The sequence below is a fragment of the Devosia salina genome (assembly GCF_019504385.1).
In the GTDB taxonomy this organism is placed as follows: Bacteria; Pseudomonadota; Alphaproteobacteria; order Rhizobiales; family Devosiaceae; genus Devosia; species Devosia salina.
The window spans coordinates 109,549-222,845 of the sequence record NZ_CP080590.1 but is presented as its reverse complement, the minus strand read 5'-3'; the positions used below and the strand labels follow the sequence as shown (position 1 = coordinate 222,845).

The 113,297-nt window shown below is 64.4% G+C and carries 107 protein-coding genes, 1 tRNA gene and 1 pseudogene (2 of these 109 only partly in view); 44 read left to right on the top strand and 65 right to left on the bottom strand.

All coding sequences use genetic code 11. The features are described 5' to 3' along the window. The 5 genes from K1X15_RS01145 to K1X15_RS01125 all read right to left on the bottom strand — a co-directional run. Positions 1-135, bottom strand: partial view of an L-fuconate dehydratase gene (locus tag K1X15_RS01145; RefSeq protein ID WP_220305696.1) — the 5' end (the start) only. 1,140 nt of this gene lie to the left of the window's left edge; the window shows 135 of its 1,275 coding nt (coding positions 1-135); its start codon is at positions 133-135; the stop codon falls past the left edge of the window. A gap of 164 nt (positions 136-299) precedes the next feature. Then, complete coding sequence (locus tag K1X15_RS01140) at positions 300-1,031, bottom strand: SDR family oxidoreductase (RefSeq protein WP_220305695.1); 732 nt, start codon at positions 1,029-1,031, stop codon at positions 300-302. Positions 1,032-1,093: 62 nt separating this feature from the next. After that, on the bottom strand, positions 1,094-2,038 hold the full coding sequence (locus tag K1X15_RS01135) for an ABC transporter substrate-binding protein (RefSeq protein WP_220305694.1): 945 nt from the start codon (positions 2,036-2,038) through the stop codon (positions 1,094-1,096). Positions 2,039-2,123: 85 nt separating this feature from the next. Beyond that, positions 2,124-3,119, bottom strand: a complete 996-nt coding sequence (locus K1X15_RS01130) for an ABC transporter permease (RefSeq protein ID WP_220305693.1) — start codon at positions 3,117-3,119, stop codon at positions 2,124-2,126. Between the two features lie 159 nt (positions 3,120-3,278). After that, a complete protein-coding gene (locus K1X15_RS01125; protein WP_240549616.1) occupies positions 3,279-4,847 on the bottom strand; it encodes a sugar ABC transporter ATP-binding protein in 1,569 nt (522 codons plus the stop codon). Positions 4,848-4,995: 148 nt separating this feature from the next. Between K1X15_RS01125 and K1X15_RS01120 the strand changes: the two genes are divergently transcribed. Next, complete coding sequence (locus tag K1X15_RS01120; protein WP_220305692.1) at positions 4,996-5,688, top strand: FadR/GntR family transcriptional regulator; 693 nt, start codon at positions 4,996-4,998, stop codon at positions 5,686-5,688. On the opposite strand, the gene K1X15_RS01115 is transcribed toward K1X15_RS01120, so the two are convergent. The 7 genes from K1X15_RS01115 to pcaD all read right to left on the bottom strand — a co-directional run bounded on the left by K1X15_RS01115 (position 5,689) and on the right by pcaD (position 11,224). After that, positions 5,689-6,402: a copper homeostasis protein CutC gene (locus K1X15_RS01115; protein WP_220305691.1), complete on the bottom strand. Its 714-nt coding sequence runs from the start codon at positions 6,400-6,402 to the stop codon at positions 5,689-5,691. Continuing rightward, positions 6,399-7,313 carry an ROK family protein gene (locus tag K1X15_RS01110; protein ID WP_220305690.1) on the bottom strand — a complete coding sequence of 305 codons (915 nt, stop codon included), beginning with the start codon at positions 7,311-7,313 and terminating at the stop codon, positions 6,399-6,401. The genes K1X15_RS01115 and K1X15_RS01110 overlap by 4 nt, the downstream gene beginning before the upstream one ends. 120 nt (positions 7,314-7,433) lie before the next feature. Further along, on the bottom strand, positions 7,434-8,471 hold the full coding sequence (locus K1X15_RS01105) for a 3-carboxy-cis,cis-muconate cycloisomerase (RefSeq protein WP_220305689.1): 1,038 nt from the start codon (positions 8,469-8,471) through the stop codon (positions 7,434-7,436). Between the two features lie 225 nt (positions 8,472-8,696). Next, positions 8,697-9,308 carry a protocatechuate 3,4-dioxygenase subunit alpha gene (gene pcaG / locus K1X15_RS01100; RefSeq protein WP_220305688.1) on the bottom strand — a complete coding sequence of 204 codons (612 nt, stop codon included), beginning with the start codon at positions 9,306-9,308 and terminating at the stop codon, positions 8,697-8,699. Then, positions 9,308-10,054 (bottom strand): protocatechuate 3,4-dioxygenase subunit beta, encoded by a 747-nt coding sequence (gene pcaH, locus K1X15_RS01095; protein ID WP_220305687.1) that lies wholly within the window; start codon positions 10,052-10,054, stop codon positions 9,308-9,310. The genes pcaG and pcaH overlap by 1 nt, the downstream gene beginning before the upstream one ends. Continuing rightward, complete coding sequence (pcaC, locus tag K1X15_RS01090; RefSeq protein WP_220305686.1) at positions 10,051-10,440, bottom strand: 4-carboxymuconolactone decarboxylase; 390 nt, start codon at positions 10,438-10,440, stop codon at positions 10,051-10,053. The genes pcaH and pcaC overlap by 4 nt, the downstream gene beginning before the upstream one ends. Then, positions 10,433-11,224 carry a 3-oxoadipate enol-lactonase gene (gene pcaD, locus K1X15_RS01085; RefSeq protein WP_220305685.1) on the bottom strand — a complete coding sequence of 264 codons (792 nt, stop codon included), beginning with the start codon at positions 11,222-11,224 and terminating at the stop codon, positions 10,433-10,435. The genes pcaC and pcaD overlap by 8 nt, the downstream gene beginning before the upstream one ends. 146 nt (positions 11,225-11,370) lie before the next feature. Here pcaD and pcaQ point away from each other — a divergent pair, with 146 nt between their 5' ends. Next, positions 11,371-12,306 (top strand): pca operon transcription factor PcaQ, encoded by a 936-nt coding sequence (pcaQ, locus tag K1X15_RS01080; RefSeq protein ID WP_240549615.1) that lies wholly within the window; start codon positions 11,371-11,373, stop codon positions 12,304-12,306. A gap of 22 nt (positions 12,307-12,328) precedes the next feature. On the opposite strand, the gene K1X15_RS01075 is transcribed toward pcaQ, so the two are convergent. The 3 genes and pseudogenes from K1X15_RS01075 to K1X15_RS01065 form a co-directional block, all read right to left on the bottom strand. Further along, positions 12,329-12,673: a helix-turn-helix domain-containing protein gene (locus K1X15_RS01075; protein ID WP_220305684.1), complete on the bottom strand. Its 345-nt coding sequence runs from the start codon at positions 12,671-12,673 to the stop codon at positions 12,329-12,331. Positions 12,674-12,708: 35 nt separating this feature from the next. After that, positions 12,709-13,002, bottom strand: a pseudogene (locus K1X15_RS01070) (type II toxin-antitoxin system RelE/ParE family toxin); the annotation flags it as partial. A 166-nt stretch (positions 13,003-13,168) separates the two neighbouring features. Next, positions 13,169-14,041: a helix-turn-helix domain-containing protein gene (locus tag K1X15_RS01065; RefSeq protein ID WP_240549614.1), complete on the bottom strand. Its 873-nt coding sequence runs from the start codon at positions 14,039-14,041 to the stop codon at positions 13,169-13,171. Positions 14,042-14,097: 56 nt separating this feature from the next. Between K1X15_RS01065 and pobA the strand changes: the two genes are divergently transcribed. Continuing rightward, complete coding sequence (pobA, locus tag K1X15_RS01060; protein WP_220305683.1) at positions 14,098-15,255, top strand: 4-hydroxybenzoate 3-monooxygenase; 1,158 nt, start codon at positions 14,098-14,100, stop codon at positions 15,253-15,255. 189 nt (positions 15,256-15,444) lie between these two features. Here the strand turns inward: pobA and K1X15_RS01055 are convergent, their stop codons facing one another. The 3 genes from K1X15_RS01055 to K1X15_RS01045 all read right to left on the bottom strand — a co-directional run bounded on the left by K1X15_RS01055 (position 15,445) and on the right by K1X15_RS01045 (position 18,504). Further along, positions 15,445-16,467 carry a TRAP transporter substrate-binding protein gene (locus K1X15_RS01055; protein WP_338033486.1) on the bottom strand — a complete coding sequence of 341 codons (1,023 nt, stop codon included), beginning with the start codon at positions 16,465-16,467 and terminating at the stop codon, positions 15,445-15,447. A 175-nt stretch (positions 16,468-16,642) separates the two neighbouring features. Beyond that, positions 16,643-17,965, bottom strand: coding sequence for a TRAP transporter large permease (locus K1X15_RS01050; protein ID WP_220305682.1), 1,323 nt, complete (start codon positions 17,963-17,965; stop codon positions 16,643-16,645). Continuing rightward, entirely contained in the window at positions 17,962-18,504 is a 543-nt protein-coding gene (locus tag K1X15_RS01045) for a TRAP transporter small permease (protein WP_220305681.1), read from the bottom strand. The genes K1X15_RS01050 and K1X15_RS01045 overlap by 4 nt, the downstream gene beginning before the upstream one ends. Before the next feature lie 271 nt (positions 18,505-18,775). On the opposite strand from K1X15_RS01045, the gene K1X15_RS01040 reads away from it, so the two are divergent. Beyond that, positions 18,776-19,252: a MarR family winged helix-turn-helix transcriptional regulator gene (locus K1X15_RS01040; protein ID WP_220305680.1), complete on the top strand. Its 477-nt coding sequence runs from the start codon at positions 18,776-18,778 to the stop codon at positions 19,250-19,252. A gap of 17 nt (positions 19,253-19,269) precedes the next feature. On the opposite strand, the gene K1X15_RS01035 is transcribed toward K1X15_RS01040, so the two are convergent. The 7 genes from K1X15_RS01035 to K1X15_RS01005 form a co-directional block, all read right to left on the bottom strand. Next, entirely contained in the window at positions 19,270-20,064 is a 795-nt protein-coding gene (locus K1X15_RS01035; RefSeq protein WP_240549613.1) for a crotonase/enoyl-CoA hydratase family protein, read from the bottom strand. Then, positions 20,061-20,480: an acyl-CoA thioesterase gene (locus tag K1X15_RS01030; protein WP_220305679.1), complete on the bottom strand. Its 420-nt coding sequence runs from the start codon at positions 20,478-20,480 to the stop codon at positions 20,061-20,063. Before K1X15_RS01030 ends, K1X15_RS01035 begins: the two co-directional genes overlap by 4 nt. A gap of 9 nt (positions 20,481-20,489) precedes the next feature. Then, positions 20,490-21,251: an SDR family NAD(P)-dependent oxidoreductase gene (locus K1X15_RS01025; protein WP_220307372.1), complete on the bottom strand. Its 762-nt coding sequence runs from the start codon at positions 21,249-21,251 to the stop codon at positions 20,490-20,492. Continuing rightward, positions 21,251-22,492: a thiolase family protein gene (locus K1X15_RS01020; protein WP_220305678.1), complete on the bottom strand. Its 1,242-nt coding sequence runs from the start codon at positions 22,490-22,492 to the stop codon at positions 21,251-21,253. Before K1X15_RS01020 ends, K1X15_RS01025 begins: the two co-directional genes overlap by 1 nt. Positions 22,493-22,495: 3 nt before the next feature. Continuing rightward, on the bottom strand, positions 22,496-24,355 hold the full coding sequence (locus K1X15_RS01015) for a feruloyl-CoA synthase (RefSeq protein WP_220305677.1): 1,860 nt from the start codon (positions 24,353-24,355) through the stop codon (positions 22,496-22,498). A 56-nt stretch (positions 24,356-24,411) separates the two neighbouring features. After that, positions 24,412-26,424 carry an acyl-CoA dehydrogenase family protein gene (locus tag K1X15_RS01010; RefSeq protein ID WP_220305676.1) on the bottom strand — a complete coding sequence of 671 codons (2,013 nt, stop codon included), beginning with the start codon at positions 26,422-26,424 and terminating at the stop codon, positions 24,412-24,414. Positions 26,425-26,530: 106 nt separating this feature from the next. Beyond that, the gene (locus tag K1X15_RS01005; protein WP_220305675.1) at positions 26,531-27,412 is read right to left on the bottom strand and encodes a DMT family transporter; all 882 of its coding nucleotides are present in this window, start codon (positions 27,410-27,412) and stop codon (positions 26,531-26,533) included. A gap of 182 nt (positions 27,413-27,594) precedes the next feature. Here K1X15_RS01005 and hemN point away from each other — a divergent pair, with 182 nt between their 5' ends. Next, positions 27,595-28,950 (top strand): oxygen-independent coproporphyrinogen III oxidase, encoded by a 1,356-nt coding sequence (gene hemN / locus K1X15_RS01000; RefSeq protein ID WP_240549612.1) that lies wholly within the window; start codon positions 27,595-27,597, stop codon positions 28,948-28,950. 44 nt (positions 28,951-28,994) lie between these two features. On the opposite strand, the gene K1X15_RS21170 is transcribed toward hemN, so the two are convergent. Continuing rightward, the gene (locus K1X15_RS21170) at positions 28,995-30,923 is read right to left on the bottom strand and encodes an alpha/beta fold hydrolase (protein ID WP_240549611.1); all 1,929 of its coding nucleotides are present in this window, start codon (positions 30,921-30,923) and stop codon (positions 28,995-28,997) included. A 164-nt stretch (positions 30,924-31,087) separates the two neighbouring features. Here K1X15_RS21170 and hisD (K1X15_RS00985) point away from each other — a divergent pair, with 164 nt between their 5' ends. Continuing rightward, positions 31,088-32,389, top strand: a complete 1,302-nt coding sequence (gene hisD / locus K1X15_RS00985; RefSeq protein ID WP_220305673.1) for a histidinol dehydrogenase — start codon at positions 31,088-31,090, stop codon at positions 32,387-32,389. Positions 32,390-32,441: 52 nt separating this feature from the next. On the opposite strand, the gene K1X15_RS00980 is transcribed toward hisD (K1X15_RS00985), so the two are convergent. The 11 genes from K1X15_RS00980 to K1X15_RS00930 form a co-directional block, all read right to left on the bottom strand. Then, positions 32,442-33,143, bottom strand: coding sequence for an RraA family protein (locus tag K1X15_RS00980; protein WP_220305672.1), 702 nt, complete (start codon positions 33,141-33,143; stop codon positions 32,442-32,444). Positions 33,144-33,164: 21 nt separating this feature from the next. Next, a complete protein-coding gene (locus K1X15_RS00975; protein ID WP_220305671.1) occupies positions 33,165-34,208 on the bottom strand; it encodes a cupin domain-containing protein in 1,044 nt (347 codons plus the stop codon). Positions 34,209-34,305: 97 nt separating this feature from the next. Continuing rightward, complete coding sequence (locus tag K1X15_RS00970; RefSeq protein ID WP_240549610.1) at positions 34,306-35,349, bottom strand: LacI family DNA-binding transcriptional regulator; 1,044 nt, start codon at positions 35,347-35,349, stop codon at positions 34,306-34,308. 11 nt (positions 35,350-35,360) lie between these two features. Beyond that, on the bottom strand, positions 35,361-36,125 hold the full coding sequence (locus K1X15_RS00965; protein WP_220305669.1) for an SDR family NAD(P)-dependent oxidoreductase: 765 nt from the start codon (positions 36,123-36,125) through the stop codon (positions 35,361-35,363). A 1-nt stretch (position 36,126) separates the two neighbouring features. Then, entirely contained in the window at positions 36,127-37,455 is a 1,329-nt protein-coding gene (gene hisD, locus K1X15_RS00960) for a histidinol dehydrogenase (protein ID WP_220305668.1), read from the bottom strand. A gap of 89 nt (positions 37,456-37,544) precedes the next feature. Continuing rightward, the gene (locus tag K1X15_RS00955) at positions 37,545-39,065 is read right to left on the bottom strand and encodes an amidase (protein WP_240549609.1); all 1,521 of its coding nucleotides are present in this window, start codon (positions 39,063-39,065) and stop codon (positions 37,545-37,547) included. Positions 39,066-39,068: 3 nt separating this feature from the next. Continuing rightward, a complete protein-coding gene (locus K1X15_RS00950; protein WP_220305667.1) occupies positions 39,069-40,121 on the bottom strand; it encodes an ABC transporter ATP-binding protein in 1,053 nt (350 codons plus the stop codon). Positions 40,122-40,126: 5 nt separating this feature from the next. Beyond that, entirely contained in the window at positions 40,127-41,011 is an 885-nt protein-coding gene (locus tag K1X15_RS00945; RefSeq protein ID WP_220305666.1) for a carbohydrate ABC transporter permease, read from the bottom strand. Positions 41,012-41,013: 2 nt separating this feature from the next. After that, positions 41,014-42,045, bottom strand: coding sequence for a carbohydrate ABC transporter permease (locus K1X15_RS00940; RefSeq protein WP_220305665.1), 1,032 nt, complete (start codon positions 42,043-42,045; stop codon positions 41,014-41,016). Between the two features lie 166 nt (positions 42,046-42,211). Beyond that, complete coding sequence (locus K1X15_RS00935; RefSeq protein WP_220305664.1) at positions 42,212-43,450, bottom strand: ABC transporter substrate-binding protein; 1,239 nt, start codon at positions 43,448-43,450, stop codon at positions 42,212-42,214. Between the two features lie 408 nt (positions 43,451-43,858). Further along, positions 43,859-43,935: transfer RNA gene (locus tag K1X15_RS00930), tRNA-Arg, on the bottom strand. 201 nt (positions 43,936-44,136) lie between these two features. Here K1X15_RS00930 and K1X15_RS00925 point away from each other — a divergent pair. The 4 genes from K1X15_RS00925 to K1X15_RS00910 all read left to right on the top strand — a co-directional run bounded on the left by K1X15_RS00925 (position 44,137) and on the right by K1X15_RS00910 (position 47,927). Beyond that, a complete protein-coding gene (locus K1X15_RS00925) occupies positions 44,137-44,736 on the top strand; it encodes a DNA-3-methyladenine glycosylase I (RefSeq protein ID WP_220305663.1) in 600 nt (199 codons plus the stop codon). Positions 44,737-45,092: 356 nt separating this feature from the next. After that, positions 45,093-45,833 carry an ATP-binding cassette domain-containing protein gene (locus K1X15_RS00920; RefSeq protein ID WP_240549608.1) on the top strand — a complete coding sequence of 247 codons (741 nt, stop codon included), beginning with the start codon at positions 45,093-45,095 and terminating at the stop codon, positions 45,831-45,833. Continuing rightward, positions 45,833-46,861 (top strand): ABC transporter permease, encoded by a 1,029-nt coding sequence (locus K1X15_RS00915; protein WP_220305661.1) that lies wholly within the window; start codon positions 45,833-45,835, stop codon positions 46,859-46,861. Before K1X15_RS00920 ends, K1X15_RS00915 begins: the two co-directional genes overlap by 1 nt. A gap of 124 nt (positions 46,862-46,985) precedes the next feature. Next, positions 46,986-47,927 carry a sugar-binding protein gene (locus tag K1X15_RS00910; RefSeq protein WP_220305660.1) on the top strand — a complete coding sequence of 314 codons (942 nt, stop codon included), beginning with the start codon at positions 46,986-46,988 and terminating at the stop codon, positions 47,925-47,927. A 347-nt stretch (positions 47,928-48,274) separates the two neighbouring features. Here the strand turns inward: K1X15_RS00910 and K1X15_RS00905 are convergent, their stop codons facing one another. Next, positions 48,275-48,712, bottom strand: coding sequence for an FKBP-type peptidyl-prolyl cis-trans isomerase (locus tag K1X15_RS00905; protein WP_220305659.1), 438 nt, complete (start codon positions 48,710-48,712; stop codon positions 48,275-48,277). Positions 48,713-49,040: 328 nt separating this feature from the next. On the opposite strand from K1X15_RS00905, the gene K1X15_RS00900 reads away from it, so the two are divergent. Further along, on the top strand, positions 49,041-49,613 hold the full coding sequence (locus K1X15_RS00900) for a transglycosylase SLT domain-containing protein (RefSeq protein ID WP_420828359.1): 573 nt from the start codon (positions 49,041-49,043) through the stop codon (positions 49,611-49,613). Between the two features lie 36 nt (positions 49,614-49,649). Here the strand turns inward: K1X15_RS00900 and K1X15_RS00895 are convergent, their stop codons facing one another. Further along, positions 49,650-50,036: a response regulator gene (locus K1X15_RS00895; RefSeq protein ID WP_220305658.1), complete on the bottom strand. Its 387-nt coding sequence runs from the start codon at positions 50,034-50,036 to the stop codon at positions 49,650-49,652. A 218-nt stretch (positions 50,037-50,254) separates the two neighbouring features. On the opposite strand from K1X15_RS00895, the gene polA reads away from it, so the two are divergent. Next, on the top strand, positions 50,255-53,176 hold the full coding sequence (gene polA / locus K1X15_RS00890; RefSeq protein WP_220305657.1) for a DNA polymerase I: 2,922 nt from the start codon (positions 50,255-50,257) through the stop codon (positions 53,174-53,176). A gap of 86 nt (positions 53,177-53,262) precedes the next feature. Here the strand turns inward: polA and K1X15_RS00885 are convergent, their stop codons facing one another. Both K1X15_RS00885 and K1X15_RS00880 read right to left on the bottom strand, forming a co-directional pair. After that, positions 53,263-53,703: a hypothetical protein gene (locus K1X15_RS00885; RefSeq protein WP_220305656.1), complete on the bottom strand. Its 441-nt coding sequence runs from the start codon at positions 53,701-53,703 to the stop codon at positions 53,263-53,265. Between the two features lies 1 nt (position 53,704). Further along, the gene (locus K1X15_RS00880) at positions 53,705-54,865 is read right to left on the bottom strand and encodes a helix-turn-helix domain-containing protein (RefSeq protein ID WP_220305655.1); all 1,161 of its coding nucleotides are present in this window, start codon (positions 54,863-54,865) and stop codon (positions 53,705-53,707) included. A gap of 18 nt (positions 54,866-54,883) precedes the next feature. Between K1X15_RS00880 and K1X15_RS00875 the strand changes: the two genes are divergently transcribed. The 4 genes from K1X15_RS00875 (at position 54,884) to K1X15_RS00860 (ending at position 57,112) form a co-directional block, all read left to right on the top strand. After that, positions 54,884-55,336 (top strand): hypothetical protein, encoded by a 453-nt coding sequence (locus K1X15_RS00875; RefSeq protein WP_220305654.1) that lies wholly within the window; start codon positions 54,884-54,886, stop codon positions 55,334-55,336. Between the two features lie 320 nt (positions 55,337-55,656). Then, positions 55,657-56,058, top strand: a complete 402-nt coding sequence (locus K1X15_RS00870) for an OsmC family protein (protein WP_220305653.1) — start codon at positions 55,657-55,659, stop codon at positions 56,056-56,058. Between the two features lie 267 nt (positions 56,059-56,325). After that, the gene (locus K1X15_RS00865; protein WP_220305652.1) at positions 56,326-56,772 is read left to right on the top strand and encodes a DUF1810 domain-containing protein; all 447 of its coding nucleotides are present in this window, start codon (positions 56,326-56,328) and stop codon (positions 56,770-56,772) included. 82 nt (positions 56,773-56,854) lie between these two features. Beyond that, on the top strand, positions 56,855-57,112 hold the full coding sequence (locus K1X15_RS00860) for a hypothetical protein (protein ID WP_220305651.1): 258 nt from the start codon (positions 56,855-56,857) through the stop codon (positions 57,110-57,112). A gap of 170 nt (positions 57,113-57,282) precedes the next feature. On the opposite strand, the gene K1X15_RS00855 is transcribed toward K1X15_RS00860, so the two are convergent. The 5 genes from K1X15_RS00855 to pckA all read right to left on the bottom strand — a co-directional run bounded on the left by K1X15_RS00855 (position 57,283) and on the right by pckA (position 64,121). Then, entirely contained in the window at positions 57,283-57,504 is a 222-nt protein-coding gene (locus K1X15_RS00855; RefSeq protein WP_220305650.1) for a hypothetical protein, read from the bottom strand. Between the two features lie 44 nt (positions 57,505-57,548). After that, complete coding sequence (gene tsaE / locus K1X15_RS00850) at positions 57,549-57,989, bottom strand: tRNA (adenosine(37)-N6)-threonylcarbamoyltransferase complex ATPase subunit type 1 TsaE (RefSeq protein ID WP_220305649.1); 441 nt, start codon at positions 57,987-57,989, stop codon at positions 57,549-57,551. Positions 57,990-58,137: 148 nt separating this feature from the next. Next, on the bottom strand, positions 58,138-60,606 hold the full coding sequence (locus K1X15_RS00845; RefSeq protein ID WP_220305648.1) for a sensor histidine kinase: 2,469 nt from the start codon (positions 60,604-60,606) through the stop codon (positions 58,138-58,140). 319 nt (positions 60,607-60,925) lie between these two features. Further along, a complete protein-coding gene (gene ahcY, locus K1X15_RS00840; protein ID WP_220305647.1) occupies positions 60,926-62,329 on the bottom strand; it encodes an adenosylhomocysteinase in 1,404 nt (467 codons plus the stop codon). A gap of 199 nt (positions 62,330-62,528) precedes the next feature. After that, complete coding sequence (pckA, locus tag K1X15_RS00835) at positions 62,529-64,121, bottom strand: phosphoenolpyruvate carboxykinase (ATP) (protein WP_220305646.1); 1,593 nt, start codon at positions 64,119-64,121, stop codon at positions 62,529-62,531. A 260-nt stretch (positions 64,122-64,381) separates the two neighbouring features. Between pckA and K1X15_RS00830 the strand changes: the two genes are divergently transcribed. From K1X15_RS00830 to K1X15_RS00805, 6 genes are all read left to right on the top strand, one after another. Next, positions 64,382-65,098: a response regulator transcription factor gene (locus tag K1X15_RS00830; protein ID WP_220305645.1), complete on the top strand. Its 717-nt coding sequence runs from the start codon at positions 64,382-64,384 to the stop codon at positions 65,096-65,098. A gap of 8 nt (positions 65,099-65,106) precedes the next feature. Beyond that, positions 65,107-66,894: a sensor histidine kinase gene (locus K1X15_RS00825; protein WP_240549607.1), complete on the top strand. Its 1,788-nt coding sequence runs from the start codon at positions 65,107-65,109 to the stop codon at positions 66,892-66,894. Positions 66,895-66,904: 10 nt separating this feature from the next. Then, on the top strand, positions 66,905-67,372 hold the full coding sequence (locus tag K1X15_RS00820; protein ID WP_220305644.1) for an HPr kinase/phosphorylase: 468 nt from the start codon (positions 66,905-66,907) through the stop codon (positions 67,370-67,372). Between the two features lie 142 nt (positions 67,373-67,514). Then, positions 67,515-67,913, top strand: coding sequence for a PTS sugar transporter subunit IIA (locus K1X15_RS00815; RefSeq protein ID WP_220305643.1), 399 nt, complete (start codon positions 67,515-67,517; stop codon positions 67,911-67,913). Positions 67,914-67,917: 4 nt separating this feature from the next. Continuing rightward, positions 67,918-68,217, top strand: coding sequence for an HPr family phosphocarrier protein (locus tag K1X15_RS00810; RefSeq protein WP_220305642.1), 300 nt, complete (start codon positions 67,918-67,920; stop codon positions 68,215-68,217). A gap of 99 nt (positions 68,218-68,316) precedes the next feature. Beyond that, positions 68,317-68,829 carry a DUF2937 family protein gene (locus K1X15_RS00805; protein WP_220305641.1) on the top strand — a complete coding sequence of 171 codons (513 nt, stop codon included), beginning with the start codon at positions 68,317-68,319 and terminating at the stop codon, positions 68,827-68,829. Between the two features lie 350 nt (positions 68,830-69,179). Here the strand turns inward: K1X15_RS00805 and K1X15_RS00800 are convergent, their stop codons facing one another. Both K1X15_RS00800 and K1X15_RS00795 read right to left on the bottom strand, forming a co-directional pair. After that, the gene (locus K1X15_RS00800) at positions 69,180-70,073 is read right to left on the bottom strand and encodes a cell wall hydrolase (protein ID WP_220305640.1); all 894 of its coding nucleotides are present in this window, start codon (positions 70,071-70,073) and stop codon (positions 69,180-69,182) included. Positions 70,074-70,414: 341 nt separating this feature from the next. Next, positions 70,415-71,110 carry an HAD family hydrolase gene (locus K1X15_RS00795; protein WP_220305639.1) on the bottom strand — a complete coding sequence of 232 codons (696 nt, stop codon included), beginning with the start codon at positions 71,108-71,110 and terminating at the stop codon, positions 70,415-70,417. Positions 71,111-71,212: 102 nt separating this feature from the next. Here K1X15_RS00795 and K1X15_RS00790 point away from each other — a divergent pair, with 102 nt between their 5' ends. Both K1X15_RS00790 and K1X15_RS00785 read left to right on the top strand, forming a co-directional pair. After that, positions 71,213-72,622 carry a protein adenylyltransferase SelO gene (locus tag K1X15_RS00790; RefSeq protein ID WP_220305638.1) on the top strand — a complete coding sequence of 470 codons (1,410 nt, stop codon included), beginning with the start codon at positions 71,213-71,215 and terminating at the stop codon, positions 72,620-72,622. A 16-nt stretch (positions 72,623-72,638) separates the two neighbouring features. After that, positions 72,639-73,193 (top strand): gamma carbonic anhydrase family protein, encoded by a 555-nt coding sequence (locus tag K1X15_RS00785; RefSeq protein ID WP_220305637.1) that lies wholly within the window; start codon positions 72,639-72,641, stop codon positions 73,191-73,193. 156 nt (positions 73,194-73,349) lie between these two features. Here K1X15_RS00785 and K1X15_RS00780 read toward each other — a convergent pair whose 3' ends face one another. Further along, positions 73,350-74,762 carry a helix-turn-helix domain-containing protein gene (locus K1X15_RS00780; protein ID WP_220305636.1) on the bottom strand — a complete coding sequence of 471 codons (1,413 nt, stop codon included), beginning with the start codon at positions 74,760-74,762 and terminating at the stop codon, positions 73,350-73,352. Between the two features lie 125 nt (positions 74,763-74,887). Here K1X15_RS00780 and K1X15_RS00775 point away from each other — a divergent pair, with 125 nt between their 5' ends. The 6 genes from K1X15_RS00775 (at position 74,888) to K1X15_RS00750 (ending at position 84,412) form a co-directional block, all read left to right on the top strand. Then, a complete protein-coding gene (locus tag K1X15_RS00775) occupies positions 74,888-76,420 on the top strand; it encodes an acyl-CoA carboxylase subunit beta (protein WP_220305635.1) in 1,533 nt (510 codons plus the stop codon). A 73-nt stretch (positions 76,421-76,493) separates the two neighbouring features. Then, positions 76,494-76,913: an endonuclease domain-containing protein gene (locus tag K1X15_RS00770; RefSeq protein WP_220305634.1), complete on the top strand. Its 420-nt coding sequence runs from the start codon at positions 76,494-76,496 to the stop codon at positions 76,911-76,913. Next, positions 76,910-78,895, top strand: coding sequence for an acetyl-CoA carboxylase biotin carboxylase subunit (locus tag K1X15_RS00765; protein WP_220305633.1), 1,986 nt, complete (start codon positions 76,910-76,912; stop codon positions 78,893-78,895). The genes K1X15_RS00770 and K1X15_RS00765 overlap by 4 nt, the downstream gene beginning before the upstream one ends. Before the next feature lie 222 nt (positions 78,896-79,117). After that, positions 79,118-81,232 (top strand): methylmalonyl-CoA mutase, encoded by a 2,115-nt coding sequence (gene scpA / locus K1X15_RS00760; protein WP_220305632.1) that lies wholly within the window; start codon positions 79,118-79,120, stop codon positions 81,230-81,232. Continuing rightward, positions 81,229-81,639, top strand: coding sequence for a methylmalonyl-CoA epimerase (gene mce, locus K1X15_RS00755; protein ID WP_220305631.1), 411 nt, complete (start codon positions 81,229-81,231; stop codon positions 81,637-81,639). Before scpA ends, mce begins: the two co-directional genes overlap by 4 nt. Before the next feature lie 112 nt (positions 81,640-81,751). Further along, on the top strand, positions 81,752-84,412 hold the full coding sequence (locus K1X15_RS00750; protein ID WP_240549606.1) for a bifunctional diguanylate cyclase/phosphodiesterase: 2,661 nt from the start codon (positions 81,752-81,754) through the stop codon (positions 84,410-84,412). Between the two features lie 50 nt (positions 84,413-84,462). Here the strand turns inward: K1X15_RS00750 and K1X15_RS00745 are convergent, their stop codons facing one another. Then, entirely contained in the window at positions 84,463-85,188 is a 726-nt protein-coding gene (locus tag K1X15_RS00745) for an SIMPL domain-containing protein (RefSeq protein WP_220305630.1), read from the bottom strand. An 83-nt stretch (positions 85,189-85,271) separates the two neighbouring features. Here K1X15_RS00745 and K1X15_RS00740 point away from each other — a divergent pair, with 83 nt between their 5' ends. After that, entirely contained in the window at positions 85,272-86,306 is a 1,035-nt protein-coding gene (locus K1X15_RS00740; protein WP_220305629.1) for a Gfo/Idh/MocA family protein, read from the top strand. A gap of 60 nt (positions 86,307-86,366) precedes the next feature. On the opposite strand, the gene K1X15_RS00735 is transcribed toward K1X15_RS00740, so the two are convergent. From K1X15_RS00735 to K1X15_RS00715, 5 genes are read right to left on the bottom strand one after another with little or no spacing between them, the layout of a single operon-like run. Further along, entirely contained in the window at positions 86,367-87,194 is an 828-nt protein-coding gene (locus K1X15_RS00735; RefSeq protein WP_220305628.1) for an ABC transporter ATP-binding protein, read from the bottom strand. Next, the gene (locus tag K1X15_RS00730) at positions 87,191-88,039 is read right to left on the bottom strand and encodes an ABC transporter ATP-binding protein (RefSeq protein WP_220305627.1); all 849 of its coding nucleotides are present in this window, start codon (positions 88,037-88,039) and stop codon (positions 87,191-87,193) included. The genes K1X15_RS00735 and K1X15_RS00730 overlap by 4 nt, the downstream gene beginning before the upstream one ends. 3 nt (positions 88,040-88,042) lie before the next feature. Beyond that, on the bottom strand, positions 88,043-88,951 hold the full coding sequence (locus K1X15_RS00725; RefSeq protein WP_220305626.1) for an ABC transporter permease subunit: 909 nt from the start codon (positions 88,949-88,951) through the stop codon (positions 88,043-88,045). 9 nt (positions 88,952-88,960) lie between these two features. Further along, positions 88,961-89,968 carry an ABC transporter permease subunit gene (locus K1X15_RS00720; protein ID WP_220305625.1) on the bottom strand — a complete coding sequence of 336 codons (1,008 nt, stop codon included), beginning with the start codon at positions 89,966-89,968 and terminating at the stop codon, positions 88,961-88,963. Positions 89,969-90,019: 51 nt separating this feature from the next. Next, positions 90,020-91,615, bottom strand: a complete 1,596-nt coding sequence (locus K1X15_RS00715) for an ABC transporter substrate-binding protein (protein WP_220305624.1) — start codon at positions 91,613-91,615, stop codon at positions 90,020-90,022. A 228-nt stretch (positions 91,616-91,843) separates the two neighbouring features. Here K1X15_RS00715 and K1X15_RS00710 point away from each other — a divergent pair, with 228 nt between their 5' ends. The 3 genes from K1X15_RS00710 to K1X15_RS00700 are packed head-to-tail and all read left to right on the top strand — an operon-like array spanning position 91,844 to position 93,683. After that, positions 91,844-92,236 (top strand): VOC family protein, encoded by a 393-nt coding sequence (locus tag K1X15_RS00710; protein ID WP_220305623.1) that lies wholly within the window; start codon positions 91,844-91,846, stop codon positions 92,234-92,236. Next, complete coding sequence (locus tag K1X15_RS00705) at positions 92,209-92,748, top strand: hypothetical protein (RefSeq protein ID WP_220305622.1); 540 nt, start codon at positions 92,209-92,211, stop codon at positions 92,746-92,748. The genes K1X15_RS00710 and K1X15_RS00705 overlap by 28 nt, the downstream gene beginning before the upstream one ends. Beyond that, the gene (locus K1X15_RS00700; RefSeq protein ID WP_220305621.1) at positions 92,745-93,683 is read left to right on the top strand and encodes an aldo/keto reductase; all 939 of its coding nucleotides are present in this window, start codon (positions 92,745-92,747) and stop codon (positions 93,681-93,683) included. The genes K1X15_RS00705 and K1X15_RS00700 overlap by 4 nt, the downstream gene beginning before the upstream one ends. Before the next feature lie 3 nt (positions 93,684-93,686). Here K1X15_RS00700 and K1X15_RS00695 read toward each other — a convergent pair whose 3' ends face one another. After that, positions 93,687-94,715 (bottom strand): LacI family transcriptional regulator, encoded by a 1,029-nt coding sequence (locus K1X15_RS00695; protein ID WP_220305620.1) that lies wholly within the window; start codon positions 94,713-94,715, stop codon positions 93,687-93,689. 150 nt (positions 94,716-94,865) lie between these two features. Here K1X15_RS00695 and K1X15_RS00690 point away from each other — a divergent pair, with 150 nt between their 5' ends. Together K1X15_RS00690 and K1X15_RS00685 are read left to right on the top strand one after the other, a co-directional pair. Further along, a complete protein-coding gene (locus K1X15_RS00690) occupies positions 94,866-98,060 on the top strand; it encodes an alpha-mannosidase (protein WP_220305619.1) in 3,195 nt (1,064 codons plus the stop codon). A 73-nt stretch (positions 98,061-98,133) separates the two neighbouring features. Continuing rightward, the gene (locus K1X15_RS00685; protein ID WP_220305618.1) at positions 98,134-99,321 is read left to right on the top strand and encodes an ROK family transcriptional regulator; all 1,188 of its coding nucleotides are present in this window, start codon (positions 98,134-98,136) and stop codon (positions 99,319-99,321) included. On the opposite strand, the gene K1X15_RS00680 is transcribed toward K1X15_RS00685, so the two are convergent. Further along, positions 99,312-99,611, bottom strand: coding sequence for an HU family DNA-binding protein (locus K1X15_RS00680; protein ID WP_220305617.1), 300 nt, complete (start codon positions 99,609-99,611; stop codon positions 99,312-99,314). The genes K1X15_RS00685 and K1X15_RS00680 overlap by 10 nt on opposite strands. A 196-nt stretch (positions 99,612-99,807) precedes the next feature. Here K1X15_RS00680 and rirA point away from each other — a divergent pair, with 196 nt between their 5' ends. Beyond that, on the top strand, positions 99,808-100,263 hold the full coding sequence (gene rirA / locus K1X15_RS00675) for an iron-responsive transcriptional regulator RirA (protein ID WP_220305616.1): 456 nt from the start codon (positions 99,808-99,810) through the stop codon (positions 100,261-100,263). A gap of 240 nt (positions 100,264-100,503) precedes the next feature. Further along, complete coding sequence (locus K1X15_RS00670; RefSeq protein ID WP_220305615.1) at positions 100,504-102,318, top strand: ABC-F family ATP-binding cassette domain-containing protein; 1,815 nt, start codon at positions 100,504-100,506, stop codon at positions 102,316-102,318. Positions 102,319-102,336: 18 nt separating this feature from the next. Here the strand turns inward: K1X15_RS00670 and K1X15_RS00665 are convergent, their stop codons facing one another. Then, positions 102,337-103,383, bottom strand: coding sequence for a LacI family transcriptional regulator (locus tag K1X15_RS00665; protein ID WP_240549605.1), 1,047 nt, complete (start codon positions 103,381-103,383; stop codon positions 102,337-102,339). Between the two features lie 503 nt (positions 103,384-103,886). On the opposite strand from K1X15_RS00665, the gene K1X15_RS00660 reads away from it, so the two are divergent. Then, positions 103,887-104,102: a hypothetical protein gene (locus K1X15_RS00660; protein ID WP_220305614.1), complete on the top strand. Its 216-nt coding sequence runs from the start codon at positions 103,887-103,889 to the stop codon at positions 104,100-104,102. 51 nt (positions 104,103-104,153) lie between these two features. Here the strand turns inward: K1X15_RS00660 and K1X15_RS00655 are convergent, their stop codons facing one another. Genes K1X15_RS00655 through K1X15_RS00635 form a run of 5 tightly spaced genes read right to left on the bottom strand, consistent with a single transcriptional unit; the run spans position 104,154 to position 106,944 of the window. Next, positions 104,154-104,354: a hypothetical protein gene (locus K1X15_RS00655; protein ID WP_220305613.1), complete on the bottom strand. Its 201-nt coding sequence runs from the start codon at positions 104,352-104,354 to the stop codon at positions 104,154-104,156. After that, positions 104,347-104,493: a hypothetical protein gene (locus tag K1X15_RS00650; protein WP_220305612.1), complete on the bottom strand. Its 147-nt coding sequence runs from the start codon at positions 104,491-104,493 to the stop codon at positions 104,347-104,349. Before K1X15_RS00650 ends, K1X15_RS00655 begins: the two co-directional genes overlap by 8 nt. Positions 104,494-104,549: 56 nt before the next feature. Continuing rightward, entirely contained in the window at positions 104,550-105,116 is a 567-nt protein-coding gene (phnN, locus tag K1X15_RS00645) for a phosphonate metabolism protein/1,5-bisphosphokinase (PRPP-forming) PhnN (RefSeq protein WP_220305611.1), read from the bottom strand. Continuing rightward, positions 105,113-106,252 (bottom strand): alpha-D-ribose 1-methylphosphonate 5-triphosphate diphosphatase, encoded by a 1,140-nt coding sequence (locus K1X15_RS00640; RefSeq protein ID WP_220307365.1) that lies wholly within the window; start codon positions 106,250-106,252, stop codon positions 105,113-105,115. The genes phnN and K1X15_RS00640 overlap by 4 nt, the downstream gene beginning before the upstream one ends. After that, positions 106,252-106,944, bottom strand: a complete 693-nt coding sequence (locus tag K1X15_RS00635) for a DUF1045 domain-containing protein (protein ID WP_220305610.1) — start codon at positions 106,942-106,944, stop codon at positions 106,252-106,254. The genes K1X15_RS00640 and K1X15_RS00635 overlap by 1 nt, the downstream gene beginning before the upstream one ends. Before the next feature lie 127 nt (positions 106,945-107,071). On the opposite strand from K1X15_RS00635, the gene K1X15_RS00630 reads away from it, so the two are divergent. The 3 genes from K1X15_RS00630 to K1X15_RS00620 all read left to right on the top strand — a co-directional run bounded on the left by K1X15_RS00630 (position 107,072) and on the right by K1X15_RS00620 (position 109,779). Beyond that, positions 107,072-108,325, top strand: coding sequence for a glycerate kinase type-2 family protein (locus K1X15_RS00630; protein WP_420828358.1), 1,254 nt, complete (start codon positions 107,072-107,074; stop codon positions 108,323-108,325). 66 nt (positions 108,326-108,391) lie between these two features. Next, on the top strand, positions 108,392-108,754 hold the full coding sequence (locus K1X15_RS00625) for a VOC family protein (RefSeq protein WP_220305608.1): 363 nt from the start codon (positions 108,392-108,394) through the stop codon (positions 108,752-108,754). Between the two features lie 86 nt (positions 108,755-108,840). Then, positions 108,841-109,779, top strand: coding sequence for a Gfo/Idh/MocA family protein (locus K1X15_RS00620; RefSeq protein WP_220305607.1), 939 nt, complete (start codon positions 108,841-108,843; stop codon positions 109,777-109,779). Between the two features lie 103 nt (positions 109,780-109,882). Here K1X15_RS00620 and K1X15_RS00615 read toward each other — a convergent pair whose 3' ends face one another. Next, entirely contained in the window at positions 109,883-110,647 is a 765-nt protein-coding gene (locus tag K1X15_RS00615) for a DUF1365 domain-containing protein (protein ID WP_220305606.1), read from the bottom strand. Further along, the gene (locus K1X15_RS00610; protein WP_220305605.1) at positions 110,644-111,993 is read right to left on the bottom strand and encodes an NAD(P)/FAD-dependent oxidoreductase; all 1,350 of its coding nucleotides are present in this window, start codon (positions 111,991-111,993) and stop codon (positions 110,644-110,646) included. Before K1X15_RS00610 ends, K1X15_RS00615 begins: the two co-directional genes overlap by 4 nt. A 261-nt stretch (positions 111,994-112,254) precedes the next feature. Here K1X15_RS00610 and K1X15_RS00605 point away from each other — a divergent pair, with 261 nt between their 5' ends. Further along, the gene (locus K1X15_RS00605) at positions 112,255-112,815 is read left to right on the top strand and encodes a sigma-70 family RNA polymerase sigma factor (protein WP_240549604.1); all 561 of its coding nucleotides are present in this window, start codon (positions 112,255-112,257) and stop codon (positions 112,813-112,815) included. Continuing rightward, on the top strand, positions 112,812-113,297 hold the 5' portion of the coding sequence (locus K1X15_RS00600) for a ChrR family anti-sigma-E factor (protein ID WP_220305604.1). 162 nt of this gene lie beyond the right edge of the window; only the first 486 of its 648 coding nucleotides appear in the window; the start codon lies at positions 112,812-112,814; its stop codon lies off the right edge, out of view. Before K1X15_RS00605 ends, K1X15_RS00600 begins: the two co-directional genes overlap by 4 nt.

Sequence of the window (113,297 nt, the reverse complement as noted above, 5' to 3'; positions counted from 1 at the left end):
CAGGTCGCCATCGGTGCCGAGGATGACATAGGCGGCCGAGTAGTCGGGATCGGGATTCATCGCGTCCGAGCCGTCAAGCGACTGGGACGTCGGGAACCGCAGGTCGTGGGTGGTGAGCGAGGTGATCTTGGCCATTTGTCCATGCTCCGGGGCCGGAGGTCGTGTCGATTTTCGGCTCAGGCTGAGCCGAGAATGTCGGTTCTCGAGAACCGGAGCGCAGCGTACGTTTATGTACGTGAGCACCGGAAGCGGAGAGAACTGGCGTTTGCAGGCCAGCCTCAGCCGAAAGGCGACGCCACCTAAGCCGTCCAGCCGCCATCGATGATATGCACCTGCCCGGTCGTATAGGTGGCGCCGGCGAGGTAAACTGCGAGGTCCGCCACCTCGTCGGGCCGGGCAATGCGGCCGATGGGCTGGCGGGCGATGAAGGCCTTGCGCGCCGCTTCGACGTCACCCGTTGCGGCCCAGCGCTGGTGCAGGCTGGGACTATCCACCGTGCCGGGGCAGATGGCGTTCACGCGGATATTGGACGTGGTGTAGTCGGCGGCGATGGATTTGGTGAGGCCCACCACGGCGGCCTTGGAGATGGTGTAGGCGGCACGATTGGGTACGCCTTTGATCGAGGAGGCCACCGTCGCCATGTTGATGATGGCACCGTCCTTGCGCTCGAGCATCTGCGGCAGCACCGCCCTGATGGTCCTGATCTGCGCCTTGACGTTGAGATCGAGCGCAAAGTCGAGGTCGGTGTCGCTCATCTCGAGCAGCGTGCCCGAATGCACCACGCCGGCGCAGTTGAACAGCACGTCGATATGGCCGATCTCGGCTACGGCCGCCTTGACCGCCACGTCGGACAAGACGTCGAGCACGCGGGTGGTCACATTGGACGTTCCATCCAGTTCGGCCAGCAGCGGCGCATTGATATCGGTGGCAATCACCCTGGCCCCGGCCCGGGCGAAGGCCTCGACCGAGGCCCGGCCGATACCCTGCGCGGCGGCGGTGATGAGAACGATCTTTCCGGTGAGGTCGGTCATGGTCAGTCCTGAACGGGGGTGGGCCGGGCGGCCGTTGGGAGAACCGCCCGGCCCGGAGGAAATCAATCGTAGAGAACGGCGGCGATCTTGGGATCGTCCATATTGGTGTTGTCGTAGTAATAGAAGCCGGTGTCGATGATCTTGGGCAGTTCTTCACCCTTGAGCGCGCTGACGGCGGCCTTGACGGTCTCATAGCCGATGCCGACCGGGTTCTGGGTGATGGCGCCGGCGATGACGCCGCTTTGGATGAAGGCCTTCTGGGCGGCCCCGGAATCGTAGCCGATGACGACGATATCGCTGCCCAGCTCCTGCTTGCCATTGGCTACGCCGAGAACCGAACCTTCATTGGCGCCGAAAATGCCCTTGAGGTCGGGATTGGCCAGCAGGATCGACTTGGTGATTTCGGTCGACTGCAACTGGTCACCACCACCATACTGCACCGAGACGATCTCGATATTGGGATAGGCTTCCTTGACGCGGTTGGAGAAGCCCTCGACGCGATCGATGCCGGTGCGGCTGGTCTGGTCATGGGCGACGATCGCCACCTTGCCCTCGCCGCCAATCAGTTCGGCCATCTTGTCGGCGGCCAGCGCGGCGGCCGCCACGTTGTCGGTGGTGGCAGTGGTCAGCGGGATGTCGCTGTCGACGCCGCTATCGAAGGCGATCACCGGGATACCGGCATCCTGGGCCTGCTGCAGCAGCGGGGTGGCGGCCTGACTGTCGAGCGCGGCAAAGCCGATAGCATCGGGCTGGCGCGACAGGGCGGCGGCCAGCATGTCCATCTGCCGGTCGACCTGGCTTTCGGTTTCCGGACCTTCGAAGGTCACGGTCACGCCCAGATCGGCGGCGGCCTGGTCGGCACCGGCCTTCACGGCCTGCCAGAACTGGTGCTGGAAGCCCTTCGAGATCAGGGCGATGTCATAATTGTCCTGGGCCATTGCGGGGCCGCTGGCGGCCAGCATGGCCGCGGCGCCGAGGGCACCGAGCAGGGTACGGCGGTTGAGCATTTTCAGTCCTCCCAAATGCTGCGTGTCGATGTGGGGCATTGCACTTGCCTCTTGTTGGCGCGGATGCGCTGTGGATGGCCGGCGCCTAAAGTTTGCGGCGCCGCAGTATGTCGGCATAGACGGCCAGGATGATGATGGTGCCGGTCACCACCGTCTGCCATTCCTGGGCCACCGAAAGAATGCGCAGGCCATTGGCCAGCACGGAGATGATGAGCGCCCCGATCAGCGTGCCGAGCACGGTGCCACGACCGCCCGAGAGCGAGGTGCCGCCAATGACCACGGCCGCGATGGCCTCCAGTTCATAGCCCTGACCCAGGGCGGGCTGTGCGGAGTTGAGGCGGCTGGCGATGAGCAGGCCGGCAATGCCACAGATCGAGCCGGCGGTGGCGTAGACCGCGATTTTCCAGCGATCGACATTGACACCCGAAAGCCGCACCGCCTCCTCATTGGAGCCCAGGGCGAAGGTGTAGCGCCCGAGCGCGGTCTTGCCGAGAATGAAGGCGGCGAGCAGCGCCACGGCGAACAGGATCAGTACGCCATTGGGGATGGGCAGGCCCGGCACCATGGTGCCGATCACCGAGCCCAGGGAAATCTGGCTGAAGCCGGGCGTGTCGTTGAAATAGATCGGCCGCGTGCCGGAGATGACCAGCGAAAGGCCCTTGAGGATCAGCATCATGCCCAGGGTGGCGATGAAGGGCGGCACCTTGAGCTTGGCGATGACCGTGCCCGAGATCAGCCCGCTCGTGGTGCCGGCCAGGATGGCCCCGAGAATGCCCAGTGGCAGCGGCAGGCCCCAATAGGTCAGCACCACCCCGGCGATCACCGCGCAGAAGGTCATCAGCGTGCCGACGCTGAGGTCGATGCCACCGGTGATGATGACGAGCGTGGCGGCAATGGCGAGCACGCCATTGACGGAGGTGGCCTGCAGGATAGCCAGGATGTTCTGGGTCTGCATGAAATTTGGCGAGGCCAGCGAGAACACCACGACCAGCGCCAGGAGGCCCGAAAAAGCCAGCAGGCGATGGAAGGCACCGGTAATGCGAATGCCGGATTTCCCGGCGGGGGCTGCGGTGTCGGTCATGGGTTTTCTCCGGTCGTGGGAGCAGTGACCCCCCACCCTTGGTCCCTCCCCACAAGGGGGAGGGAGACGATGAACATTGGCGCCGGAACCTGCGCCTCCCTCCCCTTGATGGGGAGGGAATGAAGGTGGGGTGACGCCGCGCTGGCGAACCGGCAACGCCTATCCCGCATGGCGCACCTCCACATCCGGCGCCATGGCGGCTTCGCGCATGGTGGCCAGGTGCATGATCTCCTCCTGGCTAGATCCGCCGGGCAGGATGCCGGTCAGGCGCCCCTCGCACATCACCGCAATGCGATGGGAGAGGCGCAGGATTTCGGGCAGTTCGGACGAGATGACGATAATCGCCTTGCCCTGGGCGGCGAGATTGTTGAGCAGCTTGTAAATCTCGGACTTGGCGCCGACATCGATGCCGCGGGTCGGCTCGTCGAAGATCAGGATGTCGCAATCGCGCAGCAGCCATTTGGCGATGACCACCTTCTGCTGGTTGCCGCCAGACAGAAGTCGCGCCTCCTGGGTGTCGCTGGGCGTCTTGATGGCGAGCTGGCGGATATGCTCCTTCGCGGCCTTTTCCATGCCCGCTTCGTCGAGCACGCCGATGGGCCCGGTGAACCGGTCGAGGCTGGCCAGGGCGATGTTGTTGCGCACGTCGAGGCCGGTCGCGAGGCCGAAGAGCTTGCGGTCTTCGGAGAGGTAGCCGATGCCCTTGGCGACCGCATCGCGCGGCGTGGAGATGCCGACGCGCTGGCCATGGACCCAGATTTCGCCGCTTTCGCGCCGGTCGGCCCCGAAAATGGCGCGGGCAACTTCAGTGCGCCCGGCGCCCATCAGCCCGGCAAAGCCGAGAATTTCCCCCTGGCGCACCGCAAAGCTGACATCGCGGATTTCGCGGCCGCGATTGAGGTGCTTGACCTCAAGCGCCACCGGGGCATTGGCGGTGTTGGGAATGGTCAGCGCCTGATTGGAAAGGGTACGCCCCACCATCATCGAGATAATGGTTTCGATGGGCGTTTCGGCGGCGGGCACGGTGCCGACATATTCCCCGTCGCGCATCACCGTCACCCGGTCGGAGATGCGTTTGATCTCGTCCATCTTGTGGCTGATATAGACCACGCCGACGCCTTCGGCCTTGAGCCGGTTGATGATGGCAAAGAGCTCGGCGATCTCGGCATCGTTGAGCGCGGCGGTCGGCTCATCCATGATCAGCACGCGCGAGCGGTAGGAGAGCGCCTTGGCAATCTCCACCATCTGCTGCTTGGCAATGGTCAGGCTCTCGACCGGCACGGTGGGCTCGAGCCGCAAATTCATCGAGGCGAAAATGGCAGCCGCGTCGCGATTGAGCTGGGCCTCGTCGAGCAGGCCGAACCGGCGCGGCTCGCGCCCGATGAAGATATTCTGCGCCGCCGTCAGGTCGCGCATCAGCGCCAGTTCCTGGTGGATGATGGAAATGCCGGCGTCCTGGGCCTGGCGCGGCGAGGTGATCTCCACCGGCCGCCCATCGAGCTTCACTTCGCCGGCGTCGCGGGCATAGACGCCTGAAAGCACCTTCATCAGCGTCGACTTGCCGGCGCCGTTCTCCCCCATCAAGGCATGCACTTCGCCCGGCAGCAGTTCGAACCGCGCCTGGGACAGGGCCCGCACGCCTGGAAAATTCTTGTCGATGCCGGTCATCTCGACCAGCGGGATCACGGGCGAAGCGGACGGCGCCGCGCCGGACATCACTCCTGCCATGTTTCCCTCCTCCCAAAGCGACGGTTCGATCTTGGCGTCGAACCTGCGCGCTGGGTGGCAGCTAATGGCAAGTCAGTCAGGCTGTCAAGTGGTCAGACCAGTGGACAGAAGCGCAACGCGCGGGTAAGAGAGGACAAGGGGAGCCCCAATGAAGCTGCAAGCCGTATCCAACCGCAAACTCTATATCCAGATCGCCGACCAGATCAGGGACCAGATCCTGCAGGGCGCGGTCGAACCGGGGCGGCAACTGCCCTCGGAACGCGACCTGGCGACCGATCTGGGGGTATCGCGCCCGACCGTGCGCGAGGCGCTGATTGCACTCGAAGTCGCCGGACTGGTGGAAGTGCGCGTGGGCGTCGGCGCCTTCGTGAAGCGGCGGGAGGACGGCCGTCTGACCCTGCCCGAGCTCAGCTCCTCGCCCCTGGAAGTCACCGCAGTACGCCGGCTGCTCGAACCGGAAGCCGCGGCGCTGGCCAGCCAGAACATCTCGCCAGAGAGTACGGCCCGGCTCGCCGAGACCCTGCGCAAGATGCGGGCCGAAACGGCAGCCGGGCAATGGTCCTTTGATACCGATCGCATCCTGCACATGACGCTGGCCGATGCCTGCGGCAATGCGGTGCTGCGCGAATTGCTGGACGGATTGTGGAAAGCGCGCGGCGACGAGGTCGATACCCGTTTCCACCAGCATCTGCTCGAGGTCGGCGAGGTACGCGCCGATATCCTGGCCGATCATGAGGCGATTGTCGCCGCCGTGGTCAGCGGCAATGCCGAAGCCGCCCGCACCGCCATGGCGCGACACCTGCAATTCGTATCCGACGCCATGCTCCAGGCCTGGGAGTGATCAGGCCAGCGCCGCCTTCAACGCCGCCACGGCGTCGCGGCTGGTCGCCCTCCGGTCGGGGCTGACAAAGCCCAGCCGCACCGCTGCTTCGCTGTCCGGCCGGGCGGGACGCCCACAGGCCCCATGTACCGCCGCCAGTGGCACGCGATCGAGAATGCCGCGCACCGATCCGGCATTGACCCCGGACCCGGCCATCACCGTCAACCGCCCATCGGCAATCTCGTGGGCCCGGACAATGTCGGCAATCCCCTCGGGGGCAGTGCGCGCCCGGCCGGCGGTGAGGATGGTGTCGAAGCCAATGGCCACCGCCTGCTCGACCGCCTCGGCAAGATCGGGGACCAGATCAAAGGCACGATGGAGGGTCTTGCCCATCTCGCCGGCGGCATCGACGAGCCGTTCGAGCGTCTCGACGTCGAGCCGCCCGTCGGGCAGGCTGGCGCCCAGAACCACGCCCGCAAGCCCCGCTTGGCGCGCCGCCGCGATATCGCCCAGCATGGCCTTGACATCGCCCTGATCGAAGACGAAGTCGCCTGCCCGCGGGCGGATCATGGCGCGCACCGGCACGGGCGCATTGGTTGCCAGCGCCATCAACCCCGGCATGGGCGTCAGGCCACCCAGTTCCAGCACCGAACAGAGTTCGACGCGGTCGGCGCCGCCGGCAATGGCGGCCCGGAACCCGGCGGCATCGTCGACGCAGATTTCGAGCAGGGTCATGCCGCGCCCTCCGACCAGGCCAGGCTCGCCGCGCCGATCAATCCGGCATCGACGGTCAGCCTGGCTGGGACCACCAGCGGACGCGCGATCCGGCGCAGGATGCGCCCGCGCACCGCCTCGTCGAGCCGGGCGATCAGGGCGTGGGCATTGCCCATGCCGCCCCCCACAGGGACGATATCTGGACCGATGATGTTCACGGCCAGCGCCAGGGGCAGCGCCACCAGCTCGACATAGGCGTCCACGGTCTGGCTTGCGCCGGTCTCGCCCCGCTCCCAGGCAGCGACGATCTCCGTGCTGGGCAGGTCGACCCCATGCAAGTGCCGGTGCAGCCGCTCGATGCCGCGCGCGCCGCCCACCGTGTCCACACAGCCCGACAGGCCACAGCCGCAGGCGAAATGCGGCACGGCGAAGGGCGGCACGCTGAGCGCGGTGGCAACGATGGTGCCGTGCCCCCATTCCCCCGAAAGGCCGCCACCGCCCCGGAACAGGCGACCATCGGCAACAATGCCACCGCCCACCCCCGTGCCTAATATGGCGCCGAAGACCACGCGATGCCCCTGCCCGGCCCCGGCAAAGGCCTCGGCCAGGGCAAAGCAGTCCGCGTCGTTGGCCACCAGCACCGGACGGCCCAGGATGGCGCCCAGCTCCGCCGCGAGCGGGCGGCCATCGATACAGGCAATATTGGCGACCGTGGTCACCCCGCTCTCCGGGTCGACCACGCCGGTGACCGATATCGAGACGGGGCTGCCCGCCGGCGCACCGCCCCGGGCAACCAGGTCTGCGATGACTCTGGCGAAGGCATCGAAATCGTCGCGCGGCGTCGGCACCCGTCCAATGGGCGTAACCGCATTGGGGCCGGTGGCGGTGGCGGCCTTGATGGTGGTGCCGCCGATATCGAAACAGGTGATCATTATGCTGGCCCTTCCGGCCGGCATTTAACGCATGAAGCAGAGTGCTGGGAACCGCTATTGCGCGCCCTTCTCCCGCAAAAATGGATCGCGGATTGCTCCAGGGGCGAGGCGCCGCATGCCCTAGCGCGCAGCGGTGATCTCGATCTGGTCGAGCAATCTGATCCCCAGGCGCAGGCTGGCTCCGGCGCTCACCAGTAGGGGCGGCAGGGTCAGCCATTCGAGCGTCCAGGCGGCGCCGGAGCGCTCGTTCTCATGCACCAGCGCCTGGTTGAGCGTCCCCGAGAGCCCGGCACAATGACGCGCCAGTGCCACCAACACCTCGGCATTGACCGGGTTGGACTTGTGCGCCATGGCCGAGGAGCCGCCACCCCCGGCGAGCCGGACGGCGCCGACCTCGTTCTGCGCCAGGAGCGTCACATCCATCCCCACCTTGCCCAGCGATCCGGCGATCAGCGCGAGCAGATTGCCCAGGGCCACGATGGGATCGCGCTGGGCCTGCCAGGGCGTGGCCAGGCCAAGGTCGAGGCGTTTCGCCATGGCTGCGGCAATGGCGTCGCCATGGCCTTCGAAACTGCCGCGATCCCCCACCGGGCCGCCGAGCTGGATGACCAGCAGGCTCCGCCGCATGGCGATGAGGTCGCGCAGATGTCGCTGCAACGGTTCGGCCCAGCTCGCGAGCTTGGCGCCCCAGGTGGTGGGCAGCGCCACCTGCATGCGGGTGTGGGCCATGAGTTCGATCGGGCCGCATTCGGCCCTGAGGGCACCGAGGCGGTCGATCGCCGTCGACAGCCGCGTCTCGTAGAGATCGAAGACCCGCGCCAGTTGCAGCATCAGCGCGGTATCGATGACGTCCTGGCTGGTGGCGCCCTTGTGGAGCGCCTGGCGATGCGGCTCGGCGACCCGGCTTCTCAGCTGTTTCACCAGCGCCGGCACGACCACGCCGTCCTGCGCCATGCCGGCCTCGAGCCCGGCCCAGTCCGGCGCGAAGCCATCGATGGCCGCGCCGATAGCGCCGGCGGCGGCAACGCTGATCCAGCCAGCTTCAGCGCTGGCCTCGGCCAAGGCGCGCTCAAAGGCCAGCATGGCATCGAGCTGCGCCTGGTCGGACAGCAGCGCTTCGCTTTCGGGATCACCAGCAATGGCGGAGAGGAGGGTCATGCACTATTCCTAGCGAGCTGCGGCGTGCGTCGCCATCCCCACCGCACGCCAATCCCGAACTCTTGGCTCCCCCTTCTGCCCTTGTGGGAGAAGGTGCCCGAAGGGCGGATGAGGGGTGGAGAAACGCGCGTGCCCTCCAGATTGGTTGAGTTCGTTCCCCTCATCCGTCTTGCGCTACGCGCAATCCACCTTCTCCCACAGGGGGAGAAGGGAAGACGGTATCCCTCACATATCGAAGAACACGGTTTCCTTCTCGCCCTGCAGATGGACGTCGAGCGTATAGGTCGATCCCTCGCGCTGGGCGATCAGGGTGTCGCGGCGACGCTTGTCCATGATCTTGTTGAGCACGAAATCGGTCGCATTGGCCTCGGCCTCATCGGCGAAATAGAGCCGGGTCTGCAGCCCTATATTGATGCCGCGGGCGACGATCCAGAGCGCGATATGGGGCGCCATGAGCTTGCCATCGGGTCCGGGCACGCGGCCGGGCTTGATGGTCTCGAAGGTGGCAGCACCCGCTTCGCTCAGCGGCTGACGGCCCCAGCCGGTAAAGGCCGGCGCGGCATTGGAGCCGGGCGTGGTGGGGCCGACGAAATTGCCCTTGGCATCGGCCTGCCAGATTTCCACGACACCATCGAACAGCGGGACACCGGCGCCATCGAACACGCGGACGGCGACATTGATGCGCTCACCCTCGACATCGCCATGGATCATGGTCTTGCCCAAATCGGCGTCGATCGCCCCGGTGATGCCGCAGAAATTGGGCGTCATGCCAATATGGACATAGGGGCCGGCGGTCTGGGACGGGGTTTCCTTGAGCGTCGGGACAGGATGCAACATCAGTTCCCCTCCAGCTTGTTTTCGAACATGGTCGAGCGACGCCCGCGCAGCACGATATCGAAGCGATAGCACAGCGCGTCCATGGGCGTGGTGTTGAGCCGGTCGAGCCGGGCGATGAGCTGGTCGATGGCCGCCTTGTCCGGAATGGTCGAGACGATCGGGCACTGCCAGATCATCGGGTCGCCCTCGAAATACATCTGGGTGATCAGGCGCTGCGCGAAGGCATGGCCGAAGACCGAGAAATGGATATGGGCCGGGCGCCAGTCATTGCCGGTATTGGGCCAGGGATAGGCGCCGGGCTTGATGGTGCGGAAGTGATAAAAGCCGTTCGCGTCGGTGATCGAGCGGCCAAAGCCGCCGAAATTGGGGTCCAGCGCGGCGAGATAGCCTTCCTTCTTGTGGCGGTAGCGGCCGCCGGCATTGGCCTGCCAGTATTCGACCAGCGTATTGGGTACGGGGCGCGCATTTTCGTCCAGCACCTGGCCATAGACCACCATGCGCTGGCCGATGGCGTCGGTGCCATCCTGGCTGAAATTGCGGATGAGGTCATTGTCGAGGGGCCCGAGCTTTTCGTGGCCGAAGGTGGGCCCGGTCATTTCCGACTTGGTGGGCCCGAGCGAGAGGAGGCTGTGCCTGGGCGCGCGGAAGGTGGTCGACTTGTAGCCCGGCGTGTCGGCGGGCGGATGCCAGTCACGGTCGCGCTGGAACAGCATGCCGTCGGCCCCTGGTAGAATGATGCCGCTCATTGGGCTGCCTCCTGACGTTTGGCCAATTCGTGCTTTGCGATCCTGAAGGCGCTGTTGGCGGCCGGCACGCCGGCATAGACCGCCACGTGCAACAACAGCTCCTTGATATCCGCTTCGGTGGCGCCGGTATTGACCGTGGCGCGCACATGCATGGCGAATTCCTCTTCGTGGCCGAGCCCGGCCAGAAGGGCCAGGGTGATCATCGAGCGTTCACGCCGGGTGAGGCCCGGACGCGACCACACCGAACCCCAGGCGCCCTCGGTGATGAAGGACTGGAAGTCGGCATCGAAATCGGTCGTGCGCCGGGTGGCGCCGTCCACATGGCTGTCCCCCAGCACCGAGCGGCGCGTTGCCATGCCGCGATCGAACAGTGACGTGTCAGCCATGGCCGACCTCCTTGAGAAAATCGCCGATCCGGCCGGCCAGCAGGTCCGGCTGCTCGATAGACGGGATGTGGCCGGTTGCGGCCAATATGTCGAGCCGGGCACCGGGAATGGCCAGGCAATTGCGCACCAAATCGACCGGCGCGGCCAAATCCGCATCGCCCGCCACCACCAGGGTGGGCGCCGCAATGGCCGCGATTGCATCGGTCAGGTCGGTGTCGCGCAGGGTGGCGCAAGTGTTGGCATAGCCGTGCGGATCGGTGCGCAGGAAGAGGTTGCGCCAGCCGGCCAGTTCGACCGGACGGTCGGCGCGAAAACCGGGGCTGAACCAGCGCTCCATGATGGCATCGGCCAGGGGCGCCAGTCCCCGGGTCCGCGCTGTGTCGATGCGGGCTTCCCACATGGCGGCATCGCCCATGCGCGGCGCCGTGCAGCACAGCACCAGGCCCGCCACCCGTTCCGGCGCGCGCAGGGCAAACCCCTGGGCGATGATGCCGCCAACCGAAACGCCAACCAGCACGGCCCGGTCCAGTTCGGCCGCGTCGAGCAGGCCCTCGAGATCATCGAGATGATCGTCCAGACTGTACTCGCCCGCTGGCGCATCGCTGATCCCGTGTCCGCGCTTGTCATAGGAGAGGCATCGGTAGCGGCCCGCGAGTTGCTCGATCACGGTATCCCAGATGCGCGCATCGGTCCCCAGCGAATTGACGAAGACCAGTGCCGGAGCGCCCTTGGGTCCGTGCAGCCGGTAGTGCAGCAATGTGCCGTTGATGCGGGCAAAATTCATGGTGTCCTCTCCGGCCGATTTAAGGGGCTGGCGCGGGGGCTGTAAAATGATATGTCTCGGACATTCCATAATCCATGGGTTATAAGCCTGCGGCATGAACCGCTGATTTCTGCTCGAATTGCCCGAAAGCGATAACCGCAAACGCCATGTCAAAGCGCATCATCGACCCCAGAATCCGGCTCCGCCACATTGCGTGCTTCCTTGAGGTGGCGCGCCTGCGATCCATGGCGGGCGCTGCCGACGCGCTCAATATCAGCCAGCCGGCCGCCACCAAGACGGTCCAGGAACTCGAAGCCCTTTTGGGCGGGCAATTGTTCGACCGCAGCCGCCGCCGTCTGGCGCTGACGGCTTTCGGCGAGGTGTTCTTCCGCTATGCCTCGACCAGTCTTGCCGCCCTCCGCCAAGGGATCGATGCGGCGCGCGGCACGCATGATGCGGCCATGGTGCGGGTGGGGGCGCTGCCCACCGTCTCGGCGCGCATCCTGCCCGATGCGGTGCGCAGCTTCACCCAGGACAATTCCGGCGTCACCACCCGCATCATCACCGGCCCCAATGGCTTCCTGCTCTCGCTGTTGCGCACGGGCGATGTCGACATCGTCATCGGCCGCATGGCCGAGCCCAATGCCATGGTCGGCCTCAGCTTCGAGCATCTCTATTCGGAACGCGTGGTGCTGGCCGTGCGCCCCGGCCATCCGGTGCTCGACGAGCCCGAGTTCAGCCTGCGCCTCATCGAGGGCTATCAGACGCTGATGCCGACCCCGGATTCGGTGATCCGCCCCGTGGTGGAACGCATCCTTCTGGCCCATGGCGTCACCCGGCTGCGCGACGAGATCGAGACGGTCTCGAACGCCTTTGGCCGCTCCTATGTGCGCCAGACCGACGCCATCTGGATCATTTCCGAAGGCGTTGTGGCCGACGACGTGGCCGAGGGGCAATTGACCTTGCTGCCGGTCGATACCAGCGAGACGCTTGGCCCGGTTGGCTTCACCACCCGCACCGACACCGCCGCCACACTCGCCGCCACCAGCCTGATGCAGGCCGTGCGCGACGTGGCCGAGCGGTTAAGGGGCGATGGGAGTTAGTCAAGGACGAGGAAGCACGCTGTCATGCGCGCTTCCTCGCATTGTCGGCATTGAACGCGTCTATGCCAATATGCACTTCTTTGCCTTGAGCTGTCCGCAGCACCAGCTCGGCGCTTCCGCCGATAGCCCGCATATACCGGGCGATTGTGGACAGCAGCATGTCGTCACTTTTCTCGGTGCGAGACACATTGCTTTGTGGAATTTCGGCGCCGGCCGCCAGCTCGGACTGGGTCACCCCAGCTTCTTTCCGAAGCGCCGCCATGGCCTCGCCCGCCAGACGCCGCGTTCTTTTGTCGTCGAGGCGATCCTGCATATCCTGCGGAAGCTCCGCACGGATATCATTCCAGGATACTGCTCCCTTTCTCATGCTCATCTCTCCTTTTGCTCCGTGCCGTCGAAGGATCAGACGTCGAGCCACCAACTGAACCGGGCGTCTGCCTTCGCAATCAAGGCCTTGTAGAATTTGTTGCTCGACACGCCACTCTTGTCGCCACCACAAATGATGACGGCGTTCCGTTCCGGGTCAAAAGCAAAGGCCACCCGCCAACAACCACTCGCTGCATCAACGCGGATCTCCTTCATATTCTTGAACCTGGAGCCGTTCAGCGTATCTACATTGGGGCGCCCCATTGCTGGGCCTTTGTCCCTGAGCAAGTCGAACACCTCGCCCAGACCTTCCTTGACCTCGTCATCGAATGCCCTGAACTCGGCGACGAAATCCGGGTGAAGACGACTTCATACGCATCCATGACGCCCCCTGTCAGTGGAACACGGAAGTCTTTATATCATTCAATGCATATATCGTCAAACGCATATTCAGCCATGCTGTCTGGTGCATGCAGAAGCCGAAACCAAACTGCCCTCACCTCTTGCGCATCTTCTCGCGCAGCGCCGCGGGGGCCATGCCGAACATGCGGGTGACGAAGCGGGAGAAATAGGCCGGATCCTCGTAACCGAGCTCGGCGCCGATCTGCTTGATCGGCAGGTTCGAGAACAGCAATTGCCGGCGTGCCTCGAGCGCCACGCGCTGCTCGATCACGGCCAGGGCCGAGCGGCCCAGCACCTGCCGGCACAGCCGGTTGAGATGGGTGTGGCTGATACCGATGGCCCCGGCATAGTCGGCCACCCGCCGGCTCTGCCGGTAGCGCTGCTCGACGAGATCGCGAAACGCGGTGACCAGGTGGCCGGCACGGCCGCTGTCTGGCGCGGGTGAGGCGGCCGGATGGGCACGCTCCAGCGCCACCAGCAGAAGTGCGAGATGGGCGCGCATGGCCACATCATGGCTGGCGCGGGGCCGATCCGCCTCGGCCGTCAGCCGCGCCAGTGCCAGGGCGATATCCTGGCACTCGCCGCGGATCACCATGGCCCCGGGCCGCGCCAGCCCCAGCCCCTCCACATCGTGCTGCATCAGCGTCACCACCAGGCCGCGCACATCGGCACTGAACTGATAGCCATGCACGATCCCTGCCGGCACCACGGCAACACTTTCGGGCAACAGGGTCCGGGCCTCGCCGTCGAGCATCATCTCGGCCCGTCCCGCGGTGAGATAGAGGAGCTGGAAGAACTGCTCGTGGCGGTGCGCGGCAATGCGATAATCGTGCAGGCGGCTGCGCGCCTGGATGGTTTCCCAGTGCAGCCAGTCCTGCCTGTGTTCGCCCCCCGTTTCGCCGTAAAGGGCATAGGTCGGGATTTCGTTCATGTTCGGATAGTGCAAGAGATTGCGCGCCCTGTCCATTCCCAAGCCCGCCCCGCGGCCGCATTGTGTGGGTGCATATACGTGGGGAGGAGCACATGCGTACTCAGGTCGCCATTATCGGGGCGGGCCCCGCCGGGCTCATGCTCGGCCGGCTGCTCGATCTCAATGGCATCGACAATGTCATTCTCGAGCGCAAGAGCGCCGACTATGTGCTCGGGCGGATTCGCGCCGGCGTCTTGGAACAGGGTTCCGTCGATCTGATGGAGCGGGCGCAGGTCGCCCAGCGCCTGCACAGCGAGGGCCTGGTGCATCATGGCACTGACCTGTCCTTCGATGGCGATCATTTGCGCATCGATTTCACCGGCCTGGTGGGCCGCAGCGTCACCGTCTATGGCCAGACCGAGGTGACGCGGGACCTGATGGATGCGCGACAGGGCGAAACCATCTACGAGGCCGATAATGTCGAACTGCATGACCTGGACGGAAAGCCCTGGGTCAGCTGGGTCAAGGATGGGGTCACCCATCGGCTGGACTGCGACTACATTGCCGGCTGCGACGGCTATCATGGCGTCAGCCGTGCCAGCGTGCCGGCCGAGGCGCTGACCACATTCGAGCGTATCTACCCCTTCGGCTGGCTGGGCGTGCTGGTCGATCAGCCGCCGGTGGCCCATGAACTGATCTATGCCCATCACGCGCGCGGCTTTGCCCTCTGCTCGCAGCGCTCGATGACCCGCAGCCGCTATTATGTGCAGGTGCCGCTCGAGGAAAAGGTCGAGAACTGGAGCGACGAGCGCTTCTGGGACGAATTGCGCCGGCGCCTCAGCGCCGAGACGGCCGAAGCCCTGCAAACCGGGCCGTCGATCGAGAAATCCATCGCGCCGCTGCGCAGCTTCGTGGCCGAGCCGCTGCGCTTCGGCGCGCTGTTCCTGGCGGGCGACGCCGCCCATATCGTGCCGCCCACCGGCGCCAAGGGCCTGAACCTGGCGATGAGCGATGTGGGCATGCTCGCCGACGCCTTCATCGAGCTCTATGGCGAGCGCTCCAAGGTTGGCATCGATCTCTATTCGGCCAAGGCCCTGAGCCGCATCTGGAAGGCCGAGCGCTTCTCCTGGTGGATGACGAGCCTCCTCCACACCTTCCCGGAAAACGGCCCGTTCGGCCGCCGCATCCAGCGCGCCGAATTCGACTATCTCGCCGGCTCGCGCGCCGCCCAGCAGGTGCTGGCGGAGAACTATGTGGGCCTGCCGAACTAGGCCCTCCCTTGCCCGCCTTTCACACCGCCCTCGGGCTCGACCCGAGGGCCTCTCTTCATCTAGCAGGCGGGTCGTGGCCCTCGGATCAAGTCCGAGGGCCGCACCGTGCAGCATGCACCTTCGCCCCCAAGCAAGAAGGGCCCGGCCAGTTTCCCGGCCGGGCCCTTCTTCATGTTCAGATCGTCTAACTTACATCTCGGCGGCGACGGCGGCCTTGGCGGCCTCATAGAGCGCCCGGCCATCGATGCCCTGGGCTTCCATGTCGGCGAACCACTTGTCGATGGTCGGCTGGGCCGCATCGATCCAGCGCTGCGTCTCGGCTTCGTCGAGCTGGACGACATTGTTGCCGGCATTGACGGCGATGGCGAGGCCGGTGGCATCGCCATTGTCCATGACGCGGCCGAACTGGCGCGAGGTCTCGAGGCCGGAATTGGCGTCGATGATCGCCTTCAGGTCGTCGGGCAGGTTGTTGTAGCTGTCCATGTTCATCACGAAGCCGAAGGTCTGGGTATAAAGACCGTTCTGGCTGGTGAAGCCGGTGTGGTTGCGCACCAGTTCGGCCACGCGCAGCGAGGGCGTCACTTCCCAGGGAATGGTGGTGGCATCGATCACGCCCTTGGAGAGGGCTTCGGTCACCTGCGGCACGGGCATGCCGATCGGCTCGGCGCCGAGATTGGCCAGCATGTCCGAAATGATGCGCGAACCACCGCGCACCTTCATGCCCTTGAGGTCTTCAAGGCTGGTGATCGGGTTCTTGGAGTGGAAGAGCCCGGGGCCATGGGTGTGCAGGGCAATGACATGCACGCCGGCAAATTCGTCGGCCGAATTGGCCATGACGTAATTGTAGAAGGCGGCAGAGCCGACCTCGCCATTGGGAACCATGAAGGGCAGTTCGAACACTTCCGACTTGGGGAAGCGGCCCGGGGTATAGCCGAGCACGGTCCAGATGATGTCCACCACGCCGTCCTTGGCCTGGTCATAAAGCTCCGGCGGCGCGCCACCGAGCTGCATGGCCGGGTAGAGCTCGAACTTGATGCGCCCACCGGATTCGTCGGCCACCTTGGCCGCCCAGGGCTCGATGGCCTGGGCCGGAATGGTGGCCTGGGCCGGCAGCATCTGGTGAATGCGCAGGGTCACTTCCTGGGCAAAGGCACTTGTGGACATGGCGAGCGCGGCCAGCGCCCCCAGTACCAGCATCTTGGTCTTCATCATTGGGTATCCCTCCCTCGTCATGGCCAGTTTGGCCGGTTCCTTGCCGTCGCCCAAACCGGCCGGTTCGGGCGATGGCCGTTCAATTCTCGGAGCCGCCGGCCGGTCCTCTGGACCATCGGGAGCGACCCCAAAATTCTCCGTCGCGCCTGCGCGCCGCCGCCTGGCGCAGACGATCCTAGTACAGCATCCACACCAGCCACAGCGTAATGGGCGGAAAGGCGACCAGAATTGCAGTGCGGACCATGTCGCTGGCCACGAAGGGCAGCACGCCGCGATAGGTTTCGGACAGGCGCGTCTCGGGCGACATGGAGTTGATGATGAACAGGTTCATCCCCACCGGCGGGGTGATCAGCCCCACCTCCACCACGATCAGCACGATGATGCCGAACCAGATGCCGAACTCGTCCGGCGTCAGGCCGAAATCGAGCACCGACATCATCGGATAGATGATCGGCACGGTCAGCAGGATCATCGAGAGCGAATCCATCACGCAGCCCATGACCAGGTAGAAGACCAGCACCAGCACCATCACGACCCAGGGATTGAAGCCCTGTTCGCCCACCCAGGCCGCCATGACCTGGGGCACCTGCGACATCGCAAGGAAGCCGTTGAGCGCGGCCGCGCCCAGCACGATCAGGAAAATCATGGCGGTGGAACTGGCCGTGGCCAGGCACGCCTCGACGATGGTCTTGCGATCAAGGCTGCGCGCTGCCAGCGCGATGATGAAGGTGCCGGCAGCGCCCACGGCGGCCGCCTCGGTGGGGGTGAAGATGCCGGCATAGATGCCGCCGATGACCAGCAGGAAAACCACCAGCACCGGCCAGGTCTTGCCCAGTTCGCGAAACCGCTGGCTATAGGGCAGGCGCTCGCGCACCCCGCCCGAACCGGGCACCATGCGCACATAGATGGCGATGACGATGATATAGCCGATGGCCGCCAGGATGCCGGGCACGAAGGCGCCCATGAACAGCTTGGCGATGTTCTGCTCGGTCAGCACCGCAAAGATCACGAGGATGATCGAGGGCGGAATGAGAATGCCCAGCGTGCCGCCGGCGGCGACTGCACCGGTCGAAAGGGCGCCGGAATAGCCGTATTTCTTGAGTTCCGGCAGCGCCACCTGGCCCATGGTGGCCGCCGTCGCCAGGGACGAACCGCAAATGGCGCCAAAGCCGGCGCTGGCGCCGATGGCGGCCATGGCCACCCCGCCCCGCTTGTGACCGAGCCAGGCCGCGGCCGCGTTGAACAGGCCCGAGGACAGGCCGCCAAGCGTGGCGAACTGCCCCATCAGCAGGAAGAGCGGCACCACCGAAAGCGAATAGGACGCGTAGGTGGAATAGGTCAGGTTCTTGAACTGGGCGGAAACGGGATTGAAGCTGCCGGTCACCGCCCAGCTGCCGAACACGCCGATGGTGAGCATGGCAATGCCGATCGGCACGCGCAGGAAGATCAGGATGAGGACGGCCGGCAGGCCCAGGAAGCCGAGCAGCAAGGGGGTCATAGTTCGGCTCCAGCGCGCTTGGGTTCGGCTTGTCCGCTCAGGGCATAGCTGAGCGAGCGGCCCAGGACATAGATGGCCACGATGACCATCGCCACCGCCCCGACAAAGCCCACCGCATAGGCCCAGCCCAGCGGAAAGCGCAGCAGCAGCGTGGTTTCCTTGTAGGCGAACTTGTCCATCATGCCGAAATAGAGCCGCCAGGCGATAAAGGCCGAGGCGACCAGCACCATGATGTCGGTGATGACAAGGATCCAGTTATTGACAGTCTGGCCGAAGCTGTCGGTCACCAGCGACACGAGCGCATGGCCGCGCTGCAGATGCGCCCAGGGCAGGAAGGCGAAGACAGCAAAACCCATGCCGATGGAGACCAGCTCGTAGTCGCCGGTGATGGGCTTGAGGCCGACCGAAAGCAGGGCGCGGCCGATAATGGAGACAACAATCATCGCGACCATGGCCATCAGGACCAGGCCACCGGCAACGGCCAGCCATTTGGCCAGCCCCACGATCAGTCGCCCCAACAGGGACTCGTCTCTAAACACGCAGGTCTCCCCCCTACTTCCAGATCGATTTAAGGCGTTGGCCGATGCCAAGTAAAATGACAATTGGCGGCCATTTCATAGCCCCCAGATTATCATAGCTGGCATTCTGACCCCAAAAACGTCATAATCGACCCCATTTCCGATAACCGTAACGAATAGGTGTGCCGGTCTCGCCTGCCGGTGCCGGAGAAGCGCTTTTTCTGCCGACATCGGCATTTGGACCGCCGGCCCCACTTGCCTTCCGCATCGGGCTCGCTAGGGTCGGCCTACGATGAACCAATCCGCCAAGACTTTTCCACCCCCGCCCTCCGCCGAATCCGACGATGCCCTGCGCACCGAGACCACGACGGGCGCCATCGGCTACCGCCTGCGGCGGGCCCAGCTCAGCGTCTTCCAGAAATTCCTCGCCTTTTTCGACGAGTTCAAGCTCAGGCCCGCAGAATACTCGGTCCTGGTGCTGATCGATGACAATCCGGGCCGCAAGCAGACCGAAATCGCCGAGGTCCTCGGCATCAAGCGCGCCAATTTCGTCACCCTGGTGCATGGGCTGGAAGAGCGCGGGCTGGTCGAGCGCATCCCCTCGGCGCAGGACAAGCGCGCCAATGCGCTGCACCTGACCGAGGCGGGCCGGGCCTTCCTTGCCACGGCCCAGGCCCGGCATGCCCGGCTTGAAGAGGAAACTGTCCAGCGGCTGGGTGGACCGGCAGCCCGTGCGCAACTGCTGGAACTGCTCGATCGGCTGATCTGACCCCCCTTGCCCAGGTCTCAACGAAAGACCGGGGCGCGTTTTTCGAGGAACGCTTTCAGCCCCTCCTCGGCATCCGGACCGGTCTGGCTCAAGGCCGCCGTCAGGCTTTCGGCATAAAGGCCGGCCTCGGGCGGCATGGTGCCGATCTGGGCGATGGCCTGGATGATGAAGCCGTTGATGGTGGGCGAATTTTTCGCGATGCGCCCGGCCAGCTCGAAGGCCTTGTCCAGGGCCTGCCCCTCGGGCACGACGTGATGGGCGAGGCCCAGACGCTCGCCCTCGACGCCCGAATAGGTGCGGCCGGTCAGCATCATCTCGGTCATTCGGTCGGGACCGATCAGGCGCGAGATGCGCACCGAGCCGCCGCCGCCGACAAAGATGCCGCGCAGGCCCTCGGGCATCTGGAAGCGCACCGTCTCCTCGGCGACGCGCACATGGCAGGTGGCGGCGAGTTCCAGCCCCCCGCCCATCACCGCGCCATTCATGGCGGCGATCACCGGTATGGTCGAATTGGCGATCACCGCCATCACCCGGTGCCAGTTGCGCGAATGGGCCATGACCTCGAGCGGCTGGCGCGCCACATGCTGGGAGAGATCGAGCCCGGAGGAGAAATGCCCGCCATTGCCGGACATGACGATGGCACGCGTTGCCGGTGGCACCGCTGCAAAGAAGGCGTCGAGCGCGGCAATCAGATCGTCATTGAGCGCATTGCGCTTGTCCGGGCGATTGAGCTGCACATGGCAGATCGTGCCCGTTTCGGTGATGGTGAGCACCTGCTCGCTTGTCATCGTCTTTTCCTTCGGGCTGGTCATGCGCTCTGGCTCAACAGGGTTCGGACTTCATCGGGCAGCGGCGCCGAACGGATGGAACCATCCTCGCCGCGCACGACCCAGACGCGCTTTTCATGGGCCTCGATGGCCAGCTCGCCATCCTTATAGAGGCTGTGTTTCACCGCAAAGCTGGAGCGACCCAGCTCGGTGATCTCGCTCCTGATCTCGACCACATCGCCGAAGCTCGACGGCCGGATGAAGCGGGCGCCGGTATCGACCATGGGGATGCCGGCAATGCCGTAATGGGCCAGCCAGTTGCGCTTGTGCATGGCAAAGGCCGCCGACAGCATGGCCGCCGTGGCATTGTCGAAGAAGCGGAAATAATTGGGATAATAGACGATGCCGGCCGGATCGCAGTCGCCGAACTGGATTTCCACCCGCGTGGTATTGGTGAACATCCAGGGCTCCTATTTGGGCTGCATGCGCAGGGCGCCGTCGAGCCGCACCACTTCGCCGTTGAGATAGTCGTTTTCCACCATGGATCTGACCAGCGCCGCAAACTCGTCGGGCCGGCCAAGGCGGGCGGGATTGGGAATGGCGGCGGCCAGACCATCCTGGGTTTCGGGCGGCAGGCCTTCGAGCAGCGGGGTCAGGAACAGGCCCGGCGCGATGGCCAGGACGCGAATGCCGAAGCGGGCAAATTCCCGTGCCGCCGGCAGGGTCAGCGAGACGATGCCGCCCTTGGATGCCGCATAGGCCGCCTGGCCGATCTGGCCCTCATAGGCGGCGACCGAGGCGGTGGAGATGACCACGCCACGCTGGCCGTTTTGGTCCGGCTCGCCCAGCGACATGGCGTGGGCGCAGAGCCGCATCATGTTGAAGCTGCCCACCAGGTTGACATTGATGACGCGGGTAAATGCATCGAGTGCCATCGGCCCGTCGCGACCGACGATGCGGCCCGCCGTGCCGATGCCGGCGCAGTTGACCAGGACCGAAGGGGCGCCGAGCGCAGCGACGGCAGCGCTGACAGCCGCTTCGGCGCTCGATGCGTCAGAGACGTCGACGGCGAAGAACTTGCCGCCCAGTTCGGCGGCAATGGCTTCGCCCTTGGCCGCGTCGCGGTCGAAAAGGCCGACCTTTGCGCCTGCCGAAGCGAGGGTGCGCGCCGTGGCAGCGCCCAGACCCGACGCGCCGCCAGTGACGAAGGCGATCCTGCCGGAAATATTCATCAAGCGGCCTCCGGGTTTTCGATCAGCATGGCAATGCCCTGCCCGCCGCCGATACAGGCCGAGGCAATGCCGTAGCGTTCTCCGGAGCGCTTCAATTCATTGGCCAATGTCAGCCCGAGGCGAATGCCTGTCACGCCCAGCGGGTGGCCGATGGCAATGGCGCCGCCATTGACGTTGAGCTTGTCCTCGTCGAGCCCCAATTCGTCGACGCAGGCCAGGATCTGGGCGCCAAAGGCCTCGTTGATCTCGATGCGGCCGATCTGGTCGAGCCGCATCCCGGCCACCTCGAGCACGCCGCGAATGGCCGGGGCCGGGCCGATGCCCATGATCTGCGGCGGCACGCCGACAGCAGCGCTGGCAAGAATGCGGGCCAGCGGCTTATGGCCGTTTGCCCTGGCATAGGCCGAGGAGGCCACCAGCACCGCCCCTGCCCCGTCGACAATGGCCGAAGAATTGCCGCCGGTCTGCACGCCGCCAAAGGCGGGGCGCAGCTTGGCCAGCACCTCATAGGGCGAGGGGCGGATGTGCGAATCCGTGTCGACGCTCTCGACCCCGCGCGGCAGCTTGATGCCGCGTTTGTCGAGGGTTTCGATCTCGAAGGTCTCGCTGGTCACCGGCACGATTTCCTCGGCCAGGATTCCGGCATCGCGGGCGGCGATAGCGCGGTTGAAGCTGCGTTCGGCAAAGCGGTCCACGCGCTCGCGGTCGATATTGTACTGCTTGGCGAGGTTCTCGGCGGTGTCGCCCATATTGACGCAACCAGCCGGGTCGTAGAGCGCTTCCCAGAGGAAGTCCTTGAACTCCACCTTGCCCATGGCAAAGCCATTGCGGTGGGTATAGGCGGCAATCGGATTGCGGCTCATCGATTCACAGCCCGCGCCCAAGGCCAGATCGACACGGCCCAGCGACACCGAATCGGCCGCCTGGGCGATCACCTCGATGCCGGTGCCGCAGATGCGCTGCACCAGATGGGCGGGCGCTTCGATCGGCGCGCCGGCATAGAGGCCGATATGGCGCGGGGTGACATAGGCGTCGAACGAGGCCTGGGCCATGGAGCCGGCAATGGTATGGCCGATATCGGCGGCCTTGACGCCGGTGCGCTCGATGGCCGCGCGGGCCGCCTTGATGCCCAGGTCAATGGGCGAAATCTCGCTCAGCGCACCACGATAATCCACAAAGGGGGTGCGGGCGCCGCCGAGCAGGTAAGCGTCGTCGAAGGTGAGGCGGAGGCCTTTGCTCATGGGTCAGGCACCTTTCCGGGAGAAAACGAGAATGTCGGGGCCGGCTGGTTCGGCATAGAGGCTTTCGACCAGTTCCGGCCGGTGCGTGCGCACCGCCCGCTGGTTGATCGAGCCCTTGTCGGTCACCTCGCCCCGGTCGATATCGGGCGGCTCGGCCAGCAGCAGCGCGCGGGCCACATGATTGGAGCTGCCGGTGGCCTTGTCCGAAAGCGCCGCCAGGCTGTCCACGAATTTCTGCCGCACGGAGGGGTGACCCAGAATGGCGTCGGCGGCCGCGTCGGCCGGCAGGCCGGCATGGCGGGCGCAGGCGGCAAGGTCGGGGAAGATCATGGCGCCGATGAAATTGCGGTCGAGGCCGGTGATGACCACGTCGCGGATCAGCGGCGCGCAGGCCGCGATGACCCCGGACCGCACGGCGGCGAAATTGACCCAGGTGCCGGTGGAGAGCTTGAAATCCTCGGTGACGCGGCCGTCAAAGACCAGGCCCCGGGAGATATCCCCGGGATCGGCAAAGCGCACGGCATCGCCAATGCAGTAATAGCCTTCCTCGTCGAAGGCTTCCTTTGTCTTTTGCGGGTCGCGCCAATAGCCCGGGGTGACATTGGGCCCCTTGAGCCGCAATTCGGTCTTGTCGCCGCTCGGCACCAGCTTGAAGGCGATGCCGGAGGCCGGCAGACCGACGTGACCCGCTTCCTCCACCGGCCAGGTGGTGGTGGAGGCAAAGGGCGCCGTTTCGGTGGAGCCATAGCCGGTGATGATCATGATGCGCTCGCCGGTCTCGGCCAGCGCCGCCCGGTGCAGTCCCTCGAAGACATGCTGGGGCAGGCCGGCGCCGGCATATTGCAGCAGCTTGAGGCGGGCAAAGAGGTTGCGCCTGGCCTCGGGGTGATCGTCCAGCGCCGCCACCAGCAATTCATAGGCCTTGGGCACATTGGTGAAGAAGGTCGGCTGCACCATGGCCAGGTTTTCGAGCGTGCGGGCAAAGCGCGCCGGAGTGGGCTGGCCGTCGTCGATATAGAAGCTGCCGCCATTATAGATGGCGATGCCGACATTGTGGCTGCCGCCGGCCACGTGGTTCCAGGGCATCCAGTCGAGCAGCAACGGCGGCTCGTCGGTGAGGAAGGCCAGCGCCTGGCGGATCATCTGCTGGTTGCAGGCCATCATCCGGTTGGTGGTGATCACGCCCTTGGGCAGGCCGGTCGAGCCGGAGGTGAACAGCACCTTGGCCACGGTATCGGGGGTGATGGCCTGATGCGCTTCCGCGACGGCCGGTGTCACCTTGGTTTCCAGCAAGTCATCGAACAGCCGCACAGGACGCCCGCCGATGGGGTTCGAGCGCACCACAAGCGGCACATCGGCGCCGAAGACCGCCTCGATCGCCGGCGCGAATTTCTGCCCGTCGCTGGCATAGACCATGCCGGGGGTGAGGAGGCCCGCAATATGCCTGAGCTTGCCGTAATCGGTGGAGATCAGCGAATAGGCCGGCGAGATCGGGGCATAGGGAATGCCCACCCAGATGGCCGCCATGCCGAGCAGGAAATGCTCGATCTCATTGCCCGAGAGGATCATCAATGGCCGCTCGGCGGAGAGACCGGCATCGAGCAGCGCCTGGGCGAGCGGGACAATATTGTCCAGCGCCTGGGCAAAGCTCAGCCGCCGCCAGCCCGCCCCTTCGCGATCCGCCATCAGCAGGGCATCGGGGGTTTTTTGGGCCCATGCTTCCAGGGCATCGACGATGGAGCGCGGATAGTCGCCCAGCGGCACGGTGGAGCGCAGGACGACAGCGCCGTCATCGCGCCGCTCGGCCGTCGCGGACATGGTGCCCAGCCGCACCGGGCGCATCGGGCTCGCCTGATGGTTCATAAGTTCCTCCCTCATTTCGTATTTGTTATGTGTCATAACAAATACGATTGCAAGACCTATCGCCCTGTCGCAGTGTCGAAGGGGTGAGCATAGGGTTCGGGCGCCAGCCCCGCCAGCAGGCTCGAGCACCCCTCCGCCATGTCCTCGCCGGTGGCGGCGATGCGGCGGCGCAGGGCCCGCAATTGCCGGGTCCGCAGCCCGGCCCTGCCCGCCCGCACCCGTTCGCGCAGTAGCGTGCATTGCAGGTCGGCAACGCGCCATTGCGTCTCGTCCTCGGCGGCGGCGTGGTGACAAAGGGCGAGGATCGACACCAGCCACTCCACCTGCTGGCCGAAGCGCTGCAGCACGATCTGGGCGCTGGCCAGTTCGAGCTGGAAGTCGAGGCTGAGGCGCAGATAGGTCCAGCGCAGCCGCACCAGTTCCCGCTCCGCGAAATCGGCATGCGCCTTGAGGCTGTCGGGCAAGCCGCGGCCGGCCCCCGACGCCACCGGCATGACGAGAGCGCCGAGATTGCGGATCATCCATCCGGCGAGCCGATAGAGCGCGGGACTGCGGATGAGGCCCAGCATGGCCTTTGCCGTCCGCTTGGGGTGACGCAGCATGGTGCTGAGCCCAAGGCGCAGGATGCGCTGCTCCGGCGGCACAGGCCCGCCCGCTGCGTCGCGATTGACCGCCTGCAATTCTCCCAGGAGCGGCGCCAGATAGCGTTCGACAAAGGGCAGGGTGACGTCGCGCACCATGCCCATGCGGATCATCTCGTCCTCGCCCTCGACCACGCCGAACAGATGCAGATTGGCCCGCGCCGCATTGACCCGGCTCGCCGCGGCGAAGCTGCGCCCGCCCAGCACATGCTCGCACGCCGCCATCGACTCCAGCCCGGTCTGGGCGGCGGCCGACTTGGTCAGGTCCCGCAATCCGGCGAGATCGGCGCCGCTGGCATCCTGGCTCAGCGCCAGAAAGGCCAGCGCCCGCGCCTGCAGCGACCCGCCCAGCATGCGCCCGATGGCGAGCCGAGGCAGTTCATGCCGGATCACCAACCCACCCACGCCCAGCCGTTGCCGGGCATAGTGCGCAGCATCGGCGGCAAGCATGCGCTGATAGCCCGCCGACATGGCGGCGAGCATGCAGCGCCCCAGGCGCAGGCTGTAGAACAGCACCTCGACCCCATCGCCCTCGATCCTGCTGGCCTTGGGGATGGGATAATTGGAAAAATGCAGCCGGCTATTGTCATTGGCGGTGAAGGCCGCCACCCCCGATGGGGTGCAGCGGAACGACCAGCCGGCTTCGGCCGCCTCGACATCGGCCTCCGGCAGGCGCGTCAGGAACAGGCCCAGCTGCCGCCCGCCCTGCCCGAGACGCGCCACGATGCCGACCAGCGCGCCATGCCGCGCATTGGTGATCCAGAGCTTGTTGCGCGAACCCTCGGCAAAGAGCCGATAATCGCCGGATGCATCGGTCTCAACATAGGCTTCGATCTTCTTGGCGTTGACCCCGGTACCAACCTCGGTCAGCGCAAAGCCCATGGGCACGCCCTCGGCCACCAAAGGCAGGAAGGTGCTTTTCTGCGCGTCCGTGCCATAGGCAAGCAGCCAGCCGGCGCCGATGGTGAGGTGCCCGGACACTTCCACCGCCATGGGCCCCAGCCCATTGGCCGCCAATGCCTCCTCGACTGCGGCCAGTTGCAGATAGCTTTCGCCGCGCCCGCCGAATTCGGGCGGCACCGTCAGGCCATAGGCGCCCTCAGCCGCCAGGGCCTGCCGCAATGCGCCCGAAAGCTTGCCATCGACCGTGAAGGCCTCGCCGCTGGCCAGGACCTTGAGCGCGGCATCGACCACTTCGTGTCCCTTGCGGGCCAGGTCCGTCGCCATGAGCCCACCGGCCCGCAATTCGTCGGCGCCGGGGGCCGGACCATAGATCAGCCGCTCCACCAGCCCGCGCCGCGTCGGCGCCAGCTTGCGGTCGGCGCCACTCGCAGCGCTGTCCAAGGCGCCGATGTCGCGCGCCGCCTCCGCATCTCCCGCCGCCTCCAGCGCCCGCGATGTCGTCGACGTTGTTTCGCCAGATGCCATGGTCCCAGGTCCTCCCCGACCCCGTGCCGCGCACTTTCCTATTTGTTATATGTCATAACAAAAATGGCCACAAGCCGACTCGGCTTCCAGAATTCCAGCGTAGCCCTCAGCCGATCGTGGCCGGCACGGCCCGGCGGCCGCTATTGAGCACGCAGGCGCCCACGATCAGCACCGCGCCGAACCAGAAGGACATGGCCGGCATCTCGCCGAAGAAGACGAGGCCCAGAAGCGCCGCCCAGAGCAGGCCGGTATAGTCGATAATGGCAAAGACCGTGACCGGCAGGCGGCGCAGGCCATTGATCACCAGGAGGAAGCCGGCGGCACCCAGAAGCCCGATCAGCACCACGAGCCCGGGTGTGGACCCGCTGATGACGGGCATCTGGCCCAGTGCCAGCGGCAGGGCCAGAAGCGCCGCAACGGCCGATTGCCCCAGCGTCATGGCCGCCGGCTCCTCGCGGCCGGAATGATGCTTGAGCAGCGCCAGGATGCTGGCATAGCTCACCGGCGCCAGCAGCGCTGCGGCCCAGGCCAGGGCCGAACCGTGCAGGCTTTCGAGCGACAGGCCGCCGCCACCGAGAATGATGATGCCTGCCCCCGCGGCGCCCAGCGCCAGGGCCAGCACGGCCCGGCCATCGAGCCGCTCCTTGAGCACGATGGCGCCGATCAGCGTCACATAGAGCGGGGCGGTCATGCCGAGCGCCGCCACCACGGCCAGTTCCAGATTGGTCACCGCATAAAAGAACATCGAGGCGGTCGCCACCAGCATGACGCCGCGCAAGGCCTGCCGCCCGAAATCGGTTGGCCGCGGCCATTGCCCGCGCGTCAGCCCGATCCATAGCGCCAGCCAGAGGGCGGCGCCGAGAAAGCGCACGAACACCACCTGGAAGGTGGTCAGTTCGGCGCCCAGCGCCTTGGCCACCGCGTCCATGCAGCACATCAGGGCAATGCCGGCGGCACTGAGAAAAAGACCGCTGGTCCGGGACGACATCGGGGAACACTCGTGGGGCTGGGTCAGCGCAGATGACCGGGTTGGACAATGGGCATAGCCGCCCCGGCGGCCCCGCGGCAAGTCCGTCACGCGCGTGGCCGCGAGTTGACCCAGAACAAAGTCGGGGAGAATGCGAGCTGCTAGGGCTGCCGCAAATCCCGTGTTCCGAGACGAGGCGCCGCGTGTATTCCACCCCATCCGAACTGGTCGAACGCTATAGCCGGCCTGTCCCCCGCTACACCAGCTATCCCACGGCGCCGCATTTCCATGCCGGCGTCGACAGCGCGACCTATGCCTCCTGGCTGCGGCACCTGCCGCGCGAGGCGACGCTCTCGCTCTATCTGCACATTCCCTATTGCGACCGGCTGTGCTGGTTCTGCGGCTGCCACACCAAGCACACATTGCGCTATGAGCCGGTGGCCGACTATCTCAAGGCGCTTTATGCCGAGATCGATTGGGTCAGCCAGCAGCTGGAAGGGCGCGGCCGGGTCACCGCCATCCATCTGGGCGGCGGGTCGCCAACCCTGCTGACGCCCGAGGATCTGCTGGCGCTCAAGGTCAAGCTTGGCAGTGCCTTCACCCTCTCCCCCAATGCCGAAATCAGCATCGAGATCGACCCTAATGATCTCGACGAGGGGCGCTATGACGCCATGGCGGCGTTCGGCCTGACCCGCGCCAGCATCGGCGTGCAGGATTTCGATCCGCGCGTGCAGAAGGCGATCAATCGCCAGCAAAGCTTCGGACAGACCCGCGCGGTGGTCGAGGCGATGCGGGCGCGCGGGGTCGGCTCGGTCAATCTCGATCTCATCTATGGCCTGCCCTACCAGACCATGACCGGCCTTGGCCGCACCATTTCCCAGGCACTCGACCTGGCGCCTGACCGGGTTGCCCTGTTCGGCTACGCCCATGTGCCCTGGATGAAGCCGCACCAGAAGATGATCCCCGAGGAGGCATTGCCCAACCAGCATGCCCGCTACGAACAGGCCGTGATGGCCGGGCAGATGCTGGTGGAGGCCGGGCTCGAGCCGATCGGCTTTGATCACTTTGCCCGCCCCGAGGACAGTCTCGCCGTAGCAGCACGGCTGGGTCGGCTGCGCCGCAATTTCCAGGGCTATACCGATGATGCCGCCGACGCGCTGATCGGGCTGGGTGCCTCGGCCATCGGGCAATTGCCGCAGGGCTATGTGCAGAACATCACCGCCACCGGCGAATACAGCAAGGCGGCTCTGGCCGGCGCGGGCGCGACCGCCAAGGGCTTTGCGCTCTCGGCCACCGACAAGCTGCGCGCCCACGCCATTGCCACCCTGCTCTGCCGCTTTCGCCTTGAGGCGCGCGACCTTGCGGGCTTCGGCGCGGCGGGCAAGGCCTTGATGGGCGAGGCCGCGGCCATCGCCCTCACCGATGCCGATGGGCTGACCGAAATGCGCGACGGCGTATTCAGCGTCACCGAGCGCGGGCGGCCCTTTGTGCGCGCCATTGCGGCGCGCTTTGACACCTATCTCGGTGCCGGCGCCGCGCGTCATTCCGCGGCCGTCTAGGCCTGGAATGCGGGCCGGTCTTCGCGCCGGCCCGCCTGTCCTGCTCAGTCGTCGAGATCGGCGTCCGCCAGCTGGCCGAGCTTGACCTGGGTGAGCAGGCTGAGTTCGTCATAGACGGTCCACTCGTCGACGACCTTGTCGTCCTTCCAGTGATAATGGCTCATGCCCATCACCTGCACGCGCTTGCCGGTCGGGTCGCCCAGCGTGCCCAGAATGCCATAGCCCAGGTGATGACCTTCCATGATCCAGCGCACGGCGACCTTGGTGCCGCCTTCCTCGCATGGATTGGAGGCGACATGCTGGATTTCATAGGACGCATCGGGCAGCGAGCCGATCAGCCCCAGATGCTGGTGGATGATGGCGGCGTGGCCATAAAGCTCCTTCATCAGCGGCCCGTGATATTGCGCATTGGGCGCATAGTCCTGGGCGATGCGGCCGAACATGCGCTTGACGAAGATTTCGTGCAGCATCTCGATGGTCCGGGCTTCCACGTCATTATGCGCCAGCGAGGTGTCGGCCTTTTCGGCCGGTGGGGTCTGGCCGACAAAGCGTCGGTTCTCGCCGATATCGAGCGAGACAAGCCCGGCCTCGAACTTGGCCTTGGCGGTCTTCATGGCGAAGTGATGCGGGTCGAGCCCGAGCTGCTGGATGATGGCCATGGTGTCGGCCACCACCCATTCGCGATAGATCTTGTTCTGGAAGATCATGCAGTCGGCAATCGTCCGGCTGACGAAAGGCTTGCCGGTCGGCTGGCCGAGATGGCCATATTGGGTGTGACGCCCCGAGCCGGTCACCAGATGGCTCGTATAGAAGCCGTCCTTGTCATTGCCGTTCCAGATCACCTGGGTGCCCATGCCGCGCCGCTCGGGAAAGCTCACCAGCCGCTGGATGGTGTCGCGCACGATGTCTTCGCGGTTGTAGATCGTCCCGGTCGTGCCATAGAGCACGCAATTATGGGTGTAGTGGGTGTAGATCAGCCCGATATCGCGCTCGTCCCAGATCTTGTGGGTGCAACGGATGATGTAGTCGACGATGTCGGTATAGATGTCATCGAAGCCCTCCAGCGACTGGCCGCGCGGCCGGTCGGTGGGCGCCAGATCGGTATAGTCATGCCGTTCGACCTGCAGCACCGATTCCGCGGCGACCGGGGCAGCGGCCTTGCTCTTGGGATTGCTCGTTGCGTCGCTCATCTTGGCTCCTTGGGTCTGTGACGGCTCGTTCGAGAGATTTTCGGGCCAGGCCAGCCAGTCGCGCACATGACGCGCCACTGCGGCCGGATTTTCAAGCGGGGCAAAGTGCCCGGCTGCAGGAATGGTAAAATAGCGGGCCCCGGCAATGCCGCGGGCCAATTCCTCGTGGGCGGCCAGCGGACACACCTGCTCGTCCGCCCCTGCCAGGATCAGCGTCGGGCAGGCAATCGCCGCAAGGCGGTCGCGGCTGTCTGCCCGGTGGATCGCCACTTCCGATTGTGCGGCCAGCAGCTCGGCGCCGGCATCCCGGGCCATGGCCAGGATGATATCCCTCAGCCGCGCGTTGCCCGCATTGGAAGGCGACACCAGCCGCTCCCAGGCATCGAGAATATAGGAATCCATGCCCGCGGCCCGCGCCCGCACTACCGCGTCGCGCCGCACCGCTGCATTGGGCTCGGGATCAGGCCGCGGCGTCGTATCGACCAGCGCCAGCCGCGCGATCCGCTCCGGCGCCTGCGCCGCCATTTCCAGCGCGACGATGCCCCCAAGGGAGAAGCCGAGCAGCGCAAAGCGTTCCGGCGCCCGGGCCAGCAGCCGCCGTGCCAGGTCCGGAGTGGTCTCCGCCCCGTCCATCGGCAGCACCCGCATGTCGGGATGGGCCAGTTCTGCCATCAGCGGCGCGAACAGCCGCGCGTCGCAGACCGTGCCCGGCAATAGCAGCAGCGGCACGCCGGAGGCGTGCTGATCGTTCTTTGCCAACTGGGTCGTCACATGCGTGTTCATGTCACCGGCGCGGGACCTCGACGAAAGATCGAGGTTCGTTTCGCCAAAAAACACTGGCAAATTTTGAATACGTATGCAAGATCGAATTTCAGGGCCGCCGGGCATGGGAACGCCGTTCAGAATGCGTTCATTCTCGATGGCCAGGACCTACCCCGGAGTGCGCAATGACTGAACCCGTTTCCTCGCCCTTTCCCGGCGTCACCTATGTGAAGGCGCCCGAGCGCTCCTCTGTGGGCGACAATGCGCCCGTCGAGACGCTGGTCAGCGAGATCATCGCCAATGTCCGCGCCCATGGCGACAAGGCCGTCCGAGACTATTCCGCCCGCTTCGACAAGGCCGAGCTCGAAATCTTCGAAGTCACTGATTCCGAACGCGAATCCGCCCTCAACGAACTCGATCCGCAGACCCGCATGGACACCGAATTTGCCATCGCCAATGTCCGCAAGTTTGCCGAGGCGCAGCTTTCGACCATCCTGCCGCTTGAGGTCGAGACCCTGCCCGGCGTCCATATGGGCCATCGCGTCATCCCCATCGAGCGCGTCGGCTGCTACGTCCCCGGCGGCCGCTATCCCCTTCTATCTGCTCCGATAATGACGATCGTCCCGGCAAAAGTCGCCGGCGTCGATGAGGTCATCGCCTGCCTGCCGCCCAATGCGCACAGGGCCATGATCGCCGGCTGTCACCTCTCCGGCGCTGACCGCATCTTCCGCATTGGCGGGGCGCAGGCCATCGCCGCGATGGCCTATGGCACCGAAAGCGTGCCGGCCGTCAACAAGATCGTGGGCCCCGGCAATGCCTTCGTCAACGAGGCCAAGCGCCAGGTCTTCGGCCCCGTCGGCATCGACCAACTCGCTGGCCCATCAGAGATTTTTGTCGTGGCCGATGCGACCGGCGACGCAGAGATGATCGCAACGGACCTCCTCGCCCAGGCCGAGCACGACATCCGTACCCGGGTGGGGCTCATCACCACCGACCGCGCGCTGGCCGAAGCCACGCTGGGCGAAGTCGAAAAGCAGCTCGAAACCCTGTCCACGGCCAATACCGCCCGCGAGGCCTGGATCAATTATGGCGAGATCACCGTCTGCGAGGACGAAGCCGCGATGATCGCCTATTCCGATTTGATCGCCGCCGAACACCTGCAGGTGCATACTGCCGACGCCCAGGCCTTCGCTAAAAAGCTGAGGAATTACGGGAGCTTGTTCATCGGCGAGCTGGCGAGCGTCGTCTATTCGGACAAGTGCTCGGGCACCAATCACACCCTGCCCACCATGGGCGCGGGCCGCTATACCGGCGGGCTCTGGGTCGGCGCCTATGTCAAGATCGCTACCCATCAATGGCTCGACGAACGCGGCGTCGCCCAGGTGGCGCCGCCGGCCGCCCGCCAGTCCGCCAGCGAGGGCCTCGAGGGCCATCGCCGCGCCGCGCAATTGCGGCTCGACCGCATGCAGGTCAAGAAGAGCGCATAAACGAAGGGCCGGTGGAAACACCGGCCCTTTCAATTCCGTCTAACCCGTTGCACTAGCTGATCTTGTCCGCCGCGGCCCAGGCCGCCCGGAGCTTGTCGATATTAAATCCCGGCGCCCTTGCCGCCGTCAGGATCGGCACTTCCTTGCGCAGGACCACATCGATTGCCCAGGCCATGCGCTCGATATGCGCGGCGGGAATGACCACCGCGCCATGGCGGTCGGCATGGATCAGGTCACCGGGCCGCACGCTCATGCCGAACACCGTCACCGGGCAATCGAGCTCGGTCACATGCACGAAGGCGTGGCTCGGGCCCACGGCGCCGGCGATCACCTGGTAACCCTCGTCCAGCATGCCGAGATCGCGCAGCACGCCATTGGTCAGGGTACCGGCCACGCCGAGCCCCTTGTGCTGGGCCACCTGCATCTCGCCCCAGAAACCGCCGATCACATGGGGCCAGTCGGTGTCCTCGATGACGACGACATTGGGACCGTCGCCGGCCGAGACATATTCGTAATACTGCATGCGGAGGGCCCGCACCTCGGCGGCTGGCTTCTGGGCCGGGGACGAGGCGCGGATCTTGGCGGTGCGGGCAAAGCCGACGACCGGGGGTAGCGCCGGATCAGCGCAGACCACGGGATGCTTGGTAAAACCTTCTGCCGTGCGGCCGCCCATGACATGCTCAAGCGCATTGCAGACGGTCGGCGTGTCCACCTTGCGCAGAACGGCCAGGGTTTCGGGCGAAAGGGTGGGCATACGCATCTCCATGGGTTCGGCCTATTCCGCAGCCTGCGCCGTAGCAAACACCGGGGCGGCCGGAGAGGCGGCGCCGCGGATGACAAAGGCGATGGCATCGGCCGAGGCCGGATTGCGGAAGCCATGCATCAGCCCGATCGGCACGGTCAGCGTATCACCGGCGCCCATGATCAGCGATCCGCCATCCCAGGTGAATTCCAGCGTCCCGGACTGGACGAAAATCACCTCCTGCTCGGCGCGGGCATGGGCGGGGATGATGGCACCGGTTTCGAGTTTCAGGCGCCGCAGGGTGAAGTCGTGCTGCCAGTGGCCGCTGATCGGGCCGGCCTTGATGCCGTCCTGCCCGTCGACATCGCCGATCACACCCGCTTCCTCGACGCCATCGCCAGACAGCGGCGACTTCGGATCGCCTTTGATATCGGCCGCCTTGATGGCGTATCTGGCCAGTTCGGACATGGGCGGGGTCGCCAGTTCCTTCAGCTTCTCGGCGGTGGGGGGCTGTTCCAGTTCGGCCCCTTCGGGCACTTTTTCCCCCAAAGTGGTGTCGACCAGCTTGCCGCCCTTGAGGAGCTTGAGGCCATAGTCCTCAGCCATCTTGAACACGCTCGGGGCCCAGACGACCTTGCCGGGATCGTCGTGCCCGAGCACCACGAAGAGGAAACCGGTGCCCTCGTCGAGCTTTTCAAAGCCGCGGAACATGTGGGTGGGCACGGTGGCGACGTCGCCCGGTTCCACATCGATATAGCCATCGGTCTTGTCGGGCCCGAAGACGAAGCGCCATTTGCCGGTGTGGACCACGAAGGTCTCGGCGGTGAGGTGGCTGTGCTGGGAATTGGTGCAGCCGAAAGGCTGGCGCGCGGCCCCGACATTGAAACCGTGGGCCTCGGGAATATGCACCACCTGGGCCGGGTTTTCCGACACGCCCGGACCGATGATGGTGAAGTTCTCCTTGCGGTCCGAGCCCGGCGTGCGGGCGTCGATAAAGGCGTTGCGCAGCCCCTTGAGGTCGGCATAGCGCACCAGGCGCTTTTCCATTTCGGCCTGGGTCCAGCTCTTCTGGGTCATGGTGTGATCCCCTTTCCGTGTGCAGGATAGCAGTTTTGCATTCGTATGCAATATGACTCGGAGATGTGGCGGAGCCGTGTCGAAAGCGACATTTTCTTCAGCTCTTGCCGGGTTTGTAGAGGCGGCGACCGTCGACTTCGACAATGCCGGACTTGGGCAGGCGGGCGGAAGTGCGCACCACCAGATCACCGCTCAGGATACGGTGCTCGGCCTCGATCTCGCCCCGCGAGATCTGCCCCATCAGGATATTGACCGTGGCTTCGACCATCCGCTTCATGGGCTGGCTCATCGTGGTGATGCCATAGGCCGTCCAGCGCGCGGGGCCGACATCGTCATAGCCGACGATGGAGAGATCGTCGGGGATGTTGAGGCCGAATTCGTAGCGCGCCACATCCATGACGGCGACGGCCATGTGGTCATTGGCGACGAACACCGCGTCGGGACGGTCAGGGCGCGCGAACATTTCCCGCGCCGCCGCCTCGGCCTCGCCGCGATCGTAATTGCCGACGCCGACGACGATGTCGTCATGCCCGGCTGCGGCCAGCACTTCCTGGTAGCCCGCAAAGCGGTCGCGATTGGTGGAAGAGCTTTCGATGCCCGAGATATAGCCGAAGCGCCTGTGGCCGCCGGCGAGGAGGAATTCGGCGATGCGACGGCCACCTTCGCGGTTGCGCGCGGTGACGCTGGAGACCGCATCGCGCTCGGTGGTGCGGTTGAACAGCACCACCGGAATACCGGCGGCGGCACATTCTTCGGAGAGGTGCGACGAGAGCGTCGTCGAGGCCAGGATGATGCCATCGACACGGTACTGCATCAACTGGTCGAAGACCGGGTCGCTGTCGCGATCCATCTGGCCGGTGAACAGCAGGAGGCGATAGTTTTCCTTGGCCAGCAGGCGTCCCAGTTCCTCGAGCACATCGGGATAGAACAGGTTTTCCAGATAGGCCATGACCACGGCGATGATGCGCGAGCGGTTGGTGATCAGCGAGCGGGCAATGGCATTGGGCCGATAACCCAGCTCCTGGGCGGCAGCCATGACCTTTTCGCGCGTCTTGGGAGAGATGGAGGCGCCGGGGGTAAAGGTGCGGGAGACTGCCGACTGCGAGACGCCTGCGCGGCGCGCCACTTCGGACGAGGTCACTCCGGGCTTTTTTACTCCGCCGTCCATCCGCCATCCACCAACAGGGCCGCACCGGTCACCAGCGCCGCAGCGTCCGAGGCCAGAAACACGATCGGCCCCATGATATCCTCCACCCGGCCCAGTCGCCCCAGCTTGATCTTGGAGAGAACCCAGGCCCGGAATTCGGGATTGCCGAGGTTCTTTTCAGTCAGTTCTGTTTCGATAAAGGTCGGGCAGACCGTGTTCACCCGAATATTGCTGGCCCCCAACTCGATGGCCATGGCCTTTGTCAGACCTTCAACAGCATGTTTGCTGGCCGAATAGACCGCGCGGTTGGGGCCGCCGACATGGCCCATCTGCGAGGAGATGTTGATGATCGATCCGCCCAGGCCCGCTGCCTGGAGCTTTCCGGCCACGGCCTGGCTGACAAACAGCGTTGCGCCCAGATTGAGCTGCATCACGGCCTGGTAGTCTGGCTCGGTGATGCCGGCAATATCGCTGTGGCGCGCCGTGCCGGCGGAATTGACCAGCACTTCGAACGGGTCGCTGTCCTCGATGAAGTCCCGCACGGCGGCAAAATCGGTGATGTCGATGGCCACGCCCTCGGCAGAATGTCCGGCGGCCGCCAAGGCATTGACGACCTGCCCGATATCGCTTGGCGTGCGCGCCGCAACCGTCACATGGGCCCCGGCCTCGGCCAGGGCCACCGATGCCCCCAGTCCGATGCCGCGGGTCCCCCCGGTCACCAGGGCACGCTTGCCGTCTAGCCGGAAACTGGGGGTCCTGGGCAGGTTCATGTCATTGGCCGTTTCTGCGGGTCGGTGTCGCAGCGGTACCATAGGGCACATTGCGACCGCCATAGCGGCGCACGCGAATATTGGCCTGTTCGGCGTGGCCCACAAAACCCTCGAGCATCGAGAGGCGCGAGCCATATTCGCCGATCATGGCCGAGGCCGCATCGCTGGTGACATTCTGCCAGGTGCAGGTCTTGAGGAACTTGCCGACCCACAGGCCGCCGGTATAGCGGGCCGCCTTCATGGTGGGCAGGGTGTGGTTGGTGCCGATCACCTTGTCGCCATAGGCCACATTGGTGCGCGGCCCCAGGAACAGGGCGCCGAAATTGGTGAGGTTGTCGCGGAACCAGAAATCCCGGTCGGTCATCACCTGCACGTGCTCGGAGGCAATGCGGTCGGCTTCGGCCAGCATTTCCTCATAGCTCTCGCAGACGATCACCTCGCCATAGTCCGCCCAGGACTTGCGGGCCATGTCGGCGGTGGGCAGGATGTCGAGCAGCCGCTCGATCTCGGCCATGGTTTCGCGCGCCAGCTTTTCCGAATTCGTCAGCAGGATTGCCGGGGATGTCGGGCCGTGTTCAGCCTGGCCTAGAAGGTCCGTGGCGCAGAGTTCGCCATCCACCGTTTCGTCGGCGATGACCAGGGTTTCAGTCGGGCCGGCAAACAGGTCGATGCCGACGCGGCCATAGAGCTGGCGCTTGGCCTCGGCCACGAAGGCGTTGCCCGGCCCCACCAGCATGTCGACCGGCTCGATGCTCTCGGTGCCGATGGCCATGGCGCCGATCGCCTGGATGCCGCCCAGCACATAGATCTCGTCCGCACCGGCCATGGCCTGCGCCGCGACAATGGCCGGGGCCGGCCTGCCATTGAAGGGCGGCGCGCAGGTAATGACGCGCGGGCACCCTGCGACCTTGGCGGTCAGCACCGACATATGGGCAGAGGCCAGCAGGGGATATTTGCCGCCCGGCACATAGCAGCCAACGGCATTGATCGGCACGTGGCGGTGCCCCAGCGTCACGCCCGGCAGGGTCTCGACGCTGAGATCGAGCATCGTATCCTTCTGCTTCTGCGCAAAATTGCGCACCTGGGCCTGGGCAAATTCGATGTCGGCGAGGTCCTGATCGGTCAGTTCTGCCTTGCAGGCGTCGATTTCCTGCTGGCTCAGCCGGAAGTCGGTGCGCTCCCATTTGTCGAATTTGAGCGAGAGCTCGCGTATCGCCGCGTCGCCGCGCTTCTCGATGTCGGCCAGGATGGCCTCCACCGTGGCGCGGACCTGGCGATCCGCCTCGGCACGCTCTTCGACATCCTTACCGCGCTTGAGCCAGGTTGGCATGATGAGATCCCCTCTCCGTTCGATGAATGCTACTGCATACGTATGCAAAAATGCAAGATTGTGATGTGCGTCAGCACGCGTTTTGTTGGTCAGCGGAGGCCCGGGGGCCGCTGCAGGGCGAAATCGGTGGCCACCTCGATCGCATGGCCGAACTGGACCACCAGCGCCTCGGCATGATGCCGCCCCACGATCTGCATGCCGATAGGCAATCCCTGATGGAAACCGACAGGCAGGGCGAGCACGGGGTGACCCGAGACGTTGAAGCCGATGGTGCGCATCGGCGTCCACTGGGCCTCCTTCTCGAAGGGCGCCGCCGGCAAGGCCGTGGTCAGCGCCCCCACTGTGATCAGCACGTCGTGCTGGTCGAGCAGGTCGTCGACGGCGGCGCGGAAAGCCCTGCCTGCGGCACGGGCCTTGTCCACCTCATCGCCGCTCAGCGCCACCCCCGCCGCAAGGCTGAGGAAGGCGCGGCGGCCATAGGCCTGGGGGTGATCGCGCAGCGCAGTCGCGTGCAGCCGAAAGCTTTCGGCATGAAGAATGGCGGCCACCGCCACCTCGACATCCGGGTAGTCCGGCAGCGCGACCTCGGTAACGAGTGCGCCCTGCCCCGACAGCGTCGAGACTGCGGCGTCCACGGCGTCCCGCACAGCCGGCATGGTTTGCGCATCGCTGGCAAACCAGTCGCGCGCATAGCCGATCCGCAGGCCCGAGACCGGCTCGCCAAGGCGCCGCATTGCGCTGCGCTCGCCGCTCAGCCCGGCCAGCACATCCAGGGTCAGGGCGGCCTCGGCGGTGCTGGCGGCGATCGGCCCGATATGATCGAGGCTGGGCGCCAGTTCGAGCACACCATCGGTCGGGACCAGGCCAAAGGTGGGCTTGAGCCCGACCGTGCCGCAATAGAAGGATGGCCCCCGCACCGATCCGCCGGTGTCGGTGCCCACGGTGATGCGCAGCATCCCTCCGGCCACTGCGGCCGCGCAGCCCGAGGACGAACCGCCGGTGATATGCTCGGGGTTCCAGGGATTGCGGGCCGGCGGGAAGAGGCCCCGCCTGTCTGGCCCGACCGTGGCCCATTCATAGGTGGCGAGCTTGCCCATGATGATGGCGCCCGCCGCGCGCAGCCGCCGCACCACTTCCGCGTCCTGTTCGGCAAGGGCATCGGCACGGCCCGGCGCATTGGCGGTCGTCGGCACACCGGCAACATCGATCAGGTCCTTGATGCCGACCGGGATGCCATGGAGCGGTCCGCGGTCGATGCCGGCGGCCAGATCCGCATCGGCGGCCTCGGCCTCGCGCAGCGCCGTTTCGGCTAGGACGCGATAGAAACTCAGGATGTCGGGGTCGCGGGCAGCGATGCGGGCCAGGGTCGCCCGGACCAGGGCCACGGCGCTCAGCCGTCCGTCGCGCAGCCGCTGCCCCAACTCGGAAATTGGCAGGTCGAGCACCTGGTGGTCCACGGGGGGTTGGCCGGCCAGGTCCAGCCTCTGCACGCCATCGTGCATCCAGGCGGCCAGGTGCAGCAGCCCCGCCTCTTCGACGGCCGACACCGCAATTCCATGCTCATCGAGCGCTGCCCTGACGCGGTCCTCGAAAGCGGTTTCCCGCGCCATTGCCTATGCTCCGATCCGCGTGCCGCTAGCCTGGTCGAACAGATGGCAGGCCGAGGCCGGGATGGCAATGCGGGCGCGATCGCCGATTTCGGCGCGATAGTCCTTGCCCACCTTGATGGACACCAGTTCGCCGGCGACCCGCATGGAGAGCATGGTGGCCTCACCCAGCAGTTCAACGGTATAGATGGGTGCCTCGATCTGTCCCTCGGTTTCGGCGAGGCTGGCGTCTTCCGCCCGGAAGCCAAGCGTGACAGCGCCGTCGACGCCCTGTGGCAGGCCTTCGATACGGATGCCCTCGCTGGTGAAGACCCCTTTGCTGATCGTGCCGGCGACCAGGTTCATGGCCGGTGAGCCGATGAAGCTGGCGACGAAGGTATTGGCCGGCCGGTCATAAATCTCCATGGGCGTGCCGACCTGCTGCACCACGCCCTTGTTCATCACCACCACGCGGTCGGCCAGGGTCATGGCCTCGATCTGGTCGTGGGTCACATAGATGGTGGTGGTCTTGAGTGCGTGGTGCAGGTTCTTGATCTGGGCGCGGGTTGAAACCCGCAGCTTGGCATCGAGATTGGACAGCGGCTCGTCCATCAGGAAGGCATTGGGCTCGCGCACGATGGCCCGGGCCAGGGCGACGCGCTGGCGCTGCCCGCCGGACAGGGCCGCCGGACGCCGGTCCAGGAACGGCTCCAGCTCCACCATTCGAGCTGCCTTCATGACCCGTTCATCATGCTGGTCCTGGGGTACCTTCCGGACCTTGAGCGGAAAGCGGATGTTCTCGTAGACCGTCATGTTCGGGTAGAGCCCATAGCTCTGGAACACCATGGAAATGTCGCGATCCTTGGGTTCGAGCTTGTTGACCAGCCGGTCGCCGATCCAGATTTCACCCTCGGTGATCTCCTCGAGCCCGGCGATCATGCGCATGGTCGTGGTCTTGCCGCAGCCCGAAGGCCCCAGCAGGACCAGGAATTCCTGGTCGGCGATATCGAGGTTGAAATTATCGACGCCGATGAAGTTGTTCCAGCGCTTGGAGACATTCTTGAGACGGATCTGCGCCATGGGGATCAGCCTTTCACTGCGCCTGCGGTGAGGCCGCTGACGATCTGGCGTTGGAAGAAGAGCACGAGGATGAAGAGCGGCACGGTAGCCGAGACCACGGCCGCCACCGCGTACATGACATTGCCGGTCTCCTGGATGGAGCCTAGGAAACTCGAGATCTTGGGCACCATGGTCTGGTTGTCGGCGCTCAGCAGCATCGCGGTCACCGCGAAATCATTGTAGCCAAGCAGGAAGCTGAACAGCGCCGTCGTCACCACGCCGGGCCACATGACCGGGATGATCACCATGCGAAAGGCCTGGAACCGGGTGCAGCCATCCACCATGGCGCTTTCGTCGAGATCCTTGGGGATTGAGAGGAAAAACGAGTGCAGCATCCAGAGCGTGAAGGGCTGGTTGATCGCCACAAGCACGATGATCGAGGTCGGCAGCACGCCCCAGATATTGAGCTGGAAGAAGGGCAGCAGATAGCCGGAGACCAGCGTGATATGCGGCATGGCGCGGAACACGAGCGCAGCGATCAGGATCCAGAACGCGTAATTGCGGCCAGAGCGGGCCAGGGCATAGCCGCCCAAGGTGCCCAGGGTCAGTGAAATGGCGGTGACGCTGATGGTGACGATGACCGTATTGAGCGCGGCCCGCCAGAAATCGCGTATCACCCAGGCGCCGTAATAGCCCGCGCCGGTAAAGGCCTCGCCGGTCTGACGAATGGTGGTGGTGCCGAAAATGGCGTTCCACCAGCTCTCGCGGGAGAAGAAGTCCGCCTCCACCTTGAACGATCCCCAGACCGTCCACAGGAAAGGCACGGCCGCCAGGATCACCCAGAGGACGATGAATCCGTAGATCAGCGTATTGAGCAGAACCGGGCGTTTGTGGGCCATTGCTTCGGACATGATCAAACCGCCTTGTGCTTGAATTCGCGCCAGGTGCGCACCAGCACCGGCGAGAGGAGGACGACAACACCCAGGATGGTCAGCACCGAGGTGGCGCCCGCCGAACCGAACTGCTGCGAGTCCCCGCTCAGATCGTTGTAGATCAGCCAGCTCAGCGAGGTCGCATTGGCCTCGGCAGAGAAGCCCACGATCGGCTCGAAGACGCGGAAATTGTCCATCAGCTGCACCAGCGCCACGAAGGTGGCGAGCGGCGCGAGATGGGGAATGATGACATAGCGGACACGCTCCCAGCGCGAGGCGCCGTCGATCATGGCCGATTCCAGCGTGTCGCCCGGCACGGTCTGCAGCCCGGCATAGAAGACCACGAAGGAGAAGGGCGCATTGGTCCAGACGCCATAGGTCAGCAGCGCTCCCCAGGTCAGCGCTGGCGAGGCGCGCAGCGACAGGGTCGGGTCGCTGAAGATGTGCTGGATGGTGGCGCCCAGCACGCCATTGGGGCTCAGCATCCAATAGAGGATCAGCGAACCGATCAGCGGCGTGATGATCATGGGCAGGAGCGAGAAGAAGATGATGGGGCCCTTGGTGAACTTGGGCAGGGCATTGACCGCGAGCGCGATGGCAAAGCCCAGAGCCATGGCCAGCGGCGTCACCACGAAGCAGTAGACCAGGGTAAAGATCAGCGCCTTGTAGAAAGGCAGGTTGAGGATCTGTGCGAACTTCTCGCCGGGGCCGGCTTGGGTAGCAAGGATCGCGCCCAGCTCGCTGGTGGCCAGGTGCGCGCGGTTGACATAGGTGCCCAGGCCATTGAAGCGGCCCAGCGGCTGGTCTTCGCGCAAGGCGGCCGTGGCGGCGGAGTCGACCCGAAGTTCCTTGGTGCAACCGCCGAATGGCTGGCAGTTCTCGACTTCCACCAGGATCTGTTCATGGCTGACATAGAGCGACTGCACCACGACCGAGACGATCGGCAGGGCGATGAACAGCACCATGGCGATCAGCGAGGGCAGGATGAAAGCAAAGAATGTCTTGTGCGGCATGCCCGCCTCCTCAAATCGCTTCGCCTGTCAGCGGCAAGAATGGAACGGCGGGCCCGTCGTGCAAAGCCCGGTGTTCCCCCTGTGGCGCCGGCGGCCTGGGAGCGCACGCCGATCGGGTTGCCCCCTCCCGCGGACGGGAGGAGGCGCAGCACGTCCGAGGGAGGACCTACTGGAGGAAGCCGGCCCCGCGGGCGGCCGTGTCATAGGCTGCCTTGACGTCGGCCAGGGCCTGTTCGGCGTCTTCGCTGCCGGCCATGAACTCGGCCAGCTCGGTGGAGAGCGCTGTGTGCAGCAGGCCCATATAGGGCTGCATCGGGTAGGGCCGCGCGCCGCCATTGGCGTTGGCGATCACCCCGACTGCGGCCGGGCCGGGCTCATAGCCGGCGATCAGCCAGGTGGCGACATCCTTGTTGGCCATCATCATGTCGGGCGAAATGCCGTGGACCATGGCCTGGAACGACGCCTCGGCATCCGCATCGGAAATGTTCTTGGCGATGGTGAAGCCGTCCCACCACAGCGCCGCTGCCGGGATGGACCCACCGGCAATGGTGGGCGCCGCTGCGAGAACGGTGTTTTCCACCACGCCGTCCACGGCGCCTTCATCATCGAGAACGGCCCCGGCCAGCGAGCCCCATTCGTTCATGATGGCAACCTTGCCGGCCTCGTATTCCTTCTGGATTTCGGTGGCGTCGTAGGTGAGGTAGTCGGGATCCATATAGGCGGTCATGTCGCGCATGACCTTGAGAACCGCCAGGCCGTTCTCGTTGTCGATGGTCAGCTCGGCGCTGCCGGGTGCAAAGAATTCCGCGCCCGTGCCCAGATAGTCATTGACGAATTCGGCAGCCAGATCCCAGCCGGGCTTGACCGAGGCGGCCAGCGGATACTCCATCAGGCCCGCCTCCTTGATGGCTGCAGCCGCGGCGAGCACGTCGTCATAGCTCTTGGGCGGCTCGACCCCGGCCTTTTCCAGGATGTCCTTGCGATAGAACATGTGCTGGCCATTGCCCATGAAGGCGATGGCCATGATCTTGCCGTCGATCTTGACCAGCTGGCTGGGCTGCAGGTCCTGGCCATACTTGGCCACCAGGTCGTCGAGCGGCCGGATCAGGTCGTCGTTGAGCAGTGGCACGATGGAATTGTTGGCCACCATGGCGACCGTATATTCGGCCGGGTTGATGGTCAGTGCCGGCACCTGGATTTCCTTGTGCTCGGCCGTGGCATTTGCGGTCACCGTGACCGCATCGGAGGCGCATTCCTGGGCGGCCGCATTGATCGTGCGCAGGGCCTCGAAATCATTGCTGAGGATGCGGACCGATCCCGCCTCGATGCCGCATTCGGCATAGGCGGCGCCTGCACCCAGAGCCAGGGCGGCCGTGGATACGGCCAACATCAAAATGTGCTTCATTGTTCTCTCCCGAGTTTGAGCATGCTCATGCCCACTCCGTTTCCGGCGACCACTTCCCGGCCGCCCACCCCGTCTGGCGTTCTCCACCTGCATACGTATGCATACTGGTCTTGCATTCGTATGCAAGAAGCAACTAAGCACAACATTTGTCGGTGTGCAACGCTTGTCTGACGATGCGATCGCCCGTGCAAGGTCAGATGTCCCGAAGTGGCGAGAGCTCGCGTCCAGAGCCCGACGCGATCAGGACGGAGACCCATCGCCTGCCGTGCCTGGCTGCACGTGGCCGTCACCCGGGCCTTGAATGGCAATATGTGGTGCGCGCCAGCGGCGCCAAAGGCGGGCTGCTCTAAGCTGTTGAGGACGCTTGGTTATTCGCGCGGGCAATGGTGCCCACTTTTGCACGAAAAATGGCGCACCCGGCGAGATTCGAACTCACGACCTCTGCCTTCGGAGGGCAGCGCTCTATCCAGCTGAGCTACGGGTGCAGGCCAGAATCGGGCGAGGAGCCCGATCGATCGGCCGGCAAACTAGTCGATGGGCCGGGTTTGCGCAACCGGGCAAATGCGGCCCGCACCCCTCCTGGACCCCGTTGATGAACAAATTTCGACTGGCCCGGCGCAGGGCTTGCTGCCAGAAGGTGACAGCACTGCGTGTAGACATGCCGGCGGGCAGACAAGGGGGGATAGATGAGCCTTTTTGAAGGACCCGACGGGCAAAAGCGCTGCGGCTGGTGTGCCGGGGCAGCCGAATTCGTGCCCTATCACGATCACGAATGGGGCTTTCCGGTCAGCGACGACCGGCGGCTGTTCGAAAAGCTGAGCCTGGAAGGCTTCCAGTCGGGCCTGTCCTGGCGCACCATCCTCAACAAGCGCGAGGCGTTTCGCGCCGGCTTTGCCAATTTCGAGATCGACGCGGTGGCCGCGTTCACGCAGGCTGACGTCGACCGGCTGCTGGCCGACAAGGGGATCGTCCGCCACCGGGGCAAGATCGAGGCCGTGATCAACAATGCGGCCCGCGCCCAGGACTTGATCGCCGAGGCGGGTTCGATCGCCGCCTTTGTCTGGCGTTACGAGGCCCAGGCGCCTGCGCCGCCACAAAGCCAGAGTACCAGCCCGGAATCGGAGGCGCTGTCCAAGGCCCTCAAGAAGCGCGGTTGGCGCTTTGTGGGGCCCACCACGGTCTTTGCCTTCATGCAGGCCATGGGTCTGGTCAATGACCACGCCGAGGAATGCGTGAGCCGGGCAAAGGCGGCGGAGATGCGTGAGGGGTTCAATGTCCCTAAGTGAGATCAGGTGTCGATGAGTTCTTGAAGCCCATCGTCGGCCCGACACAGCGTTCCCCCAATCTGCAGATCCTGAAAATTCGGGACCCGAAAAAAGTCTTTGCACGGGCGGCCGCCTCGCATAGCCTCATGGGGCTGCCCGTCACAGCCTATAAAATACTATTGTAGTATTATTTATCCTCCGTTATAGAAGAAGGCACGGTCGCCTTTGGGAGGAGGCGAGCGCTCACGCAGAGAACCATCGCGACGACAGGCGCCCCGTCAGGGGTGTCACCGCGGATGCGCATCTGCCGTCAAGGCGCTCATGCACCCAGAGAAAAGGTACGTACATCAAGGACCCGCCAACAAGGGGAGGACGTGTTGGCACTTCTGGAACTCAAGGGCGTGACCAAGGAATTCGGGGCCATCCGCGCCCTGTCCGACGTCAGCTTTGCCATCCAGCCCGGCGAGGTCGTGGGGCTTATGGGGGATAATGGCGCGGGCAAATCCACGCTGGTCAAGATCATGTCCGGCATTTACCAGCCAACGGCCGGCACCCTGCATTTCTCGGGCGATCGCGCCCATATCCATAGCCCCGGCGAAGCCCGGCGGCTGGGCATCGAGACGGTCTATCAGGACCTGGCGCTCGCCGATAATCTGACGGCCGCCGAGAACATCTTCCTGGGCCGGGAACTCAAGCGCCAGGTGGGGCCATTCCGCTTCCTGCGGCATGCGGCGATGAATGCCAGGGCCTCGGAACTGTTTGCCGAACTGAAGTCCGAAACCCGTAGCGGCGATTATGTGCGGCAGATGTCGGGCGGTCAGCGCCAGGCCGTCGCCATTGCCCGCACGCGGCTTTCCGATGCCAAGGTGATCCTGATGGACGAGCCGACCGCTGCCATCTCGGTGCGGCAGGTGGCCGAAGTGCTCAACCTCATCCACCGCCTCAAGGATGCCGGCATCGCCGTGATCCTGATTTCCCACCGCATGCCCGACGTCTTCGCCGTTTGCGAGCGGGTCATCGTCATGCGCCGGGGCAGCAAGGTGGCCGACAAGCCCATTGCACAATCCTCGCCCGAAGAAGTGACAGCGCTGATCACCGGCGCCAAGGAGGCCGCGTGATGTCAGACGCCCACAGCGCAACGTTCACCAATATTGGCCGCACCCGTTTCTGGCAGCGCGGCTTCCTGGCCAGCCAGTCCGCCTATGTGCTGGCGGCGCTGGTCGTGCTCATCATCGTGATGAGCTTCCTGTCGCCCAACTTTCTTACCGCCGGCAACATCTCCAATATCACCCGCAATTTCTCGTTCATTGCCATAGCCACGCTGGGCATAACGCTGGTGATCATTACCGGAGGGATCGACCTGTCCGTGGGCTCGACCATTGCCCTTTCGGCCACGGTCACCTCGCTGGCCATGAATGGCCTGAATACGGCTGGCTTCTACCCCTTCGCGGGCAGTGCGCTCCTGATCTCGCTGGTCGCAGGTCTGTTTGCGGCGGCCCTTGTGGGCCTGTTCAACGGCCTGGCCATTGCCAAGCTCAAGCTCAGCCCCTTCGTCACCACGCTGGGCACGCTCTCCATGGTGCGCGGCCTTGTCTATGTGGCGACCCAGGGGCGCGGCACCTTTCCGGCCGGTCCGGACAAGGAACTGTTCCTGGCCGTCACGGCAGGCAAATTCGGTGAGGTCCCGGTGGCCTTCTTCTACCTCATCATCTGCGCCGTGATCATGTGGGTCGCGCTCAATCACACCGCCTGGGGCAAGCATGTCTTTGCCATTGGCAGCAATGAGAATGCGGGCCGGCTGACGGGCGTCAATGTCGATCGGGTCAAGATCCAGGTCTATGTGCTGTGCTCGCTCGCGGCAGGGCTCAACGGCATCATCATTTCGGGCTGGCTCGGCTCGGCCCCCGCCAATCTGGCGACGGCTTATGAGCTGACCATCATTGCCGCTGCGGTGATTGGTGGCGCCAATCTGGCCGGCGGTGTCGGCGGGGCGGCCGGCGCCATTATCGGCTGCGTGCTTATCGAGGTGATCCGCAACGGCCTGGTCCTGGCGCGGGTCGACCCATACTGGCAGCAGACCCTGGTCGGCGCGATCATTGTTGCCGCCGTGCTGGTGGACCGCCTCCGTTCCTCCCGGAACGGCTGAGTTTACATCGCAATCGCCACGTCCGGCCGAGGGAGCCGGGCGGGTGTCAGAAGGCCGGCGGAACTGTTTCGCCGGCAACGGAAGCGGCTTGCCCAAAGGCAGGTCCAAAAAGGAGGAGACTACCATGACCAAGACCGCCATCGTGCTCGGCACGATCGCCACCATGTTCCTGGGCGGCACCGCCATTGCCCAGGACAATTACACCTTCGCTGTCGTGCCCAAGGCGATGAACAACCCGTTCTTCGACCTGGCCCGTGACGGTTGCGAGGCCCGGGCTGCCGAACTGGGCAATGTGACCTGCCTCTATATCGGCCCGGTCGAGCACGAAGCCACCACCCAGGCCCAGATCATCGAAGACCTGATCACCCAGGGCGTGGATGGCCTGGCCATCTCGGTGTCCGACATTGCCGCGGCCACCACGGTGATCGACCGCGCCACCGAAGCCGGCATCGCCGTCATCACCTTCGACTCCGATGCGCCCGACAGCACCCGCACCGCCTATGTCGGCACCGACAACAAGCTTTTCGGTGAAGATCTGGGCAAGCTCCTGCTGCAGGTGGCCCCCGATGGCGGCACCTATGGCATGATCTCGGGCGGCGCCGCGGCCCCCAACCTGGCGCTGCGCGTTGATGGCGTGCGTGAAGCCCTGGCCGGTTCGAACTGGACCGAAGTGCCCGGCTCGCCGACCTTCTCGAACGACGACATTGCCCTGGCCGTGCAGCAGATGGGCGATCTCAAGACCGCCAATCCTGACATCAAGGCCATCGTGCCGGTTGGCGGCTGGCCGATGTTCGCGCCCGATGGATGGAAGAACTTCGTCGACCAGTACAAGGCAGATGTGGATAGCGGGGCGCTCGCGCTGGTCGTTGCCGACACGCTGCCCCAGCAGCTGCAACTGCTCAAGGAAGGCTATGCCCATGGGCTGGTCGGTCAGCGTCCCTATGAAATGGGCCAGAAGGCCATGGATACGCTGCTAGCCATCAAGAATGGCGAGACGGTCGACGAGATCATCTACACGGGCAATGACATTGTCACCCAGGACAATGTCGATGACTTCCTGAAGTAAGCAATAGCCGCCGCCGGCCTCGGACCGGCAACGGCTATCTCCCGGGCGCCCGGCCGCGATTCGTCGCGTCCGGGCGTTTTTCTATCGGACATGGGCAGGGCGCATCGTGGATGGGGACCATCAAGCGGCCGTCGGCCACCCGCCATTCGCGCCGCTACTCGACCATAGGTCTCGTGGCCTGCTTCGCTCTGGTCACGTCACCGGCGTGCCCAGCCCTTCGGGGACGGGGCGGAGTCTCGTGGCCTGTTCCGGCTTGAAGCCTCCGCCGGAGCAAGACCCCTCATCCGCCCTGCGGGCACCTTCTCCCACAAGGGGAGAAGGGAAGAGGATGCGGCTTAGGTGACGCCTCAGGCCACTTTGACAACCTCGACCAGCTCGACGTCGAAGACCAGGTCCTTGCCGGCGAGCGGGTGGTTGGCATCGACGGTGACGGACTGCTCGTCCACACCCACCACGGTGATCGGCAGCATGCCGCCATCGGCGGTGCGGGCCTGGAGCTGGGTGCCGACCTGGAGGTCGATGCCGGCGGGGACCTTGTCGCGGTCGAGCTGCTGGACGGCATCGTCACGGCGCGGGCCATAGGCGGCCTCAGCGGGGATGGTCACGGTGCTTTTGGTGCCGGTTTCCATGCCATCGACATGCTGCTCGAGCCCCTTGATCACCTGGCCCTGGCCAAGAGTGAATTCGAGCGGCGCGCGGCCTTCGGAGCTGTCGAACTGGGTGCCATCGGTCAGACGGCCGGAATAATGGATGCGCACAGTGTCGCCGGTTGCGGCAGTGGTCATGGGACGAGCCTTTCGGAATTGTCTCTTGCCCTCGCCAGGAGGAGGGCCTTCAGGGTCAGTCGCGCAATGGGCCGCCCGGCCAACAAGGGGCGGAGCGGCTCGGTGGCGGCAAGTGGGCTTGCCGCAAAAGCGCACGACGGCGAAGGCCCAAGTCTAGGGCATCGCGCCCAGATGTAAACCTTTGGCGGCCAAGCCCCGTGGCACGGGCGGTTTTTGGCGGCATCGGTCCGGTCACACTTGCCCCGGCGTCGCATTTCCGCCATCAAGCCGCCGCGTTTGACATTTAGCGGGCGAGAGACAGGAATTCCGGCGCGTGAGAGGTATGTGCATGACGGCCCGGCCGCTCCCCATCGCAGGTTCCGTTGCCCTGGCCCTGGTTCTGGCCGGGTGCTCGATGGCCGGCATCAAGCCGATGCCCGGCAACAAATCGGCGAGCGCCGCCATTGCCAGCTTTGCGCCGGTGGCCGCGACCCCAGCCGGGCATGTGCCCAAGGCCGCCGCCGTGCCGGCCGCGCCCAGTTCGCTGCTGCTTGGCTACGCCGGAAGCGAGCGCGGACCGCTTGATGGGCTGATCGCCCATTATGCGACCCAGTACAATGTGCCCGAGCACCTGGTGCGGCGCGTCATCGTGCGCGAGAGCGGCTATAATCCGGCGGCGCGCAATGGTCCCTATTATGGGCTCATGCAGATATCCCACGCCACGGCACGCGGCATGGGTTATCGCGGCGAAGCGGCGGGCCTGCTCGATGCCGAGACCAATCTGCGCTATGCCGTGCGCTATCTCGCCGGCGCCTATGTGACAGCCGGGGGCAATGACGATCGCGCGGTGCAGTTCTATGCCAATGGCTATTACTACGACGCCAAGCGGCTGGGATTGCTGGAAAAAAGCGGGTTGCGCTGATCACCGGCGCCGCACAGGCGCCGGCTTGCCGCCGGATTACTCGGCCATGGGCGCGAGCAGTTCGGCAAGCCTGACCGTGAGGTCCTCTTCCCGATACGGCTTTTCCAGCCAGGGATAATCGAAGCTCTGACCTTCGGGCACGTCCGAATAGCCGGTGGTAAGCAGCACGGGTATGCCCGGGTGCAGGGCCCGCGCGGCCTCGGCCAGCTCCAGCCCGGTCATGCCGGGCATGGCATAGTCGGTTATCAGCACGTCGATATCGGAACGCTTCTGCATCAAGGTCAGCGCCTCATGGGCGGAAAACGCCTCGATTGCGGTGTGTCCCAGCTCTTTCAAAATGTCTGCAGTATTGAGGGTAATCAAGGCATCGTCATCCACCACCAGAATAGTGGTGCCCGGTCCCCTCATAGGGGTGATCTGCACGGGTGTCCTTAAAGGCCCCACCGGGCCTGTTGGCGGAAGGGCGGAACTCCGCCTTCCTATCGGTTTCCAAACTAGGGGGATAAAAGTGGCGAAGATAGGTCCCTCACGGCAATCGTGAACGCCTGTCGCCCTGCTGACACAAGCGGGCAGAAATGGGTGCCATGATCGGGCCCGAGGCGATAAAGTCGCCGCCGAACGGACCAAAGGGAATCGCCAACATGCATCTGCTGCTCGTCGACGGCTCGGGCTATATCTTCCGCGCCTTCCACGCTTTGCCGCCCCTGAGCCGCAAGTCGGACGGGCTGCCGGTGGGCTGCGTGCAGGGGTTCTGCAACATGCTCTACAAGCTTACCCAGGACCTGGATGGCGACGAACCACCCACCCATATGGCGGTGATTTTCGACGCCAAGGGCAAGACCTTCCGCGACGATCTCTATCCGCAGTACAAGGCGCAGCGCCCGCCTGCGCCCGAAGAGCTGGTGCCGCAATTTCCGCTGACCCGCTCGGCCACGCGCGCCTTTTCCATTCCCTCGATCGAAATGGAGGGCTGGGAGGCCGACGATATCATGGCCACCTATGCCGTGATGGCGCGGGACAAGGGGTTCAAGGTCACCATCGCCTCCTCGGACAAGGACCTGATGCAGCTGGTGGAGCCCGATGGCTCGATCCGTCTGCTCGATACCATTCCGCGCCCCGGGCAGCCGCCGCTGCGGTGGATCGGGCCCGATGAAGTGTTCACCAAATTCGGGGTGACGCCGGACAAGGTGATCGACGTGCAGGCGCTGTGCGGCGACAGCGTCGACAATGTCCCGGGCGTGCCGGGCATTGGGGTCAAGACCGCGGCCGAGCTGATCAATACCTATGGCGATCTCGAAACCCTGCTCGCCCGCGCCGAGGAGATCAAGCAGCCGGCCCGGCGGCAGAAGCTGATCGAGAATGCCGAGCTGGCCCGCATTTCCAAGACGCTGGTGACGCTGGAACAGAAGGTGCCGGTCGAGATCGACCTTGATGGCCTGGTGCGTCAGCCGATGAGCCCATCGGCGCTGTTCCCGTTTTTGAAGGCGATGGAATTTGCCAGCATCACCAAGCGGCTGGCGACCCTGCTCGAGGCCAATCCGGATGATTTCGAGCCCGATCCGGAGCTGGCGGCCAACAAGGAGAGCCCGGTCCCCGGCGCGCCCCAGAAATCGACCACGCTCTCGGTGGCCAAGGCCAAGCTGGCCGCCAATGTGGTGCCCGGTTCCGGTCCGGCCCGCTTTGCCGCCGAGGAGCATGCCCGCGTCAAGGCCATTCCGGTCAATTACGACGCCTATGAGATCGTCACCACGCCCGAGGCGCTGGAGCGCTGCATCGCGAAAATCGTCGACAAGGGGCATGTCGCCATCGACACCGAGACCACCGGGCTCGACCCGCAGATGGCGGACCTGGTGGGCGTGTGCCTCTCCACCGAGATCGGCGAGGGCTGCTATATCCCGGTGGGCCACGCCAAGCCCGGCGACCTCCTGGGTGGCGGAGGGCTGGTCGAGGGGCAATTGCCCATTGGATTCGTGCTCGAGGCCCTCAAGCGCGTGCTCGAGGACCAGTCGATCCTCAAGATCGGGCAGAACGTCAAATATGACATGGAAGTGCTGGCCCGCTATGGCGTCGCCATGGCGCCGATCGACGACACCATGCTCATTTCCTATGCGCTGGATGGCCCGCGCTATAATGGCATGGACGTCTTGGCCGACCATTGGCTCAACCACAAGACCATCACCTATGGGGAACTGGCCGGCACCGGCAAGAACCAGAAGAGCTTCGATCAGCTCGATATCCCTGCCGCCGCCCGCTACGCCGCCGAGGATGCCGACATCACGCTGCGGCTCTGGCATGTGCTGAAACCGCGCCTCGCCGCGGAAAACGTCACCACGCTCTATGAGACCATCGAGCGGCCGTTGGCCCCGGTGCTGGCGCGGATGGAAGCGCGCGGCGTCATGGTCGACCGGCAGATTCTCGCCCGGCTCTCGGGCGACTTCGCCCAGCGCGCCGCCGCGCTCGAGGCCGAGGCGCATGAACTGGCCGGGCAGAGCTTCAATCTCGGCTCCCCCAAGCAGTTGGGCGAAATCCTTTTCGACAAGATGGGGCTCGAAGGCGGCAGCAAGACCAAGACCGGCGCCTGGTCGACCGGCGCCGATGTGCTCGAGGACCTGGCCTTGAAGGGCGTGCCGCTGGCCCGCACCATTGTCGACTGGCGCCAGCTCACCAAATTGAAGGGCACCTATACCGATGCCCTGCCCACCTATATCAATCCGCGCACCGGGCGCGTGCACACCTCCTACCAGCAGGCCAGCGTGCTGACCGGGCGCCTCTCCTCCAACGAGCCGAACCTGCAGAACATTCCGGTGCGCACCGAGGATGGGCGAAAGATCCGCACCGCCTTCATTGCCCCGCCGGGCAAGGTGCTGATTTCGGCCGACTACAGCCAGATCGAGCTGCGCGTCCTGGCGCATATCGCCAATATCCAGGCCCTCAAGGACGCTTTCGAGGAAGGGCTGGACATTCACGCCATGACGGCGAGCGAAATGTTCAACGTGCCGGTGGAAGGCATGCCATCGGATGTGCGCCGTCGCGCCAAGGCGATCAATTTCGGCATCATCTATGGCATTTCCGCCTTCGGCCTCGCCAATCAACTTGGGATCGAGCGCGGCGTCGCAGGCGACTATATCAAGACCTACTTCGAGCGCTTCCCGGGCATCAAGGACTATATGGACGCCCAGAAGGCGCGGGTGAAGGCCGACGGGCATGTGATGACCATTTTCGGCCGGCGGATCCAATTCCCCAATGCCAATTCGGGCAATCCGTCCGAACGCAGCTTTGTCGAACGCGCCTCCATCAATGCCCCCATCCAGGGGTCAGCGGCCGACATCATCCGCCGCGCCATGATCCGCATGGAGCCGGAACTGAAAAAGGCCGGGGTGGAAGCCGACATGCTGCTGCAGGTGCATGACGAACTGATCTTCGAGGTGCCGGAAGGGACCGAGGATCAGGCTATTCCGGTGATTAAGCAGGTGATGGAATCAGCGGCTGAACCGGCGGTGCGGCTGACGGTTCCGATCCAGGTGGATGCGCATGCGGCGAAGAATTGGGATGAGGCGCATTAGACAGCGTGCCAAAGGCAAAATCGCTCCGGGGGAGCGATTTTAGCTGGCTAGGCCCGGAGAGCTATGCTCGCAGGGCAGTGGGCATCTCAAATGCCAACACCGGCGAAGTAACTTTGAGAAGAAAACACTGGGATGCCGTACTTCCCACCAATATCGTGAATAGTTGAGAATACGATCGAGGTGTGGTCGGAAATCACACCGTAGTCGTTCTCCAACGCCGTCGCCGCCAAGAAAACCGCTGCGTCGTTTCCCTTAAGTCTATTGCTGCCTACCTTGCTGTCGGCAATGGCAAGGGCGCGTTGCAACACGCGCTCATCAGGCACCAACACCCTGTCTTGTTCGGCTATAAAGGACGACTTCAAAGGTGGGAAGCCGTTGAAGAACTCTTTTTCGCAAAAGCAGCAGAACAATGTCCCAGCAACACACAATTCTACACAGTGGGATATTTTTTGATTATTTCCCGACGAGAAAATATCATGAGCCGTTCGGTAATCTATTAGCCAACCATTTACTTCTGGAAGCGACATGTCAGTTGGCCGCCCTATCAAACCGCCGCTGGGCGAGATCAAAGGCCGCGTCTTGTATGCTATCTGCGAGTCCCAGTCCCACTACGACGTCGTGGCGGTCAATAATTCTCGCTTTGATCGCGGCAGCGGAGAGAAACGTTGGCAGATATCCAAGCTCGCCGAGGCGCTTCGCATGGACATGCCCCCCAGCCACCTCCGGCTCGTCGTCCTTTTCCACCCTAGGATTTTTGAAAACATTGGCCAGCCAACTATTCAGTGCTGACTGGCTAAGATAGCCAGTTTCGACCAATCTAATTCCTGTGGCGTGCATGCTAAGCAGAGCACGATTCGAAACAGCCTTGATCAGCCTATCGGTGCTTTGGAAACGATCTTTAGGCAGATGCTCGACCAAATCAATAAACTGGTCTTTAGGAGCCAGAAATTCTGCAGCAAACCGATTACACACTGCTTCAGTCGAGTTCCGAGAAACAAAAGGATCCGATATCCCTTCAGCGCCTATTATGTAATGGCAATACTCGTGCAACAGTGTGAAAAGTTGCGCCTTCTTTGAGTAAATCTTTCTATTAACGAATATTGAAGGAATGCCGACCTCGGGGTCCGCATAAAAACCCGTATAATCCGCCGTCGGAGCGTCGTTGATGTTGACTAAATTGCCCTGAAATTCAAAATACAGACGAAACGCAGCTAAGAACTTTTGTTCGCTGGCACCTGCGAACTGGAAGCCGTCGAATCTTGGCTGTAGCCATTCCTCAAATTCTGCGCGCAGCTTCCTGGCAAAATCGATCGTCGGCTCAGGCTTGCTTCTAGTTAGTTGCTCGGGTTTGAAACCCAAAGCGTCCATTAGTTGCTTAGTATACTCTGAGGCATTTTCTACGGCCCAAATTCGATGCATGCCTCGTGGCGAGGGAGCAGCAGGCCTGGGCCTCTCCTGGCGAAAATCAGGTAGATTAGGCTCTAGGTTGGGTAGGGTCTTGGATGCGAATATATACGGAGCGACACCATAAACACCCGCCAACGCGGTCAACTGGTTATATGACGGCTCGCGCGATCCAGCCTCAAAATCCTCGAGCCTGCCTGCGCTAATTCCAGTGCGGTCCGCAACCTGAGCAATAGAGAATTGACGTTGCTCGCGGACCTGCCGCAGTATCTTGTTAACTTCCATGGACTTCACGAGGCAACATTGAGCAATCTAGCAGCCTTTGCAAGCCTTCTACAGCTAGGTTTTGGCATCGGCATTGGCCTTTCTGTGTTCCGATCTCCACTTACACTACGAGCGACTAGTCTTGGCAAGAGACTGGATGCTGAACTGTCCATTATCAAGGACAGCCACTCGACCAAGGCGAACGAGCTTAGAGGGAAGCTTTCATCAGCCAAGCTACTTTATCATGATGCGATGCGAGAGATGGAAAGATCCTACGTACCGCTAATGGGCGCAGTGCTGATTGGAGCTCTGGCCAATATGTCTGGCTTGATACTGGCATCTCTGTATCCGGACGTGGTCGTAAATGAATCTCTTTCTGGAGTACTTCTGTTTATATCGACTGGATATTACTTGTTTGTCGCGCTGGTAATTGAAATATACACTCGCTATCGCATGCGAGCAGTGTACTCAGCACTGGCCGGGATTTTATAGTCGCGAGCGAAGCGACGTACGATCTTCTGCCGCGCCCTTCCTCCCGTCCGCATCCGCGTGTCGATCTATGCCTCACCGCTTGCGGGGGAGGGGGACCACGCCATGCGTGGTGGAGGGGGGGGCCGCGCGTTCGGGCCTTCCAACATGTCGACGCGCCGCGGCATCGCGCGCCTTGCTCCCCTCTCCACCGCCTCCCGGCGGTCCCCCTCTCCCGCGGGCGGGAGAGGAAAGGCAGGGGTTATCCTTGCTTTGCGCTCGATCAAGCCCGGTCCTCCGGCATGGGCTAGAGTGCTGTCACACCTTGGGGAGCCATCATCACCATGTTGCACTATGCCATCACCGCCCGCCGGGTCGACGCGACCGGCAGTGTCGCTGGCGCCCGGGATGCCGAGGTGGTGCTCGACACGTCGCTGGCCGGGCGCGAGGACGCGCTCAACCCGGTGGAGCTGCTGCTGGCGGGGCTGGCCGCCTGCATGATCAAGGGGGTGGAGCGCGCCGCGCCGCTGCTGCATTTCGATTTCGCCGGCGTCGAGGTGCGCCTCGAAGCCGAGCGGCAGGACAGCCCGCCCATGATCACCGCCATCACCTATGAGCTGATCGTGGACAGCCCGGAACCCGACAGACGGCTGGAGCTGCTGCACACCAATGTGCGCAGATATGGCACCATTTCCAACACGCTGGCGGCATCGACCAGCCTCAGCGGCACGATCAGGCGCGCCTGACCAAGCAGCCGCAGCCAGAGACACCTCAAGTTGGGCCCGGCCGGAGAGCGCAGGAGGGGAAGAACCATCCCCGCCGCAGACTCTTCCGCCATGGGGCCGTATCGAGCGCGCTGCTCCCCTCTCCACCGCCTTTCGGCGGTCCCCCTCTCCCGCGGGCGGGAGAGGACAGACGGGGGCCCGTCCCGTCGCCTTACGGCGGGTTGGCATGTCCGCAATTCCGGCTAGACTGGGTTTTGGGGCATCGAGAGCAAACGGGAGGCTGCAACGATGACCGACAATCATGGCGCCATGATCGCCAAATTCCTCACCGCGCAGGACCAGGTCTATCCCGCGGCGCTGCATGAATTGCGGGCCGGGCGGAAACAGACGCACTGGATGTGGTTCATCTTTCCCCAGCTCGCCGGGCTGGGGCGGAGTGAGACCGCGCGGGTCTATGCGCTCGATGACCTCGAAGAGGCGCGGGCCTTTGCGGAGCATCCGATATTGGGGGCGCGGCTCAATGAATGCACCGAGGCGGTATTGCTGCATGCGCCCGACGGGGTGGCGCCGCGCGATCTCCACGCCATCTTCGGCTCCCCCGACGACCTCAAATTCATCTCCTCGATGACGCTGTTTGCCCGCGCCCTGCCCGAGCACCGGCTGTTCCGCGCCGCGCTCAGCGCCTTTCACGGCGGGCATGAGGACGAGAGGACGGTGGCGCTACTCAAGACGTGAACGGCTGGCCGATCACGATGGGCAACTCCGCGGGAGGCGCGCCCGTTGCAGCATGAGTGCAATGCACAAGGAGGACGCTCCCATGCAACAGAGCAATCACGAGACCCGCGGCACCGAAAAGACCGGCCAGGGCCCGCGCACCCGCGAGCAGCAGAAGGCCATTATCGAAGGCCGCGAAAAGACCAAGGGCGCTGCGGTCGACCCGCATGAGGCGCCGATCAGCGAGAAGCGCGAGGCGGCGACCCCACCGCCCAAATTCTATGACAATTCCACCGGCGACCGGACCATCAAGCGCGGCAATACCCAGGAGGACGAGCACCACAAGAGGCGGGTCGAATAGTCGAACCCGCCCGGCTTGTTTCAGCGCTGACTGGCCCTGTTCCGTGCAGGGCCTTTTTCGCTGGTCCTAGAGCAAGTCCCGTTTTGATTGAATCAGAACGGGAGCTCTATTTCTTTGTTTTGTCACGCATTCGAACCGCAAAAGTGGTGTCCACTTTTGCTGAAAGCGCTCTAGCCCGGCAGCGGCGGGTCCGGATCGGGCTCGACATCGTCGGGAAAGGGATCCTGTTCGGGCGGAAAATCGGGGCCCCGGCCGGGAATGTCCTCGCCGGGCACGGGTGGCTCATATTCGCCCGGCCGTGTCGGCTGCGGGCCAAGAGGCGGCACCGGGGGCGGCACGCCATCATCGGGCAGAGCGGGATCGGGCTGGATGGGCGGCATCTGCATCGGCATGAGCGGGTCTCCTTGTGCTGAGGGACCAACCCGGCGGTGGCAGATCAGTTCCGTTGCACCGAGACATGGCGCCCGGCCCCACCCGGCGGAATGGCGAGGCTGACGGTCACCGTCACCGCCGCAACCACAGACGGCGCCCGCTCGGCCCATTCGACCAGCACGATGGCCTCGGGGTCGTCGAGCAGGCCCAGCTCCTCCACCTCCGCGGCGTCGGCGAGGCGGTAGAGATCGGCATGCAGCACCGGGCCGCGCGGAGTGTCATAGGGCTGGAGAATGGCGAAGGTCGGCGAGGGCACTTCCAGCGCCGGATCGCCGGAGAGGGCGCGCAGGATGGCGCGGGCCATGGCCGTCTTGCCGGCGCCAAGATCGCCCTCGAGGCTGACGATATCCCCGGGCCTCAGGGTCGTGGCAAGCTCGGCGCCGAAACGGGCGGTGGCGTCATCATCGGGGAGGAAGGTATCGCGCAACAATCGTGTCGGCTCCATCGCCTCCCTCCCCCTTGTGGGGAGGGAATGAGGGTGGGGGTGTCGGAACAAGGACCTACGCCGAACCCGGCATGCGGGCAAGCGTCGACACCCCCTCCCCGGCCCTCCCCTCAAGGGGGAGGGGGCGAAAGGCTCATGGCCCGGCGCCCTATTCCGCCACGCCCGCCAGGGCGCTGTCGAGGGGCAGGTTGACGATGATGCGGCTGCCCTTGGGTTCCCGCTTTTCGGCCGAAATGGTGCCGCCATGCATGTTGACGAAGGTGCGCACGATAGAGAGGCCCAGGCCCGCGCCGCGCTGGCGGCCGCCCGAGGCGGGCGTATCGAGGCGGGTGAGGATGGCCGATTTCATCTCGTCGGTAATGCCGGGCCCCTCATCCTCGATGACGAAGAGCATGCGGTCGCCGCGATGGCTGGCCGAGAGGCGGATTTCACCGCCCGGGGGCGAGAAGCGCGCGGCATTGGAGAGGAGATTGTAGAGCACCTGCACGATGCGGGTGCCGTCGGCGACAAAGGCGGGCAGGTCCGGCTCGAGATCGACCACCAGATGCGGCGCCTCGCCCGAAACTTCGGGGAAGGTGGCGGTAATGCCGGCGCGGGCCTTGTCGACCAGGGCCGCCACATCGAGCGGCTCGGGATTGAGCTCGGCGATGCCGGCATCGACCGAGGCGAGGTCGAGAATATTGTCGATCAGCACGCCCAGCGTCACCGAGGAGGCGCGGATATAGTCGATATATTCGCGCTGCCGCTCGTTGAGGCTGCCGCTTTCCATGCCCGAGAGCAGGTCGGCAAAGCCGATGATATTGGTCAGCGGCGAGCGCAGTTCGTAGGAGACGTTTTCCACGAACGCGTCCTTGAGGCGGTCGGCGGCCACCAGGGCGTCGTTGCGTTCCTTGAGCACCTTGGAATAGCCGGCGCTTTCGGTGACATCGAGGAAGGTCATCATGGTCTGCCCGTCGGGCAGGCGGGTGATGGCATAGTCGATCAGGCGCCCGTCGGAGCGGTTGATGCGGCCGGTGCGGTCGGTCCGGGTGGGATTGAGATCGATGATGGTGCGCTTGAGATCGCGCCAGATCGAGGCGCCGTCCTCGGGAATGGCCCGGCCGCTGGCGTCGGCCAGCTGGTCGATATGGGGATTGGTGCCCAGTTCGTTCATCGGCAGCTTCCAGAGCTTGGAGAGCTGCGGATTGGAGAGCGTCAGCCGCCCATTGGTGCCGAAGACCGCCACGGCCTCGTTGAGCGCCTTGATGGTTTCGCGCAGCACATTGGTGAAGGCCTTGTTGGTGCTTTCGAGCTCGAGGCGCTCGGTCATGTCCTCGAAGACATAGATGACGCCGCCATTGGGGCCGGCCGGCGCCGAGATCACCTTGATGGTGCGGCCATCGGGCAGGTGCCAGGGATCGGCCTCATGGGGGGCCTTGCGGTCGTAGCTCTCGAGGTGCCGGGCCCGCCAAGTGTGGTAGTCGACCTGGTTGGGCAGCATGCCGTCGGTCCGGAGCTTGTCGAGGATGGCGCGCTCGTCAAGACCGGGGGTCAGGAACTTGCGGTCGAAGTTCCACAGATTGGCATAGGCGGCGTTGAACTGGGTCAGCTCGCGCCGGGCATTGAAGATGGCAATGGGCGTGCCGAGCGCGTCGATAATGCCGCCGATATGGGCCAGGCCCATGTCGCTCGGCGGGGCCAGGCGATCCAGTTCGGCCGCGGCCAGGGGGCGCAGATAGCCGGCGCGACCGCCGGGCACGGGGAATTCCACCAGCTCGAAGCGCCCATGGGACGCAAATTCGAGAGGCCGGACCACCGGTTCGGCGCTGTCATGGCAGGACTTGAGATGCGCGGCCAGGCTCGTGGCATCGAGCAGTTCGGCGGGATGGGACTGGCTGCAGGTCTTGCCCAGGCTCTTAGCCAGCGCCAGATAGGCGGGATTGGCATAGACCAGGCGGTCCTCGTCATCGCGCAGGAAAGCGGGCTTGCTGAGAAGCCCCAGAATGGCGCGGGCGCTTTCCCAGTCGCCGCCCTGGGCCTCGGCCGTCAGCACCAGGCCTTCATTGGGCTGGCTGAAGGCGGGACGCAGGCGCAGCGCCACGGCGCCACCCATGACCCAGCCATTGGCGCGGACCAGGCGGCCATCGAGGGTATCGAGGCTGGTGGCAAAGGCGTGGCCATGCATGCGCAGGTCCTCGACCAGTGCATTGAGGCGATTGGTCTCGGCGGCGCCAAGCCAGGAGTGAAAATTGAGCACGCTTTGCGGCTGGCGCCCGGGCGGCAGCACGGCGGCGGCCTGGCCGAGAATGCGCGGACCGCCATGGGCCTGCCAGAGCACGGTCAGTTCGCGGCTGCCGGCGATGAGGTTCTCATATTCATCGACCAGTGCGCGCAATTCGGCGATCTGCTCGGCGGCGCGACGGCGCGCGGCGCGGCTGTCGGTGATGAGGGTGCGAACCAGGGCCATGGACAGAAGGGCGAAGCCGCCCGCCCCGATGGCAACTGCGAATGGGGCGATGCCGCCCAGATTTGCCGGAACAAGACCCTGTGCCAAGGCGGGAACAGCCGAGATCAGGGTGAGGGGAGCAGCACATAATGCTGCGAATCCCAATTGTTTCCGGAAATGATCCGGCGTCATACCAGCCCTCTTTCGCTCTTGATTGCGATGCCAACCCGGCCAGGAAGACCGGTACGCCCCAACTTCAAACAGGCTGCTGACGCAGAGCCGAAAAGCGGCTCCAGCTGCCCCCAGAATCGGTTCGCGTGTCCCCCCGCAACCCGAATCACCAAGACCATAGCGGGCAGGGGAATCACGAAAAAGAGTCTTGATGGCTGTGCGTTGCGGGCAAAGGGCAAGGAAAGCGCTTGACCCCAGAACGAAACAGAAACCTTTAAAAAGCGTAAAGCCCGGGACATTGCCCCGGGCTTTTTTCGTCTCGAATTGCCAGCAGGTCGGCTTAGTAGCGGTATTCCGCCGACTTGAACGGGCCTTCCTGCGGCACGCCGATATAGTCGGCCTGCACCTTGCTCAGCTTGGTGAGCTTGGCGCCGAGCTTGGCCAGGTGCAGCTCGGCAACCTTTTCGTCGAGATGCTTGGGCAGGACGTGCACCTTCTTTTCGATCTTGTCGCCATTGGTCCAGAGCTCGATCTGCGCCAGGGTCTGGTTCGAGAAGGAGGCCGACATCACAAAGCTGGGGTGGCCGGTGGCATTGCCCAGATTCACGAGGCGGCCTTCCGAGAGCAGGATCAGGCGCTTGCCATTGGGCTGCTCGATCATGTCGACCTGCGGCTTCACATTGGTCCACTTGAAATTGCGCAGGCCCAGCACGTCGATCTCGTTGTCGAAATGGCCGATATTGCAGACGATGGCCATGTCCTTGAGATTGCGCATGTCATCGACCATGAGCACGTCGCGATTGCCGGTGGCGGTGACGACGATGTCGGCGCGATGGGCGGCCTCGGCCAGGGTGACGACCTCAAAACCTTCCATGGCAGCCTGCAGCGCGCAGATCGGGTCGACTTCGGTGACCAGCACGCGGGCGCCGGCGCCGCGCAGCGATTCCGCCGAGCCCTTGCCCACATCGCCATAGCCACAGACGATGGCGACCTTGCCGGCCAGCATGACGTCGGTGCCGCGACGGATCGCATCGACCAGCGATTCACGGGTGCCATACTTGTTGTCGAACTTGGACTTGGTGACCGAGTCGTTGACGTTGATGGCCGGGAAGGGCAGCTCGCCGCGGGCATGGAGCTGATAGAGGCGCATGACGCCCGTGGTGGTTTCTTCCGACACGCCTTTGATGGCAGCGCGAATAGTCGAATAGAAATTGGGCGACTTGGCCAGGCGCTTCTTGATGGTGGCGAAGAAGATTTCCTCTTCCTCATTGCCGGGCTTGTCGAGAATGGACGGGTCCTTCTCGGCCTTGGCGCCGGTCAACACGAGCATGGTGGCGTCGCCGCCATCGTCGAGGATCATGTTGGGCGTGCCACCATCGCCCCATTCCATCATGCGGTCGGTGAATTCCCAGTATTCTTCCAAGGTCTCGCCCTTATGGGCAAAGACCGGGATGCCGGCGGCAGCAATGGCGGCGGCCGCATGGTCCTGGGTCGAGAAGATATTGCAGCTCACCCAGCGCACATCGGCGCCCAGGGCCACCAGCGTCTCGATGAGGACGGCGGTCTGGATGGTCATGTGCAGCGAGCCGGCGATGCGCGCGCCCTTGAGGGGCTGGGCCGCAGCATATTCCTCGCGGATGGCCATCAGGCCCGGCATCTCGATTTCGGCGATATTGATTTCCTTGCGGCCGTAATCGGCCAGGGAAATGTCCTTGACCGCGTAGTCGGTCGGGCTCTTGGTCATGGGTCGGGCTCCGGCAGGATTGGTTTCGTTGCCCTCCCTATACGGGAGCGGGTGTTACCGATCAATGACGGACATAAAGATTTGTTTATATCTCCTGACCGGCCTTATGGAGCAAATCGCGCCAGCGGCGCGATTTGCGGTCAGAAGGCCACGAGACTGCACGGGGTGGCGGCGATGGGATGGCCGGAAAGGCCGGTTGCTATTCCGCCGCCATCTGCAGCCGCGGCCCTGCCTCGGCATCGGCGTCCGGCCCGAACTTGTCAAAGTTCTTGCGGAACAGCGCAACGAGCTTGGTGGCCTGGGCGTCATAGGCATCGCCATCGGCCCAGCATTGACGCGGGTCGAGCAAACGATCCTCGACGCCCGGCACGCTCATGGGCACCTCGAAGCCGAACAGCGGATCAAAGCGCATGTCGACCAGATCCAGTTCTCCATCCAGCGCGGCGCTCAGCAGCCGCCGGGTCGAGACGATGTCGATGCGCTTGCCGGTGCCGTAGGCGCCGCCAATCCAGCCGGTATTGAGCAGCCAGGCCTGCGCGCCGCTCGTGCGGAGCCGCTCGGCCAGCATCCGGCCATAGACGGTGGGGTGTAGCGGCATGAAGGGCGCGCCAAAGCAGGCCGAGAAGGTCGCCTGCGGCTCGGTGACGCCGCGCTCGGTGCCGGCGACCTTGGCCGTGTAGCCCGAGAGGAAGTGGTAGACCGCCTGTTCGGGCGACAGACGCGCCAGTGGCGGCAGTACGCCAAAGGCGTCGGCGGTAAGAAATACCACGGTTTTCGGCGTGCCCCCGACACTGCCCCGAGCGATCGAGGGCAGAACATCGATGGGATAGGCGGCGCGGGTGTTCTCGGTCAGCGACACGTCCTCGAAGACAGGCAGGTTGTCGCTGTCGAGCACGACATTTTCGAGCACCGTGCCAAAGCGGCGGGTGGCGGCGAAGATTTCCGGCTCGGCCTTTTCCGCGAGGTTGACGGTCTTGGCATAGCAACCGCCCTCGAGATTGAAGACGCCGTTCTGGCTCCAGCCATGCTCGTCATCGCCGATCAGCGGCCGGTTCGGGTCATTGCTGAGCGTGGTCTTGCCGGTACCCGACAGGCCGAAGAACAAGGCGGCCTCGCCCTCGGGCCCGAGATTGGCCGAGCAGTGCATGGGCAACACACCCTGGTCGGGCGCGTGGAAGTTGAAGAGCGAGAACACGCTCTTCTTGATTTCCCCGGCATAGCGCGTCCCGGCGATCAGCACGATGTTGCGGCTCATGTCGAGGGCGATCACCGTTTCGGTGCGGCAGCCATGGCGGGCCGGATCGGCCTGGAACAGCGGCGCGTGGATGATGGTGACCGGCACGGCCTTGTCCGAGACCGCAATGCCGTCGTCGCGGCGGATCAGCAGGTTGCGGATGAACAGGGCGTGCCAGGCGCTGGGCGTCAGCACCGTCACGTCGTATTGGTATTGGGGGTCCGCGCCGGCCAGCAGGTCCTGCCGGAAGAGCGCCTGTCCGGCCAGATGCTGCGCGATGTCGGCGAGCAGGACGTCGAATTTCTCGGGAGCCATGGCGCCCGAATTGTCCCACCACACCTTTGCGTCGGTGAGGCTGTCGCGCACGATGAACTTGTCCTTGGGCGAGCGACCGGTGAAGGCTCCGGTTTCCACGACAAGCGCACCATGGGCGCTCAGTGTCGCCCCGCCCTGGCCCATGGCCGCCGCAACCAGTGCGGGGACAATGGCGTTGTTGCTCAGCGACACGGCAGCATCCGCAATTCGGGTTCTGAGACTGTTATGATCGAACGCCGGCATGGCTTAGCTCTCCACTCTGCCGCCCGAACAAGCGGCGGCCTAATGGGGCTGAAAATAGAGGTGGAGACGCTTGCCCAACCATCCCGAAATCGGTCGTACGACGGAAGTCTCATCGGCACGAAATACATGCCGACACTGGCGCAACCGGGGTGCGCGCCTTATTTAATACGTAATTGTCGCCTGCAAAGTCGCTCAAACGGCGCGCCCGCACTGCCGGTCCGTCACATGAAGGCTTAGCGTCACGAGAAGAAAGGCAGAACATGCCCAAGATCGCCCTGGTGGATGACGACCGCAATATCCTCACCTCCGTTTCGCTCACCCTCGAAGCGGAAGGGTATCAGGTCGCCACCTATACCGATGGCGCTTCCGGCCTTGAGGGCCTGACGACCGACAAGCCGGACCTGGCCATTCTCGACATCAAGATGCCCCGCATGGATGGCATGGAGCTGCTGCGTCGCCTCAGGCAGAAATCGGATGTGCCGGTGATCTTCCTCACCTCCAAGGACGAGGAAATCGACGAATTGTTCGGCCTCAAGATGGGGGCCGATGACTTCATCACCAAGCCGTTCAGCCAGCGCCTGCTGGTCGAGCGCGTCAAGGCCATCCTGCGCCGCTCCGCCCCGCGCGATGCGTCGGGTACCGGGGGCGGCGGGGCCGAGCCGGCGCCGAGCAAGGCACTGATCGAGCGCGGCAATCTGGTGATGGACGAGGAGCGTCATACCTGCACCTGGAAGGGGCAGCGCGTGACCCTGACCGTCACCGAGTTCCTGATCCTACAGGCGCTGGCGCTGCGGCCCGGCGTCGTCAAGTCGCGCAATGCGCTGATGGACGCGGCCTATGACGACCAGGTCTATGTCGATGATCGCACCATCGACAGCCACATCAAGCGCCTGCGCAAGAAGTTCAAGGCGACCGATGACGATTTCGAGATGATCGAGACGCTCTATGGCGTCGGTTATCGCTTCAAGGAGCAGTAAGGACCTTCGTGGCCACGCTCGACCCGCACGCTGAGGAAACGGGGTCCCGCACGGACCCCGCCTCGGCCGAGAACGCGCATCGTTCCGGCCGGCGGGGCTGGCGTCTGCTGCTGATGCCGGTGTTCAAACTCTTCGACGCGGTCCGGCGCTTCATCGACTTCACCATCTTTTCCAGCCTGACCCGCCGCATCGTCGTGCTCAACATGGCGGGACTGCTGGTGCTGGTGGTCGGCATTCTCTATCTCAATCAATGGCGCGCCGGGCTGATCGATGCGCGCGTGCAGTCCCTGCGGGTGCAGGGCGAGATCATCTCGGCCGCCATCGCCGCCTCGGCCACGGTGGACAGCGACATCATCTCCATCGACCCCGACCGGCTGCTCGATGCGCAGGCGGGCACCATCTCGCCCTTTTCCTATTACGATCCGACGCTGGAATTCCCGATCAATCCGGAGCGGGTGGCGCCGCTTCTGCGCAATCTCATCACGCCCACCCGCACCCGGGCGCGCATCTATGATGGGCAGGGCCTGCTGATCCTGGACAGCGAAAACATCTATGCGCGCGGCGAAGTGCTGCGCCAGGCCATCGTCACCTCCAAGACCAGCCATTTCTTTCTCCTGGACTGGTTGAACGCCCTGTTCTCCTGGGCGCCGGGCGGCAATTACCCGACCTATCAGGAATACCAGGCCGACGAGGGCACCCGTTACCCCGAGGTCGCCTCGGCCCTGCAGGGCGCACCGGCCGATTTCGTGCGCGTCGATGCGCAGAACCAGCTGGTGGTTTCCGTGGCCGTGCCGGTGCAGCGCCTGCGCGCCATTGTGGGAGCGATCCTCCTGTCCACCGAGCCGGGCGATATCGATTCGGTGGTGGCGCAGGAGCGCTGGAGCATCCTGCGCATCGCCATGATCGCCGCTGGCGTTCAGGTGGTGCTCTCACTGCTCCTGGCGGGCACCATTGCCGGGCCGATGCGGCGCCTGTCGGCGGCGGCCGAGCGGGTGCAGACGGCCGGCGACGCACGGGCCGAAATTCCCGATCTCAGCGACCGGCCTGACGAGATCGGGCACCTGTCCGGCGCGCTGAGACGCATGACCGATGCGCTCTACAACCGTATCGAGGCCATCGAGCGCTTCGCGGCCGATGTCGCCCATGAGCTCAAGAACCCGCTGACCTCGCTGCGCTCCGCCGTCGAAACCCTGCCGCTGGCCAAGAAGCCGGAGGATCGCGAGCGCCTGACCAATATCATCCAACACGATGTGCGGCGGCTCGATCGCCTGATTACCGACATTTCCAGCGCCAGCCGGCTCGATGCCGAACTGGCCCGCGAAAGTGCGGAGCGCGTCGATGTCGAAAAGCTGGCCGAGGCGATGGTGGCCATCCAGAAGGATGTCGCCGCCGGGCGCGATGTCACCGTGGTCATGGGCAAGCGGACCGGGCGCGGCTCCACACTGGTCAATGGCCATGAGAGCCGGCTGGCCCAGGTCTTTGCCAATCTGGTGGACAATGCAGTCTCGTTCTCGCCACCGGGCGGCACGGTGACGGTCGCCATCTCCACCGAGGGCGAGGCCATCACCGTCACGGTGACCGATGAGGGCCCCGGCATTACCGGCGATGTCAGCCGCATCTTCCAGCGCTTCTATACCGACCGCCCGGAAGCCGAGAGCTTCGGCAATCATTCGGGGCTGGGGCTGTCAATCTCCAAGCAGATCGTGGATGCCCACAAGGGCCGCATCCGCGCCCAGAACCGCACCGACCGTTCCGGCGCGATTTTTACAATTGTGCTGCCAAGGGCCCGCAAATAGACTCACGGCCATGAACAAGCCAGTCAATGTGCATGGGACGGGTCTCGTCCTGGGTGAAACCGGCGTGCTCTTGCGTGGCCCTTCGGGGGCCGGCAAGTCGGTACTTGCCATGGCGCTGCTCGATCGCTGGGACGTGCGGGGGCACCCGGCCTTTCTGGTGGCGGATGATCGAATCGACATTGCCGACGAGGGCGACCGGCTCATCATGCTGGCGCCGCCGCAACTGGCAGGGCTCATCGAGCTGCGTGGCCGCGGGATCGTGTCGCGGCCGCACCGGGAATGGGCCAGGCTCGATCTGGTCATCGACCTGGTGCCCGAAATGACCCGCATGATCGAGGAAGAGGAATTGCAGACAGACCTGCACGGCCACGTCCTGCCGCGCGCCCCGGTGCCGCAAACCGGGGTTGTCAGCCTCGGGCATCAGATTCTCCTCGTGGTCGAAGCGGTGAACGCAAGCGTTCAACATCCCAAGACGTGACAAATTATCCCTTGCAACGATTTTCGATGGAGACAAGACTGTGCCCCGCTTGGCCGCCGGCACCCTGCAGCGGCCCGGGCGGGGGGCTTGAGAGCCGTCGCGACGTTTCATTCCGGCTGCGGCGGCCGTCTGGGGAAAGTGCATGATCGGATTGGTTCTGGTGACCCACGGCGCGCTGGCCGATGAGTTCAAGCTGGCGATGGAGCATGTGGTTGGTCCACAGGAATATGTCGAGACCATCGCCATTGGCCCGGAAGACAATGCCGAAAGCCGGCGCGACGACATCCTCAAGGCGCTCGACCGCGCCGATAGTGGCGATGGTGTCATCATCCTGACCGACATGTTCGGCGGCACGCCCTCCAACCTCGCCATCTCGGTGATGCAGAACCGCAAGGTCGAGGTGATTGCCGGGGTCAACCTGCCCATGCTGGTCAAGCTCGGTCGCATTCGCGGCGAGATGAGCATGGAAGATGCGGTGGCCATGGCCCAGGAAGCGGGCCGCAAATATATCACCGTCGCCAATTCGATCCTGGGTAGCTGACACCATGGATGCCGGCCGCGCCCTCGCGCAGCAATTGACGATCGTCAACCGCAAGGGTCTTCACGCCAGGGCCTCGGCGCGGTTCGTGCGCACGGCCGAATGCTTCGACGCGACCATTGCCGTGATCAAGGACGGCACCTCGGTGGCCGGCAATTCGATCATGGGCCTGATGATGCTCGGGGCCGGCCCCGGCTCGACCATCCTGGTGCAAGCCACCGGCAAGCAGGCGCGCGAAGCGCTCGAGGCCATAGTTGAACTGGTCAATAACGGTTTTGACGAGGATGTGGACGGCGCCGAGGCGTGAGCGGCCGACGAGCAGCCATCGCAGCGGAACCCGCCACTTTTTCTTACCGTTTGGTCTGACAATACTCATCTCTGTCGGGGACGAGGAGAGGCAGGTTTGTTGCGACGCTTGATAGCCGGAACCGGAGGGGTCGCGCTGGCCGTGGTCCTCAGCCAGTTTCCCGAATATGCCCAGCAATATACCCAGCGGCTGGGTGGCGCGGTCGATGAACTGCGCGTCATCACCGCCGATTTCGACCGTGCCGCGGCCGAAGGCGGCCTGGACCGGCAGGCGGCGCTTGATCGCTATAATGCCTCCAATGACGATTTCCTGGCCGGGCGCGGCATGTCGATGACTGCCACCTTCCAGCGTTATGAAATGTTGAGCAGCACGCTGGCGCAGATCGAAGGCGCGGGGCCGGTGGAACGGCTGCAATCGCTGCCTGCGTTTCTCGATACCGATATCGGGCGCCGGACGCTGGAAGCCTATAAACCGGCCGTCCCGGTCACCATGGAAGGCATCTTCTATGCGGGCGGCGGCTTCATCCTGGGCTATTTCGTCCTCTCCGCCCTTGTGCGGTTCGTCGCCCTGCCCTTCCGGCGGCGGAACAGGGTGCGGGTGACACGGGCCTAGCGGGCCCGTGGCCACTCCGCTGCAGTCCTCGGGCTTGACCTGAGGACCTACTCCACATCCACCGCGCTGCGAGTGAGCCCCGGATCAGGCCCGAGGGGAACGCTGCGTTTTGGGGCGGCCATGCCATTCGAGCTGCCACTCAACCATAGGTCTCGTGGCCTCCTTCCCTCTGGTCACGCCACCGGCGTGCCCAGCCCTTCGGGACGGGGCGGAGTCTCAAGGCCTGCTCGCCTAAAATCTCCCCACTGGGGAGATTTTGCCTTCGGTACGGCCTGCCTTTCGAGCATAGCTCTCAAGGCCTGCTCGCCTAAAATCTCCCCACTGGGGAGATTTTGCCTTCGGCACGGCTCTCAGTTCGGGGCGTAGAAGATGTGGCTGTCGACGGCAGCGACACGGCTGAAGGTATTGGCCCAGGACGGGCGCACGGCCGTGGTGTGATAGTAGAGCGCCGAGCCGGGCAGCGCGCCGATATCCTCGCCCTGGGCGAATTCGGCATAGACGGTCTTGGCCAGATCCTGGGACCGGGCCCAGGCGCGGCGCTCGCCGGGCGTGTCGTCGCGGCCATCGCAGGCAAAGGTGAACTGGCAGCGATAGCGGCCCTTTTCGGCATTCTGGTAGACGACGCCGCAGAGCGAGCCGGGGAATTTGGACGAACGGGCGCGATTGACGATGACATTGGCAACCGCGAGCTGGCCGAGTGCCGTCTCGCCGCGGGCCTCGTGATAGATCGCCTGCGCCAGGCATTCACGCTCGGAATTGGCCACGGTGACGCGCTTGGCCGTGGGCTGGTAGCCCGATTGCACATAGGAGGCCAGGAGGTCGCTGGTGACCGATGGCAGCGGACGCGGTGTCGGCTGGGTGAAGCTGTCGATGGCGGAAAGGGCGGTATTGCTGCCGCCAAACGACCCACGGCTGATATAGCCCATGAGCAGATCATTGGTCAGTTCGGGCTGCGGGCCGGCCAGGGTGACATCCACCGAACGCAGTTCCTGCTGGCGCTTGACGTAGTTGGCGAGGAGCGCCGCCGTCAGCGGCTGCTGGCCGGGTGCCAGCGGCATGGCGGTGGCGCCAAGGGCGGGCTGATGGCGCAGTGCCACGACGTCGGCGGGAACGGGTTCGGGCAGGGCAATGGCAGTCTGGGCATGGGCAGGCGACAGCGTCACGAACAGAACGAGTGCGGCAGCACTCAAGGCCAGCACGGGCGAAAGGGCGCGCGCGAGTTTCTGCTGCCAGCCAGAGTTCAATGCCTAGTCCTTACCCCTGGGCCCATCCAGTGCTTCCGGTGGGCCTTCTGTTCCAGGGTCCGCCTCGCGGAGGGCCCCTGCACTTCCCGGGTGGCACACTAGCCAAGGCCGCGCCGGGATGGAAGTCGAAATTTACGGCTGGTTAACCATAGCCATTAGCGACTTAAGGCAGAGTTAACGCGCCCCAAGACCCAGGAAAACCCTAGAAATTTCCTCGGTTTGGACGTGCTGAACCGCGCCTTACCCGGTTCGACAAAGCTTTAACGATCTGGTGGAATGGTTAATCGTGATCGCCGGGGGAAGGTCAAAGCCGACCAAGGCTGGCGCCCCCGGCCATGCGATCAGTCGCTGTCGAAGGCCGCCAGGTGCACATGAACCAGGCTTTCCATGATGAATACACCCAGGGCATGGATGTCGTCATTGGGACCCACCAGGTCGGGCACCATGATGGTCTGCATGCCCGCGGCATGGGCCGCGCGGACGCCCGAATGGCTGTCCTCGAGTGCCAGGCACCGGGTCGGGTCAATGCCGAGCCGTTCGGCGGCGAGCAGGTAGGGCTCGGGGTGGGGCTTGGGATTGACCACGTCGTCTCGCGTCACCACGGTGTCGAACAGGTCGAGCAGGCCGGCTGCCTGCAAATGGTGCGCGGCATGGGGACTGCGCGAGGAGGTCGCGACCGCCGTGGGAATGCCGCGGGCCCGGAGTTCGGTGATGAACTCGAATGCGCCCGCCTTGACCGGCACCCCGCCATGACTGCGCTCGCGCATGATCACCCGGCACTTCTCGTCGAACAGGGAATAGGGGAAGGCCACGCCATAGGCTTCGAGCAGCAGTTGGTTGGTGCGCTCGTGGCTGGAGCCGACCATGGAGCGGTGCACGTCATGGGTCATCTCGAAGCCCAGTTCGGTGCAGACGTCAAAGACGATGTCGCGGAAGACGGCTTCGGTGTCGAGCAGGGTACCGTCCATATCGAAGATGGCGGCGTCGAAGGGCGCCAGGCGAATGGCGGCAGGAGCGGCAAGCGGTGCAGGTGTCATCCGTGGTTCTATAGGCCGATTTGACGACAATCGCCAGACAGGCCCGCGCAGGTCGGGGTTGCAGCGCGACGAACGAATTGCGCTCTGCTAGCGTTGCCCACCATGACCCAGTTCCAGCCCGCCATCACCCACCAGACCCTCGGCAGCGATTTTGTCGATGAGGTCGACCCGGCCGATTTCCCCAAGGCTGTACTGCGCCATCGTGACTGGCGCTGGGCCGAGCGGATCGGACTGGGCGGGCTCAGCGACGATGACTGGGTCGCGCATTTTGGGCGTTTCACCCCCCTGCCCGGCTCGCTGCCCCGGCCGCTGGCACTGCGCTATCACGGCCATCAGTTCCGCAGCTACAATCCCGAACTGGGGGATGGGCGCGGGTTTCTCTTTGCGCAATGCATTGACCCGGTGGATGGACGCCTGCTCGACCTTGGCACCAAGGGCTCGGGCAAGACCCCCTGGTCGCGCGGCGGCGATGGACGCCTGACGCTCAAGGGTGGGGTGCGCGAGGTGCTGGCCACCGAAATGCTCGAAGCGCTGGGAGTCTATACCTCGAAGAGCTTTTGCCTTGTCGAGACCGGTGAACAGCTCTGGCGCGGCGACGAACCATCACCCACCCGCTCATCTGTGCTGACACGGTTGAGCCACAGCCATATCCGCATCGGCACCTTCCAGCGCCTGGCCTATCTCGAAGACACCGACAACCTCGGCAAGCTGCTCGATTATTGCATCGCCCAATATTATCCCGCCCTCGCCGACGCAGAGGACCGGGCCGTCGCCTTTCTCGAGACGGTGGTGGCCAATGTCGCGCGGCTGGGCGCGCAATGGACTGCCGCCGGCTTTGTGCATGGCGTGCTCAACACCGACAATATCAACATTACCGGCGAGAGCTTCGACTATGGGCCATGGCGCTTCCTGCCCCATTACGACCCCGATTTTACCGCCGCCTATTTCGACGAGACCGGCCTTTACAGCTTCGGCCGACAGCCGGACACGCTGGCCTGGAACCTGACCCGTCTGGCCGAATGCCTGCTGCCGCTCTCGAGCATCGAAAAGCTGGAGCCGGCCCTCAACAGTGTCTGGCCGGTGTTTCGCGCAGAACTGCCAAGGCAGATGCTGCGGCGGCTGGGGCTCAAGCCGCGCGATGTCCAGCAGGATGGTGCCTTCGTGACCACGCTGTTCGGCTTCCTCTCGGAGAGCCAGGCACCCTATGAGCAATTCTTCTTCGACTGGCGCGGCGGGGCGCTGAGCGCCGGGCGTGCCGCGAACAGCCCGTCCGCGGCGCTCTATGCCGGCGAAGCGTTCCGCCCGGTGGCCGACCTGATGGAAGGCTTCGGCCCCAGCGACGACGTCAATCTCGACCACCCCTATTTTGCCCGCGAACGGCCCCGCACCATGCTGATCGACGAGGTCGAGGCGATCTGGGCGGCGATCGCCGAGCGCGACGACTGGAGCCTGTTCGAAAACACGCTTTCCGAAATCGCCCAGATGCGCGATGCATACGGCATCACGCCATAAGCGCCAGGAGGACAGCATGCCCGTTTACGCACTCGATGGCATCGCGCCGCGGATCGACGAGAATGTCGGCTGGATCGCCCCGACCGCCGTCCTTGTCGGCGATGTCGTGGTGGGCCCGGAAGCCGGCATCTGGTTTGGCGTGGTGGCGCGGGGCGATATCGAGACCATCACCATCGGCGCCCGCTCCAATGTGCAGGAGAACTGCGTCCTGCATACCGATAGGGGCTTTCCCCTGACCATCGGGGCCAATGTCACTATTGGCCACGCAGCGATCGTGCATGGCTGCAGTATTGGCGACAATACGCTGATCGGCATGGGCGCGACGGTGCTCAACGGCGCGGTGATCGGGAAGAATTGCCTGATCGGCGCCAATGCGCTGGTGACCGAGGGCAAGGTGATCCCGAACAATTCCCTGGTCATGGGCGCGCCGGCGAAAGTGGTGCGGGAAATTGATGCCGAGGGTGAGGCTGGTCTCGCCGCCTCGGCGGACCGCTATGTGAGCAATGCCAAGCGTTTTGCGGCTGGGATGAAGCCGGTTGCCGGACATGGGATCGAGTTCGATCCGGCGTGAGGCGATCACCCCACCCTAGCTGCGCCAGGACGCTCCGCGTCCGGCTGCGCTACTCTCCCCATCTAGGGGAGGGAGTGATAAACATTGGCATCTCGGCCCTGCACCTCCCTCCCCTTGAGGGGAAGGGATCGAGGGTGGAGTGACCGGCTAGCACCCTCATCCGATCTCATAGGGCACGACGCTGCGCCGATCGGCCGGTACGGAAATCCCGGCGGCCAGCGGTGGCACCGCGCGTTGCGGGCAATTGCGGCGTTCGCAGATGCGGCAGGAGATGCCGATGGGCTCGAAGGGCGCGCCATTGAGGTCGAGATCGTCGGCATAGACCAGCCGCCCGGCATGGCTGATTTCGCAACCCAGGGCGTAAGCATAACGCCGCGTGGTGCCGCGATAGCCGCCCATGCGCTTTTCGGCGCTCCAGGCGAGACAGAGATAGCGATTGCCATCGGGCGTTTCGGCTAATTGCCTTATGATCTGCCCATGCGCCTCGAAGGCGCGATGCACGTTCCACAAGGGGCAGGCGCCGCCGAAGCGGGCAAATTGCAGCGCCGTGGCCGAATGGCGCTTGGTGATGGTGCCGGCGGCATCAACCCGCGCAAAGAAGAACGGCACGCCCTTTTCGCGAGGCCTTTGCATGGTCGAGAGGCGATGCGCCACCTGTTCGAGGCTGGCCCCGAAGACCCGCGCCAGTTCCTCGATGTCGAAGCGATAGGCATCAGCGGCCTTCAGGAACGCGCCATAGGGCATGTGCAGCGCCCCGGCGAAGTAGTTCGCCAGCCCCATGCGGGCGATGGCGCGCGCTTCGGCCGCCTTGAAGCTGGCGCCATCGAGCAGCGTGTCGAGAAGCGTTGCCTGTTCCAGCCCGCACAGGACCGTGGCGATCTGGAAGAACTGGCTTGAGGTGTCGAGATGGGCGTTGACCCAGAGCGTCCGGTTGGGCCGGTCGAACTCGACAAGCTGGTCACCACTGGCCGGGGGGCTCAAGACCACGCGGATCGCATGGGTCTCGGCGCAATAGTCGATCAGGTGCCGCAGCCGGTCGGGGCCGAACTCGCCCAGTTCCGTGGCCAAGGCTTCGGCGGCGCGGTCGAGTGGGTCGATATAATTGTCGGCATAGTGGAAGAAGTCGCGCACTTCCTCATAGGCGGTCTGGACGCTCGATTGCGGATCGCGCGCCAGCGCCGCATCCATGCCTGCCAGTTTCTCGTTGGTCTTGCGATAGGCCTCGTAGAGCGCCAGCACCGCCCGGGCCATGTCGGGGGCGTTGGATGCCACTGATTTCAGCTCCTGCAGGTTCGGCACCGCCTCGCCAAAGACCGGATCGGCCAGCGCCTCGCGCAGGTCGACCACCAGCCGGTCCGACGCATCAGTGGCCAAGCTGGCCAGGTCGAGATCGAAGCTGTCGGCCAAAGCCAGCATGACCGAGGCGGTCAGCGGCCGCTGATTGGATTCGATCTGATTGACATAGGAGGGGGAAATCTCGAGCCGCGCCGCCAGTTCGGCCTGGGTGAGCTTGTGCTGCGCCCTGAGCGCCCGCAGCCGGGCGCCGGCAAAGACCTTTCTGGGGGCCATATTCACAACTCCACAAATTTACCGAGTGCGCGCTGTGTGTTTGTAGCAGACTTGCCCTTTCCTGTCTTGGGCGCGATGGATCAAGGCGATAAGGTCGCCTCTGGACGACAAGCGGGAGGCTTTTGATGCAGGACATTCTGGATGCCCTTGAACAGAAGCGCGCTGAAGCGCGACTGGGCGGCGGGCAAAGGCGCATCGACACCCAGCATGGCAAGGGCAAGCTGACGGCGCGCGAGCGGCTCGACGTGCTGCTCGATCCCGGAAGCTTCGAAGAATACGACATGTTCGTCACCCATCGAGCGACCGATTTCGGCATGGCCGACACCATCATTCCCGGCGATGGCGTGGTGACCGGCTGGGGCACCATTGAAGGGCGCCTCGTCTATGTGTTCAGCCAGGACTTCACCGTCTTTGGCGGGTCGCTGAGCGAAACCCACGCCAAGAAGATCTGCAAGATCATGGACCTGGCCATGCAGAATGGTGCGCCGGTGATCGGGCTCAACGATAGTGGTGGCGCGCGCATCCAGGAGGGCGTGGCGTCGCTCGGCGGCTATGCCGATGTGTTCTGGCGCAATGTGCAGGCCTCGGGCGCCATCCCGCAGATCTCGGTCATCATGGGGCCCTGCGCCGGTGGCGCGGTCTATTCGCCCGCCATGACCGACTTCATCTATATGGTCGAGGACACGAGCTACATGTTCGTGACCGGGCCGGATGTGGTGAAAACCGTCACCAACGAAACGGTGACCCAGGAAGAACTGGGCGGCGCCTCGACCCACACCAAAATCTCCTCGGTCGCCGACGCGGCCTTCGAAAACGACATCGAGACGCTGCTCGAAGTGCGAAGGCTCTTTTCCTATTTGCCGCTGGCCGCCGGGCAAAAGCCGCCGCGCCTGGTGACGCACGACCCGATCGACCGGCGCGATGACAAGCTCGACACCATCATTCCGGCCAGCGCCAACACGCCCTATGACATGCGCGAGGTGATCACCACGGTGGCCGATGAGGGCGATTTCCTCGAAATCCAGAGGAACCATGCCGGCAATATCCTCTGCGGCTTCATCCGGCTCGATGGGCATACGGTGGGCGTGGTGGCCAACCAGCCCTTGGTGCTGGCGGGTTGCCTCGACATCAATGCCTCCAAGAAGGCCGCGCGCTTCATCCGCTTCTGCGACAGTTTTGAAATCCCGATCCTGACCTTTGTCGACGTACCCGGCTTCCTGCCCGGCGTGGCGCAGGAATATGGCGGCATCATCAAGCATGGCGCCAAGCTCCTGTTCGCCTATTCCGAGGCCACCGTGCCGCTGGTCACCGTTATCACGCGCAAGGCCTATGGCGGCGCCTATGACGTGATGGCGTCCAAACACATCAAGGCCGACGTCAACTATGCCTGGCCAAGCGCGGAGATTGCGGTGATGGGGGCCAAGGGCGCGACGGAGATCCTCTATCGCTCAGAACTCTCTGACAAGGAGAAGATCGCCCAGCGCACGGCGGACTATGAAGCCCGCTTCGCCAATCCCTTCGTCGCCGCCGAACGCGGTTTCATCGACGACGTCATCATGCCGCACGGCACACGCCGCCGGGTGATCCGGGCTTTTTCGACGCTGCGCCACAAGACTGCGCAGGGTCCGAAGAAGAAGCACGACAATATTCCGTTGTGAGGGCGAGGATGTCAGCCAGAAACACCGGCAGAACTCCCTCCCCCTTGCGGGGAGGGATGGGGTGGGGGGTCGAATGTCCCGGGACCTAGCCAGAAAACTCCGCCGCCAATTCTCCCCGCCTGAACAAGCGTTCTGGCGGATCACGCATTCCCTTCGACAGGCCGGCTGGAAGTTCCGTCGCCAGCACTTGATCGGGACGTACTATGTCGACTTTGCGTGTCTGCATGCGGGACTGATTGTTGAGGTCGATGGCGACAGTCATGGGACCGAGATTGTCCAAAGCAACGACGCAATGCGGGACGACTACTTACGAGGGCGAGGTTTCACAGTGATGCGCTTTGGCAACCGCGATGTGCTGCACAATCCGGAGGGCGTGTTCAACGTCCTGAGCTCGTACCTCAACACCCTGCCCGCGAGCCCCCCACCCCGGCCCTCCCCGCGAGGGGGAGGGAGCCGCATCGAGTATGCCGATGGCAAAGAGGACACAAAATGACAATCCAAAAACTCCTCATCGCCAATCGGGGCGAGATTGCCTGCCGGGTAATCAAGACGGCGCGGAAGATGGGCATTGCCACGGTCGCGGTCTATTCGGACGCCGACCGGGAAGCGCTGCATGTGAAAATGGCCGACGAGGCCGTGCATATCGGCGGATCGGCGGCCAAGGATTCCTACCTCCAGATCGACAAGATCATCGCCGCCTGCAGGGCAACCGGCGCCCAGGCCGTGCATCCGGGCTATGGCTTCCTTTCCGAGAATGCCGCCTTTTCGGCCGCGCTCGAAAAGGCCGGGATCATCTTTGTCGGCCCGCCCCCGGCGGCCATCGAGGCGATGGGCGACAAGATCACCTCCAAGAAACTCGCGGCCGAGGCGGGCGTCTCGACCGTGCCGGGCCATATGGGCCTGATCGACGATGCCGAGCATGCCGTCACCATCGCCAAGTCCATCGGTTATCCGGTGATGATCAAGGCCAGTGCCGGCGGCGGCGGCAAGGGCATGCGCATTGCCTGGAATGACGCGGAGGCGCGCGAGGGCTTCGAACGCTCGAAATCGGAGGCGGCGTCCAGCTTTGGTGACGATCGCATCTTCATCGAAAAATTCGTCACCGAGCCGCGGCATATCGAGATCCAGCTCATCGCCGACGGGCATGGCAATGTGCTCTACCTCAACGAGCGCGAATGCTCGATCCAGCGGCGCAACCAGAAGGTGATCGAGGAGGCGCCCTCGCCTTTCCTCGATGAGACCACCCGCAAGGCCATGGGCGAGCAGTCGGTGGCTTTGGCCAAGGCCGTGGGCTATCGCAGCGCCGGGACGGTGGAATTCATCGTCGACAAGGACCGCAAGTTCTACTTCCTCGAAATGAATACGCGCCTTCAGGTCGAGCATCCGGTGACCGAACTGATCACGGGGCTGGACCTGGTCGAACTGATGCTGCGCGTGGCCAATGGCGAAAAGCTGCCGCTGACCCAGGCTGAGGTAAGACGCGACGGCTGGGCCATGGAAAGCCGGCTCTATGCCGAGGACCCCTACCGGAATTTCCTGCCTTCGACGGGACGCCTCACCCGCTATCGGCCACCGGCCGAAAGCGTCAGCGAGGCGCTGGTCGTGCGCAACGATACGGGCGTCTTCGAGGGTGGCGAGATTTCCACCTTCTACGATCCGATGATCGCCAAGCTCTGCACCTGGGCGCCCACGCGCATCGAAGCCATCAATGCCATGGCGGTGGCGCTGGACAGTTTCGAGGTGGAAGGCGTGGGCAATAATTTGCCCTTCCTCTCGACCGTGATGGAGCAGACCCGCTTCCGCGAGGGGCGGCTCACTACGGGCTATATTGCCGAGGAATTCCCGGACGGGTTTGCGGGCGCCGAACTCAGCGAGACGCATCACGCCGATGTCGTTGCCGCCGCCGCGCTGCTGATGGCACGTCGCGAGGCGCGCAGGCTCGGCGCCGAGGCGGAAAGCCAGTGGCATGTACAGGTGGATGACAAGGCCGAAACTGTCATCTTGCACCAGAAGGGTCTGGAAACGATCGTGGACATGGGCTGGCGCAGCCAGGCGGCGCATTTGCACTGGCAGCCGGGCGAGACGCTGGCGCGGCTGGAATGGTCGGGCGGCGGACTTGCCGTGCTCAAGGTCAACCCGACCACCTCCGGCTTCCGCATCCGCTATCGCGGGGCCGATTTGAAGGTGCTCGTGCTCAGGCCCCATGTGGCGCAATATCTCAAGCATATGCCGATCAAAGTGCCGCCCGACATGAGCAAATATCTGCTCTGCCCGATGCCGGGCCAGGTGGTGCGGATCGATGTCAGCGAGGGCGAAATTGTGGAGGACGGACAGACGCTGGCCGTCGTCGAGGCGATGAAGATGGAAAACGTGCTCAAGGCCGAAAAGCGCGCCCGCGTTGCCAAGGTGCATGTCGTGCCTGGGGCGGTGCTGGCGGTGGATGCGGTGATGCTCGAATTCGAGGCGGTCTCGTGATGGCTCGCAGGGAAGCCTTGGCTCTTTCGCCTCCCTCCCCCTTGAGGGGAGGGATCGAGGGTGGGGGTGTCGGCGGCTTGGGCGAACACCAACTGGCCAATCCTGGACGAAACAACGACACCCCCACCCCAGCTCTGCTTCGGCCCTGCGGGCCGAGCGACGCTACCCTCCCCTCAAGGGGGAGGGAGGCGCAAAACGCGACGCCGGCAGAAGGAGCAGACTATGTCCGATAGTCACGACAAATGGGCCGCCCTCGCCCAGCGCGAACTCCGCGACACGCCGCTCTCATCGCTCGACCGCGACTATGGCGGGATCGGGGTGAGACCTGTCTATTTCGGCGAGGGCTCGGAAATCCCGGGCGTCGAGCCGTTCACCCGTGGCGTGCGGGCGACCATGTATGCCAATCGCCCCTGGACCATCCGCCAATATGCGGGTTTCTCCACGGCGCGGGAGAGCAACGCCTTTTACCGGCAGGCGCTGGAAAAGGGGCAGAAGGGGCTTTCCGTCGCCTTCGACCTGGCCACCCATCGCGGCTATGACAGCGATCATCCGCGTGTGGTCGGCGATGTCGGCAAGGCGGGCGTCGCCATCGATTCGGTCGAGGACATGAAGGTGCTGTTCGACGGCATTCCGCTCGACCAGATGAGCGTCTCCATGACCATGAATGGCGCGGTCATTCCGGTCCTGGCCATGTTCATCGTGGCCGCCGAGGAACAGGGCGTCCGGCAGGATCAGCTCGAGGGGACCATCCAGAACGACATCCTCAAGGAGTTCATGGTCCGCAACACCTATATCTATCCGCCCGAGCCCTCGATGCGGATCGTTGGCGATATCATCGCCCATACCGCAGAGCATATGCCGCGCTTCAACTCGATCTCGATCTCCGGCTACCACATGCATGAGGCCGGAGCCACGGCGGTGCAGGAGCTGGCCTATACCCTGGCCGATGGCATGGAATATGTGCGAGCCGCGCAGGCCCGCGGGCTCGATATCGACCGCTTTGCGGGGCGGTTGAGCTTCTTTTTCGGCATTGGCATGAACTTCTTTTTGGAAGTGAGCAAGCTGCGCGCTGCGCGGCAGCTGTGGAGCGAGATCATGACCGGGCTGGGCGCGAAGGACCCGCGCTCGAAAATGCTGCGCACGCATTGCCAGACTTCGGGCGTGTCGCTGACCGAGCAGGACCCGCACAACAATATCGTGCGCACCACCATCGAGGCGATGGCTGCGACGCTGGGCGGCACACAGAGCCTTCATACCAATTCCTTCGACGAAGCCATTGCGCTGCCCACGGAGTTTTCGAGCCGCATTGCCCGCAATACCCAGCTCATCCTGCAACATGAAAGCCGCATCACCGATGTGGTCGATCCGCTGGGCGGCTCCTATTATGTCGAGGCGCTGACCGCTGAACTGGTCAACCATGCCCGCGCCCTGATCGATGAGGCCGAAGCCCAGGGCGGCATGACCGCCTTTGTGCAATCGGGCGGCCCCAAGCTGGCCATCGAGGAAGCCGCGGCCCTCCGCCAGGCGCGCGTGGATCGGGGCGAAGACGTCATTGTCGGGGTCAATCGCTATCGCGTCGAGGCCGAGGAAAAGATCGAAGTTCGCGCCATCGACAATGCCAAGGTCCGCGCCGAGCAGATCGCCCAGCTCGAGCGCATCCGCGCGACACGCGACGAGGGCAAGTGCCAGTCCATGCTGGCAGCCCTGCGCGAGTTTGCCGCCAAGGACGAGGGGAACCTCCTTGAGGCCGCCATCGAGGCGGCCCGTGCGCGCGCCACCTTGGGCGAAATCTCCCAGGCCATGGAGGATGTCTTTGGCCGCCACCGCGCCGTGACCAAGGTGATTTCCGGGGTCTATGCCGGTGGCTATGGCGAGGACCCGCAGCTCAAATCCGTCGCCGATCGCGTCCATGCCTTCAAGGCGGCGCGCGGCCGGGCGCCTTCCATCTTTATCGCCAAGATGGGGCAGGATGGACACGACCGGGGCGCCAAGATCATCGCCTCGGCCTTTGCCGATCTCGGCTTTGCGGTCCATATGGGGGACCTGTTCGAAACCGCGCCGGAAGTTGCCGCCCATGCCGATGACCTCGGCGTCGATGCGGTGGGCGTCTCCTCGCTCGCCGCCGGGCACAAGACGCTGGTGCCCGAGCTCATCGCCGCGCTGAGGGATCGTGGACTGGGCGAGGTGACCGTGGTGGTGGGCGGGGTCATTCCCGAGCCCGACTATGACTTCCTCTACGAGGCCGGTGTCGCTGCCATTTTTGGCCCCGGCACCAATGTGCTCGATGCCGCCTTTTCCGTGCTCAACGAGATCGAGGGAAGGCTCTCCAATCGATGATCGGCCGCCTCAACCACATCGCCATCGCCGTGCCCGATCTCGCCGCGGCCGTGGAAACCTATCGCGATCAACTGGGCGCCCGGATCGGGCCGGCGCAGGCCCTGCCCGAACACGGCGTCACCGTGGTCTTCATCGATACGGGCAATACCAAGGTGGAACTGCTCGAGCCATTGGGCGCGGCCTCGCCCATTGCCGCCTTTCTCGAGAAGAACCCGGCCGGGGGCATGCATCACCTCTGCTTCGAAGTGCCCGATATTGCGGCGGCCATGGCCCGGCTGCAGGCCGGCGGGGCGCGGGTGCTCGGCGATGGCCGCCCCCGCATCGGGGCCCATGGCAATCCAGTCATCTTCCTGCACCCCAAGGACTTTACCGGCACGCTGATCGAGCTCGAGCAGGTCCCGGCCTGAGCCGTTTGCCCGGAATTAACCAAACGGCCACATTGGCCCGCCGGTAAGGGGCTCATCAACGCCTCGCCCCTAATATCGGCTCCCACAGCAGGTGCGGGCTCTCGGGCAAGGTATGAGCAAGGCTCAAGCAGAAGGACATCGCGGAGACTGGCGCCGGACCATGGCGGTGCCGATGCTGCTGGCGCTTGTCGCCATGGGCGTGGCTGCCATCCTGCTCGACCGGCAGAACCAGCAGATCGCCGAAAACCGGCTCAGGGCCGACACGCTGGCCCAGATTTCGGTGATCCGGGCCAAGCTCGAAGGCAATATTTCGGGCAATATCCAGCTGGTCAAAGGTCTGGTGTCGGTCATTTCGACCGAGCCGGACATGGACCAGGCGCGGTTCGACACGCTTGTCAGCAATCTCTTTGAGGAAGATAGCCAGCTGCGCTCGGTCGCGGCGGCGCCCGACCTTGTCATCGCCATGACCTACCCGCTCAAGGGCAATGAGGCCGTCATCGGTCTCGATTACCGGCAGGTGCCGGCGCAATGGTCCGCGGTCAAGACCGTGCTCGAAACCGGGCAGCTCAACATTGCCGGGCCGGTCAATCTGGTCCAGGGCGGCCGTGGCTTTATCGGCCGCTTCCCGGTCTATTCCGGCCTGGACGCGGAGCGGCGCTTCTGGGGCGTGGTTTCGGCCGTGGTCGATGTCGACCGGCTCTATGCCGATAGCGGCCTGCTCGACCCCGACCTTGGGCTCGACATTTCCATCACCGGCATGGATGGCACCGGCGCCACCGGCGAACGCTTCTTTGGACCGAACCTGGACGCGGCCCATCCGGTTGTGGCTGCCGTGGTGCTGCCCTCGGGCAGCTGGCAGATTGCCGCCGTGCCAAAGGGCGGCTGGAATGCCGATCCGCTCTCCGCCTGGGGGCTGCGCGGGCTGATCCTGGCGGCCGGCGCCCTGATCCTGTTCCCGGTCTTTCTCACCGCGCGGATGATCGGGGAGCGGCACGACCATATTCGCGAGCTGGGCGAACGTGAGGCAGAACTGGCCCGGCTCACCCGCCGTCTCAACCTGGCGCTGGACGTGTCCAAGGTCGGCGTGTGGGAATTGGATCTCTCGACCGATGCCGAGACCTGGGACGACCGCAACAACGAGATTTACGGCATGCCCACCGACGGCGGGCCACGCACGCATGAGCATTGGCGAGCCGCCATCCATCCCGAGGATCGCGAGCGCGCCGAAAGCACCTTCCGGACCATGATCCCCTCAGGCTATTACGAGACCGAGTATCGTGTGCTGTTGCCCGACGGCACGCTGCGCTATGTCCGCTCCGTGGGGGCGCTCTCTTCCGAGCCCGGCCAGCAGAACACGGTGGTGGGCGTCAACTGGGACGTCACCCGGGACGTCGAACTCAACGAAGATCTCCGGCGCGCCAAGCGCCAGGCCGAAGCGCGCAATAACGAGCTGGAAGCGGCCCGTATCCGCATCGAGCACAATGCGCTGCACGACAGCCTGACCGGCCTGCCCAATCGGCGCTATCTCGACGAAGTGCTGCAGCGTCACGCCGCCGACGGCTATCACGGCAGCGGCTCGATCGCATTGCTGCATATCGACCTCGATCGCTTCAAGCAGATCAACGACACGCTGGGCCATGCCGCGGGCGATGCGATGCTGGTGCATGCCAGCAAGGTGCTGCGCGCCAATTGCCGGGAAACCGATTTCGTGGCCCGGATCGGCGGCGACGAATTCGTCATCCTCTCCAGTGCCGGCGCCAGCGATGTGCGCCTCAAGCTGATCGCCGACCGCATCGTGCGCGAAATGCGCAAGCCGGCCGTGCATGAGGGCCATGAGTGCCGCTTCGGCGTCAGCATCGGCGTGGCCGTTTCGCGCGCCGCCGATATCGACGTCAGGCAATTGCTGGTCAATGCCGATATCGCGCTCTATCGCGCCAAGGCGCTGGGCCGCAACCGGCACGAATTCTTCACCGAAGCCCTGCAAGCCGAGGTGGTCCGCACCAAACGGGTGGCCGACGAGGTGCTCAAGGGCCTCGATACGCACGCCTTCCTGGCCCATTACCAGCCGCAATTCGACGCCCATAGTCTCGAGCTGGTCGGGGTGGAGGCGCTGGCACGCTGGCAGCATCCGTTGGACGGCCTCAAGGCACCCGACAGCTTCATGGATGTCGCCGAGGAGCTCAATGTGGTCGCCCAGATCGACCGCCTGATCCTCAACCAGGCGCTGTCCGACCTGGCCCGCTGGGATGCGATGGGCCTGCATGTCCCTCGCGCATCGGTCAATGTGTCTCTGCGGCGCCTGCACGACGAAGGGCTTGTCGAGAGCCTGAAGAGCCTGAAGCTGGCGCCGGGGCGGCTGGCGTTCGAACTGGTGGAATCGATCTATCTCGATGAAAGCGACGGCATCGTCGCCTGGAATATCGACCAGGTGAAAGAACTGGGCATCGATGTCGAGATCGACGATTTCGGCACCGGCTATGCGTCCATCGTCTCGCTGCAGAAACTGCATCCGCGCCGCCTCAAGATCGACCGCCAGCTGGTCATGCCCATCCTTGAGGAGCCGGCACAGCGCCAGCTCGTCGCCTCCATTGTCGATATCGGCAAGTCCATGGATATCGAGATCGTTGCCGAGGGCGTCGAGACCATGGAACACGCGGTCATCCTGCGCGACCTGGGCTGCGATATCCTGCAGGGCTATGCCTTTGCCCGCCCGATGAGCCGCGAAGCGCTCGAGGATTTCCTGCGCAAGACCCTACCGGCCCGCACGGCCTGAGGCCGGGCATCGGGCCAGCTGGCGCGCGGACCGGACAGCCTTTCGGATTCTCAGTCGACGAGGAAATAGGTGATGGTCGTGACCACGCGGACCTTCTTGTCGATCTGCTTTTCCGGCCGGTCATTGGGAATTTCCACCGCCGGCAGGATTTCGAACACGCCCTGATTGGCGGTCTGGATATCGCCAACCTGTGCGCCCGATTCAGTGGCGAACTGCTCGGCTGTTTCCTTGGCGCGCTGAGTGGCTTCGGTCAGCATTTCGCTCTTGAGATCATTGATGCCGGTGAAGACGAAGCTGGCGCCCGCGCTATAGGCGTCCGAGGAAAAGACCACACCCTGGCGCAGCAGGTCGGCCACCGAGCGGCTGGCTTCGGCCAGGTCCTGCACCCGGTCGGTGGTGACCAGCATGTCCTCGGTCAGGACGAAGCGATACTCATCGTTCATCGCGCCCGAATTGTAGCCAGCAGCGCGGTCCTCCACGAGAACGTTCTGCACCTGGATCTCATCGGCGACGAAGCCGCGGTCATCGAGGAAAGCGCGCACCGCGGCCTCGGAGGTCTCAAGGCTCGCCCGCGCCGCCTCCAGTGTCGGTCCCGTGGCCACGAAGCGGATGGGCCAGAAACCCAGATTGGCCTCGACCGAGCGCTCACTGAGGCCCTTGACCGTGACCACCCGCAGGGGTTGCCGGCTTTCGACCAGCGCGGTCCCGACAAACCAGCCAGCCAAGGCAATGCCTGCCGCCACGAAAAGCGCAGCAACAATCCCAACCAATTTCATGATAGGTCCCTCTCCCATGTCCCCTGTCGGGGAGTTGAGCGCCGGAATCGTGGCGCAACCAAGGCTTAGGAGGAGGCGGCTGAATGGTGGCTGAACAGAAGACATTCGGATTGGGCGTGGTGGGCGCCGGCATGGCAGCCAAGCCGCACGCGCAGGCGCTCAATGCCCTGAGAGACCGGATCGAGGTGCGTGGCGTCTGGCGGCGCAACCGCGCCGAACTCGACCAGTTCTGTGCCGAATACGACTTTCCCGCCGCCCCCAGCTACGAGGCCATGCTGGCCGATCCGGCAATCGAGGCTATCCTGGTGCTGACCCCGCCCAATGCCCGCGAGGAGATCGTCGCCGCGGCGGCCGGGGCGGGCAAGCATGTGCTGATGGAAAAGCCGGTGGAGCGCACCACGGCAGCGGCCGAACGGATCGTGGCGTCCTGCGAAAAAGCCGGGGTGACGCTGGGCATCATCTTCCAGCACCGGTTCCGCGCCGCCTCCATGGCGCTGGCGCAAAAGATGGCGAAGGGCGAGTTGGGCGCCCTGCACGCCGTGCATCTGGTCGTGCCCTGGTGGCGGCCGCAGCATGGCTATTATGACAAGCCCGGACGCGGCAGCTTCGCCCAGGATGGCGGCGGGGTGCTGATCACCCAGGCGATCCATTCGCTCGACCTGATGCTGAGCCTGACCGGCCCGGTCCGGGCGGTGACCGCACTGTCCGCCACCACCGGCTTCCACCAGATGGAGACCGAGGATTTCGTGGCCGGCGGGCTCGAATTTGCCAATGGCGCCGTGGGCGGGCTGATGGCGACCACCGCCAATTTCCCCGGCGGGGCGGAAAGCCTGACGCTCAATTGCGAACGTGCCACGGCGACCCTGACCGGCGGCAATCTTACCCTCAACTGGTTTGACGGCCGCACCGAAACCATCGGGGAAGCCAGCAATTCGGGTGGCGGAGCCGACCCGATGGCTTTCCCCTTCGACTGGCATATGGCCCAGATCGCCGACTTTGCAGAAGCCGTGCGGCAGGGCCGGCAACCGGTGTCGACCGGCCACACGGCCCTGGCGGTACATCGGCTGATCGACGCGCTGATCCGCTCCGGACAGGAGGGGCAGCGCGTCGTGGTCTAGGCCCTCGTTCTGTCGCGTGTCCGAACCGCAAAAGTGGTGTCCACTTTTGCCGAAAACGCTCTAGGCTGCGGCCTTTTTCCGGGCGATGCGGGCGCGGATGCTCTCGACATCGGCCCGGGGCGTGGCAGCGAACAGGGTCTTGGTATAGTCGTGCTGCGGATCGGCAAAGACCGCATCGCGGCTGCCATGTTCGACCACATCGCCGAAATACATCACCATCACCTCGTCGGCGATATAGCGCACGACGGAAAGGTCGTGGCTGATGAAGACATAGGTGAGGCCGAACTCGTCCTGCAGGTCCTTGAGCAGGTTGAGGATCTGCGCCTGGACCGAGAGGTCGAGGGCCGAGACCGGCTCGTCGAGCACCAGGAAGCTCGGGTTGAGCATCAGGGCGCGGGCAATGGCGATGCGCTGGCGCTGTCCGCCCGAAAACATGTGCGGGTAGCGGTTGAAGTGCTCGGGACCCAGGCCAACCTTGATCAGCATGGCCATGGCCTTTTCGCGCCTTTCGGCAGCCGGCATGTCGGTATTGAGCAGCAATGGCTCGGCCAGCACGTCGCCGATCTTCTGCCGCGGATTGAGCGAGCCATAGGGGTTCTGGAACACGATCTGCACCTTCTGGCGCATTTCGCGGGTCACATGGGCGGCGCTGGCGGGCAGGCCATCGATGAGGATTTCCCCGGAGGTCGGCGGATCGATCAGAGTGATCATCCGGGCCAGGGTAGACTTGCCACAACCGCTTTCGCCCACCACGGCCAGGGTCTTCCCCTTTTCGAGGGTGAAGTTGACGCCTTTTACGGCATGCACAACCTTGGCGGGCCGCAGGAAGCCACCCGAGACGACATAGTCGCGCTTGAGATCGCGGACTTCGAGAACGGGAGTGGTCATCGGCTCACTCCCGGGGCGGCTTCGAACATCATGTCGGAGACGGTCGGCAGGCGATCGCCCACGGCATTCTCGGGCAGGGCCGAAAGCAGGGCCCGGGTATAGTTCGATTGCGGGTTTTCAAACAGCGAGAGCACATCGGCCTCTTCCATCTTGTGCCCCTTGTACTGGACGATCACGCGGTCTGCCGTTTCGGCGACCACGCCCATGTCGTGGGTGATCATGATCAGCGCCATGCCGGTCTCGGACTGCAGCTTTACCAAGAGGTCGAGGATCTGCTTCTGGATGGTGACATCCAGCGCCGTGGTCGGTTCGTCGGCGATCAGGAGCTTTGGATTGCAGGCGATCGCGATGGCGATCATGACGCGCTGGCATTGGCCACCGCTCATCTGGTGCGGGAAGGCGCCGAGCCGTTCGGCGCCGTCGCGGATGCCGACCAGACGGAGCAATTCGATGGCCCGATCCCGCGCCGCCCGGCCACGCAAGCCCATATGCCAGGTCAACACCTCTTCGATCTGGAAGCCGATGGTGAAGCATGGATTAAGGCTGGCAACAGGTTCCTGGAAGATCATGGCAATGTCCTTGCCAATGATCTGGCGCCGTTCGGCCGGGCTCATGGCCAGCAGGTCCTTGCCCTCGAAGCGCATGACGTCGGCCGTGACGGTCGCGGTATTGGGCAGCAGGCCCATGGTGGCCAGCATGGCCACGGATTTGCCCGAACCGCTTTCGCCCACAATGGCCAGCACTTCACGGGCGTCCACGGAGATGTCGATGCCGTCGACGGCCTTGAAAAGGCCCACCGAGGTGTCGAACGCGACAGTCAGGTTCTTGATCTCAAGAAGGGGCATGGCTCAGCTCCGCTTGAGTTTGGGATCGAGCGCGTCACGCAGCCCGTCGCCGATGAGATTGATGGCCAGCACCGTGATCAGGATGGCCAGGCCCGGGAAGGTCACTACCCACCAGGCGCGCAGGATGAACTGCCGCGCCTCGGCCAGCATGGTGCCCCATTCCGGCGTCGGCGGCTGGGCGCCCAGGCCCAGGAAGCCCAGGGCGGCCGCATCCAGGATCGCACTCGAGAAGCTCAGCGTCGCCTGGACGATCAGCGGTGCCAGGCAGTTGGGCAGGATGGTCCGGAACATCAGTCGCAGATGGCCGGCACCGGCCACGCGGGCGGAGGTGACATAGTCCTTGCCCAGCTCGCCCAACACCGCCGAGCGGGTGAGGCGCACGAAGTGCGGTTGCAGCACCAGGGCGATGGCGATCATCATGTTGATCAGGCCCGGCCCCAGGATGGCCACCAGCACAAGCGCCAGCAGCAGCGAGGGGAAGGCCAGGATCAGGTCCATGACGCGCATGAGCACGGTATCGACCCAGCCGCCGGCATAGCCGGCAATCAGGCCGAGAACCACGCCCGCTACCAGGGCAATGACGACGACCACGGTGCCGATCAGCAGCGAATAGCGCGCGCCATGAATGAGGCGGGAGAGGATGTCGCGCCCCACCGCATCGGTTCCGAGCAGAAATCCGCTCCGGCCTCCCTCGACCCAGGAGGGCGGCAGCAGCAGCGCATCGCGATACTGCTCAATGGGAGAATGCGGTGCGATCCAGTTGGCAAAGAGCGCGGTCAGCACCAGGAGGATGAACACGACAAGGCCGATGACTGCGCCGCGATTGACGGAGAAATAGTACCAGAACTCGCGGAGCTGGTTGAGCAGCCCCATGCGCGGCGCCGGATCGGCGGCAGAAACGATATTGGTCATGCGCGTCTCCTAGCGGTGCCGAATACGGGGATTGATGAGCCCGTAGAGCACATCGACGATGAGATTGACCCCCATGACGATCAGGGCGATCAGCAGCAGGCCCGCCTGCACGACCGGATAGTCTCGACGCGAGATGGCGTCGATCATCCATTTGCCGACGCCTGGCCAGGAAAAGATCGTTTCGGTCAGGATGGCGCCGCCCATCATCACGCCCACCTGCAGGCCGATGGTGGTAACCACCGGGATCAGGGCGTTGCGCAGCGCATGCTGGCCGACCACCTGTTGCGGCGACAGGCCCTTGGCACGAGCGGTGCGCACATAGTCATCGCCCAGCACTTCGAGCATGGCAGAACGCGTCTGGCGGGCGATCACCGCCAAGGGGATGGTGCCCAGGGTGATGGTGGGCAGGATGAGATGGCGCAGGGCCGAGACAAAGGCCCCGTCCTGTCCCGAGAGCAGCGAGTCGATGGTCATGAAGCCGGTGACTGCCGGGAAGAAATAGAGGAGGTCGATCCGGCCAGAAACCGGGGTCCATCCCAGAATTCCGGAGAAGAAGATGATCAGCAGCAGGCCAAGCCAGAAGATGGGCATGGAATAGCCGACAAGGGCGGTGCCCATCAGCGTCTGGTCGTACCAGGAACCGCGCTTGACGGCGGCGACGACACCGGCGGGAATGCCCAGGATGACGGCAAAGAGCGTGGCGCAGAGCGACAGTTCAACCGTTGCCGGGAACAGGGTGAGGAAATCGCGGATCACCGGACGCTTGGTGGAAATCGAGGTGCCGAAATCGCCCTGGAAGATGCCGGCGAGATAATCCCAGTATTGTATCCAGATGGGTCGGTCATAGCCGAACTGGACGATGAGCTGCTGGTAGCGCTCGGGCGTGACGCTGCGCTCACCGGCGATCAGCAGGATGGGATCGCCCGGCAGGATGCGGACGAAGGCGAAGGCCACGATCGTGATACCGATGAAGGTCGGTACGATCAGCAGCAGGCGATTGAAGATGAAGCGGATCATGTCTTATCAGGGATGCCGGGGGCAGCAGCGCCGCCCCCGGTCTTAGTCCCGTTACTCGGCGATATCGACGCCGTCGAAGGCGTGCGTGCCCTTGGGGTCCATGACGTAGCCGGTGACCTTCGTGCTCATCGGCATGAAGACCAGCGAGTGCGCAATGGTCGCCCAGGGGGCTTCGCGCTTGAACACGACCTGAGCCTCTTCATAGAGCTTGGCGCGTTCGGCTTGGTCGGAGATGACCTTGGCCTGCTGGATGAGGGAGTCGAATTCCTCATTGCACCACTGGGCGCGGTTGGCGCTGCCGACAGCATCGCAGCCGAGCAGAACGGCCAGGAAGTTGTCCGGGTCGCCATTGTCGCCGGTCCAGCCGAGCAGCACGGCACCATCACGGTCCACGGCGGAGGACTGAGCCAGGTACTCGGCCCATTCCATCGAGACGATCTCGACATTCACGCCCACTTCGGCGAAGTCGGCCTGGATGAGTTCGGCCATGCGGCGGGCGTCGGGGTTGTAGGGACGCGACACCGGCATTGCCCAGACCTTCATCGAGAGGTTCTCGACGCCGGCCTCGGCCAGAAGCGCCTTGGCGGCTTCCGGATCATAGGCATCGTCTTCGACCGCGTCGTTATAGGACCACATGGTGGGCGGGATCGGGTTCTTGGCGATCTGGGCATTGCCCTCGAAGACCGCGTCGATGATGGCCTGCTTGTCGATGGCCATGTTCAGCGCCTTGCGGACGCGGGCATCATCGAAAGGCGCCTGCTGGGTATTGTAGGCCAGGTAGCCGACGTTGAGGCCTTCCTGCTCCATCATCATCAGGTTCGGATCGGCCTTGATGACTTCAAGGTCGGCCGGGTTCGGATAGGGCATGATGTGGCATTCGCCGGCCTGCAGCTTCTGCAGACGCACCGCCGGATCGGTGGTGATGGCAAAGACCAGGTCGTCGATCGGCTGCACGCCACCCCAGTAGTCATCGAACGAGGCGTAGCGAATGGCCGCGTCCTGCTGGTAGTTGACGAACTGGAACGGGCCGGTGCCGATCGGCTGTTGGTTCAGCATATCCATGGTGCCCGAAGCTTCGAGCTGGGCGGCATATTCAGCCGACAGGATCGAGGCAAAGTCCATCGCCAGGTTGGCAATGAAGGGCGCTTCGGGACGGGTGAGGGTGAACTTGACGGTGTAGTCATCGACCTTTTCGATCGACTTGATCAGTTCGCCCATCGACATGGAGTTGAAATATTCCCAGGTGATGCCGGCCGAATAGGCATGCCAGGGGTGATCATCCTTCAACTGGCGCTCGAACGAGAACAGCACGTCGTCGGCGTTGAAGTCGCGGGTCGGGGTGAAATATTCGGTGGTGTGGAACTTGACGCCCTGACGCAGGTGGAAGGTGTATTCCAGGCCATCGTCGGACACGTCATAGCTCTCGGCCAGGCCGGGCTCGGTGGTCGAGGCGCCCTTGGTGAACTGCACCAGGCGATTGTAGATCGGACGGCTGGAGGCGTCGAAGGTGGTGCCGGCGGTATAGGGCGCCGGGTCGAAGCCTTCGGGCGAGCCTTCCGAGCAATAGACAAGGGTCTTGGCCTGCGCTGCACCAGCGGCCAAGGCCAGCATGGCGGTCGCCGCCATGAGGGTTTTCATCAATTTCATGATTTGTGTCTCCCGAGACATTTTTTTGCGCACCCGGCTTGCCTGCCGAGGCTTGGATGCTACCAAAGCCTAGAAATTGAGGGAGCGCAATGGGGAGAGTTGACCATTTGGTCAATCATATGACGGCCAAAAGCCCAATCCACAGAATTGGACGGATTGGGGAAGAAGCGTTCGGCCGCTCTCCTGCTCCCCCTTGACCCGTCAGGGGGACCGCACCACACATGGCGCATGAACCAGGCCATCGCCACCATTGCGCTTGTCGTCTCGGACTATGACGAGGCCATCGCCTTCTATCGGGACAAGGTGGGCTTCCGGCTCATCGAGGACACGCCGCTGGCGCCGAAAAAGCGCTGGGTGCTCATGAGCCCACCGGGCGCGGCAGGCGCACGCCTGCTGTTGGCGCGGGCCGATGGGCCGGAGCAGGAAGCGGTGGTCGGCCGGCAGGCCGGCGGCCGGGTCATGCTGTTTCTCGAAACCGACGACTTTGCCCGCGACCATGCGCGCATGCAGGCCAACGGGATCCGGTTCCTGGAAGCACCGCGACACGAACCCTATGGCACGGTCGCCGTCTTCGCCGATCTCTACGGGAACAAATGGGACCTCATCGAACCGCAGCGCTGATCGCTTCCGCCCTCCTGCTGAGTGGCATGCCGGTCGCCGGGCAGCAGGTGGGCTGGCATTATTCGCCCCAGCCCGGGGAGGGTGACCGGGCCAGCATGGGCTGCGCGCGCGGATCGGATGCAGAGACTTTCACCTGCCTGGTGGTGCGGTGCGAGGACGACTTCACGACCGGCGTGCACCTCTATACCAGCCGGCCTCAGGGCGGACTGGGCGCCTGGGAGATGACACTGGATCGCGAGACCCGCCAGGTCGAAGTGCTGCCCGACGCGGCTCCTTATCACGGACGGGTCGACGATGCCGATGGCTGGCTGCTGGACGGGCTGCGGCATGGCACCTTTGCCTATCTCAGGCATATGGCGGACACGGGCAGCGGCTTTGCCTACATTGACCTTACGGGCTCGTTCCGGGCCATCGAAGAGGCCCTCTACTGGTGCGCGCCGCGCACCCCGCCTGCCGAACGAAATGGTGATCCGGACGTTGGGCCTGAGACAAAGAATGGAGAAATGCAATGAATCGTCGCCCCCTTGGCCGTAGCGAACTGGTGATCGAACCCCTGGTGCTGGGCGGCAATGTCTTCGGCTGGACGGTGGACGAAGCGCGCGGCTTCGACATTCTCGACGCCTATGTCGAGGCGGGCTTTTCCGCCATCGATACGGCCGAAGGCTATCCCAACTGGGTGGCCGGCAATCCGCCGGGGATGAGCGAGACCATTATCGGCAAGTGGCTCAAGGCGCGCGGCAATCGCGACAAGGTGCACATCTTCACAAAGGTCAATTCGGGCAAGAAGCCGGGCGGCCTCAAGGCCGAGGCCATAAAGTCCAGTATCGAGGCTTCGCTCTCCCGGCTGCAGACCGACTATGTCGACCTCTATTTCAGCCATTGGCCCGATGCCGAGGCCAGCCATGAAGAGACGCTGGAGGCCTATGACGTGCTGATCCGCGCGGGCAAGGTGCGGACCATCGGGGCCTCGAACTACAGCGCCCAGATGATGGCGGAGGCCCAGCAGACCGCCATCGTCAAGTCACTGCAGCGCTACGAGGTCACCCAGCCCCGCTACAATCTCTATGACCGGGCCGAATTCGATGCCCTCCGCCCCTATCTGATCGGCAATGAGGTCGGCTCGATCGTCTATTACAGCCTGGCCTCGGGGTTCCTGACCGGCAAATATCGCAGCCAGGATGATCTCGGCCAGTCGCCGCGCGGTGGCGGCGCCGGACAATATCTCAATGCCAGGGGATTGAGCATTCTCGGGGCGCTCGATCAGGTTGCCGCCGAAATGGATGCGACACCGGCCGAGGTCGCGCTGGCCTGGCTGGTGGCCCAGAAGGGTGTCAGTGCGCCGATCGCCTCGGCGACCTCGGTGGAACAGGTCAAGGGCCTGGCTCGGGGGGTGCGGCTGACGCTTGGAGAAGAGGCGGAGAAGCTGCTCACCGAGAGCGGCAAGTAGCACTCAGCCCGGCGTGCCGCTGCGCCAGTGCAGGACAGGTTCGGCCAACGTCTGCAGCTTTTCGGGGGCTTCGCCCTCGATGCGGCGCAGAAGCAGTCGAGTCAGTTCGACGCCCGAAGCGGTAACGTCTTCCTCGATGGAATCGAGATCGGGGAAGAAGGTGGGCAAGATTCCCGAGGTCTGCTTGTAGATCAGTTCCACCCCACGCCCCGGGGTGACGCCCGCAGCCTGCATGCCCGCGAGCAGGGCAATGGTGCGGATCTCGTTGTCGGTGATGATCCCGTCGGGGCGGTCGGGTCGATTGGCCAGCTGGGTTCCGAGCGCTCGCACCTGGTGGGGGGCCGAGCGGGTTTCGCCCACCTCGAGCACTTCCGCCGCGACGCCCCGCCGGGCGGCAGCGTTCCGGAAGGCTGTGGCGATATTGGCAAAATTGGTGATGCGATGATTGCCGATGAACAGCATGACACGTCGGCAGCCCTTGTCGGCCAGGCGATCCAGCGCCTGGCGGGCAAAGACTTCCGAATGAAAGTCATGGAAGGCGTGGGGGGCAGGAAAGGCCGTCCGCCCATGGCTGACAAAGGGGAAATCCGCGGCCACCAGCGCCTCAATGCGTGGATCGTCGGGCGTGGTGTGGGTGATGATGATGCCGTCGGCGGCACGGCTGTCCAGAATGTATCGCACGGCTTCGACGCCCCCGTCGGCACCGAATTCGGGCGTTACATTGAGGTGGTATTGCGTGCCGGCAAGGGCCTTGCCAATGCCCTGGATCATCTGGCGGGCAAAGTCGATGGAATCGTCACCGCCATGCAGCACCAGCGTGATGACATTGGTCTTGCCGGTGCGCAGGCGGACGCCGGCCCGGTCCGGCACATAGCCGACACGCCGCGCCGCCTCGGCCACGCGATCACGGGTTTCCTGCTTGAGGGAGGCGCCCCCGCGCAAGGACAGGGACACGGTCGACAGGCTCAGGCCGGTCATCTCGGCAATCGTCCTGAGCGTTGGCCGCCCCGGCGGGTCGTCACGATCCTGCATGCGCTTGCTCCATGCCCCCTTGTAGCGTGAAGCGCAGGGCTCGCAACAGGCGAAATTGACGGGATTGCAACGATCTATTGCAACGTTGCAGGAACCCCACTAGCTTGGCCATTGACCGGCTCGCCCGAGCCCATTCCAGGATGACACGGCATGGCCTATTCGAACCCCCTCAGCACCCGCCTGGCGCTCGGCGTCGATGATACCAAGCGGGAAGGCAAGCTGTTCCGGCTGTGTGCCGATCTCGAGAGCAAGATCCGGACGCCCATCGCCGATGTCCCCTTCGGCTGGCGGATTGCGCGGGAGAGCCTGAGCGCGCAGGACGCGATCGGCGCCGACTGGAAGAGTTGGGAACGCTTCGACGGGCATTCGGTTTGGGCGAGAAAGCAGGACCACAGCTGGTTTGCCGCCGAGGTGGAGGTACCCGAGGCGGCCCGTGGAAAGACCTTTGTCATGCGCTTCTCAAGCCAATGGCAGGACCGCCCCGGCACGACCGATCCACAATGCCTGATCTATCTGGACGGACGCATTGCCCAGGGCCTGGATGGCAACCACACCGAACTGGTCATCGAAACCGAGGCGATTCCCGGCAACAGGCATCTGGTGATGGTCGATGCCTTCACCTTCTTCGACCGACCGCTCGTTGGATTTGGGGTGGATTTCTTCACCCGTGATCCGCGGATCGAGAACCTCTACTACGACCTGATGACCCCGCTTGAGGTGGCCGTGCGCCTGCACCAGAACGATGCGCGGCGCCACGCCATTCTCGATCTCGTGGAGCAGGCCCTAAGGGCGCTGGACCGGCGTGGCCATCACACCGAGGCGCTTCTGGCGTCGCTGCCGGAGGCCGAGGCCATTGCCGCGCAGATTTATGCGCTGACCGATACCGAGGTGCAGCCGCAAGTCACCGCCGTCGGCTCCACCCATCTCGATGTCGGCTGGCTGTGGCGGGTCATCCACACGCGCGACAAGACCGCGCGCAGCTTCGCCACTGTGCTCCGGCTGATGGAGGAATTCCCGCAGTTCATCTTCATGTACAACCAGTCGGTGTTGTTCGATTTCCTGCGCCAGGACTATCCCGAGCTCTGGGAACGGTTGTTGGAACGGGTGAAATCGGGACAGTTCGAGATCGAAGGCGCCATGTGGGTGGAGCCGGACGTCAATATCGCCTCGGGGGAGAGCCTCGTCCGCCAGATCATGCGCGGCCGGCGCTTTCATCAGGAGCATTTCGGGGTCACGCCCCGTACCGTGTGGCTGCCCGACACGTTCGGCTATTCCGCCAATTTGCCGCAAATCATGGCCAAGTCCGGGCTCGACTATTTTGTCACCTCCAAGCTGAGCTGGAACGACACCGACCGGCACCCCTATGACACCTTCTTCTGGCGCGGTATCGACGGCAGCGTCACCAAGGCACAGTTGATCACGGCGCAGAACTACGAAAGCGACGCCATTTTCACGACCTATAATGGCGACCTGTCGGTCAGTGAGACCATGGGGGCCTGGAAGCGCTACGAACCGAAACGGGCCAATTCGGAAGTGGTGATGTCCTATGGCTACGGTGATGGCGGCGGTGGCCCGACGCGGGCGATGATTGCGCGCGGGACCCGGCTCGAACGCGGCATTCCCGGGGCGCCGAAAGTGAAGCTCGAGGGCATCGTGCCGTTCCTCGACCGGCTGGGCCAGCGCATGGACGCGGATCCTGGGCGCTTTCCCACCTGGAACGGCGAGCTTTACCTGCAATATCACCGCGGAACGCTGACCACCTGGGCCAAGAACAAGGCCAAGAACCGGTTGGCCGAACGTCGGCTGCGCGAGCTCGAACTGCTTGGCTCGCTCGCCCAGGTGCAAGCGGGTATGCCCTATCCCACCGAGACGCTGGCGGAGTTCTGGGAACTGGTGCTGATCAACCAGTTCCACGATATCCTCCCCGGAACCTCCATCCCGGAAGTCTATGTCGACAGCGACGCGGACTATGATCGCATTTTCTCATCGCATGCTTCGCCCAATGGCCCCTGGCAGGCCGCAGCGCGGTCATTGCTGCCCCTGGCGGACGGGACAATCCGGCTTTTCAACTTCACTTCACAGACGCGCGGTGACCTTGTCCGGCTGGACGATGCGCCCGACATCGCGGACGGGGCGCTGCGCATGGGCGACCGCATCGCGCCGTTGCAGCGGCTGGTGCGCGCCGATGGCAGCACGGAGCTGGCCTCGCCGGTAACCGACCTGCCCTCGCTCGGCTGGGCGGATGCAGAGATCGTGACGGCAGGATCGGCTGTGACGTCGACCCTGTCGGTCTCGAGGAACCATCTTGAAAATGCCCTGTTGCGTCTCAGCCTTAATGAGAACGGGCATGTCGTCTCGGTGCTCGACAAATCGTCGGGCCGCGAGGTGCTTCGGCCGGGCCAGGCCGCAAACCGGCTTGTCGCCTATGAAGACAAGCCCATGGACTATGATGCGTGGGACATCGACGCCTATTTCGAAGAGCAGTTCTGGGCGCTCGATGACGTCACGGACATCTCGGTGGTCGAGGAAGGCCCGCATCGCGCGGCGATCCGGGTCGAACGTCGATATGGCGCATCGCGTGTCGTGCAGGTGATCTCCCTGGCCGAAGGCGCGCGTCAGGTGGAGTTCGACACCTTTATTGACTGGCAGGAGCGGGCTCAGGTGCTGAAGGCCGAATTCGACTTCGACCTCAATGCTTCGGACATAAGGTCGGAAATCCAGTTCGGCCACGTCACGCGCCCCACCCATCGCAACACGAGTTGGGACCGGGCCCGGTTCGAGGCCTCGATGCATCGCTGGGTCGACATGAGCGAGGCCGATTTCGGCGTGGCGCTCATCAACGACTGCAAATATGGCTACGACGCCCATGAGCAAAAAGTGCGGCTGACGCTGGTGCGCGGCCCAAGCTATCCCAGCCCGGAGGCCGATCGCGGCGAGCACCGCCTAAGGTACGGACTGCTGGTGCATGCCGGTCTGGGCGATCTCCATGCGGTGCATCGCGCTGCCGAGCGTTTCAACAATCCGGTTGCGGTGGTCGGCAGCCCCCGTCGCAGCGAGGCGACGGCTGGAGAGCTTGCCCATTTCAGCCTCGCGGCCGTGGACGTCGACAATGTCAGCATCGAGACCGTCAAGAAGGCCGAGCGCTCCGATGCGCTGGTCCTGAGGGTATTCGAGCATTCCAATCGCCGCGCCGAAACCACCTTGCGCTTCGGACTGCCACCCAAGTCGGTGCGGAAGGTCAATCTGATGGAGGAGAACGCAGAGGCGCCGCTGACGCTTGACGGCGACGCTGTGGTGTTGTCTTTGCGGCCATTCGAGATTGCCACGCTGCTGGTCACCTTCTGACCCGGCGATAAGAACCAAATCATTTTCATCCGCCTGCGCCCGCCACTGGTGCGGCAGGCCAGGGCGCTTGGCCATGCACAAAACCAGTGAACCGACGAAGGACGTATTCGACTCTGGTCGCCGCGGGCTGCGCCATGATGGCGTCCGGCGCGCCAATGAGAAGACCGTGCTGACCGTTGTGGCGTTCAATTCGGGCGTCTCCAATGCCGAGATTGCACGCATTTCCGGCCTGGCGCCGCAGACGGTCTCTGCCATTCTGATCGACCTGGAGCGTCAGGGCCTGATCAGTCGCGGTCCGGTCCTGCGCGGTCGCCGGGGCCAGCCGGCAACGCCGATCCTGCTCAACGAAGATGGTGGCATGGCTATCGGCGTCGAGATCGGCTGGCGCCATCTGGACGTGGTCTTGCTGAGCATGCATGCCCGGGTCTTGCGGCATCATCATGCAGAGCACGATTATCCGGACGCCAAAACCATTTTCGAGACCATCGGCGCCCTGGTGAAGGATGTCACGTCCGATCTGACCCCGACCCAGAAAGGGCGCCTGCTCGACCTTGGCCTGTCGATGCCCTGTGCGCTGGCGGAGAGCCTGCACCTGCTTGGCGCCCCGGACGAACAGATCTCGATGTGGCGAAACCACGACCCGGTCCAGGCACTCAAGGCGCGCACAGGCCTCGACGTCACCATGTTCAACGATGGCAATGCCGGGTGCTGGGCCGAACTCATCGCCATCGCGCCGCCGCGGCCGGCCAACATCGTCTACCTCCTGGTCTCTCACTTCATTGCGGCCGGGATCGTGGTTGATGGGGTCCTGTGGGAAGGACAAACCGGCAATGCCGCCGAACTCGGCTCGATACTGATCGACCTGCCCGGGCAGCCGCCACAGGTGGCCCATCGTGTGGCTTCGATCTGGGCGTTGAGAAACCAGCTCGAAGCAGCCGGGCACTGCACCGCGGACGTGCCCGGCAAAGCTCTGGAGCAGGCCGTGCCGGCGCCCGAGGCAGAGCAATGGATCGGCAATGCCGCACGCGCCCTGGCGCAGGTGATCTACAATACCACCACCGTGCTGGAGCAGCCGCTGGTTGTGGTCGACACAATATTGTCGCGAGAGACCACCATCCGGTTGTCGGAGCGGGTCGATGTCGAGCTCAAGGCCTTGCCGCGGCGCAATCTGTCGGGACCACGTGTGGTTCCTGGCCAGTTGGGCGGGCTCGCACCCGCCATCGGGGCAGCCGAACTGCCCTTGTTCAGGCGCTACTTCTGAGCCAGCTCGTCCAGCGCCTCGCGCAGCCGCGCGCTGGGAATGAGAACCACCGTCTGGCGCGGGGCGATGCGGTGCTGATCCCCGGTGCGCGGATTGCGGCCGATCCGCTCGGCGCGGGAACGCACCTCAAGGGTGCCAAACCCTGTCAGCTTGACCGTCTCGCCGCTCTTGAGGGCCTCACCGATCAGTTCGAACATGCGTTCGCCGACCTGGGCAGTGTCAATGCGCGACATGCCGGTCGCATCGGCAGCGCGCTCACTCAGCGCCGCTCTGGTGACAGTTTGATCCACTGAACAACCTCCTCCACCAATTAAATTCATAGGTGGAACAAAATCCGCTGTCCAGTCCCGCGCGCGATCACAAAAAACATGATCGCAGGCTTCAAGATTATTTGACATTTTTTAGAATGGTTATAAGGTGCGGGTGCGGTTATGAGCTGTTTCGACATCCTCGTCCGCCCCGCCAGAGGCCGCAGAAAGGTTTCCCGTGAGACTGACCCGCCAATCCAACTATGCCATCCGCACACTGGTCTATTGTGCCGTCAACGAGCCGGGGCTGAGCCGGGTCGCCGAGATTGCGCGCGCTTATGGCATTTCCGAATTGTTCCTGTTCAAGCTGATCAAGCCGCTGGTCGAGGCCGGGCTGCTGCAGACCGTACGGGGACGTCATGGCGGCATCAAACTGGGCAAGCCGCCAGAGGACATTACGCTGCTCGACACCATCCGGCTGACCGAAGAGAATTTTGCGCTGGCCGAATGCTTTGAAGACGGTGCCGATTGCCCGCTGATCGGCGAATGCGACCTCAACGGCGCGCTGCGCGAGGCCCTGGGGGCGTTCTTCGAGGTCTTGAGCCGCCACACCATTGCCGATCTTGCGAGCAAAAAGCGCTCAATCCGCGATCGACTTGGCCTGACCGCCAGCGAGGCCGTCAGCGCGGCCTGAGGCCAACAATACAAATATGAGTTTGACAATCATGTTTATGCATGATTGATTGCAGTCATGGCGCGGTGACCCCTTGGGGCCTGTGGGTCCGGGCGCCAGACTGCGACGGGGCTTGCTGCTACCGTCTCCCCGGGCCGGTCAGGATCCTCAACGTCCTGACCGGCCTTTTTCCTTTCCCGATCGATTGATCTCCCACTGGCCCTATGCTCTATCCCGGGCCAGACGCCCCCCGGACAGAACATGGCCCAACCCCCTCTCCTTTCCCTGCAGGACATTCAACTCACCTTTGGCGGCACCCAGTTGCTGGAGGCGGCGGAACTGATCGTGTCTCCCGGCCAGCGCATCGCCCTGGTCGGCCGCAATGGGTCGGGCAAGTCCACCCTGCTCAAGATTGCTGCAGGTCTTGTCCAGCACGATGGGGGCAAGCGATTTGCAGAGCCCAGCGCCACCATTCGCTATCTGCCGCAGGAGCCTGACCTCACCGGCTTTGCAACCACTTTGGCCTATGTCGAGGCGGGCCTCGCGCCGGGGGATGATCCTTATCGTGCGCAATATCTGCTCAATGCTCTGGGCCTGACAGGAGCCGAAGACCCAGCCACCCTGTCGGGGGGCGAAGGCCGCCGGGCGGCCCTGGCGCGAGTGCTGGCCCCGCAGCCGGATGTGTTGCTGCTCGACGAGCCGACCAACCACCTGGACCTGCCGGTGATCGAATGGCTGCAGGACGAACTGAGCCAGATGCGCTCGGCCATGGTGCTGATCAGCCATGATCGGCGTTTCCTGTCGGATCTGTCGCAGTCGACCGTCTGGCTTGACCGGGGCGTGACGCGGCGCATCGAGAAGGGGTTTGCCTCCTTCGAGAGCTGGCGCGATGAGGTGCTTGAACTCGAGGAGAAGGAACGGCACAAGCTCGACCGGCAGATCGTGCGCGAAGAGCACTGGCTGCGCTATGGCGTAACGGCGCGCCGCAAACGCAATGTGGGGCGGCTGGAGCGGCTTGCCGGTTTGCGCCAGGAGCGGCGCGAGCAGCGCAAGGTGACTGGCGCGGTGACGATTGCGGTGAGCGAGGGACGGACCTCGGGCGCGCTGGTGGCCGAAGCGGAAAACATCTCCAAGAGCTTTGGTGCCCGCGCCATCGTGAAGGAATTCTCCACGCGCGTGCTACGCGGCGACAGGGTCGGCATTGTCGGGCCCAACGGGGCAGGCAAGACGACGCTGATCAAGATGCTGACAGGCCTTCTCGAACCCGACAGCGGGTCGATCAAGCTGGGCGCGGCGCTGGAACTGGCCATGCTCGACCAAGGCAGGGCGAGGCTCAATCCGGAAACGCGGCTCAAGGACGCTCTGACCGGTGGAGGCAGCGACACCATCCACATCAATGGCGAGGCCAGGCATGTGGTGGGCTATATGAAGGATTTCCTGTTCACCCCCGAACAGGCCAACACGCCGATCGGCAAGCTTTCCGGTGGCGAACGAGCGCGGGTCGCGCTGGCCCGCGCCCTGGCTCTGCCCTCGAACTTCCTGGTGCTGGACGAGCCCACGAACGACCTCGACCTCGAAACGCTCGACCTGCTTGAGGAAATGGTCTCGGACTATGCCGGCACCGTGGTGGTGGTGAGCCATGACCGCGACTTCCTGGACCGCGTTGCCACCTCGGTGATCATGGCGGAGGGAGACGGGCGCTGGACCGAATATGCGGGGGGCTATTCGGACATGGTGGCGCAGCGCGGCGCCGGCGTTGCCGCACGCGTGGTGGAAAAAGCCAGGGCTGACAAGCCCAAAGCGGAGTCAAAGCCGGTAACGTCAGCGCCGGCCGCCAAACGCAAGCTGAGCTTCAAGGAGAAGCACGCACTGGAGACGCTGCCCAAAGAGATCGACACGCTGGACGCCGAGATCGCCACGCTCAACGCGGCGCTGGCAGCGCCCGACCTCTATGGCCGCGACCCCAATGGCTTTGCGGCCAAGTCCAAGGCGCTCGAGGCGGCGCTGGCGCGAAAGACCGCCGCAGAGGAGCAGTGGCTGGAGCTGGAAATGCTCCGGGAAGAACTGGAGGGCTGAGGCACTCTGTGATGCCGGTCAGTCTTTCCAGTCGAATTTGGGTTCCGCCAGAACCTGGAGATCCTCGGTTTCTCCGGCGATGCGACGCAGCAGGATGGCACCCAGATTGCGTCCGGCCGCGACAAAGTCCTCCTGGACGGTCTCGGCGCCGGGCTGGAACTGGGCGAACATCGAGGACGACTGCTTGGTGACCACATGGGCGGTCTTTCCAACCACAAGACCCGCATCCGTCAGGCCGCCAATAACAGCAAGGGCCGAGACTTCAGAGGCGCAGACATAGCCATCGGGGCCATCGGGGCGCTTGGACCGCTTGATGACGTAGTTGCGGATGGCGTCGGTGGGACTACCCAAATTGACGTCCGCGGCATATTCGAAAGCAATCCCGGTCTCGCGCGCCGCCCGTTCCATGCCGGCCTTGAGGTGCTCGGTATAGGTCAGGGCGCTGTCCGGCAACACGATCGAGACCTTGCGACAGCCCTTTTCGGCCAGCCGGCGCGTGGCGCCATAGGCGTAGGCCTCGTTGTCAAAGTCGACAAAGGGATGGGGTTCGGGCCAGCGGCTGCGGCCATGGCTGACGAATGGAAAGTCATTGTCGATGAGGAAGCGGATGCGCTCATCGAAGGTTTCGGCCTTGGAAAAGATCACCCCGTCGGCCATGCGATTGCGCACGATATGCTGGATCGGCTCGATGGGCTGCACATTGCGGAAAAGCGGCGTGATGACGAGGTGGAAGGCCGTGCTGCGCAGCGCCTCGGTGATGCCGGTGACCAGGCTGGTGCCGAAGCCGTAGATCTGCTCGTCCGGCTCCAGGATCAGCGAAATCACATTGGTGCGGCCCGTCTTGAGACGCAGCGCGGCGCGGTCCGGCATATAGCCGATCTCGGCGGCGATCTTTTGCACGCGGTCGCGCGTTTCCTGCGCCAGTTCGGGTGCGTTGTTGAGTGCGCGTGAAATGGTGGTGACCGCAAGGCCGGTCATTTGCGCGATGGTCTTCAGCGTGGGTTTCCCCGATGGCTTGACGCCCCGCTTGCCGCGCGTGGCGGGCGGTGTTTCGTGCTGCGACACCTATGTTCCCCTCAGACCCGCCGCTCACCTGGCGGGGACGCTTGATCGGGGGAGAACACCAGATTGCGCGAGATGGCGCAAGTCGAAGCTTGCCATGAAATATGACCAATGATATCCACATTTCGTGGCCGTGGAGGCTGGAAACACGCTTTTCTGCAATTTTCGGCCACTACGCATAAAGGTGCACTGGAAAAACCGATATGCGTCCCCTATCTTGCCATTGCCCCGCCGCAATGGCGTGGGACAAATCCGGTCAACACTCGCAAGGAGAGGAATGACGATGACGACATCGACGACCTTCACTATCCATGCCACGTGTTCGACCGTAGTAACCTGCAAGCATGCCGCCAAACGCTGGCAAGGGTCCTGTCGCTCCAAACGAATGTGATCTGGCGTCACACCTTCGTCTCACAAAACCGATAGAACCCGCGTTGTCAGCATCAGGCGCCCTTCCCTTTCGAAGGGGCCGGCGCCGGACCGACGCGCAAGTGGAGATTCCACCCATGCAGGAAAACAGTCTAAATCGGGCCGAGAGGCTCAGACCAATCGTTATTGAAGTGGCCGGCGAGCCTCAGGGCGTGGTCGTGCCGGCGGCGGACGGCTACAAGTTCGTGGCCGTCAAGCTTCCCGCCTTTGCCATGGACGGGCAGCACTTCCCCTCGATAGAGACCGCGCATCTGGCGGTCAGCCGCGCCGTCCAGGGCGGCGAGGCAGCATAAGTAAGCCGGTGGCACGACCACCGGCTTTTTCCTGTCCGCCAGCGGCGGGCTTCAATCATCATTGGTGGCATTGAGTTCGGATGGTCGCCTGCCCTCCGAAGCCGGGGGCGCGGGGTCAAGCGCAGTCTCCACCGCCTCGGCCAGCGCATCGACGTCTATACGCGAAGCGCCCGTCGCTGCCTGCCGTTCCAGTTCCGCTGTGAGCGCAGTGACGATCGCCTGCCGGCGCGGATCCGGGTGTTCGCTAGCCATTTCCATCAATCGAAATCCCCTGTTCATCCACGCGCACCTCAATTCCGGGCCGCGATTGCTGCTGATAGGTGTAGATGCCGAAGGCAAGCAGCGCGATGACCAAAATGGCGATCACGCCGTAGAGGCTGTTGCGGGACAATTGGACGCTCCTGACGCTGATTTGGTTCCAAACCAACGCGTACCGGGCAGAAGGGTTCAATCCTCGGCAATGCGCCGCAGCGCCATAACAAAGGCGGTTACGCCAATCCCCACCGAGCTGGAATTGTCGATGACAATGGGGGCGACGTCAGCCGGCAGGGCAGCGCCCTCACGTGCCAGCCGGGCGACAATCTGATCGCGGTTCTCGCGGCCGCGCCGCGCCAGCCGTTCGGCCCGCAGGGATATTTCGGCAGATATCTGGATCACCCGGCACAGCGGATATTTGGCGATCGCCTGGGGCACGGCGTGGCGGGAGATATTGGCGACAACAACCCTTCCGAGCGCAAGATCGGTATCGACGCCTATGGGCAGGGCATAGTCCAGGCCATGCGCCTGCCAGGTGAGCGCAAAGCGTCCGGCCTGCGCGGCCCGGACGAATTCTTCCGTCTCCAGGCTCACATGATCTTCGAGATCAATATCGGCAGGGCGGGTGACCAGTCGCCGCACAAAACTGAATCGTTTATCGCCATCGAGCGCCTGCCGAGCCCCACCGATCAGGGTGTCCTTGCCAACCCCCGAGGGGCCGACGACCAGAACCAGGACTCCGGGTGGCCTTTCGTTCAACTCACTCGCCGCCCTTCTCGCCACACGCCCCGAACAGCCGGTAGCGGACCATCCGCCGAAACGCGCACCAGATCGGCCCTCTTGCCCGGTGCGATCTCGCCCCGATCGTCGAATCCCCCCGCGCGCGCTGGATTGGCGGTCACGGTAGCAAGCGCGCGTGGCAGGTCAAGGCCCGGCACCCGGCTCGGCAGGACGAAGGCCGCCTGCAGGAGCGCAAACGGGACATAGTCGGAACTGAGAATATCGAGCAGCCCCGCAGCGACCAGATCCGTGGCCGAGATATTGCCCGAATGGGACTTGCCGCGCACCACATTGGGTGCACCCATGAGAATGGCCAGTCCGGCAGCATTGGCCGCCGACGCCGCCTCGAGCGTGGTGGGGAATTCGGCAATGGCGACGCCGTTGGCCTCTGCCTCCTCGACATGAGCCAGCGTGGCGTCGTCATGACTGGCCAGCGCAATGCCCATGCGTCGGGCACGGGAGACGATGGCCTGCCGGTTGCTGGCAGAGTAACGCTCGTGTTCGGCCAGCCGTGCGTCGAGATAGGCTTGCGCCTCTTCGGCGGTGCCTCCCATCTGCCGTGCGTAGAAGCTGCGATAGGCATCGAGCGAGCGGAACTGGCGTTGGCCGGGCGTATGATCCATGACCGAGGCCAGCCGGGTCGAAGGGTCGTCGGCGAGGGCATCGAAGTGAGCCACGACGTCGTGGCTCGGCAATTCGCAGCGCAGGTGGATGAAGTGTTCGGCGCGCAGCCAGCTGCCCTCGCGGCCGGTCCGCACCGCATCGACCAATTGTCGCGCATGCGCCAGCATGTCGGGCAGATCGATGTCCGATCCGATGCGCACCGCGTCGAAGACGGTGGTGATGCCCGATCCGGCAATCTGCACATCATGCGCGTGCAGCGCCGCCTGCGGATCCCAGAAGACGCCAGGTCTGGGCCGATAGTGATTTTCCAGGTGGTCCGTGTGCAGCTCGACCAGGCCCGGGATCAGATAATCGCCACCCAGGTCTTCGCCCTGCCGGCTTACGCCGGCGTCGATGCCCGCAATCCTGCCCGCGCGAACCACCAGGCTTCCCTCGACGACCTGGTCAGGCAGCACGATGCGGGCATTGGAGAAGACGGTTTCGGACATGATTAGCCCCCCAGACCATATTCGGCGATGCGCCGGAAGGGCAGCTTGTTCTCTGTTTCCTGGAACAGCGTCAGGCGGTCCAGCACGATCGGCTGTTCCAGTATGGGGCCGAACCATGTGCGAGCGGCCGAGAGCATATCGGCCCGGTCATATTCATTGAGGCGATCCGTCAGGGTCATATGAAAGCGGAACTCGTCGAACACATAGGGGTAGCCATAGGCATCGAGCAGTTCCTCCTGGCGCGGCGTCAGGCCGCGCGCGGCCCGGGCGGCACGATCGCGAGGGGTCATCGGCGCGCGAAAGGGCTCGAGCGTCTCCACAACATGGGCCGCCAGATCGAGCAATTGGGAATTGTCCCCCTCAACCGGCACCAGGGCCAGGAAACCATCCAAGTCGGCTATGTGCAGGCGCCCCAGCGGCAAGGGCGCGAGTCCTGCCGCCAGTTCGGAGAGCGCCCCGCTCAACTGATCGAGACTGCATCCGGGCGCCAGCGCCATTGGTGGCTTGAGGGTGGCGTGAAAGCCGTAACGCCCCGCAGACTGGGTGAGGTTGAGCAGGCGATCACGCTCGATGCCGGCCACCGCGCCATCATAGGAAAGCCCCGATGCCGGGTCGCGACCCAGCCAAACCGAGGCCCGGTCCCACAGGGCGTCGGTAACGGCCGGGGCGTAATAGATAGCGAATCTTTGCGGCATGCGAACTCCTCACGGGGGAGCTAATGGACCTGTGTGGCAGTGGTTTGACAAGCGCGAAGGGCTGGACAATTGCTGGAGCGCTGGCGACAAAGCGTCTCCCTCCGTTCGCGCACAAAGATTTATGCCTATGGACCGTTCCCTGCTCGAGCGCCTTTTTCACAAGGCCGTCGCCCAAGCGCAACCGGCCCTTGCGGTCGAGCGGCACCTGCCTGCGCCACCCAGGGGGCGCACCATTGTTGTCGGGGCCGGCAAGGCTTCAGCCCAGATGGCCCGGGCGTTCGAGAAGGCCTGGCCGGGCGAGATATCGGGACTTGTTGTCACCCGTTATGGCTATGCAGAACCTTGCGAACGCATAGAAATCGTCGAAGCCGCCCATCCGGTGCCGGATGCTGCGGGGCTGGACGCGGCGGCGCGGCTGATGAAGCTGGTCTCGGGCCTGACCGAAGACGACCTGGTGGTGGCGCTGATTTCAGGGGGCGGCTCGTCGCTGCTGCCGGCTCCGGCCCGGGGCCTGGACCTCGATGATGAACAGACTATTAACCGCGCGCTGCTGGCCTCGGGCGCACCGATCGGGGTGATGAACCTCATCCGCAACCAGTTCTCGACCATCAAGGGTGGGCGACTGGCCGCAGCTGCCGCTCCGGCGCGCGTGGCGACGCTTGTGGTTTCAGACGTGCCGGGCGACGACCCGGCGCTGGTGGCCTCCGGCCCCACCCTGCCCCTTGCCGGGGGACGGACCGAGGCGAGGCGCCTGGCGGCGCTTTATCGGCTCGACCTGCCGGAGAGAGCGGCACGGCTGCTCGCGAGCGATGCCAATCTGCCGCCCGAGCCATCCGACCCCGTATTTGCTCGCAACAGCGTTGCCACCATTGCCTCGGCGGCGCTGTCGCTGGAGGCTGCGGCCGAGCTGGCGCGGCAAGAGGGGATCGAGGCGGCGATTCTCTCAGACTCCATCGAAGGGGAAGCGCGCGACGTTGCGCAGGTGCATGCCGCCCTGGCGCGCGAAATTGCCACGCGCAATCGTCCGTTCAGAAAACCGGTAGTGCTGCTCTCGGGCGGGGAAACGACGGTGACGCTGCGCGGCAAGGGCCGCGGCGGGCGCAATGGCGAATTCCTGCTCTCGCTGGCCATTGCCCTGGATGGCGTCGCGGGTGTCTCGGCGCTGGCCGGCGATACCGATGGCATCGATGGCTCGGAAGACAATGCGGGGGCTTTCGTGGATGGCACCACGGCCCGTCGCATGCGCGAGGCGGGGATCGATCCGCAGGCCGCCCTCGCCAATAATGATGCCTATGGGGCGTTCGAGGCCATTGGCGACCTCTTCGTCACCGGCCCGACCGGAACCAATGTGAATGACTTCCGGGCGATCCTCATCCGCTGATTTCGGCTTTGGCCCCTGAAGGGCCTGTGTCATTCTCCTGGGAGCAAGCATGCAAGGGAGGCAGGCATGGCACGGGCGGTGGGCATTGGCGGCATCTTCTTCCGGGCAGGCGACACCAAGGCGCTGGCGGGCTGGTACGAGACGCATCTGGGCATCCCCGAATTCTGGACGCAGCAGGCCGGCTTTACGGTGTTTTCGCCATTCAAGCGCGAAAGCGACTATTTCTCGGCGGACAAGCAGTGGATGATCAACCTGCGGGTCGACGACCTGGACGCCCTGGTCGCCCAGCTCAGTTCTGCGGGCATAGCGGTTGAGACGCGCCCGGACGAATGGGACACGCCCGAGACGGGCCGATTCGCGCGCATCCACGATCCGGAGGGCAACCCGATCGAGCTCTGGGAACCGCCGCCGCCGGCACCCACTGCATAAAAATCATACTTTTGTTGTCTTGGGGCCTTGGCAGAACCAGCCAAGACCTGCTCTATAGCCGCGCTTTTTCGACACGGAGTTCCGGCATGGCCAAGCGCAAAATCGCGGTGATCGGCGTAGGCAAGATCGCAGTGGACCAGCACCTGCCGGTGATCGACGCCTCGGCAGATTTCGAGCTGGCGGCGACCGTCTCCTCGCGCGGGGTTGGCCATGGCAATGCGCCGGTCTTTCGCACCGCAGCGGAACTCTACGCTGCGATGCCGGAGGTGGGGCTGGTTTCCATCTGCACCCCACCGGGCGTACGCCATGGATTGGTGCGCGAGGCGCTGGACGCCGGCAAGGACGTGATGATGGAAAAGCCGCCCACCACCACGATCTCGGAACTCGATGACATCGTTGCCCATGCTGCACGGCTGGACCGGGTGCTGTTCCAGACCTGGCACAGCCAGTACAATGCCGCCGTCGACCGCGCCAAGGCGATCCTTGCCGACCAGGGCGTCAAGTCCGTGCGCATCGACTGGCGCGAAAGCGTGCGCAAATGGCATCCCGGGCAGGACTGGGTGTGGGAGCCTGGCGGCTTCGGGGTGTGCGACCCCGGTATCAACGCCTATTCGATCTTCACCAAGATCATGCCGTTTCCGGTCTTTGTGGAAAGCGCGAAACTGACCTTTCCGGCCAATCGCCAGACGCCAGTGGATGTCGAGGTCAAGTTCAAGTCCGGCCAGCCGCACCAGCCGCAGATGTCGTCCGGCTTCAACTGGCTCGAAGAGAGCGGCGAGATCTGGACCATCCACGTGGTGACCGGTACCGGCGACGACCTCAAGCTTGAGCGCGGCGGCCGCACGCTGCGCATCAATGGGGAGGTGGTGCTGGAGCACGGCGACGCGGAATATGCCGGCATCTATGACCGCTTTGCCGACCTGCTCGACAGGCACCAGAGCGATGTCGATGCCGCACCGCTGCGGCTGATGGCCGACGTGTTCCTGATGGGCGCCCGCGAGAACGGGCCGGATTTCGAGTGGTAGGCTAGAACTCCCGTTCTGTTTGACTCAGAACGGGCGCTCTAACTCTTTGTTTTGCCGCGCTTTCGAAGCGTAGAAGTGGTGTCCAACTTTTGCTGAAAGCGCCCTAGCCGCGCCGTTCAACCGGCTCGGTTGCCGGTGTTGGCACCGGCTTGTTCCTCTGCGTGTACCAGCGGATGCGGATGCCTTTGGCGATGAGACGCAAGGCCTCCCAATGGATGCCGGCGGTGACCTTGAAGGTCATGAGCGGGTGGGTGAAGAACAACCTGAGCAGGGTCGCGTCGGAAAACGGGCGCGCCTTCCCCGCAAAGGCCGCATAGAGCAACGGGGCTCCATCCTGGGTCTCGTTGATGGCGATGCGCACCCCTTCGCCGGGTGGGGTCAGGCGGAACTCGTAGCGGCAGTCCATGTCGATGAAGGGCGAGACATAGAACGCCTTGTCAGCAGCCTGCTCGGCCTCGGCGGCGGGCAGGACGTAGCTGTGGCGCTCGCCAAAGGTGTTGTGCACCTCGTAGATGGTCGCCAGAGGCTGCCCGGCGGCATCGTCGCAGAACCAGACCGTGAGCGGATTGAACACATAGCCCAGGATGCGCGGGTAGCACAGGAGGCGGATGCGTTCGGGGGCGGGCAGCCCACGCGCCGCCAATGTGCGGGTGACCCAGTCGCGCAGAGGCAGGCCGTCGCCATGATCGCCGTCGCGGAACGAGAACAGGGCGCGCCGATTGTGCCCGAACCATTTCAGCGTATTGAGGCGCGGCAGTTCGTCGAGGTCCAGCAGCAGGGAAAACACCCGGTAACGCAGGTGGTGCTTTTTCGGCCGGTGCCGCTGATGCACCACATGGCCCACATAGATGGCGGAGCTGGCGGTCATGCCACCAGCGCCGCCGCGGGCGGCGCGAGCGTGATGCGCCCAGAGGGGTTGGGCACGCTCCAGGGGCGCGGCAGCGCACCCATGGCCTCGGCCGCCGCCAGACCAGACTGCAGGCCATCTTCATGGAAACCGCGGCCGAAATGGGCACCGGCATACCATGTGCGGTTCTGCCCCTGCAGTTGCCACAGATTCTCCTGGGCGTGGATGGCGCGGCTGTCGAACAGGGGATGCGTGTATTCAAACCGCGCGATCTCGTCGCGTGGGTCGGCGGGCGGATTGAGGGTGACAAACAGATTGCGCCCCGGGAGGGACTGCAACCGGTTCATCCAGTAGCTGACACAGAGCGGGTGCGCACTTTGCGCATGGTCCACGGCAATATAGTTCCAGCAGCTCCACACGCGCTTGCGGCGCGGCATGAACCGGAGATCGGCATGCAACACCGCCGTGTTCACGGTATAGCCGAAGGCACCCAGCAGGCTGCGCTCACTGGCCGAGGGCGCTTCGAGCATGCCCAGGGCCTGATCGGCGTGGCTGGCGATGAGCACCTGGTCGAAACGGTCGCCATGGCCGCGACCATCGACCACCGTCACGCCCGTCGCGTCGCGTCGAATGGTGGCAACGGGTGTTGAAAGGCGCAGTTCGCCCCGGAACCGGTCGAGCAGCGCGTTGACATAGGCGCGGCTGCCGCCCTTGACGGTGCGCCAGTTCGGACGCTCCCAGATCTGCAGGAGATTATGGCTCTGGAAGAAGCGGACGAAGGCCAGCAGCGGATAAGAGCGGATATCACTTGCCGAGGACGACCAGATGGCGGCCGCGAGCGGCAAAAGATGATCGTCCACGAAGGACTGCGAGTAGCGCTGCGTGCGCAGATATTCATCAAGGGTCAATTGCTGCAGGTCCGGCCGGTCGAGCACCTCGGGCGCCTCACGGTAGAAGCGCAGCAGATCACGCAGCAAGGCCCAGAAGCGGGGGCGGAAGGCATTGCGCTTTTGCGCCAGCAATCCGCCGAGACCTTCGCCGCAATATTCGAAGCTGCCCTGATCGAGCGAGGCGGAGAACGACATCTGGGACTTGATGCTCTGCACGCCCAGATGGTCCATCATGGCGGTGAAATTGGGATAGTTCTGCTCATTGTAGACGATGAAGCCGGTATCCACCGGACCCGTCCCGGGCACATCGATGGTGTTCGCGTGCCCACCGGCGCGGTTGTCGGCCTCGTAAAGCACCACATCATGGGATTGCGAGAGCAGCCAGGCGGCCGAGAGCCCGGATACGCCACTGCCGATCACGGCGATACGCTGCCGCGCGGAGTGCGAACCGGAAAAGCCTGAAGTGGCGTGAAACATCGTCTGGGTCCCATACTGTTTGGGAGAAGATACGGATGGGGGAGCAATCCGGTTCATCCGGACGGCAATATATTCAGGACCGGCACCCGACGAGAAAAATCGGGCGGGACTGATCCAGTGTTCCGGGCCCCGCGTAATCGAGGCATGACACTTGCGATTTACCCACTGGACGAGCCGTGTAAGGATGCTGCGTTTTCAACGCGCCGTCGCCCTGCCGTGCCTGCGCCAGACCGGGGCCCGCGCCGCATGACGGACCGAAAAGTGACTGCCGCCAAATCCAGCGAGGAGCTCGGCGAACAGATTGTTGCCGTCGCCATTGCCCGGGACATGGTGGCCTTCGAGGCGCTGTTCCGCGAGTTCGGCCCGCGCATCAGGGCCTATCTGCTCAAGCTGACCCGCGACGGGCAGGCGGCAGAGGACCTGATGCAGGAGACCATGCTGGCGATCTGGCGCAAGGCCGGGCAGTTCGACCCGGCGCGCGGCCAGGCCTCGGCCTGGGTATTCACAATCGCCCGCAATATCTGGATCGACGCCTGGCGCAAGCAGAAGCGCCCGGCCTTCGACCCGGACGACCCAGCGCTTGCCCCCGCACCCCAGGCTGACGCTCCCGACCTGCTGGAGCAGAAGCAGAGCGGACAGGCCCTGCACGAAGCCCTCAAGACCCTGCCGGCGGAACAGATCGAATTGATCCGCCTCTCCTTTTTCGACGAAGCATCGCACAGCACCATCGCCGCCCGCCTTGGATTGCCGATCGGCACTGTGAAATCGCGCATCAGACTGGCCTTCGGACGCCTTCGCGCGGCGCTGGAGGAAATGAAATGAACATCAAGCATCACCTCAACGACGATCTCCTGCTCGACTATGCTTCCGGTCACCTGTCCGAAGGGTGGTCGCTTGCCGTTGCCTGCCATCTTGCCATGTGCCCCCAATGCCGGGGACAATTGGCCATGGTCGAAGCGGCAGGTGGCGTGCTGCTGGAGGAACTGGAGCCGGTATCCGGCCCGTCCGACAGCTGGGAGCAGCTCAAGTCCCGCCTTGCCGTGGAGCCGGAGGACCGCGCTGTGCCCGTCACGCGGCCGGCCAGCGCCACGCTGCCCGAACCGCTGCGCAGCTATCTGGGCGGCGATGTCGACAGCCTCAAATGGCGCAATCTGGGCAATGCCAAGCAGATCCTGATCCGGACCGGCGACAAGACCACCCAGGCGCGGCTCTTGTGCATCGCGGCCGGCAAGCCGGTGCCCGAGCACAGCCATGGCGGGCGCGAGCTGACAGTGGTGCTGACCGGAAGCTTCCACGACGAAGTG

Coding starts and splice junctions, on each gene's coding strand:
- K1X15_RS01140 (WP_220305695.1), bottom strand. CDS start 1,031: ATGACCGACCTCACCGGAAAGATCGTTCTCATCACCGCCGCCGCGCAG.
- K1X15_RS01135 (WP_220305694.1), bottom strand. CDS start 2,038: ATGCTCAACCGCCGTACCCTGCTCGGTGCCCTCGGCGCCGCGGCCATG.
- K1X15_RS01130 (WP_220305693.1), bottom strand. CDS start 3,119: ATGACCGACACCGCAGCCCCCGCCGGGAAATCCGGCATTCGCATTACC.
- K1X15_RS01125 (WP_240549616.1), bottom strand. CDS start 4,847: ATGGCAGGAGTGATGTCCGGCGCGGCGCCGTCCGCTTCGCCCGTGATC.
- K1X15_RS01120 (WP_220305692.1), top strand. CDS start 4,996: ATGAAGCTGCAAGCCGTATCCAACCGCAAACTCTATATCCAGATCGCC.
- K1X15_RS01115 (WP_220305691.1), bottom strand. CDS start 6,402: ATGACCCTGCTCGAAATCTGCGTCGACGATGCCGCCGGGTTCCGGGCC.
- K1X15_RS01110 (WP_220305690.1), bottom strand. CDS start 7,313: ATGATCACCTGTTTCGATATCGGCGGCACCACCATCAAGGCCGCCACC.
- K1X15_RS01105 (WP_220305689.1), bottom strand. CDS start 8,471: ATGACCCTCCTCTCCGCCATTGCTGGTGATCCCGAAAGCGAAGCGCTG.
- pcaG (WP_220305688.1), bottom strand. CDS start 9,308: ATGTTGCATCCTGTCCCGACGCTCAAGGAAACCCCGTCCCAGACCGCC.
- pcaH (WP_220305687.1), bottom strand. CDS start 10,054: ATGAGCGGCATCATTCTACCAGGGGCCGACGGCATGCTGTTCCAGCGC.
- pcaC (WP_220305686.1), bottom strand. CDS start 10,440: ATGGCTGACACGTCACTGTTCGATCGCGGCATGGCAACGCGCCGCTCG.
- pcaD (WP_220305685.1), bottom strand. CDS start 11,224: ATGAATTTTGCCCGCATCAACGGCACATTGCTGCACTACCGGCTGCAC.
- pcaQ (WP_240549615.1), top strand. CDS start 11,371: ATGTCAAAGCGCATCATCGACCCCAGAATCCGGCTCCGCCACATTGCG.
- K1X15_RS01075 (WP_220305684.1), bottom strand. CDS start 12,673: ATGAGAAAGGGAGCAGTATCCTGGAATGATATCCGTGCGGAGCTTCCG.
- K1X15_RS01065 (WP_240549614.1), bottom strand. CDS start 14,041: ATGGACAGGGCGCGCAATCTCTTGCACTATCCGAACATGAACGAAATC.
- pobA (WP_220305683.1), top strand. CDS start 14,098: ATGCGTACTCAGGTCGCCATTATCGGGGCGGGCCCCGCCGGGCTCATG.
- K1X15_RS01055 (WP_338033486.1), bottom strand. CDS start 16,467: ATGATGAAGACCAAGATGCTGGTACTGGGGGCGCTGGCCGCGCTCGCC.
- K1X15_RS01050 (WP_220305682.1), bottom strand. CDS start 17,965: ATGACCCCCTTGCTGCTCGGCTTCCTGGGCCTGCCGGCCGTCCTCATC.
- K1X15_RS01040 (WP_220305680.1), top strand. CDS start 18,776: ATGAACCAATCCGCCAAGACTTTTCCACCCCCGCCCTCCGCCGAATCC.
- K1X15_RS01035 (WP_240549613.1), bottom strand. CDS start 20,064: ATGACCAGCCCGAAGGAAAAGACGATGACAAGCGAGCAGGTGCTCACC.
- K1X15_RS01030 (WP_220305679.1), bottom strand. CDS start 20,480: ATGTTCACCAATACCACGCGGGTGGAAATCCAGTTCGGCGACTGCGAT.
- K1X15_RS01025 (WP_220307372.1), bottom strand. CDS start 21,251: ATGAATATTTCCGGCAGGATCGCCTTCGTCACTGGCGGCGCGTCGGGT.
- K1X15_RS01020 (WP_220305678.1), bottom strand. CDS start 22,492: ATGAGCAAAGGCCTCCGCCTCACCTTCGACGACGCTTACCTGCTCGGC.
- K1X15_RS01015 (WP_220305677.1), bottom strand. CDS start 24,355: ATGAACCATCAGGCGAGCCCGATGCGCCCGGTGCGGCTGGGCACCATG.
- K1X15_RS01010 (WP_220305676.1), bottom strand. CDS start 26,424: ATGGCATCTGGCGAAACAACGTCGACGACATCGCGGGCGCTGGAGGCG.
- K1X15_RS01005 (WP_220305675.1), bottom strand. CDS start 27,412: ATGTCGTCCCGGACCAGCGGTCTTTTTCTCAGTGCCGCCGGCATTGCC.
- K1X15_RS21170 (WP_240549611.1), bottom strand. CDS start 30,923: ATGAACACGCATGTGACGACCCAGTTGGCAAAGAACGATCAGCACGCC.
- hisD (WP_220305673.1), top strand. CDS start 31,088: ATGACTGAACCCGTTTCCTCGCCCTTTCCCGGCGTCACCTATGTGAAG.
- K1X15_RS00980 (WP_220305672.1), bottom strand. CDS start 33,143: ATGCCCACCCTTTCGCCCGAAACCCTGGCCGTTCTGCGCAAGGTGGAC.
- K1X15_RS00975 (WP_220305671.1), bottom strand. CDS start 34,208: ATGACCCAGAAGAGCTGGACCCAGGCCGAAATGGAAAAGCGCCTGGTG.
- K1X15_RS00965 (WP_220305669.1), bottom strand. CDS start 36,125: ATGAACCTGCCCAGGACCCCCAGTTTCCGGCTAGACGGCAAGCGTGCC.
- hisD (WP_220305668.1), bottom strand. CDS start 37,455: ATGCCAACCTGGCTCAAGCGCGGTAAGGATGTCGAAGAGCGTGCCGAG.
- K1X15_RS00955 (WP_240549609.1), bottom strand. CDS start 39,065: ATGGCGCGGGAAACCGCTTTCGAGGACCGCGTCAGGGCAGCGCTCGAT.
- K1X15_RS00950 (WP_220305667.1), bottom strand. CDS start 40,121: ATGGCGCAGATCCGTCTCAAGAATGTCTCCAAGCGCTGGAACAACTTC.
- K1X15_RS00945 (WP_220305666.1), bottom strand. CDS start 41,011: ATGTCCGAAGCAATGGCCCACAAACGCCCGGTTCTGCTCAATACGCTG.
- K1X15_RS00940 (WP_220305665.1), bottom strand. CDS start 42,045: ATGCCGCACAAGACATTCTTTGCTTTCATCCTGCCCTCGCTGATCGCC.
- K1X15_RS00935 (WP_220305664.1), bottom strand. CDS start 43,450: ATGAAGCACATTTTGATGTTGGCCGTATCCACGGCCGCCCTGGCTCTG.
- K1X15_RS00925 (WP_220305663.1), top strand. CDS start 44,137: ATGAGCCTTTTTGAAGGACCCGACGGGCAAAAGCGCTGCGGCTGGTGT.
- K1X15_RS00915 (WP_220305661.1), top strand. CDS start 45,833: ATGTCAGACGCCCACAGCGCAACGTTCACCAATATTGGCCGCACCCGT.
- K1X15_RS00910 (WP_220305660.1), top strand. CDS start 46,986: ATGACCAAGACCGCCATCGTGCTCGGCACGATCGCCACCATGTTCCTG.
- K1X15_RS00905 (WP_220305659.1), bottom strand. CDS start 48,712: ATGACCACTGCCGCAACCGGCGACACTGTGCGCATCCATTATTCCGGC.
- K1X15_RS00900 (WP_420828359.1), top strand. CDS start 49,041: ATGACGGCCCGGCCGCTCCCCATCGCAGGTTCCGTTGCCCTGGCCCTG.
- polA (WP_220305657.1), top strand. CDS start 50,255: ATGCATCTGCTGCTCGTCGACGGCTCGGGCTATATCTTCCGCGCCTTC.
- K1X15_RS00885 (WP_220305656.1), bottom strand. CDS start 53,703: ATGTCGCTTCCAGAAGTAAATGGTTGGCTAATAGATTACCGAACGGCT.
- K1X15_RS00880 (WP_220305655.1), bottom strand. CDS start 54,865: ATGGAAGTTAACAAGATACTGCGGCAGGTCCGCGAGCAACGTCAATTC.
- K1X15_RS00870 (WP_220305653.1), top strand. CDS start 55,657: ATGTTGCACTATGCCATCACCGCCCGCCGGGTCGACGCGACCGGCAGT.
- K1X15_RS00865 (WP_220305652.1), top strand. CDS start 56,326: ATGACCGACAATCATGGCGCCATGATCGCCAAATTCCTCACCGCGCAG.
- K1X15_RS00860 (WP_220305651.1), top strand. CDS start 56,855: ATGCAACAGAGCAATCACGAGACCCGCGGCACCGAAAAGACCGGCCAG.
- K1X15_RS00855 (WP_220305650.1), bottom strand. CDS start 57,504: ATGCCGATGCAGATGCCGCCCATCCAGCCCGATCCCGCTCTGCCCGAT.
- tsaE (WP_220305649.1), bottom strand. CDS start 57,989: ATGGAGCCGACACGATTGTTGCGCGATACCTTCCTCCCCGATGATGAC.
- K1X15_RS00845 (WP_220305648.1), bottom strand. CDS start 60,606: ATGACGCCGGATCATTTCCGGAAACAATTGGGATTCGCAGCATTATGT.
- ahcY (WP_220305647.1), bottom strand. CDS start 62,329: ATGACCAAGAGCCCGACCGACTACGCGGTCAAGGACATTTCCCTGGCC.
- pckA (WP_220305646.1), bottom strand. CDS start 64,121: ATGCCGGCGTTCGATCATAACAGTCTCAGAACCCGAATTGCGGATGCT.
- K1X15_RS00830 (WP_220305645.1), top strand. CDS start 64,382: ATGCCCAAGATCGCCCTGGTGGATGACGACCGCAATATCCTCACCTCC.
- K1X15_RS00820 (WP_220305644.1), top strand. CDS start 66,905: ATGAACAAGCCAGTCAATGTGCATGGGACGGGTCTCGTCCTGGGTGAA.
- K1X15_RS00815 (WP_220305643.1), top strand. CDS start 67,515: ATGATCGGATTGGTTCTGGTGACCCACGGCGCGCTGGCCGATGAGTTC.
- K1X15_RS00810 (WP_220305642.1), top strand. CDS start 67,918: ATGGATGCCGGCCGCGCCCTCGCGCAGCAATTGACGATCGTCAACCGC.
- K1X15_RS00795 (WP_220305639.1), bottom strand. CDS start 71,110: ATGACACCTGCACCGCTTGCCGCTCCTGCCGCCATTCGCCTGGCGCCC.
- K1X15_RS00790 (WP_220305638.1), top strand. CDS start 71,213: ATGACCCAGTTCCAGCCCGCCATCACCCACCAGACCCTCGGCAGCGAT.
- K1X15_RS00785 (WP_220305637.1), top strand. CDS start 72,639: ATGCCCGTTTACGCACTCGATGGCATCGCGCCGCGGATCGACGAGAAT.
- K1X15_RS00780 (WP_220305636.1), bottom strand. CDS start 74,762: ATGGCCCCCAGAAAGGTCTTTGCCGGCGCCCGGCTGCGGGCGCTCAGG.
- K1X15_RS00775 (WP_220305635.1), top strand. CDS start 74,888: ATGCAGGACATTCTGGATGCCCTTGAACAGAAGCGCGCTGAAGCGCGA.
- K1X15_RS00770 (WP_220305634.1), top strand. CDS start 76,494: ATGTCCCGGGACCTAGCCAGAAAACTCCGCCGCCAATTCTCCCCGCCT.
- K1X15_RS00765 (WP_220305633.1), top strand. CDS start 76,910: ATGACAATCCAAAAACTCCTCATCGCCAATCGGGGCGAGATTGCCTGC.
- scpA (WP_220305632.1), top strand. CDS start 79,118: ATGTCCGATAGTCACGACAAATGGGCCGCCCTCGCCCAGCGCGAACTC.
- mce (WP_220305631.1), top strand. CDS start 81,229: ATGATCGGCCGCCTCAACCACATCGCCATCGCCGTGCCCGATCTCGCC.
- K1X15_RS00750 (WP_240549606.1), top strand. CDS start 81,752: ATGAGCAAGGCTCAAGCAGAAGGACATCGCGGAGACTGGCGCCGGACC.
- K1X15_RS00745 (WP_220305630.1), bottom strand. CDS start 85,188: ATGAAATTGGTTGGGATTGTTGCTGCGCTTTTCGTGGCGGCAGGCATT.
- K1X15_RS00740 (WP_220305629.1), top strand. CDS start 85,272: ATGGTGGCTGAACAGAAGACATTCGGATTGGGCGTGGTGGGCGCCGGC.
- K1X15_RS00735 (WP_220305628.1), bottom strand. CDS start 87,194: ATGACCACTCCCGTTCTCGAAGTCCGCGATCTCAAGCGCGACTATGTC.
- K1X15_RS00730 (WP_220305627.1), bottom strand. CDS start 88,039: ATGCCCCTTCTTGAGATCAAGAACCTGACTGTCGCGTTCGACACCTCG.
- K1X15_RS00725 (WP_220305626.1), bottom strand. CDS start 88,951: ATGACCAATATCGTTTCTGCCGCCGATCCGGCGCCGCGCATGGGGCTG.
- K1X15_RS00720 (WP_220305625.1), bottom strand. CDS start 89,968: ATGATCCGCTTCATCTTCAATCGCCTGCTGCTGATCGTACCGACCTTC.
- K1X15_RS00715 (WP_220305624.1), bottom strand. CDS start 91,615: ATGAAATTGATGAAAACCCTCATGGCGGCGACCGCCATGCTGGCCTTG.
- K1X15_RS00710 (WP_220305623.1), top strand. CDS start 91,844: ATGAACCAGGCCATCGCCACCATTGCGCTTGTCGTCTCGGACTATGAC.
- K1X15_RS00705 (WP_220305622.1), top strand. CDS start 92,209: ATGGGACCTCATCGAACCGCAGCGCTGATCGCTTCCGCCCTCCTGCTG.
- K1X15_RS00700 (WP_220305621.1), top strand. CDS start 92,745: ATGAATCGTCGCCCCCTTGGCCGTAGCGAACTGGTGATCGAACCCCTG.
- K1X15_RS00695 (WP_220305620.1), bottom strand. CDS start 94,715: ATGCAGGATCGTGACGACCCGCCGGGGCGGCCAACGCTCAGGACGATT.
- K1X15_RS00690 (WP_220305619.1), top strand. CDS start 94,866: ATGGCCTATTCGAACCCCCTCAGCACCCGCCTGGCGCTCGGCGTCGAT.
- K1X15_RS00685 (WP_220305618.1), top strand. CDS start 98,134: ATGCACAAAACCAGTGAACCGACGAAGGACGTATTCGACTCTGGTCGC.
- K1X15_RS00670 (WP_220305615.1), top strand. CDS start 100,504: ATGGCCCAACCCCCTCTCCTTTCCCTGCAGGACATTCAACTCACCTTT.
- K1X15_RS00660 (WP_220305614.1), top strand. CDS start 103,887: ATGCAGGAAAACAGTCTAAATCGGGCCGAGAGGCTCAGACCAATCGTT.
- K1X15_RS00655 (WP_220305613.1), bottom strand. CDS start 104,354: ATGGCTAGCGAACACCCGGATCCGCGCCGGCAGGCGATCGTCACTGCG.
- K1X15_RS00635 (WP_220305610.1), bottom strand. CDS start 106,944: ATGCCGCAAAGATTCGCTATCTATTACGCCCCGGCCGTTACCGACGCC.
- K1X15_RS00630 (WP_420828358.1), top strand. CDS start 107,072: ATGGACCGTTCCCTGCTCGAGCGCCTTTTTCACAAGGCCGTCGCCCAA.
- K1X15_RS00625 (WP_220305608.1), top strand. CDS start 108,392: ATGGCACGGGCGGTGGGCATTGGCGGCATCTTCTTCCGGGCAGGCGAC.
- K1X15_RS00620 (WP_220305607.1), top strand. CDS start 108,841: ATGGCCAAGCGCAAAATCGCGGTGATCGGCGTAGGCAAGATCGCAGTG.
- K1X15_RS00615 (WP_220305606.1), bottom strand. CDS start 110,647: ATGACCGCCAGCTCCGCCATCTATGTGGGCCATGTGGTGCATCAGCGG.
- K1X15_RS00610 (WP_220305605.1), bottom strand. CDS start 111,993: ATGTTTCACGCCACTTCAGGCTTTTCCGGTTCGCACTCCGCGCGGCAG.